This is a genomic window from Microbacterium nymphoidis (genome assembly GCF_021044885.1).
In the GTDB taxonomy this organism is placed as follows: domain Bacteria; phylum Actinomycetota; class Actinomycetes; order Actinomycetales; family Microbacteriaceae; genus Microbacterium; species Microbacterium nymphoidis.
In genome coordinates this window covers 1-112,511 of record NZ_JAJNOD010000002.1, presented here as the reverse complement: position 1 = coordinate 112,511, position 112,511 = coordinate 1, and the positions used below count along the sequence as shown (strand labels likewise).

107 protein-coding genes and 5 tRNA genes (1 of these 112 running past the window's edge) are annotated in these 112,511 nt (G+C 68.6%); 44 read left to right on the top strand and 68 right to left on the bottom strand.

Annotation, left to right across the window (positions count from 1 at the left end):
- Positions 1-491, bottom strand: the 5' portion of a protein-coding gene (locus LQ566_RS09835; RefSeq protein ID WP_231091509.1) for a LamB/YcsF family protein. 277 nt of this gene lie to the left of the window's left edge; only the first 491 of its 768 coding nucleotides appear in the window; the start codon lies at positions 489-491; the stop codon falls past the left edge of the window.
- Between the two features lie 623 nt (positions 492-1,114).
- Here LQ566_RS09835 and LQ566_RS09830 point away from each other — a divergent pair.
- Positions 1,115-2,446: an APC family permease gene (locus LQ566_RS09830; RefSeq protein WP_231091508.1), complete on the top strand. Its 1,332-nt coding sequence runs from the start codon at positions 1,115-1,117 to the stop codon at positions 2,444-2,446.
- 444 nt (positions 2,447-2,890) lie between these two features.
- Complete coding sequence (locus LQ566_RS09825) at positions 2,891-3,496, top strand: DUF1444 domain-containing protein (RefSeq protein ID WP_231091507.1); 606 nt, start codon at positions 2,891-2,893, stop codon at positions 3,494-3,496.
- Positions 3,497-3,505: 9 nt separating this feature from the next.
- Here LQ566_RS09825 and LQ566_RS09820 read toward each other — a convergent pair whose 3' ends face one another.
- On the bottom strand, positions 3,506-3,946 hold the full coding sequence (locus tag LQ566_RS09820; RefSeq protein WP_231091506.1) for an HIT family protein: 441 nt from the start codon (positions 3,944-3,946) through the stop codon (positions 3,506-3,508).
- Positions 3,947-4,039: 93 nt separating this feature from the next.
- Here LQ566_RS09820 and LQ566_RS09815 point away from each other — a divergent pair, with 93 nt between their 5' ends.
- Together LQ566_RS09815 and LQ566_RS09810 are read left to right on the top strand one after the other, a co-directional pair.
- Complete coding sequence (locus LQ566_RS09815) at positions 4,040-4,432, top strand: DUF3224 domain-containing protein (RefSeq protein WP_231091505.1); 393 nt, start codon at positions 4,040-4,042, stop codon at positions 4,430-4,432.
- A 61-nt stretch (positions 4,433-4,493) separates the two neighbouring features.
- Positions 4,494-4,865, top strand: coding sequence for a YbjQ family protein (locus LQ566_RS09810; protein WP_231091504.1), 372 nt, complete (start codon positions 4,494-4,496; stop codon positions 4,863-4,865).
- Positions 4,866-5,000: 135 nt separating this feature from the next.
- Here LQ566_RS09810 and LQ566_RS09805 read toward each other — a convergent pair whose 3' ends face one another.
- From LQ566_RS09805 to LQ566_RS09735, 15 genes are all read right to left on the bottom strand, one after another.
- Positions 5,001-5,978 carry an ADP-ribosylglycohydrolase family protein gene (locus LQ566_RS09805; protein WP_231091503.1) on the bottom strand — a complete coding sequence of 326 codons (978 nt, stop codon included), beginning with the start codon at positions 5,976-5,978 and terminating at the stop codon, positions 5,001-5,003.
- Positions 5,975-6,967, bottom strand: coding sequence for an ADP-ribosylglycohydrolase family protein (locus LQ566_RS09800; RefSeq protein ID WP_231091502.1), 993 nt, complete (start codon positions 6,965-6,967; stop codon positions 5,975-5,977). The genes LQ566_RS09805 and LQ566_RS09800 overlap by 4 nt, the downstream gene beginning before the upstream one ends.
- A 1-nt stretch (position 6,968) precedes the next feature.
- The gene (locus LQ566_RS09795) at positions 6,969-8,312 is read right to left on the bottom strand and encodes an ADP-ribosylglycohydrolase family protein (RefSeq protein ID WP_231091501.1); all 1,344 of its coding nucleotides are present in this window, start codon (positions 8,310-8,312) and stop codon (positions 6,969-6,971) included.
- A complete protein-coding gene (locus tag LQ566_RS09790) occupies positions 8,312-9,463 on the bottom strand; it encodes an ADP-ribosylglycohydrolase family protein (RefSeq protein ID WP_231091500.1) in 1,152 nt (383 codons plus the stop codon). The genes LQ566_RS09795 and LQ566_RS09790 overlap by 1 nt, the downstream gene beginning before the upstream one ends.
- 49 nt (positions 9,464-9,512) lie before the next feature.
- Positions 9,513-10,820, bottom strand: coding sequence for an ABC transporter substrate-binding protein (locus LQ566_RS09785; protein WP_231091499.1), 1,308 nt, complete (start codon positions 10,818-10,820; stop codon positions 9,513-9,515).
- A 45-nt stretch (positions 10,821-10,865) separates the two neighbouring features.
- A complete protein-coding gene (locus tag LQ566_RS09780; protein WP_231091498.1) occupies positions 10,866-11,711 on the bottom strand; it encodes a carbohydrate ABC transporter permease in 846 nt (281 codons plus the stop codon).
- Positions 11,708-12,625, bottom strand: a complete 918-nt coding sequence (locus LQ566_RS09775) for a carbohydrate ABC transporter permease (protein ID WP_231091497.1) — start codon at positions 12,623-12,625, stop codon at positions 11,708-11,710. The genes LQ566_RS09780 and LQ566_RS09775 overlap by 4 nt, the downstream gene beginning before the upstream one ends.
- Complete coding sequence (locus LQ566_RS09770; RefSeq protein WP_231091496.1) at positions 12,622-13,644, bottom strand: LacI family DNA-binding transcriptional regulator; 1,023 nt, start codon at positions 13,642-13,644, stop codon at positions 12,622-12,624. The genes LQ566_RS09775 and LQ566_RS09770 overlap by 4 nt, the downstream gene beginning before the upstream one ends.
- 114 nt (positions 13,645-13,758) lie before the next feature.
- Positions 13,759-14,559 carry an HpcH/HpaI aldolase/citrate lyase family protein gene (locus LQ566_RS09765; RefSeq protein ID WP_231091495.1) on the bottom strand — a complete coding sequence of 267 codons (801 nt, stop codon included), beginning with the start codon at positions 14,557-14,559 and terminating at the stop codon, positions 13,759-13,761.
- Complete coding sequence (locus tag LQ566_RS09760; protein WP_231091494.1) at positions 14,556-15,773, bottom strand: CaiB/BaiF CoA transferase family protein; 1,218 nt, start codon at positions 15,771-15,773, stop codon at positions 14,556-14,558. Before LQ566_RS09760 ends, LQ566_RS09765 begins: the two co-directional genes overlap by 4 nt.
- A 130-nt stretch (positions 15,774-15,903) precedes the next feature.
- Positions 15,904-17,706, bottom strand: coding sequence for an Ig-like domain-containing protein (locus tag LQ566_RS09755; protein WP_231091493.1), 1,803 nt, complete (start codon positions 17,704-17,706; stop codon positions 15,904-15,906).
- Between the two features lie 237 nt (positions 17,707-17,943).
- Complete coding sequence (locus tag LQ566_RS09750) at positions 17,944-19,437, bottom strand: glycoside hydrolase family 3 protein (RefSeq protein WP_231091492.1); 1,494 nt, start codon at positions 19,435-19,437, stop codon at positions 17,944-17,946.
- Entirely contained in the window at positions 19,434-20,264 is an 831-nt protein-coding gene (locus LQ566_RS09745) for a carbohydrate ABC transporter permease (RefSeq protein ID WP_231091491.1), read from the bottom strand. Before LQ566_RS09745 ends, LQ566_RS09750 begins: the two co-directional genes overlap by 4 nt.
- Positions 20,261-21,238, bottom strand: a complete 978-nt coding sequence (locus LQ566_RS09740) for a carbohydrate ABC transporter permease (protein ID WP_372459796.1) — start codon at positions 21,236-21,238, stop codon at positions 20,261-20,263. The genes LQ566_RS09745 and LQ566_RS09740 overlap by 4 nt, the downstream gene beginning before the upstream one ends.
- 13 nt (positions 21,239-21,251) lie before the next feature.
- On the bottom strand, positions 21,252-22,559 hold the full coding sequence (locus LQ566_RS09735) for a sugar ABC transporter substrate-binding protein (RefSeq protein WP_231091489.1): 1,308 nt from the start codon (positions 22,557-22,559) through the stop codon (positions 21,252-21,254).
- Positions 22,560-22,894: 335 nt separating this feature from the next.
- Here LQ566_RS09735 and LQ566_RS09730 point away from each other — a divergent pair, with 335 nt between their 5' ends.
- Positions 22,895-23,761 (top strand): spermidine synthase, encoded by an 867-nt coding sequence (locus LQ566_RS09730; protein ID WP_231091488.1) that lies wholly within the window; start codon positions 22,895-22,897, stop codon positions 23,759-23,761.
- Positions 23,762-23,906: 145 nt separating this feature from the next.
- Positions 23,907-24,608, top strand: a complete 702-nt coding sequence (locus tag LQ566_RS09725; protein ID WP_308070788.1) for a hypothetical protein — start codon at positions 23,907-23,909, stop codon at positions 24,606-24,608.
- Positions 24,609-24,730: 122 nt separating this feature from the next.
- Here LQ566_RS09725 and LQ566_RS09720 read toward each other — a convergent pair whose 3' ends face one another.
- Entirely contained in the window at positions 24,731-25,642 is a 912-nt protein-coding gene (locus LQ566_RS09720) for a sugar kinase (protein WP_231091487.1), read from the bottom strand.
- 125 nt (positions 25,643-25,767) lie between these two features.
- Between LQ566_RS09720 and LQ566_RS09715 the strand changes: the two genes are divergently transcribed.
- From LQ566_RS09715 to LQ566_RS09705, 3 genes are read left to right on the top strand one after another with little or no spacing between them, the layout of a single operon-like run.
- Positions 25,768-26,256 carry a SprT-like domain-containing protein gene (locus LQ566_RS09715; RefSeq protein WP_231091486.1) on the top strand — a complete coding sequence of 163 codons (489 nt, stop codon included), beginning with the start codon at positions 25,768-25,770 and terminating at the stop codon, positions 26,254-26,256.
- A 37-nt stretch (positions 26,257-26,293) separates the two neighbouring features.
- Complete coding sequence (locus tag LQ566_RS09710; RefSeq protein WP_231091485.1) at positions 26,294-27,379, top strand: hypothetical protein; 1,086 nt, start codon at positions 26,294-26,296, stop codon at positions 27,377-27,379.
- A gap of 30 nt (positions 27,380-27,409) precedes the next feature.
- Positions 27,410-28,441 carry a hypothetical protein gene (locus LQ566_RS09705; RefSeq protein WP_231091484.1) on the top strand — a complete coding sequence of 344 codons (1,032 nt, stop codon included), beginning with the start codon at positions 27,410-27,412 and terminating at the stop codon, positions 28,439-28,441.
- A 5-nt stretch (positions 28,442-28,446) separates the two neighbouring features.
- On the opposite strand, the gene LQ566_RS09700 is transcribed toward LQ566_RS09705, so the two are convergent.
- Positions 28,447-29,085, bottom strand: a complete 639-nt coding sequence (locus LQ566_RS09700; protein WP_231091483.1) for a 2-phosphosulfolactate phosphatase — start codon at positions 29,083-29,085, stop codon at positions 28,447-28,449.
- 52 nt (positions 29,086-29,137) lie between these two features.
- Between LQ566_RS09700 and LQ566_RS09695 the strand changes: the two genes are divergently transcribed.
- Positions 29,138-29,653 carry a hypothetical protein gene (locus tag LQ566_RS09695; protein WP_231091482.1) on the top strand — a complete coding sequence of 172 codons (516 nt, stop codon included), beginning with the start codon at positions 29,138-29,140 and terminating at the stop codon, positions 29,651-29,653.
- 84 nt (positions 29,654-29,737) lie between these two features.
- Here the strand turns inward: LQ566_RS09695 and LQ566_RS09690 are convergent, their stop codons facing one another.
- Positions 29,738-30,310 carry a GNAT family N-acetyltransferase gene (locus LQ566_RS09690; RefSeq protein ID WP_231091481.1) on the bottom strand — a complete coding sequence of 191 codons (573 nt, stop codon included), beginning with the start codon at positions 30,308-30,310 and terminating at the stop codon, positions 29,738-29,740.
- A gap of 55 nt (positions 30,311-30,365) precedes the next feature.
- Here LQ566_RS09690 and LQ566_RS09685 point away from each other — a divergent pair, with 55 nt between their 5' ends.
- Positions 30,366-30,893 (top strand): GNAT family N-acetyltransferase, encoded by a 528-nt coding sequence (locus tag LQ566_RS09685; protein ID WP_231091480.1) that lies wholly within the window; start codon positions 30,366-30,368, stop codon positions 30,891-30,893.
- 154 nt (positions 30,894-31,047) lie between these two features.
- Here the strand turns inward: LQ566_RS09685 and LQ566_RS09680 are convergent, their stop codons facing one another.
- From LQ566_RS09680 to LQ566_RS09665, 4 genes are all read right to left on the bottom strand, one after another.
- Positions 31,048-32,502 carry an ABC transporter permease gene (locus LQ566_RS09680; RefSeq protein WP_231091479.1) on the bottom strand — a complete coding sequence of 485 codons (1,455 nt, stop codon included), beginning with the start codon at positions 32,500-32,502 and terminating at the stop codon, positions 31,048-31,050.
- Positions 32,499-33,260, bottom strand: a complete 762-nt coding sequence (locus LQ566_RS09675; protein ID WP_231091478.1) for an ABC transporter ATP-binding protein — start codon at positions 33,258-33,260, stop codon at positions 32,499-32,501. The genes LQ566_RS09680 and LQ566_RS09675 overlap by 4 nt, the downstream gene beginning before the upstream one ends.
- Positions 33,261-33,450: 190 nt before the next feature.
- Positions 33,451-34,098, bottom strand: coding sequence for a response regulator (locus LQ566_RS09670; protein ID WP_231091477.1), 648 nt, complete (start codon positions 34,096-34,098; stop codon positions 33,451-33,453).
- Positions 34,099-34,109: 11 nt separating this feature from the next.
- Positions 34,110-35,354, bottom strand: coding sequence for a sensor histidine kinase (locus LQ566_RS09665; RefSeq protein ID WP_231091476.1), 1,245 nt, complete (start codon positions 35,352-35,354; stop codon positions 34,110-34,112).
- Positions 35,355-35,639: 285 nt separating this feature from the next.
- Here LQ566_RS09665 and LQ566_RS09660 point away from each other — a divergent pair, with 285 nt between their 5' ends.
- Complete coding sequence (locus LQ566_RS09660; protein ID WP_231091475.1) at positions 35,640-37,085, top strand: DUF6421 family protein; 1,446 nt, start codon at positions 35,640-35,642, stop codon at positions 37,083-37,085.
- A 425-nt stretch (positions 37,086-37,510) separates the two neighbouring features.
- On the opposite strand, the gene LQ566_RS09655 is transcribed toward LQ566_RS09660, so the two are convergent.
- A complete protein-coding gene (locus LQ566_RS09655; protein ID WP_231091474.1) occupies positions 37,511-38,164 on the bottom strand; it encodes a copper resistance CopC family protein in 654 nt (217 codons plus the stop codon).
- Positions 38,165-38,632: 468 nt separating this feature from the next.
- Here LQ566_RS09655 and LQ566_RS09650 point away from each other — a divergent pair, with 468 nt between their 5' ends.
- Positions 38,633-39,124: an FBP domain-containing protein gene (locus LQ566_RS09650; protein WP_231091473.1), complete on the top strand. Its 492-nt coding sequence runs from the start codon at positions 38,633-38,635 to the stop codon at positions 39,122-39,124.
- A 71-nt stretch (positions 39,125-39,195) separates the two neighbouring features.
- Here LQ566_RS09650 and LQ566_RS09645 read toward each other — a convergent pair whose 3' ends face one another.
- Positions 39,196-41,055: an alpha/beta hydrolase family protein gene (locus tag LQ566_RS09645; protein ID WP_231091472.1), complete on the bottom strand. Its 1,860-nt coding sequence runs from the start codon at positions 41,053-41,055 to the stop codon at positions 39,196-39,198.
- Between the two features lie 214 nt (positions 41,056-41,269).
- A complete protein-coding gene (locus LQ566_RS09640) occupies positions 41,270-43,150 on the bottom strand; it encodes an FAD-binding monooxygenase (RefSeq protein ID WP_231091874.1) in 1,881 nt (626 codons plus the stop codon).
- A 123-nt stretch (positions 43,151-43,273) separates the two neighbouring features.
- On the opposite strand from LQ566_RS09640, the gene LQ566_RS09635 reads away from it, so the two are divergent.
- Positions 43,274-43,990 (top strand): IclR family transcriptional regulator, encoded by a 717-nt coding sequence (locus tag LQ566_RS09635; RefSeq protein WP_231091471.1) that lies wholly within the window; start codon positions 43,274-43,276, stop codon positions 43,988-43,990.
- 2 nt (positions 43,991-43,992) lie between these two features.
- Positions 43,993-44,838 (top strand): NAD-dependent epimerase/dehydratase family protein, encoded by an 846-nt coding sequence (locus tag LQ566_RS09630; RefSeq protein ID WP_231091470.1) that lies wholly within the window; start codon positions 43,993-43,995, stop codon positions 44,836-44,838.
- A gap of 6 nt (positions 44,839-44,844) precedes the next feature.
- On the opposite strand, the gene LQ566_RS09625 is transcribed toward LQ566_RS09630, so the two are convergent.
- From LQ566_RS09625 to LQ566_RS09600, 6 genes are read right to left on the bottom strand one after another with little or no spacing between them, the layout of a single operon-like run.
- Positions 44,845-45,948 (bottom strand): zinc-binding dehydrogenase, encoded by a 1,104-nt coding sequence (locus LQ566_RS09625; RefSeq protein ID WP_231091469.1) that lies wholly within the window; start codon positions 45,946-45,948, stop codon positions 44,845-44,847.
- Positions 45,949-45,997: 49 nt separating this feature from the next.
- On the bottom strand, positions 45,998-46,684 hold the full coding sequence (locus tag LQ566_RS09620; protein WP_231091468.1) for an HAD family hydrolase: 687 nt from the start codon (positions 46,682-46,684) through the stop codon (positions 45,998-46,000).
- Between the two features lie 25 nt (positions 46,685-46,709).
- Positions 46,710-47,825, bottom strand: a complete 1,116-nt coding sequence (locus tag LQ566_RS09615; protein ID WP_231091467.1) for a TIGR03364 family FAD-dependent oxidoreductase — start codon at positions 47,823-47,825, stop codon at positions 46,710-46,712.
- Positions 47,822-49,558: a PhnE/PtxC family ABC transporter permease gene (locus LQ566_RS09610; protein WP_231091466.1), complete on the bottom strand. Its 1,737-nt coding sequence runs from the start codon at positions 49,556-49,558 to the stop codon at positions 47,822-47,824. The genes LQ566_RS09615 and LQ566_RS09610 overlap by 4 nt, the downstream gene beginning before the upstream one ends.
- On the bottom strand, positions 49,555-50,388 hold the full coding sequence (phnC, locus tag LQ566_RS09605) for a phosphonate ABC transporter ATP-binding protein (protein ID WP_231091465.1): 834 nt from the start codon (positions 50,386-50,388) through the stop codon (positions 49,555-49,557). Before phnC ends, LQ566_RS09610 begins: the two co-directional genes overlap by 4 nt.
- Before the next feature lie 41 nt (positions 50,389-50,429).
- The gene (locus LQ566_RS09600) at positions 50,430-51,368 is read right to left on the bottom strand and encodes a phosphate/phosphite/phosphonate ABC transporter substrate-binding protein (protein ID WP_231091464.1); all 939 of its coding nucleotides are present in this window, start codon (positions 51,366-51,368) and stop codon (positions 50,430-50,432) included.
- 176 nt (positions 51,369-51,544) lie between these two features.
- Here LQ566_RS09600 and LQ566_RS09595 point away from each other — a divergent pair, with 176 nt between their 5' ends.
- The gene (locus tag LQ566_RS09595) at positions 51,545-52,297 is read left to right on the top strand and encodes a GntR family transcriptional regulator (RefSeq protein ID WP_231091463.1); all 753 of its coding nucleotides are present in this window, start codon (positions 51,545-51,547) and stop codon (positions 52,295-52,297) included.
- 130 nt (positions 52,298-52,427) lie between these two features.
- On the top strand, positions 52,428-53,357 hold the full coding sequence (locus LQ566_RS09590; protein ID WP_231091462.1) for a Gfo/Idh/MocA family protein: 930 nt from the start codon (positions 52,428-52,430) through the stop codon (positions 53,355-53,357).
- A 42-nt stretch (positions 53,358-53,399) separates the two neighbouring features.
- On the opposite strand, the gene LQ566_RS09585 is transcribed toward LQ566_RS09590, so the two are convergent.
- Positions 53,400-54,923, bottom strand: a complete 1,524-nt coding sequence (locus LQ566_RS09585) for an ATP-dependent DNA ligase (protein ID WP_231091461.1) — start codon at positions 54,921-54,923, stop codon at positions 53,400-53,402.
- Between the two features lie 140 nt (positions 54,924-55,063).
- Between LQ566_RS09585 and LQ566_RS09580 the strand changes: the two genes are divergently transcribed.
- Positions 55,064-55,282, top strand: coding sequence for a hypothetical protein (locus LQ566_RS09580; protein WP_231091460.1), 219 nt, complete (start codon positions 55,064-55,066; stop codon positions 55,280-55,282).
- Between the two features lie 3 nt (positions 55,283-55,285).
- Here the strand turns inward: LQ566_RS09580 and LQ566_RS09575 are convergent, their stop codons facing one another.
- Positions 55,286-56,296: an ArsR/SmtB family transcription factor gene (locus tag LQ566_RS09575; RefSeq protein ID WP_231091459.1), complete on the bottom strand. Its 1,011-nt coding sequence runs from the start codon at positions 56,294-56,296 to the stop codon at positions 55,286-55,288.
- An 81-nt stretch (positions 56,297-56,377) separates the two neighbouring features.
- On the opposite strand from LQ566_RS09575, the gene LQ566_RS09570 reads away from it, so the two are divergent.
- The 4 genes from LQ566_RS09570 (at position 56,378) to LQ566_RS09555 (ending at position 58,138) form a co-directional block, all read left to right on the top strand.
- On the top strand, positions 56,378-56,734 hold the full coding sequence (locus LQ566_RS09570; protein WP_231091458.1) for a cupin domain-containing protein: 357 nt from the start codon (positions 56,378-56,380) through the stop codon (positions 56,732-56,734).
- 20 nt (positions 56,735-56,754) lie between these two features.
- Complete coding sequence (locus tag LQ566_RS09565; protein ID WP_231091457.1) at positions 56,755-57,051, top strand: DUF4287 domain-containing protein; 297 nt, start codon at positions 56,755-56,757, stop codon at positions 57,049-57,051.
- 9 nt (positions 57,052-57,060) lie between these two features.
- Complete coding sequence (locus LQ566_RS09560; protein ID WP_231091456.1) at positions 57,061-57,705, top strand: dihydrofolate reductase family protein; 645 nt, start codon at positions 57,061-57,063, stop codon at positions 57,703-57,705.
- Positions 57,706-57,772: 67 nt separating this feature from the next.
- Positions 57,773-58,138 carry a VOC family protein gene (locus LQ566_RS09555; protein ID WP_231091455.1) on the top strand — a complete coding sequence of 122 codons (366 nt, stop codon included), beginning with the start codon at positions 57,773-57,775 and terminating at the stop codon, positions 58,136-58,138.
- A gap of 41 nt (positions 58,139-58,179) precedes the next feature.
- Here the strand turns inward: LQ566_RS09555 and LQ566_RS09550 are convergent, their stop codons facing one another.
- Entirely contained in the window at positions 58,180-58,485 is a 306-nt protein-coding gene (locus LQ566_RS09550; protein WP_231091454.1) for an ArsR/SmtB family transcription factor, read from the bottom strand.
- Between the two features lie 82 nt (positions 58,486-58,567).
- Between LQ566_RS09550 and LQ566_RS09545 the strand changes: the two genes are divergently transcribed.
- Positions 58,568-59,797 (top strand): MFS transporter, encoded by a 1,230-nt coding sequence (locus LQ566_RS09545; RefSeq protein ID WP_231091453.1) that lies wholly within the window; start codon positions 58,568-58,570, stop codon positions 59,795-59,797.
- Between the two features lie 396 nt (positions 59,798-60,193).
- Here LQ566_RS09545 and LQ566_RS09540 read toward each other — a convergent pair.
- The 5 genes from LQ566_RS09540 to serS form a co-directional block, all read right to left on the bottom strand.
- Positions 60,194-60,287: transfer RNA gene (locus tag LQ566_RS09540), tRNA-Ser, on the bottom strand.
- Positions 60,288-60,374: 87 nt separating this feature from the next.
- The gene (locus LQ566_RS09535; RefSeq protein ID WP_231091452.1) at positions 60,375-61,685 is read right to left on the bottom strand and encodes an LCP family protein; all 1,311 of its coding nucleotides are present in this window, start codon (positions 61,683-61,685) and stop codon (positions 60,375-60,377) included.
- Positions 61,686-61,760: 75 nt separating this feature from the next.
- Positions 61,761-61,845: transfer RNA gene (locus LQ566_RS09530), tRNA-Ser, on the bottom strand.
- A 99-nt stretch (positions 61,846-61,944) separates the two neighbouring features.
- Positions 61,945-62,751, bottom strand: a complete 807-nt coding sequence (locus tag LQ566_RS09525) for an HAD family hydrolase (protein ID WP_231091451.1) — start codon at positions 62,749-62,751, stop codon at positions 61,945-61,947.
- A complete protein-coding gene (gene serS, locus LQ566_RS09520) occupies positions 62,748-64,013 on the bottom strand; it encodes a serine--tRNA ligase (RefSeq protein WP_231091450.1) in 1,266 nt (421 codons plus the stop codon). Before serS ends, LQ566_RS09525 begins: the two co-directional genes overlap by 4 nt.
- Before the next feature lie 61 nt (positions 64,014-64,074).
- On the opposite strand from serS, the gene LQ566_RS09515 reads away from it, so the two are divergent.
- Positions 64,075-65,067, top strand: a complete 993-nt coding sequence (locus tag LQ566_RS09515; RefSeq protein ID WP_231091449.1) for a diacylglycerol/lipid kinase family protein — start codon at positions 64,075-64,077, stop codon at positions 65,065-65,067.
- Positions 65,068-65,087: 20 nt separating this feature from the next.
- Here LQ566_RS09515 and LQ566_RS09510 read toward each other — a convergent pair whose 3' ends face one another.
- The 3 genes from LQ566_RS09510 to LQ566_RS09500 form a co-directional block, all read right to left on the bottom strand.
- Positions 65,088-65,816, bottom strand: coding sequence for a hypothetical protein (locus LQ566_RS09510; protein WP_231091448.1), 729 nt, complete (start codon positions 65,814-65,816; stop codon positions 65,088-65,090).
- 40 nt (positions 65,817-65,856) lie between these two features.
- Positions 65,857-67,305: a cardiolipin synthase gene (cls, locus tag LQ566_RS09505; protein ID WP_231091447.1), complete on the bottom strand. Its 1,449-nt coding sequence runs from the start codon at positions 67,303-67,305 to the stop codon at positions 65,857-65,859.
- 73 nt (positions 67,306-67,378) lie between these two features.
- Positions 67,379-67,564 carry a hypothetical protein gene (locus tag LQ566_RS09500; RefSeq protein WP_231091446.1) on the bottom strand — a complete coding sequence of 62 codons (186 nt, stop codon included), beginning with the start codon at positions 67,562-67,564 and terminating at the stop codon, positions 67,379-67,381.
- Between the two features lie 171 nt (positions 67,565-67,735).
- On the opposite strand from LQ566_RS09500, the gene LQ566_RS09495 reads away from it, so the two are divergent.
- The gene (locus LQ566_RS09495) at positions 67,736-68,848 is read left to right on the top strand and encodes a DUF4192 family protein (RefSeq protein ID WP_231091445.1); all 1,113 of its coding nucleotides are present in this window, start codon (positions 67,736-67,738) and stop codon (positions 68,846-68,848) included.
- A gap of 95 nt (positions 68,849-68,943) precedes the next feature.
- On the opposite strand, the gene lysS is transcribed toward LQ566_RS09495, so the two are convergent.
- From lysS to hpt, 12 genes are all read right to left on the bottom strand, one after another.
- Entirely contained in the window at positions 68,944-70,479 is a 1,536-nt protein-coding gene (gene lysS, locus LQ566_RS09490; protein ID WP_231091444.1) for a lysine--tRNA ligase, read from the bottom strand.
- A gap of 98 nt (positions 70,480-70,577) precedes the next feature.
- Positions 70,578-71,327, bottom strand: a complete 750-nt coding sequence (locus LQ566_RS09485) for a DUF2520 domain-containing protein (RefSeq protein WP_231091443.1) — start codon at positions 71,325-71,327, stop codon at positions 70,578-70,580.
- Positions 71,324-72,988 carry a PH domain-containing protein gene (locus LQ566_RS09480; RefSeq protein ID WP_231091442.1) on the bottom strand — a complete coding sequence of 555 codons (1,665 nt, stop codon included), beginning with the start codon at positions 72,986-72,988 and terminating at the stop codon, positions 71,324-71,326. The genes LQ566_RS09485 and LQ566_RS09480 overlap by 4 nt, the downstream gene beginning before the upstream one ends.
- Positions 72,985-73,524 carry a PH domain-containing protein gene (locus LQ566_RS09475; protein ID WP_231091873.1) on the bottom strand — a complete coding sequence of 180 codons (540 nt, stop codon included), beginning with the start codon at positions 73,522-73,524 and terminating at the stop codon, positions 72,985-72,987. Before LQ566_RS09475 ends, LQ566_RS09480 begins: the two co-directional genes overlap by 4 nt.
- A 598-nt stretch (positions 73,525-74,122) precedes the next feature.
- Complete coding sequence (locus LQ566_RS09470) at positions 74,123-74,605, bottom strand: DUF3180 domain-containing protein (protein WP_231091441.1); 483 nt, start codon at positions 74,603-74,605, stop codon at positions 74,123-74,125.
- A complete protein-coding gene (gene folK, locus LQ566_RS09465; protein WP_231091440.1) occupies positions 74,602-75,126 on the bottom strand; it encodes a 2-amino-4-hydroxy-6-hydroxymethyldihydropteridine diphosphokinase in 525 nt (174 codons plus the stop codon). Before folK ends, LQ566_RS09470 begins: the two co-directional genes overlap by 4 nt.
- Positions 75,123-75,482 carry a dihydroneopterin aldolase gene (gene folB, locus LQ566_RS09460; protein ID WP_231091439.1) on the bottom strand — a complete coding sequence of 120 codons (360 nt, stop codon included), beginning with the start codon at positions 75,480-75,482 and terminating at the stop codon, positions 75,123-75,125. Before folB ends, folK begins: the two co-directional genes overlap by 4 nt.
- A complete protein-coding gene (locus LQ566_RS09455) occupies positions 75,482-75,643 on the bottom strand; it encodes a hypothetical protein (RefSeq protein ID WP_231091438.1) in 162 nt (53 codons plus the stop codon). The genes folB and LQ566_RS09455 overlap by 1 nt, the downstream gene beginning before the upstream one ends.
- Entirely contained in the window at positions 75,643-76,440 is a 798-nt protein-coding gene (gene folP / locus LQ566_RS09450) for a dihydropteroate synthase (RefSeq protein ID WP_231091437.1), read from the bottom strand. Before folP ends, LQ566_RS09455 begins: the two co-directional genes overlap by 1 nt.
- A complete protein-coding gene (folE, locus tag LQ566_RS09445) occupies positions 76,437-77,045 on the bottom strand; it encodes a GTP cyclohydrolase I (protein WP_231091436.1) in 609 nt (202 codons plus the stop codon). The genes folP and folE overlap by 4 nt, the downstream gene beginning before the upstream one ends.
- Before the next feature lies 1 nt (position 77,046).
- Positions 77,047-79,044 carry an ATP-dependent zinc metalloprotease FtsH gene (gene ftsH / locus LQ566_RS09440; protein WP_231091435.1) on the bottom strand — a complete coding sequence of 666 codons (1,998 nt, stop codon included), beginning with the start codon at positions 79,042-79,044 and terminating at the stop codon, positions 77,047-77,049.
- Between the two features lie 339 nt (positions 79,045-79,383).
- The gene (gene hpt / locus LQ566_RS09435) at positions 79,384-79,935 is read right to left on the bottom strand and encodes a hypoxanthine phosphoribosyltransferase (RefSeq protein WP_231091434.1); all 552 of its coding nucleotides are present in this window, start codon (positions 79,933-79,935) and stop codon (positions 79,384-79,386) included.
- Positions 79,936-80,049: 114 nt separating this feature from the next.
- Here hpt and LQ566_RS09430 point away from each other — a divergent pair, with 114 nt between their 5' ends.
- The gene (locus LQ566_RS09430; RefSeq protein ID WP_231091433.1) at positions 80,050-80,601 is read left to right on the top strand and encodes a DUF937 domain-containing protein; all 552 of its coding nucleotides are present in this window, start codon (positions 80,050-80,052) and stop codon (positions 80,599-80,601) included.
- A 486-nt stretch (positions 80,602-81,087) separates the two neighbouring features.
- Here the strand turns inward: LQ566_RS09430 and tilS are convergent, their stop codons facing one another.
- Positions 81,088-82,062 (bottom strand): tRNA lysidine(34) synthetase TilS, encoded by a 975-nt coding sequence (gene tilS / locus LQ566_RS09425; protein WP_231091432.1) that lies wholly within the window; start codon positions 82,060-82,062, stop codon positions 81,088-81,090.
- Positions 82,063-82,295: 233 nt separating this feature from the next.
- On the opposite strand from tilS, the gene LQ566_RS09420 reads away from it, so the two are divergent.
- Together LQ566_RS09420 and LQ566_RS09415 are read left to right on the top strand one after the other, a co-directional pair.
- Positions 82,296-82,973, top strand: coding sequence for a TMEM175 family protein (locus LQ566_RS09420; RefSeq protein ID WP_231091431.1), 678 nt, complete (start codon positions 82,296-82,298; stop codon positions 82,971-82,973).
- A 42-nt stretch (positions 82,974-83,015) separates the two neighbouring features.
- Positions 83,016-83,507, top strand: coding sequence for an inorganic diphosphatase (locus tag LQ566_RS09415; protein WP_231091430.1), 492 nt, complete (start codon positions 83,016-83,018; stop codon positions 83,505-83,507).
- Between the two features lie 355 nt (positions 83,508-83,862).
- Here LQ566_RS09415 and LQ566_RS09410 read toward each other — a convergent pair whose 3' ends face one another.
- The gene (locus LQ566_RS09410; RefSeq protein WP_231091429.1) at positions 83,863-85,278 is read right to left on the bottom strand and encodes a M23 family metallopeptidase; all 1,416 of its coding nucleotides are present in this window, start codon (positions 85,276-85,278) and stop codon (positions 83,863-83,865) included.
- 246 nt (positions 85,279-85,524) lie between these two features.
- Here LQ566_RS09410 and LQ566_RS09405 point away from each other — a divergent pair.
- The 3 genes from LQ566_RS09405 (at position 85,525) to LQ566_RS09395 (ending at position 85,833) form a co-directional block, all read left to right on the top strand.
- Positions 85,525-85,597 (top strand) — tRNA-Glu (locus LQ566_RS09405).
- Between the two features lie 23 nt (positions 85,598-85,620).
- Positions 85,621-85,694 (top strand) — tRNA-Asp (locus LQ566_RS09400).
- 66 nt (positions 85,695-85,760) lie between these two features.
- Positions 85,761-85,833: transfer RNA gene (locus tag LQ566_RS09395), tRNA-Phe, on the top strand.
- Positions 85,834-85,980: 147 nt separating this feature from the next.
- On the opposite strand, the gene LQ566_RS09390 is transcribed toward LQ566_RS09395, so the two are convergent.
- Positions 85,981-86,874, bottom strand: coding sequence for an RNA polymerase sigma-70 factor (locus LQ566_RS09390; RefSeq protein WP_231091428.1), 894 nt, complete (start codon positions 86,872-86,874; stop codon positions 85,981-85,983).
- 187 nt (positions 86,875-87,061) lie between these two features.
- On the opposite strand from LQ566_RS09390, the gene LQ566_RS09385 reads away from it, so the two are divergent.
- Positions 87,062-87,817: an SDR family oxidoreductase gene (locus tag LQ566_RS09385; protein WP_231091427.1), complete on the top strand. Its 756-nt coding sequence runs from the start codon at positions 87,062-87,064 to the stop codon at positions 87,815-87,817.
- A gap of 140 nt (positions 87,818-87,957) precedes the next feature.
- Here the strand turns inward: LQ566_RS09385 and LQ566_RS09380 are convergent, their stop codons facing one another.
- Complete coding sequence (locus LQ566_RS09380; RefSeq protein WP_231091426.1) at positions 87,958-88,836, bottom strand: NAD-dependent epimerase/dehydratase family protein; 879 nt, start codon at positions 88,834-88,836, stop codon at positions 87,958-87,960.
- A 90-nt stretch (positions 88,837-88,926) separates the two neighbouring features.
- Here LQ566_RS09380 and LQ566_RS09375 point away from each other — a divergent pair, with 90 nt between their 5' ends.
- From LQ566_RS09375 to LQ566_RS09365, 3 genes are all read left to right on the top strand, one after another.
- Positions 88,927-89,499: a YdeI/OmpD-associated family protein gene (locus LQ566_RS09375; protein ID WP_231091425.1), complete on the top strand. Its 573-nt coding sequence runs from the start codon at positions 88,927-88,929 to the stop codon at positions 89,497-89,499.
- 168 nt (positions 89,500-89,667) lie between these two features.
- Positions 89,668-90,990, top strand: coding sequence for an SWIM zinc finger family protein (locus LQ566_RS09370; protein WP_231091424.1), 1,323 nt, complete (start codon positions 89,668-89,670; stop codon positions 90,988-90,990).
- Entirely contained in the window at positions 90,987-94,136 is a 3,150-nt protein-coding gene (locus LQ566_RS09365; RefSeq protein WP_231091423.1) for a hypothetical protein, read from the top strand. The genes LQ566_RS09370 and LQ566_RS09365 overlap by 4 nt, the downstream gene beginning before the upstream one ends.
- A 69-nt stretch (positions 94,137-94,205) precedes the next feature.
- Here LQ566_RS09365 and pyrE read toward each other — a convergent pair whose 3' ends face one another.
- The 3 genes from pyrE to LQ566_RS09350 form a co-directional block, all read right to left on the bottom strand.
- Complete coding sequence (gene pyrE / locus LQ566_RS09360; RefSeq protein ID WP_231091422.1) at positions 94,206-94,784, bottom strand: orotate phosphoribosyltransferase; 579 nt, start codon at positions 94,782-94,784, stop codon at positions 94,206-94,208.
- Positions 94,781-95,716, bottom strand: a complete 936-nt coding sequence (locus tag LQ566_RS09355) for an ROK family protein (RefSeq protein ID WP_231091421.1) — start codon at positions 95,714-95,716, stop codon at positions 94,781-94,783. Before LQ566_RS09355 ends, pyrE begins: the two co-directional genes overlap by 4 nt.
- A gap of 62 nt (positions 95,717-95,778) precedes the next feature.
- Positions 95,779-96,207, bottom strand: coding sequence for a MarR family winged helix-turn-helix transcriptional regulator (locus LQ566_RS09350; protein ID WP_231091420.1), 429 nt, complete (start codon positions 96,205-96,207; stop codon positions 95,779-95,781).
- 201 nt (positions 96,208-96,408) lie between these two features.
- Here LQ566_RS09350 and LQ566_RS09345 point away from each other — a divergent pair, with 201 nt between their 5' ends.
- Together LQ566_RS09345 and LQ566_RS09340 are read left to right on the top strand one after the other, a co-directional pair.
- Positions 96,409-96,987 (top strand): YbhB/YbcL family Raf kinase inhibitor-like protein, encoded by a 579-nt coding sequence (locus LQ566_RS09345; RefSeq protein ID WP_308070772.1) that lies wholly within the window; start codon positions 96,409-96,411, stop codon positions 96,985-96,987.
- A 33-nt stretch (positions 96,988-97,020) separates the two neighbouring features.
- Complete coding sequence (locus tag LQ566_RS09340; protein ID WP_231091419.1) at positions 97,021-97,863, top strand: exodeoxyribonuclease III; 843 nt, start codon at positions 97,021-97,023, stop codon at positions 97,861-97,863.
- 37 nt (positions 97,864-97,900) lie between these two features.
- Here the strand turns inward: LQ566_RS09340 and LQ566_RS09335 are convergent, their stop codons facing one another.
- Positions 97,901-98,320, bottom strand: a complete 420-nt coding sequence (locus tag LQ566_RS09335) for a VOC family protein (protein WP_231091418.1) — start codon at positions 98,318-98,320, stop codon at positions 97,901-97,903.
- A 135-nt stretch (positions 98,321-98,455) separates the two neighbouring features.
- On the opposite strand from LQ566_RS09335, the gene LQ566_RS09330 reads away from it, so the two are divergent.
- The 3 genes from LQ566_RS09330 to LQ566_RS09320 are packed head-to-tail and all read left to right on the top strand — an operon-like array spanning position 98,456 to position 101,002.
- The gene (locus LQ566_RS09330; RefSeq protein ID WP_231091417.1) at positions 98,456-99,721 is read left to right on the top strand and encodes a sensor histidine kinase; all 1,266 of its coding nucleotides are present in this window, start codon (positions 98,456-98,458) and stop codon (positions 99,719-99,721) included.
- A complete protein-coding gene (locus LQ566_RS09325) occupies positions 99,718-100,398 on the top strand; it encodes a response regulator (RefSeq protein ID WP_231091416.1) in 681 nt (226 codons plus the stop codon). The genes LQ566_RS09330 and LQ566_RS09325 overlap by 4 nt, the downstream gene beginning before the upstream one ends.
- A gap of 28 nt (positions 100,399-100,426) precedes the next feature.
- Positions 100,427-101,002 carry a DUF6630 family protein gene (locus LQ566_RS09320; RefSeq protein WP_231091415.1) on the top strand — a complete coding sequence of 192 codons (576 nt, stop codon included), beginning with the start codon at positions 100,427-100,429 and terminating at the stop codon, positions 101,000-101,002.
- A gap of 62 nt (positions 101,003-101,064) precedes the next feature.
- On the opposite strand, the gene LQ566_RS09315 is transcribed toward LQ566_RS09320, so the two are convergent.
- Positions 101,065-101,634 carry an NADPH-dependent FMN reductase gene (locus LQ566_RS09315; protein ID WP_231091414.1) on the bottom strand — a complete coding sequence of 190 codons (570 nt, stop codon included), beginning with the start codon at positions 101,632-101,634 and terminating at the stop codon, positions 101,065-101,067.
- A gap of 217 nt (positions 101,635-101,851) precedes the next feature.
- Here LQ566_RS09315 and LQ566_RS09310 point away from each other — a divergent pair, with 217 nt between their 5' ends.
- Together LQ566_RS09310 and LQ566_RS09305 are read left to right on the top strand one after the other, a co-directional pair.
- Positions 101,852-102,736 (top strand): ABC transporter ATP-binding protein, encoded by an 885-nt coding sequence (locus tag LQ566_RS09310; protein ID WP_231091413.1) that lies wholly within the window; start codon positions 101,852-101,854, stop codon positions 102,734-102,736.
- The gene (locus LQ566_RS09305; RefSeq protein ID WP_231091412.1) at positions 102,733-103,833 is read left to right on the top strand and encodes an ABC transporter permease; all 1,101 of its coding nucleotides are present in this window, start codon (positions 102,733-102,735) and stop codon (positions 103,831-103,833) included. Before LQ566_RS09310 ends, LQ566_RS09305 begins: the two co-directional genes overlap by 4 nt.
- A gap of 53 nt (positions 103,834-103,886) precedes the next feature.
- Here LQ566_RS09305 and LQ566_RS09300 read toward each other — a convergent pair whose 3' ends face one another.
- Positions 103,887-105,659, bottom strand: coding sequence for a glycoside hydrolase family 15 protein (locus LQ566_RS09300; RefSeq protein ID WP_231091411.1), 1,773 nt, complete (start codon positions 105,657-105,659; stop codon positions 103,887-103,889).
- Positions 105,660-105,716: 57 nt separating this feature from the next.
- Here LQ566_RS09300 and LQ566_RS09295 point away from each other — a divergent pair, with 57 nt between their 5' ends.
- Entirely contained in the window at positions 105,717-107,081 is a 1,365-nt protein-coding gene (locus LQ566_RS09295; RefSeq protein ID WP_231091410.1) for a glucose-6-phosphate dehydrogenase, read from the top strand.
- 1 nt (position 107,082) lies between these two features.
- Here the strand turns inward: LQ566_RS09295 and LQ566_RS09290 are convergent, their stop codons facing one another.
- Positions 107,083-108,258: a hypothetical protein gene (locus tag LQ566_RS09290; protein WP_231091409.1), complete on the bottom strand. Its 1,176-nt coding sequence runs from the start codon at positions 108,256-108,258 to the stop codon at positions 107,083-107,085.
- Between the two features lie 130 nt (positions 108,259-108,388).
- The gene (locus LQ566_RS09285) at positions 108,389-110,593 is read right to left on the bottom strand and encodes an ATP-dependent Clp protease ATP-binding subunit (protein WP_231091408.1); all 2,205 of its coding nucleotides are present in this window, start codon (positions 110,591-110,593) and stop codon (positions 108,389-108,391) included.
- A 228-nt stretch (positions 110,594-110,821) separates the two neighbouring features.
- Between LQ566_RS09285 and LQ566_RS09280 the strand changes: the two genes are divergently transcribed.
- The coding region (locus LQ566_RS09280; RefSeq protein ID WP_231091407.1) for a choice-of-anchor A family protein at positions 110,822-112,511 on the top strand (1,690 nt) is incomplete at its 3' end.

Sequence of the window (112,511 nt, the reverse complement as noted above, 5' to 3'; positions counted from 1 at the left end):
GAGAAGAACGGCAGGCCGACGGCAGCGGCGGCTCGCTGGATCTCGCCGTGCAGGCCCAGAACGGGCAGCGCGCGCCCGAGCCGCGCGGAGAGCTCCGTGACCGCGGCCACGACATCGGCCGCCTGCGTCGCATCGTGGACGATCTCGTTGTACAGCGCTCCGTGGGGTTTGACATAGCGGACGTCGGCACCCGCGGCGACCAGCCGGGTGAGCTGGCCCAGGATCGACGCGCGCAGGTCCGAGGACGACAGGTGGTGACGCGTGCGCCCGAACCCCGCACGGTCCGGGTACGCCGGGTGCGCACCGATCGCGACGCCGTGCTCGCGGGAGTGTGCGACCGACGCGCGCATCGACGCGTCGTCCCCGGCATGACCACCGCAGGCGATGTTCGCGCTGCTGATCAGAGGGAACATCGACGCGTCATCCGCCGTGGCGACGCCGTCGACCGTCTCGCCGAGATCGGCGTTCAGATCCACCGTGAACGCAGCCATTCCCTCACCCTACGGCGCTCGTCCCCATCGGGATCCCTGATGACGATGTCGCGAAACGAGGATCATGTCGCGAATCGAGGACCAAACCCGCTGTCTTCTCCTTATTAGGCGACATCCTCCTCATTTCACGACACGACTTCGGCCCGGCCACAAGACGCCGGACGACGCAGCTCGCTCGCTCGCTCCCACCCCATCGCTTCCGGCCGCGGCGGCCACGAATCACACGCACAACCGAAACGACGACGCAGCCCCTCCCGGACTCAACCACATCGGACCAGGATCACGCACCAACCCGACGACGACCGCCGCCGCATTCACCCCAGTTCGCGACAGCCGCCTCACCTCACGACACGACTTCGGCCGGTACGTGGCATCGGAACACGCAGGTGAGGTCACCCGACCGCACCGCTCGCGGGCCGCATCGAAACGAGGAGCATGTCGTGAATCGAGGACAAGACCCGCCGTGGAGTCCTCGTTTCGCCACATTCTCCTCATTTCACGACACGATCCCAACCCTGCACCGGCCGCCCGCACCCCGCACCCCGCACACAATGGCAGGATCCGGAGGGCGAGTGGCGGAATCCGGCACGGCGGATGTCGGGGGCCCGCGACACGATGGATGAGTGAGCGCACGCACCCGAGACGGCCGCATCGGCCTGGCCGAAGGCATCGCCCTGTACATCGCCTCCGTGCTCGGCACGGGTCTGCTCGCACTCCCCGCGCTCGCCGCAGAGGCTGCGGGTCCGGGTTCGATCCTCGCCGTGACCGCCGTCATCGTGCTGGCGGTTCCGCTGGCGGGAACCTTCGCGGCGCTCGCGGCGCGGTATCCCGACCCCGGCGGGGTGGCCAGCTACGTCCGCCGCGCACTCGGGCCGACGGCGGCGCGCATGACCGGGTACTGGTTCATGTTCGGCGTGGCCGCAGGCGGCCCGGTGGTCGCGGTCCTCGGTGCCCAGTACGTCGCACTGACTGTGGGCATCGATGCGGGCGCGGTGCCGTGGCTCGCGCTCGCCTTCCTGCTCGTCCCCCTCGGGATCAACGCGTTCGGGGTGCGGACGGCCGGCGGTGTGCAGCTGGTGCTCACCGCACTGCTCGTGGGCGTCGTCGTCACCGTGGTGTGGGCTGCGGCACCGGCCGTGGATCCGCAGAACTTCACACCCTTCCTGCCGCACGGTCTCGGCGGGGTCGGCACGGCCGTGGTGCTGTTCGTGTGGGCCTTCGCCGGATGGGAGGTGGGTACCCACATCTCGGGCGAGTTCCGCGACCCCCGCCGCGCCGTCCTCCTCGGCACCGCGGTCACCCTCGTGCTGTCGGGGGCGTGCTATCTCGTGCTGCAGGTCGTGACCGTCGGCGCCCTGGGTGCATCAGCAGGCACGAGCCGTGCGCCGCTGCTGGATCTGGCCTCTCTCGCCGATTCACCGGTCGCGCGCCTGGCCGTCGGCGTGGTGGGCGGCATCGTGGCGCTCGGAGTGTTGAACGCCTACCTCGCCGCCTTCGCCAAGCTGGGCGCCTCCCTGGCGGAGAACGGAGATCTCCCGCGCTGGTTCAGCGTCGGCGCGGGTGCCGGTGCCGTACCCCGACGGGCGCTCGCGCTCACCGCGGTCGTGATGACGGGCTATTTCGTCCTCGTGCTCATCGGCGGACTGGAGCTCGCGCCGTTCGTGCTCGTGCACACGTCCAGCATGACCGCGATCTACGTGCTCGGTATGATCGCCGCGGTCCGCATCCTGGAGCGCTGGAGCGGCGGATGGTGGATGGCGGTCCTTGCATCGGCGCTCAGCGCCGGCCTCCTCGCGCTGGCGGCGGGATCACTCCTGCCCGCCGTCGTGCTCGCTCTCCTGGCAGTGACCATCACGCTCGTGCGCCGGCGGCGCACCCGCACGTCGCGCACGGCGAGTTCCAGGCCCACCGCCGACAGTGTCCCAACTGAACCCGGCGCTCCGGCGTCCCTCTGACGCCACGCACACCTCCGACCCCACGCACACCTCCGACGCCACGCACACCTCGGACCCCACGCACACCTCGGACCCCATGCACACCTCCGACCCCACGCACACCGTCGGACCCACGCACACCTCGGACGCCACGCACACCTCCGACCCCACGCACACCGTCGGGCCGGGACCACACTTGCGTCACCAACGCACCTGATCCGACCGCTCGCCATCCCCCAGCACCCGACGCCGCACGCACCACCCCACACCGACACCACCACCGCCACCGCCACCGCCACCGCCACCGCCACCGCCACCGCCACCGCCACCGCCGAGTACACCGAAACCACCGCACCCACGCCGGCACGCACGCACACACAACCGCATGATCGGACTCCGTCACGGTGCTCTGCTATCGTCGGGCGCGTTGCCGTGACGTCACCGGCGACAGGTGAAGGGGATCCGATGAGCTGGCTGTTTCGCAAGAAGAACGTTGCCGCACCGGTGCCGACGACCGATCCGGCGGATGTGGTCGTGCCGATGCTGTCTGGGCAGCAGTGGCTGGATGCCAACGCGGAGATCTTCGCCCGGATCCCGGATTTCCCGGCCGGCCAGCATCCGTTCGCGCAGCCGCTCGCCGGTGAGGTCCACGTCACGTACGCGATCGATCCCGGCCCGTCCTGGGAGATCGTTTCCATCGACGACGTACCGACGTACGGGGATGCCGACGCGCTGCGCGAGCGCGCGCTGTTCAACCTCGCCCGCCGGGGCGACATCGCCGTCGAGCGCGGCGGCGGACGCTACCGGCTGACGGTGCCGGATGAGATGGACCTGAGCGCTTCCGTGCTGCTCACCCCCGCCCGCTGGCGTGCGGCCGTCGAGCTCTCCGGCGACCTCGCCGTCGCGGTCCCCACCCGGATCCACGTGCTGATCTGCAGCGCGGACGACGCCGACTCGGTCGCCGCGCTGCGGGGATACGCGACGGAGCTGTTCGACCAGGCCGCCGCCAAACCCGTCACCACGCAGCTGCTGCGCCTCGACGCCGCGGGTTCGCTGAGCGTCCTCGTCTGAGGGAGCCCGTCAGGCCAGCGCCCGCCGCAACGCGGCGAGTGCGTCATCTGAGATGACGTGCTGGCGCTCACTCACACCGTCTGTCATCCGCGGGATCACCGTGATGCGGAGGTGGCTCTCCTCGTCGACGGCGTCATTGCCCGCCTCGGCAACAACGCCCTCCAGCGCGATGTTGGCGTCCTCGAGCGCCACGGCGACGTCGCGCGCGAGCATCATCAGCTCCGTCGCCTGCGCGTCGGAGAGCTCGGAGATGCGGCTCACGTGCGGCCGTGGCACGACGAGCACGCGACCGGGCGCGGGCGCGTTCTCATCCACGACGGCACAGGCGTAGGTGCGGACGGCGAGCACGGAAGATGCACGGGCACCGTCGGTGATCTCGCACAACGGGCAGTCGATCATCTTGCCTCCTCGATGCACCCGCGCGGCGGCACGGACGAACAATGTGGCCACAGCGTACGCCCTTCGCCCGTGCGGCGATCCAGAATTCCGCAGGAGTTCAGCTGCGCACGCGGTGGTGTCCGAGGTCCGCGCTAGTGTCGCGGCATGAGCGAAGAGCGCGTCGTCGAAGCACGGTTCACCGTCACCCTCACCCCCGCCACCGGCCTCGTTGCCGAGACCGGTCGGTTCGACATGACGAAGGAGTGGTCCGGCTCCATTCGGGGCACGAGCAACGGCGTGATGCTCTCGGCCGGTGATCCTCGCCTCGGCGCGGCCGGCTACGTCGCCCTTGAGGTGGTCTCCGGCTCACTCGATGGTCGCGCCGGCTCCTTCGCCCTGGCGCAACTCGGCCGCATGACCTCCGCGGGACAGCATCTCGACTGGGAGATCGTCCCCGGCTCGGGTACGGGCGACCTCATCGGGCTGGCCGGCACCATCGAGCTGCTGAGCGCCGAGGAGGTCCATCACGTTCGCCTGCGCTACTCGCTGCCCGGCTGACCCTCCCTGACACGCCGCGTTCCTCCGTCTCGCCGCGTCGACGCAGCGGCATGATCAACGCATGATCGTGGTGACGACGAATGAGATCCCCGGCTATCGTGTGGAGGCCGTGCTCGGCGAGGTCATGGGCCTCACCGTGCGCTCCGCCAACTTCGGCCAGAACTTCGTGGCTGGGTTCCGGTCACTGGGCGGCGGTGAGATGACCGAGTACACGAAGATCATGTACGAGTCACGCAACGACGTGATGAACCGCATGATCGCCGATGCCCAGCAGCGCGGCGCCAACGCCATTGTGGCGATGCGCTTCGACACCGGAGACATCGCGCAGAACTTCTCCGAGGTGTGCGCTTACGGCACCGCCGTGGTCGTCAGCCCGATCCCCGGAGGGCAGCCGGGCGCCACCAGCCAGTCCGCGGGACAGGCCCAGCAGTAGCGAAACGGCACGTGGGCCGATCGGACATTTCCGACCGGCCCACGTCAGCTCTGGCGACGCGCCGTCGATCAGCGCGGCCTCACCATCGCGAATCGGCTGCCGACCCGCGATCGCTGGACGGGACGCCGGGTCATCTCAGCCGATGGCCTCCGCCACCGTGCGTCCGGCGAACGACGCCACCGACAATCCGGTGAGTCGGGCATCCTCCAGGCGCAGGTCCTCCGCGATCCAGTCCTCACCGAACCGCAGCGCGGCGATCGCACCGGCCACCGCTGGGAGCGAGGCGGCGTTGCGCGGCTGTGCCAGCACGCCCAGCATCAGCTCCTCTGCGGACTCCGCGGCGCTCACATGTGCGAGCAGGAAACCGAGCGTCTCCGGTGCGGCGATGGGATAGCTGTAGATCCAGTCCCCCACCTCCACGCTGAGCCGCCGTGCCCGATCCAGCGCGCCGCGCGCGCCGGCGGCCACGGCCAGGGAGGCTTCGGCCATACGACGCGACCAGGTCTGCGCCGGGAGCGCGTCCATCGCGGCGGTCACCGCGTCAGCGGCGTCGGCACCGGCGATGAGCGCGGTCGCGAGCTGGGCCGTGGCCTCTGCGCACCACACGCCGTCCAGCGCGTGCGTCACAGAGGCATCGGCGATGGCGGCCTCACGCGCGCCTTCGCCTCCCACGATGGCGACAGCGGCGAGGGCCCGCACCATGGCGATGTCATCGAAGTAGTGCGCATTGTCGTGGCCGGACTGCGGTGGCTGGGCTCCCGCGCGCAGATTCTGCAGCGCCAGCTTCGTGCCGATGCGGGATCGCACGGGCGGCTCGGTGTCCGCCAGCGCACGCCACTCCTGCAGCCCGAATCCCTGCGCGTGCTGGCGAGCGGAGAAGGTGAACCACTCCAGCGCCTCGCCCGGTCCCGGATGCAGCACGGCCGGCGGTGCCGCATGCGTGAACGGACGCGGCACGGTGGTGGTCCGCGTCTCATCGGCCAGGAGCGACAGGGTACGCACCCGCCCGACACGCTTGGGAGGCAGGGCGTACACACGATAGTCGGCGTTGAATGCAGAGGCTGCTTCTCCGGCGAGCACACCCCGGGCGATGGTGGCGAAGGCGTCGGTCATCGCGGGTCTCCTTCCACGAGCGCGGTCAGTCTGTCGGCCGCGTCCAGCGGGTGAATCCCCCGCGTGGAGCGGATGCAGGAGCCCACGACGGGGCGAAGGCCCGCGACCCACTCCTGCGGGAACGCCTCGATGCCGGAGATCGCACCGGCGATGGTGCCGGCGATCGCGGCGGTGGTGTCGGCGTCACGGCCCATGTTCACCGCGAACAGAATGGACTCCGCCGCACGCCCTTCGGCGCGCAGCACGGAAGCCATCGCCAGGCCCACGGCCTCCGGTGCGAGGTCTGCCCAGTAGTAGTCCGCCACGGCGAGACGGTCGTGCAGCGCGATGGCCAGCGCATCGTCGTCCAGACCGGCGCCCACAAGATCGCGCGCATCCCGGAGGTTGCGCGCCGTCCAGCTGTCCGCGGGAATCGCGGCGAGCCCGGCGTCATAACAGGCGGCGGCGTCCGCACCGGTGAGGGCTGTCGTGACCGCCACCGACACCACGACTCCGGCCCAGATGCCCTCCGTGGTGTGACTGACCGCGCCATCCGCCTCGGCCAGGCGACGGGCGAGCTCGACGTCACCGGCGGCGACGATGCCGAGCGGACTCACGCGCATGGCAAGCCCGTCGCTCCAGCCGTGCATGGTGTCGCCGCTCAGCGGCGGTCGCACGCCCCGACGGAGGTTGTCGATGGCGGCCATCTCGCTGAACCCGCCGCCCTTGAAGTCGTCGGCCTGCGGCAGCACGTCGGTGATCCAGGTCTCCGCGAAGTCCTCGGCCGTGGCCTTCACGCCGACGCGCTCGACGGTCTTTGCGGTGAGGAGCGCGTACTCCGTGTCGTCGCTGCCGGCCGGCTCCGGATCGAGGTATCCGGTGACGCGGCCGTGCTTGGCCTGGATCTCCTGTGCGGAGTAGCCCTCGACGGGCCGTCCGATGGCGTCGCCGATGGCGAGGCCCGCGAGCGAACCGCGAGCGCGCTCACGCAGGGTGAGGGAGGAAGTCATGTCAGGGCTCCTGTGTCGTGGGGATGAGGGCGAGGGTCCGGCGGGCGAGATCGTCGATCTGGACGCCGTGCATGCCGGGAAGACTGGTGGCGATGCGGTTCTGCAGAGGAGCAGTCCACTCCGGCGGAAGGGCGCGCTGTCCGAGCAGCCCGCCGAGCACCGACCCGACGGTGGCTCCGGCGGAGTCGGTGTCCCATCCGGCGATCACCGCGAGGGCGATACCGCGTCCGAAGTCCCCGTCGCTGCGCGCGAGCGCGAACGCGATCAGTGCGGCGTTGTTCACGGTGTGCACCCAGTGCAGATCGCCGTACCGGGCGTGCAGCTCATCCAGTGCGGCGGTGTCGTCCCGATCCCCCTCCCCGAGCTCTCGACCGTGGCGGAGCGCCGCGGAAAGATCACTCCCGTCCGGGACGACGCGTGCCGCGCTGTCCAGGACCTCGCCGACGTCGGCGCACACCAGGGACGCGGATGCCAGAGCTGCGGCCCACATGGCGCCCCACAGACCGTTGCCGGTGTGACTGAGGCGGCCATCCGTGTACGCCATGCGTGCCGCCTCGTGCAGATCGCCGGGGTTGACCCAGCCGAACACATCGGTGCGGATCAGCGCGCCGATCCACTCGCGGAACGGGTTGCGGACGCGCCCCGCTTCGTCCGGCGCGTAACCGTCGAGGAGGTTGCGGTACGCGATGCGCTCCGCAGTGAAGGTGCGCCCGGCGGGCAGGTCCGACAGCCAGGCCTGAGCGATGTCGTCGGTGGTGAAGGCCCGGCCCGACTGCTCCAGCACCCGGAGATTCAGCAGCGGATAGTTGAGGTCGTCGTCCTCCGGCATCCCGGTGATGTTCTCCTCGAGGGAGTTCACCGCAGAACGCCGGTTCCACGGCCAGCGCGCCGACACCTCTGCCGGAAGACCACGAGCGGTGAAGTAGGTCCGCAGCGGCCAGCGACCGGTAGCCCGAAGGATCTCCTCGATGCCCGCGCGCGGGATCTTCTCCACCGGCTTGCCGAGCAGGCACCCCGCCGCCCGGCCCGACCACGCACCGTGCACGCGGTCAGCGAGGTCATCGCCCACCGGTCGTGCCGGCAGCTCCGGCAGGAGGGCGGCCGTGTCCTCCCATCGCGGCGCGGCGGCTGCTGCCCGATCGTCGAGCTCGACCAGCAGATCGCGGGCCAGCGCGCGAAGCTGCTCCGGTGCGCGTTCGGGAGTCGCTCCGCCGCGCACGGGAATCAGCGATCCTCCGGCCCGCGCCCACCGATCGGCGATGTCATCGACATCATGCCCCTCGGCACGCGACTGAACCAGTTCGTGCGCGACCAGGTCCTCGGGCTGCGCCCAGGTGAGCCGCATCAGAGCGATCCGCCGGCGACGGCGGTGAGGCGCCGGAGGTCTGCCTCGGCACGCGCGGCATCCTTGCGCATGATCTCCTCGGCGACGGATGCAAGACGATCCGCATGCTCCGAGAAGTCCATCCGGCTGGCTTCGGCGATGGCGTCGAGCCAGTCATCGGCGATCACAGCCATGCCGCCGATCCCGCCCGCGATGCTTCCGGCCATCGAGGCGATGGAGTCCGAATCGCGGCCGTAGTTGACCGGTCCGAGGATCGTGTTGCGGAAGTCGCCCTCGTACGCCACGAGGAATCCGAGCGCCACCGGAAGTTCCTCGATCGACTTGGTGCGTGAGGGGATGCGCGCGTCCATCGCGGGCTGACGGTACGCGTCACCCACGGTGTCGAACGGGCGGATGGCGTCGCGCAGCGCCTGGCCGATGCTGTCATGGTCGCTGCCCCGCACGGCCCGGGCCGCCGCGACGACCGCCTCGATCGCGGCTCGTGTGCCGTCGTGCGCCAGGGCGATGCTCGCCTCCACCACCGCATCGACGCTCGACCCCGGCGACACCGCGGCGGCGACTGCGGCCGCGAACACACCCGCGGCCTCGCGCCCGTAGCTGGACTGGTGCGCGCCGGCTGCGTCGATGGCCTCGGCGTAGGCCGCACGCGGGTTGCCCGCATTGACGACGCCCACCGGAGCCATGTACATCGCGGCGCCGCAGTTGACGACGTTGCCCACGCCGGCCTCACGGGGGTCGACGTGGCCGTACTGCAGCCGCGTGACCAGCCACTTCTCGGCGAGGAAGATGCGGTGGAGGATGATCGACTCGCGCTCGAACTCCGGGATCCACCGCACCTCGGTCTGCAGGCGCGGCACGAGCAGATCCGCGATCGCGAACGCGTCGATGTGATCGCGGTGCTCCTCGTACACGCGGATGAGCGCCTGTGTCATGAGGGTGTCATCGGTGATGTGCCCGTCGCCCTTGTGGTACGGGCTCACCGGCCGCGCGGTCTGCCAGTCCAGGTGGTACGGCGGCACGATGCCCTCGATCCGCCCCTGATATCGCTCGCGGATCGCCTCCGGGCTGAAGCCCTCCGCGGCTCCGCCCAGGGCGTCGCCGATCGCGGAGCCCGCCAGCACCGCGGCGGTTCGATCGTGAATCCAGTTCATGCCATTCCTCTCAGCGGGGTGGTGGGCCACGCGGGCCCACCACCCGGTGTCAACCGTTGACCTGCGCCCAACCGGTGTCGAGCTCGGACTTCAGCTGTGCGTCGTCGATCTCCCCGCCCAGGAACTTCTGGAACCCGGGGGTGGCGACGGTGTCCTTCCAGCGCACGAAGCCGTTCGCCTGCAGGAAGACCGGACCGGCGAGACCTTCAGCCGAGGTCATGATGGCGGGCCAGCCGTTCTGCTCCTGGGTCTGCTCCTCCAGCGCCGCACGTGCGGACTTCGTGGTGGGGATGAGTCCGTCAGCGATGTTCATCTTCACCAGGTTGTCGGTGGACATGAAGTAGTCGATGAACTTCGCCGCCTCCTCCTGGTGCTCGGAGTCGATGTTGATCGAGAGCGTCTGCGGGTTCGCGGCCTGGACGGCGCCCTTGCTGCCTGCCAGCGGCGGCAGCACGACCCAGTCCATGTCGGCCGGGGCGTCGGCGGCGATGTTGGCGATCTGATACGAGCCCTGGACCGTCATCGCGGCCTTGCCCGCGTAGAACGTGGCGAGCACCTCGGAACCGGACTGGGTCACACCGATCGGGTCCACCGATCCGGCGTCGATCATGGCCTTCACGCGGTTGGGGACTTCGAGGTCGGCATCGCTGACCTCGACCTTCATGTCGTCGCCCTTGCCGGTGAAATAGGTGGAGCCGAAGCCCATGCCCAGGCTCATGAACGCCGCCGTGGGGCTCTTCATGCCCCACGTGATGCCGTGGACGTCCCCGGCCGTGGTGGCCTTCGCGATCTCGGCCAGCTCGTCCCAGGTCATGGAGTCACCGGTCGGCACGGTCACGCCCGCGGCTTCGAGCAGCTTCTTGTTGGCGAACACGACGTAGGTCTGCAGTTCGGTGGGAGCGCCGATCATCTGGTCGTCGACGGTGACCGAGTCCAGAACACCGGGGTCGATGTCGGAGATGGTGTCCTTGCTCAGGAGGCCGGACAGGTCAGCGAGATAGCCGTCCTTCGCGAACGGCACGATACCGAGGACCTCGTAGTGGATGATGTCGGGCGCCACGCCTCCCACGAACTGGGTGGTGAGCTTGTCGTCGAGGCTGTCGGTGGGAGCCTGCACGATCTTGACGGTGATACCGGGGTTGTCGGCGTTGAACGCATCGACGATCTCCTTGGTCGCCGCGATGGCGGCCGGCTGGTCGGAGAACGACTGGAACGTGATCTCGACCGGAGAGGCCGGATCCCCGGTGGCTGCCCCGCTGCTGCCCGGGTCGGACGAGCCGGGCGAGCAGGAGGTGAGTGCGAGTGCCGTGACGGAGGCCGCCGCGAGCAGCACTGCTGAACGGTGGAGCTTGTTCACTTCTTTCCTCTTCCTTGTGATTGTGGAACGTGTGGGTGGTGCAGGTCAGCCCTTCACGGCACCGGAGATGAGCCCCTTGGCGAGGCGCTTCTGCAGCAGCGAGAAGAAGATGATGCTGGGGATGCTGGCCAGGAGTGCGCCGGCGGCGAGCGGACCGACGGCGACCTTCCCTTCGCCGCCGACGAATGTCGCCAGCGCGATGGGGAGCGTGTAGTGCTCCGGAGACTGCAGGAGCACGAGGGCGAAGAAGAACTCGTTGTACGCCGACACGAAGCTGAACATCGCCGTCGCTACGATGCCCGGCATCAGCAGCGGGAAGACGATGGTCCGCATCGCCGTGAACTTCGACGCTCCGTCGATGGAGGCAGCTTCCTCGATGTCGAACGGGATCGCCGAGACGTATCCCTGGAGCATCCACAGCGAGAACGGCAGCGTGTAGACGGTGTAGACGACGATGAGGCCGATGAGCGAATCCACGAGTCCCGCGCTTCGCAGGATGAAGAACAGCGGGATGATCACGAGGATCACCGGGAAGATCTGACTCACCAGGATGTAGCCCACGCCCACCGCCCGCATGCGGCCCTTGTACCGGGCCATCACGTAGGCACCGGGGATGGAGATGGCGGTGGTGAGGATCGTCGTGGCAACCGCAACGACCAGGCTGTTCCACGCCGCCAGGGGCAGCCCCTGACGTTCGAACGCGGCGATGAAGTTGTCGATCGTCGGCTGCGCAGGGATCAGGTTGACCGAGAGCGAGTTGATCTCCGCCGACGACTTGAAAGCGGTCGAGAGCAACCACAGCAGCGGGAAGCCGAGGAAGATCAGGAATCCGGCGAGAGCGAGATACTGCAGGGTGCGTACCGTGCGGCGACGCGCGACGCGTGAACTCATGACTCGCTCCTGTCTGAACGCAGCTGGCGCCACAGCGCAACGGTCAGGATCGCGACGAGGAAGACGACGATGACGTCTCCCATTGCGGCGGCGCTACCGGTGTTGCGCGACTTGAACGCCTCGAGGTAGGTGAACAGCATCGGCAGCATGGTGCGGCCTCCCGGGCCGCCCTCGGTCATCACGTAGACGATGCCGAAGGAGTTGAAGTTCCAGATGAAGCTCAGGCTGGCGATGGAGAAGATCACCGGCCGCAATGCGGGAAGGGTGACGTGGAAGAAGCGCTGCCAGGCGCTCGCGCCGTCGACCGCCGCCGCCTCCTGCAGCTCTCCGGGGACGTTCTGCAGGCCGGCGAGCAGCACCACGGTGTTCTGCGGCATGCCGACCCACACGCCCACGAGGATCACGGCGGGCAGGGCCAGGGAAAAGTCACCGAGCCAGTTGATGTTGGCCGGACCCCCCAGCGTCTCGATCAGCCAGTTCAGGGGTCCGTTGGTGGGCGAGTAGATCATCTGCCACATCACGGCGACCACCACGGGTGGCATGGCCCAGGGAATGAGGGCGAGAACTCGCGTGATGCCGCGGAACTTCATGTCGGTGTTCAGCAGCAGCGCGAGGCACAGCCCGCCGATCAGCTGCAGCGCGGTGACCGTGACGGCCCAGATCATGCCGATTCCGAACGACTGCCAGAACTGCGTGTCCGAACCGAGGTCGATGAAGTTCTTCAGCCCCACGAACTGGGTGTCGTGGTTGCGAGCCAGCCGCGAATCCGTGAACGCCGTCGCCACGCCGATGAACAGCGGGACGACGCTCAGGATCAGGATGGGAAGGACCGTGGGGATCGCCAGCGCGATCGCCTCGTTGCGTCGGGTGCGGGCCAGCCCGCCCCGGCGGGCGGTCGCTGTCGGTGCGCTCATGACGCCTCCGGTGAGGTCGAGCCGCGGACGACGAGGGTAGCCTCGACGGTCGCGTGCTGTGCGGAACGGGTGGGATCGGAGAAGCGCGACAGCAGCATGCGCGCGGCCAGACGGCCACGATCGGCGGACTGCAGGGAGACGGTGGTGAGACCGGGCAGATAGATGGCCGCGAGCTCGGTGTCGTCGATGCCGGTGATGGCGAGGTCGGCGGGTACCCGAAGGCCCAGCCGGTGCGCTGCGTGGATGGCGCCGATGCCGATCAGGTCGTTGACCGCGACGATGGCGTCGAGCTGGACCCCGGCCTGCCGGCAGCGGGTCAGCAGCTCGGTTCCCGCGTCGACGCCGGCAGCGGAGGTGAAGTCGCGGGCGGTGATCTGCGCGTGCTCCGGCACCGCCAGACCGTGACGCTTCATGGCGGCGACGAAGCCGGCACGACGTGCGGCACCGGGGTTGGTGTTGCCGGGTCCGTGGATCGCGCCGATGCGCGTGCGACCCAGCGAGACCAGGTGGTCGATGATCATGCCGATGGCGGCGGACGAGTCCACGAAGACGGAGTCGATCCCGAGATCGGAGTGCAGGTTTCCGATCACCACCACCGGGACGACGGTCTCGGACAGCGCCTGGCGCAGCGCCGGCGATACTCGCAGCGGCGAGATGATCAGGCCGTCGCCCGCGCCCATGCTGAGACTGCGGACCAGCTCGACGGTCTGATCCGGACCGCGGCCCGTGGCAGACACGCTCAGCCGGATCGTGTCGCCGAGTTCGGCCTCGATCGCGCGGAGCATCTGCACGTAGTTCGGGTTTCCGATGTCGTCCACGGCGAAGACGACCTGGCGCCGTCCCCCCAGACGCAGCTGGCGCGCCGTGGCGTCGGGCAGGTAGCCGATGCTCTTGGCCGCCTGGCGAACCCGGCGCACCATGTCGGGACTCGCGGAGCGTCCCGTGAGGGCTCGTGATGCCGACGCGAGCGAAACGCCCGCGGTCGCGGCCACCTCGTGAAGTGTCGGTTTGTCGCCCATCGTGCTCCTCGTCGAGCTGTTGCCTGTAAACGTTTCCATAGGCCGCAGATGGAAACGTTTCCAAATCCGGCGTTCGTGTGGTCCAGAGACCTTAGGGGCGCCGAGGCCGGGTTGTCAACCGCTCTCGCCCGCGGCCCGCAGGATGGCGTTCGCGCGGCCCTGCATCGCCGGATCCACCATCTCCCCGCTGCGCAGCGTCGCCACCCCGCCGACGTGCAGGGCAGCCTGCACCTCGTGCGCCCAGGCCACTTCCTCCGGTGTGGGTGCGAACACCGCCCGGATGGGCGCGAGCTGGCGCGGATGTACCGCCATCCGGCCCACCAGGCCGAGATCCGCCCCGCGGCGGGTGTCGGCGATGAGCCCGGGTTCGTCGGCGATCCGGGGGAACACCGAGATCATGGGTGCGTCGAGGCCGGCCGCCCGCGCCGCGTACACCGCGGTGAGCCGGGCGTGGTCCAGGACGGGCTCCGCTCCCCCGAGCTGGCTGCGAAGATCGCTCTCGCCGAGTGCGATCGCCGTGACCGCAGGGTGCTCGGCGATGGCGCGGGCTTCGAGCACGGCGCGGGCGGATTCCAGCAACGCGGTGAGCGGCCGGCGGCCGATGAGCTCGCTCACCGCGTCCAGCAGGCCGACGTCCTCGGTCTTCGGCAGCCGGACGCCGACGGACGACGGGAGTTCAGCCAGGGCGCTGAGATCGTCGATGTCCCCGGCGTTGACCCGCACCTCCACATCCACCGTCAGAGTCGTGGCATGCTGCTCCAGCCAGGCCAGCACGTGGGATCGCGCCTGGAGCTTGGCCGTCGGCGGGACGGCGTCTTCCAGGTCGAACACCACGAGGTCCGCACCGCTGCTGACAGCTTTCTCGAACCGTTCCGGGCGATCGCCGGGCACGTAGAGCCCGGTGAGGCGGGTCATACGACACCCCGTTGCGTGAGGTCGCGGATCTCGGCGTCGCTGAGACCGAGATCCGACAGCACCTCGTGCGTATCCGCGCCGTGCGCCCGGCCGGTCCAGCGGATCGAGCCCGGGGTGCGGGAGAGCCGGAACAGCACGTTCTGCATCGCCACATCACCGAAATCCGGGTCGGCGACGCGAGTCACCGTCCCCAGTGCAGTGTACTGCGGATCGGCGACCACCCCGCGCACGTCGGACACCGCCGCGATCGCCGCGGACACCTCCTCGAAGCGGGAGATCACCTCATCCGCGTCGCGCGCACCGATCCACTGCTGCACCGCGTCGTCGAGTTCGTCGGCGTGCTGCGCGCGCTCGTGACCGGTGGAGAACCAGCTCTCCTCGGTGAGGTCAGCGCGACCCACCAGCCGCATCACCCGTTCGGCGATCGACTGGGAGCTGGTCGATACCGCCAGCCACACACCGTCCCGGCTGCGGTAGACGTTGCGCGGTGCATTGTTGACGGAACGGTTGCCGGTGCGCGGCTGCACGATCCCGAGCTGATCCCATGCCGTGATCTGACCACCGAGCAGCATGAGGATCGGCTCGATGATCGCCATGTCGACCACCTGGCCCACCCCGTCACGCTCGGTGGCGCGCAGCGTCGCCATGACCGCGAAGGCCGTGGCCAGCGCCGTGATCCCGTCTGCGAGTCCGAACGGAGGAAGGGTGGGCGGGCCATCGGGGGCACCGGTGAGCGCGGCGAACCCGCTCATGGCCTCGGCAAGCGACCCGAAACCGGGCCGCCCGGCGTACGGACCGATCTGACCGAACGCTGTCACGCGCGCCAGCACGAGGCGTGGGTTGGCGGCGAACAGCCGTTCCGGTGACAGCCCCCACCGCTCCAGGGTGCCCGGCCGGAAGTTCTCGATCATCACGTCGGCCTCGGCGACCAGACGCAGCAGGATCTCCGCCCCCTCGGCCATGCTGAGGTCGAGCGTGAGGTTGCGCTTGTTGCGTCCCAGCGTCTTCCACCACAGGTTGACGCCATCCTTCGCCGGGCCGTGCCCCCGTGCGGCGTCGGGTCGGCGCGGGTGCTCGATCTTCGTGACCTCCGCACCGAAGTCGCCGAGGAACGTGGCGGCGAGCGGACCGGCGAACAGCGTGGACACGTCGAGGACCCTGACACCGGCGAGGGGCGGCTGCGGAACAGTTTCCAGATCTGACGGCTCGAACATGCGACATGGTACTCCGAGGCCCCTCGTACAGAAGACGTGCCCCGGAGCCGCTCTCGCGGCTCCGGGGCACGTCTTTCGTGATTCAGTTCCGTCGGCTAGGGAGTGAGCCGGCTCAACGGAACAGCCGGACTCACCGGACCGTGGAGCGTCGGCGCGCGATCACCAGAGCGGCACCCAGCACCGTCAGGACGACGGCCGCGAGCGCGCCGCCGCCGAGGACGCTCCCGTCGGCACCGGTGGTCGGCAGCGCTGTGCCGTGGGGCGCGGACTTCGTGGTGGCCGGAGTGGCCGCAGGCGCGTCAGGCGTCGTGGCGGAGGGCTCCGGGGTGGTCGTGGGCTCGGTCGTGACGGTCGGCTCCGGTGTGACGGTCGGTTCCGGTGTCACCGTCGGCTCCGGCGTCACGGTGGGCTCCGGCGTCACGGTGGGCTCCGGCGTCACGGTGGGTTCCGGCGTCACGGTGGGTTCCGGCGTCACGGTGGGCTCCGGGGTCACGGTGGGCTCCGGGGTCGGCGTCACCGTGGGCTCCGGGGTCGGGGTCACGGTGGGCGTCGGGGTCGGCTCCGGCGTCACGGCCTCCGCAATGTTGGTCAGCACGATCTGGCCCCGCTGACCGCCCGGCCCCACCAGGGTGTAGCAGCCGTTGGCGTCGGGCCCGGTGATCCCCTCGCCCGTGATGGTGTAGGGCTTCCAGGTGACCTCGTCGACGGCAGGCACGTTCTCGCACAGCACGATGGGTTCACCCGCCGGGTAGTAGCCGGAGTTCACCAGCGTGCCATCTGCGGGAACCGCAATCGTCTCGGTGACGTCCCCGGAGGTCGCCGTGAGCTCGTAGCTGTCGGGGAGCACCGCACCGGAGTTGTTGGTGAGCTGCTTCGACACTGCGAAAGAGGTGTACTCACCGGCGTCGGCACCACCGCCGCCGAACGCCTTCGGCGTCACGGTGGCGCTCTTGGACTCGCCGTTGACGAGAGCGTCGTTGGCGAAGAGGTCGGTCTCGAAGGAGACGGCTCCGGTGGCCACCGACGTGTAACGCAGACGGTACTGGTAGCCGAACGCCATGTCGTCGATCGAGAAGGTGAAGCTGGTGGCGGAATCATCCACCACCGGTGCACTGAAGGTCTCACCGAGGTAGTTCGGGTAGCCCGCCGTGTAGCTGCCGTCCAGCGGGAGGATCATGCGGGTCTCGATGAGCCCCTTCGTGGGATCGGTAGGGTCCTGCTGGTAGCGCGTGAGCTCGAAGGACCCCGGAACCAGGGTGTGGGGCTGGTTCGGCGACGCGGAGGTGAGCGTGTCGCTCACATCGAATCGACGCACGGCCTGACCGTCATCGGGGCTGCTGCCCGGCCAGAGCAGGACGTTCCACGTGAGCACGGCCTTGCCGTCGATGATCTCGCCGGTGCCGGACTTGTCGGTTCCGAATCCGGGGTACCACGATCCGGGACCAGCGGGGCTGGGCACGGGGAGCGTGATCGGCTCGCCGCCGACCTCCCACACCGGCCCGGGCTCACCCTCGGCCGTCTGCTCCAGAGTGCCGACGAACCAGATGTCGCCCTGCGGGTCCCGATACGGGCCGTCGGGCAGGAAGGTGCAGAGGATGGCCGTGGCCTGGTACTCGCAGTGCGCGATCGGTGTGCCGTTCTCGCCCATCAGCGAGAACGGAGAGGACTGCACCAGCTCGAAGCTGGACGGCAGCGGAACCGTGAAGGTGTCGCCGGCGTTGACCTGACCGGCGACGTGCCAGTCCGCCTGGAAGCGCAGCTCGTCGTCGGTGTCCAGCGGGGTGCTCGGGTCGACGGGCACGCCCCCGAGCAGCACCTGCGGATTGGTGATGTCTACCGGTCGCTCGGCCGCGTTCGCCGCGGGAGACACCGCGAGAGCGGTTCCCGCGGCCACAACGGCAGCGATGAATGATGACGCCAGTATTCGGCGCATGGAAAAACCCCCAGATAGTAACGGACACTCACGACGCGAACGGAAAACGTCGCAAGCGAAGGCCGGTGTCCACCGACCTTCTGTTCGGGAAGGCGATCGGGTGCCCCCAGGCTCCGATCGTGTCTTCCGACGCTAACAGGCAGGCTGAGCCCGCCATCCGCATGTGGCCCATCTGTGGATAAGTTCGCGGAAGACAGCGGGCGCATCCCGAGGGGATGCGCCCGCTGTCTTCCGGGTTCAGTCGCGGACGAGGATCCGTCGCGCCGCCCGTGCGGCCAGACGGCTCGAGGCCCGCACCTGAACGAGAGGGATCGGCCAGTGCACGGCGTCGTCTCCCACGGGGATTCCCGTGTTGACGACCACGGCGTCGGCGCCGGTGGAGGCGACAGCCGAGACGACGTCACGCTGGGACGGGTCGACGGCCACGCGGTCGACGAGGACGATGATCCGGGCCGCTCCCGCGGCGAGGGCGGCAGCGACCGCGGCGGTGCGCTCGGCGTCCGTCGCGCGATCGGGATCCACCCGCAGCACCGTGCCGCCGGCGGCAAGGACGGAGGACACGTACGACGCGGCGCTGTCCACCGCGAACGATGCGCGCTTTCGCGCGTCCAGGACGACGGCAGACGGCGCGGGTGACAGATCCTCTCCCGCGCGCACCGTGACGGCGCGATCTGCGAGATCCTGCGCTTCGAACACCGTGGCGTCGCCGCCGGGCGCCGCGGACGCGAGTCGACGGCCGAGCCGCGCGACGCGATCCGCCGCAGCCTGCACCGTCTCACGCGACAGAGTACCGTCCCGCAGCGCCGCGATCACAGCGGACTGGACCGCGAAGAAGTCGCGCTCGTCCTGATCCGGTGCCATGGCGTCGCCCGGGTTGGTGGGGTTGCCGATGCAGAGCAGGTCGGCACCGGCCTGCAGGGCCATGACGGCACCGGCCCCGAGCCCGTAGGTCTCTCGAATCGCGGCCATGTCGAGCGCATCGGTGACGATGACGCCGTCGAACCCGTCGGTGCGCAGCCCGCCGAGGATCTCGGCGTTCAGTGTGGCTGGCAGCGGACCGAACTGCTCGATCACGATGTGCGCGGTCATGATCATGTCCACGCCCGCTGCGATGGCCGCGATGAACGGCGCCCGGTGCTCGGCGAGCTGGTCCTCCGTGAGGCGCAGCGTCGGCAGATCGTGATGCGAGTCCAGATGTGTGTCCCCGTGTCCCGGGAAGTGCTTCACACACGCCGCGACCGCGCCGGAGGCCTGGATGCCCTCGACCTGGGCGACGCCGTGACGGGAGACGAGTTCGACGTCGTCTCCGAACGCACGCACGCCGATGACGGGGTTCCGCGGGTCGGTGTTGACATCGACGTCCGGGCCGAGCTGTGCGTTGACGCCGACCGCGCGCAGGCGCCGCGCGATCTCGGCACCGGTGGCGCGGGTGGCATCGAGGTCGTCGAGGAACCCCAGCTGAGCGGCACCCAGCACAGTGGACCCGTTCGTCGTCTCGAGGCGGGTGACGGAGCCGCCCTCTTCGTCGATGCCGATCAGGATGGCGGGGTTCGCGGCGCGCAGGTCGGAGCTCAGCTGCTCCAGGTCGTCGCCGACGTTCTGCGCGAAGTAGACGACGCCGGCCAGGCCCGCGCGCAGTTCGTCCAGCAGCCAGGCGGGTGCGCTGCGGCCCAGGAAACCCGGCCACAGCACACCGTTCGCCAGGCGGCGGAGGTCTTCCTCAGAGGTCATCCCTTCACCGCTCCCGCCACGACGCCCGAGCTCAGGCGACGCTGCACGATCACGAAGAAGATCATCACCGGGAGGGTGATCAGCGTGGATGCCGCCATGATGGAGCCCCAGTCGTTGGAGTGCAGGCCGAAGAACGACTTCAGACCGATCGCCACGGTGTACTGGTTGCTCTCCGAGCCGAGGATCGTCATCGCGAAGATGAACTCGTTCCAGGCGGTGATGAAGGAGAACACGCTGGTGGCGACCAGACCCGGCATGGTGAGTGGGAGCATCACCGAACGGAACATGCGCCACCACGAGGCACCGTCGACATACGCGGCCTCCTCGAGCTCGACGGGAACTGCGGCGACGAAGCCGCGCAGCATCCAGATGCCGAAGGGCAGGGAGAGGGCGACGTAGACCACCATCAGGCCCAGCAGGGAGTTCAGAAGGCCGAGGCTCTTCACCTGCAGGAACAGCGGGATGACGAGGGCCTCGAGCGGCACCATCTGGATGACGAGGATCATCATCAGCATGGTGGTGCGGAACTTGAAGCGGAATCGCGCCACCGCCACCGAGGCGAGCAGGGCGACGAACCCGCTGATGAGGACCACGACGGCCGCCACGACCAGCGAGTTGCGCAGGTACAGACCGAAGCCGGCATCGCCGAGCACGTAGACGAAGTTGTCCCAGCTGAACTCCTTCGGCAGGAAGGAGGAGCCGCCGTCGCCCGCGCGCTTGTCGAAGGCCGACTTCATCATCCAGTAGACAGGGAACAGCGTGAAGACCAGGAGCGCGGCGACTGCGATGCCGATCCCGACCTTGCCGGTGAGGCTCTTCTGCTTCACAGCTGGTCCTCCTTGAAGAGCGTGCGGATGTAGACCGCGGTGATGGCCATCAGCACGAGCGTGAGCAGCACCGCGAGAGCGGAGCCGAAGCCGTAGCGGTTCTGACCGAAGGATTCGATGTAGCTCCACACTCCGAGGTTCAGCACCTCACGGTTGGAGCCGGCACCGCCGGGCATGAGGTACACCTGCGCGAAGACTTTGAAGTCCCAGATGGTCGAAAGGATCACGACCACGGAGAAGACCGGCTTGAGGGTGGGAAAGGTGATGCGCCAGAACCGCGTCCAGGCGTTCGCGCCGTCCAGTTCTGCGGCTTCGAGCATCTCCTTGGAGACGCCGAGGAGCCCGGCGAGGATGGTGATCGCGATGAAGGGGAAGCCGTGGTGGATGACGTTCAGCAGCACGATGCCGTAGAACGACCAGCGGTTGGTGAACCAGTTGACGGGACCGTCGATGATCCCGGCACCCTGGAGGAGCGAGTTCACGAGGCCCTTGTCGGCGTCGAAGACCCAGGTCCACACGTAGGTGCCGGTGACCGCGGGCATCGCCCAGGCCACCATGATGGCGCTGGACACGATGGTGCGCCAGGTGGTGCCGAGGCGGGCGAGGAGAAGGGCGACGAGCGTTCCGAACGCCACGGTGCCGAGCACCGAGACGATCGCGAAGCCGACGGTGTTGGGAAGCACAACGGTCCACAGCGTGGGCGAGCTGAACGCCTCGACGTAGTTGTCGATGCCGTTGAAGTTGGACTTGCCCGTGTTGATCTCGCGCAGACCGTAGTTCTGCAGCGAGATGATCACGACCCGGATCAGCGGCCAGATCATCAGGCCGCCGAGGATCACCAGGGCGGGTGCGAGAAGCAGCCACGGCCGTGCTTTGGCCATGGTGATGAAGCGTCGGCCACGCCCGGCGCCCGAGGGCGCGGCGACCGAAGTCGCCGCGCCCGGGGCGGGAGCGGGCGCCTGAATGGAACTCAAGGCGCGCCCTCGATTACTTCTGGTTGAGGATGTCGGTCATCTCCGCAGCGGCGTCCTTCGTCGCCGTGGCGACGTCCTTCTGTCCGCTGAGGATCGACTGGATCATCGTGTTGGTGGTCTGCTTGGCCTGGACCGCACCGAACTTCGGGGTGACGGGCACCGAGGCGCCGCCGTCGACCATCTGCTCGGCGAACGGGGCCACCAGCGGGTCGGTCGACTTCAGAGCCTCGTCCATGCCGCTCTTGACGCCGGGGAAGTAGCCGGTCTGGCTGGCCCACTCGGTGGCGAGTTCACCGGTCGTCATGATCTTGATGAGCTCCCAGGCAAGCTCCGGGTGCTTGGTGGTGTTGAACGCCGACAGGTGCGAGCCGCCGAGCACGGAACCGGCGATGCCGCCGTCCTTGGCCGGGATGACCGCGGCGCCGATCTTGCCCTCGAGCTCCGGGTTCTTCTCCAGCAGCGACTTCGGGGTCCAGGAGCCCGAGATCATCGTGGCGACCGTGCCGCTCGTGAACGCGTCACGCACGTCGGTCTCCTTCCACGTGGTCGCACCCGCGGTCGAGAAGCCGTACTTGGTGGCGAGGTCGGTGTAGAACTGCAGTCCCTCCACGGACTTCGCCGAGTCGAGCTCGCTCTTCCACTTGTCGCCGTCCTTGACGGCGACCTCGCCGCCGGCGCCCCAGACCCAGGGGTAGACCTGGAACTCGGCGTTGCCGGGAACCGCGAACGCGGCCATCTCCGGGTGCGCAGCCTTGATGGCCTCGCCGTTCTTGATGATGTCGTCCCAGTTCTTGGGAGCCGACAGGCCGAGCTCTTCGTAGATGTCGGCGCGGTAGATGATGGAGCGCACACCGGCGTACCACGGCATGCCGTAGAGCTTGCCGTCGTAGGTGCCGGCCTCCTCAAGACCCGGAACCAGGTCCTCCTTCAGACCGTCGACCGAGTCGACGTAGTCGTCCAGCTCCAGCAGCGCGCCGGCGTCGGCGAACTCCGGGGTCCAGGTGGTGCCCGTCTCGGCGACGTCGGGGGTGGTGCCACCGGCGATGCTGGTGACGAAGCGGTCGTGTCCGTCGGCCCACTGGACCTCTTCGAACTTGACCGAGGCGCCGGTCTTCTCCTTGAATGCGGCCGCGACCTTCTCCTGGTACGCGCTGGAGTCGGGGTTGGTGCCCTGCATGATCCAGGCCGTGAGGGTCACGTCCTTGTTGTCCTCAGGGTTCACGGTGGCCTCGCCGGCACCGGTGGAACCGGAAGAGCAGGCGGTCAGGCCGAGGGCCGCGACTGCGCCGAAAGCGGCGACGGTCAGCATGCGCTTGTTCACGTTTGTCTCCTCGTTGAAACCCGGGCGGTCCGGGAGGCTGTGGTCGTGCTTTGTTAGGAGCACTTACATTTCTCGTGAGTCTACGGATCGCAGGCCGAAATGACAAAAAGTTTTCAGGATCGTTATCAAGCGTGGAAATTCGTGACACTCCGGCAGAATGCCGCCGGTGACCAGTCTACGCGCGCGATTCCGGGGGTTTTGATGTCGGCTGGAGTGCATCGGCGAGCGGGAACCGGGCCGGCTCGAGGGTCATCCCGCGCACAGAAACGCGCTCCCGGGCGACGGATCCGGATGCTCACCGGCGCCTGTCCCGAGGGCACGAGTACCCTCGAAGAGTGGCACGACGCAGCAGAGAAGAACCCGACTCCCCGCGGGTGCGGCTGAGCGATGGCACCCTCGCGCGCGTGGCTCGCAGCGAGTTCACCAGCGGCTGGGAGCTGCTGGTGGACGAGACGCCCCAGTCGCACGTGGACCTCGACGACCCCACGCACCTGCACTTCGAGTACATCGCCCGGATCGGGGCGGTGATCGACGTGCTGAAGCCGGCGGGTGAGCCGCTGACCGCCGTGCATCTCGGCGGAGGCGCGCTCACGGTGCCGCGTTACATCGCCGTGACCCGGCCCGACTCCCGCCAGCAGGTGATCGAGCTGGAGCCCGGCCTCTGGGATCTGGTGCGGGAGAACCTTCCGCTGCCCCGCGGTGCGGCGATCCGGGTCCGCATCGGCGATGCCCGAGCCGGTGTGGAGAAGCTCCCCGGAGGAATCCTCGGTCAGGTCGACCTGGTCGTGAGCGATGTGTTCGCGGGAGCGCAGACTCCCGCACACGTCACTTCTGTGGAGTTCTACACCTCCGTCGCGAAGCTCCTGGCCTCCGACGGCGTCGTGCTCGTCAACGTCGCCGACGGACCGGGACTCGCCTACGCGCGCCGTCAGATCGCCACGCTCCGACAGGTCCTCCCCCATGTCGCCGTGCTCGCCGAGGCACAGGTGCTGAAGGGCCGTCGTTTCGGCAACCTCGTGCTCGCGGCGTCGCGTCGGCCGCTGCCCACGGACTGGCTTCCCCGGCTGCTGGCCGCGGGCCCGCATCCGGCGAAGATCGCCACGGATCGCGAGGTCGATCAGCTCGCGTCGGGTGCGCTGCCGGTCACCGATGCCGATGCTGTGGCCTCCCCGCGGCCCAACGCCTCGATCTTCGACCGCTGATCGCCTTCATCGTGCGCAGATCGCTCCCACTCGCCCCAGTTTGGAGCCATTTGCGCACGACGAAACATGTCATCGGTGTGCCACAGGGGTCACACGGCGCAGCGCTGACACACTAGGAGCGGCGCCATCGGGAAGGGAGCGACGAGTGAGCATGATCCGCGGGTACGACCCCGAGACCCTGCGCGAGCTGATCGACCCGAAGGAGTGCGAGGCTCGGCTGGAGGAGATCAACGCCCAGCGCAGCCTCCCCGCTCTCCTGGAGCGCGTCTGGCTGCTGAAGGTGCTCGGTCGTTTCGACGACGCACTGAAGGTGTCCGAGCAGTCGGTCCGTCAGGCACGGATGGGCGGCACGCGAAAGGACCTCCTGCGTGCCCGCATCCTGCACGCCACGGTGGTGCACTCCCGCGGCGGCAGCATCGCGGCGGAGCAGGAGCTGACCATGTGCGCCGAGGAGGCGGAGGGTCAGGGCTGGCCCGGGATCGCCGCCTTCGCGGTACAGCATCGGGGCCGGCTCCACTTCGACAACGCCGACTACTCCCTCGCGCGTCACGACTTCAAGAAGTCGCTCTTCCTGCGTCAGCAGGCCGGGGCGGACGAGAGCGAGCTGGAGTCGATCCTGATGTACGTGGACGCGGCCGATCGTCGCTGGGCGCAGGACGGCGCGCACCAGGCCACTCCGGTCGCCGACGCGCTGGAAGCCCGGCTGTCGGCCGGAGATGCACCCGCGCAGAAGCCGCGGGTCGATGCGGCTCGCCGCGAATCACTGATCCGGCGCCCCGTCGAGAGCCGATCGCTGGACGCCGTCGAGAGCCGATCGCTGGACGCCGAGGACGCCGCCGTTCGCTGAGCGGCCGAACCCGCCCTCACCTGGGAGGGAGAGGGACACACGCACCTGTCTGCGTCGCCGAAGCGGGTCTTGCCCTGCGCTCAGCCGCGCGAGCGGTGTTCAGCCGCGCGGGATGTCGTCGTTCAGCCGCGCGGGATGTCGTCGGGAAGGTCTCCGGCCGACCGCAGCGTGCGCGCAGCGCGCACGTGACCGGTGAGCAGGCGCTCCTCGGCCGTCTGTCCGCGAAGGAATCCGTGCAGCCAGCCGGATGCATAGGCGTCGCCCGCGCCGACGGGCTCCACGACCTCGACGGGTGGGGTGGCGACGAAGGTCTCCGACTCGCCGTCGAACTCGGTCGCCCCGATCGGGCCGTCCTTCACGACGAGAATACGGACCTCATCGAGCAGGGCCCGGACATCGTCGGGCGTCTCGACATCCCACAGCCCCTGAGCCTCATCGAGTCCGACGAAGCAGATATCGGCACGCTCAGCGAAGTCCCGGAGAACGTCGGAAGCGGTCTTCAGGTCGGGCCAGAGGGCGGCACGGTGATTGACGTCGAAGCTCACGAGGACGCCGGCCTCGTGAGCGCGTTCGATGAGCACCGAGGCGAACTCACGGCACGACCCAGACAGGGCGGGCGTGATTCCGGAGAGATGGAGCACACGGAACCGCTCGATCGGAACCGCGCGCGCATCATCGGCGCCGAGCCGGCTCGCGGCGGATCCGGCGCGGTAATAGACGACACCGTTGCCAGGGTCCTTGAGATACAGCCCGGTCCGCTCTCCGTCGCGGACCCGGACGAGCGAGACATCGACGCCCGCCGCACGCAGGCGCCGCAGGATGCGCTCACCGACGGCGTCGGCACCGAGCGCACTGAACCAGGCGGCCTCGTCCCCGAGGGTCGCCAGATGCGCTGCGACGTTGGATTCAGCCCCACCGGTCTCCAGCAGGAAGCTGGTTCCGGTGACCACCGGCGAGGCGTCACTCGTGGTGACCACACCCATGGTCTCCCCCACACACAGGACGCCGGCGGGGGACGGTGCGAAATCGCTCATGCTCTGCTCTCATCAGGCGGGTGGGGTTGCAGTCAGTCTAGCCAGCGGGCACTGGGCGCCCCCGCGGGGAACACCGTCGGGCGGGGCCGATCCGGATGTCGGACGCCGGACGTAGGCTGAAGAGCATGTCGGAGCTGGGACGCGTGGAGATCTGGGCGAACGCGCTCATCCGCATCCATCTGGATCCGTCCTGGTCCTTCGCTTTCGACAACGCGAAGCGTCGTGCGGGACTCTGCGACTACAACCGCAAGCGCATCTCGGTTTCCCGCTACCTCGCCGCCCGGTACGACGACGACACCAACCATCAGACGCTGCTGCACGAGGTGGCGCATGCGCTGGCTGGGCCGGACGCCGGTCACGGGCCGCGCTGGAAGCGCGTCGCGCGCGAACTCGGATACGTCGGGGGCACCACCCACCACGGTGAGACTGCGAACGAGCTGGCCCCGTGGGTCGGCGTTTGCCCCGCCGGGCACTTCGCCTACCGTCATCGCAAGCCCACGCGGCTCGCCTCGTGCGTCAAGTGCGCGCCGCAGTACGACCCGCGTTTCCACTTCACCTGGACCCGGCGTGAGATCTCCGCGGCGACGCGACGGGCGGCCGTGGCACCACGGTGAGTCGCCATCCCGGCTCGGCGTAAGCGAGGATGGGGCCATGCTCAGCGACGACGATGCCCGGGAACTGCGCGAGCTGCAACGGCGGGTGTTCCGTCATGGAGATGCCCTGGGCGCCGAGGAACTGCGACGACTCGATGTGCTGACCCGGCGGGCGGAGGATGCCAGTTCAGCAACTCCGTCGCCGGACACGATGGCACGGGCGCATGACCTGCATGAGCTCCTCGACAGCCTCGACGAATCCTCCGAGACGACGCTTGCCCGGCCGGTGATGCAGAGCGATCCGCCGCCGCGCCGGGGGCGAATCATCGTCACCTCCCTCGGGGCCTTCGCTCTGGTGGCGGCGCTTGCGGGGGCGTTCGTCGCGGGCCGCTCGACCGCTCCTGCCCCTCCCGGCACGATGGCGCAGACGCTGCGAATCGGCGAAGACATCGCGCGAGAGCAGGGGTGGGAGACGTGGAACTACGTGGGAGCCCTGAACGGGATGGACTACTTCGCCGGCTCTCCCAGCTCCGGTCACCACTGTGTTCTCCCCGTCGTCTCGACGCCCGCGCCGCGGGCCGAGGCGCAGTGCGTGGGCGCGGACACCACGGAGATCGGCTTGCAGACGGATGTGCACAGCGCCGAAGGTGGCGGACAGGTCACCGTGACCACGAGCGTGGTCTGGGCGGGTGAGCGCGCGAGACTGCAGACATCGGTCGATGCCAGCGACCTGGACACTCTCATCGTCGGCCCTGGTGCCGGGACGATGCAGCAGCTCGCGGATGATCGCCAGAGAGTGGTGGCAGCTATCGAGTGCGAGGAACCACCGACGCTCCTCGACTTCTCCATCGCGCCCGGCGCAGATGTCTTCAACACCGAGAGCAATTCCGTCACCGCGAGCTACTGGGCATGCACCGCGGGCGGCGCACGAGCGGCCGTGGCTGCGAAGAGGGATCACACGGTGACCTATTGGCTCGACGATCAGGGCGACCCCTCGTCCGGCATCCGCGAGACCTCGGTGGATTTCGATCCGGAGGGGGTCCAGATCAAAGCCGAGACCGGTGAGGTCCTGCCCGGGTGGCACTGGCGTGTGGAATGGCCGATCGACGGCGACCCCACGATGACTCCCGTGATGGAGCCGTAGCGGGTGTTCGTGGGGGGGAAGGGATGCTCGATGACCGAAGAAGCTGCCGACGACGAACGGCGACGACTGCTGGCGGCCGCATACGGCCGCTCGGGGGCGGGCCTGGAGCCGGACGAGGCACGGCGACTCGCCGAGCTGATGCCCGCGGTCGCAGACGTGCCGGCCGGCCGGCTCGACGCGCAGGAACCCGGCCCCTCCCCTCGCGCGTCGCGCCCGGGGCGGCAGGCGGACGCCCCCTCAGCCCGGCGCCGCCCCCGCACGCTGATGGCCGTCGGCGCGCTGGTTGTGCTCCTGGCAACCTTCGCCGCAGGATGGGCCGCGAACAACGGGCTGCAGACACGCGAAGACGCCGTGGCGCAGATCACGGTGGACGAGTCCATCGCCGCCACGCTGAACGCCGCGCGAGTGGAAGTCGCCCGGGTGGCCGACCCCGACACGCTCCTCTACATCGGCACGCTGTTCGGAGGCGTCGTCTGGGAGGCGCGATCCGCGGACGGTGAGACGCGCTGTTTCGTCATCGCGGCGATCCCCGATGAGAGCCAGCCGAGCGGCGCAGACGTCCTCGGCTGCGTGGCGGAGACGGCGGGCGCCGCTGAGCTCGGGACGACATCGAAGTCGGGAGAGTCATATACGGCACGCGGAACGATCCAGGCGGTCTGGCAAGAAGGGCGACCGGCTCAGCTCGAGCCCGATTGGCAGGATGTGACGATGACGGCGCTGGAGACGAACGCGATCGTCGAGCGAACGCGAGCGGCCGCACGCGGCGATGGGAGCGGGAGCGCCATCCCGGTCGCCATCTCGGGCCTCACCGCGCTGTGGGCTGTGGAGCGGGATGGATTGCACTGCGTCTCCGCGATCACGCTCTCCGGGTCGGACGTGAACACAGCAGGGTATGAGAACGCGAATTCCTGCCGCGATGACTTCGTCTACGGCGAGACGCAGACCTGGATCTTCCCCGGTCCCGAGTTCTCGTTCCCCGCGGAGTCCTCGGGCAGGTACATCCGTACCGTCATCACCTGGCCCCCGGGTGAGGACCCCGTGGCCACGCTGCGCGAGGAATAGAGGCGTCAGCCCCGGATGATGCCGTCCAGCAGCCGCGGGGCCACCCGGTCGGCGTCGACGCTGGCCGCTGCCGCGGTGACCGCGCGCTCGTCCCGGTCGATCAGCTCCCGTCCGGATCCGGATGCACCCAGCAGGTGACGAACGGCACCGCCAAGCGCGCGGTATGCCTCACCGGCGACTGCCGCCTCCGGTGAGGTGTGATCGAGCCCGCGGGTGCTCAGAGCGTCGATGATCGCGCCCGCGCCGAGCTGATCCTCCACCGCGAATCGCACCTGCGCGTCCGCGTCACGCGAGGTGAGCTCGCCCGCCGCGATCACCGCCACCGAAGTTCGGGCACCTCGCTGATTCTGCAGCTCGACGATCGCATCGGCGACGGCGGAGGCGTTGCGGAGACTTCCGATCAGGACGACGGGCTCGTGCTGCTGTGACGCGCCGAGTGCGGCGACAGCGGCCCCGTTCAGCGACCGGGGGGCGAGATCCGCGAGCACGAGTTCCTCGCCGGCGGCGGTGCGCTCGGACACGACCGAGGAGAAGCGGAGGACGTCCACCACGACGATCACGTCGGCGGGCGCCAGCCGGGCGAGCCCCGCAGTCCCCCAGTCCATGCGCACTTGATACGTGTCCTGCGTGAAGGGGGAGGTCATCCTTCCATGCTATTCACCGCGGACGCCCCGGCTACCGCGGCAGGATGGGAGCATGCGCGTGATGCTCAAGTTCCAGATCGACTGCGACGCCGACGCCGCCTGGCGCGCGCTGCACTCTCCCGCGGTGCTCGCCGAGCTCTACAGCCCGCTCATCGCGTTGCGTCCGATGACGCCGATCCCCACACAGCTCGAGCACGGCGGCGACACCGCCGTGGAGATGCGCATGTGGGGCGCGGTGGGCATCGGCAAGCAGCTGATCCACACGACGGACCGCGAAGTCAACGAGAACGGGGTGCGCGTGCGCATCCTGCGCGACTCCGGCATCCCGCTCACGGGCCCGCTCGCGTCGCTGGACGTCTGGGATCACCAGATGGCGGTGAGCCCCGTTCCCGGACGACCGGATCGCACGCTGTGGCGCGACCGTCTCACCGTGCGCGGTGTGACCGCACCCGTGCTGTGGCCGACGCTGTGGGCATCCTGGCAGCTGCGCCAGGCCCGCATCACGCGGCTGGCGCGCACGTGGGCGTTCGATCCCGAGGTCGCACCCGAGGAATCGCCGGCTGCCTGACGTGATCGGCCCCGGTATCGACAGGACAGACCAGGGATGAGCGGATCGGGCCCGAAGACCCACCATCCGCCCCAGGATGCGGGCTCAGACCAGCGAGCGCCGCATCAGCACCCGGGGGAAGCCGTCGAGAACGGAGCCGGTGTCGGCGGCCTTGGTGAACCCCGCACGCTCGAACAGGCTGCGTGTGCCGACATAGGCCATCGTGAGGTTCACCGGCTTCCCGCCGTTGTCGACGGGATAGCCCTCGATGGCGACCGCACCGCTGGCACGCGCGTGCTCCACGGCTCCGGCCACCAGCGCGTGCAGCACGCCCTGCTTGCGGTATCCGGGCTTCACACGGAAACACCACAGCGACCAGACGTCGAGATCATCCACGTGCGGGATCAGCCGGTTGCGGGCGAAGCTGGTGCCCGCTCGTGGATGCACTGCGGCCCACCCCACGGGGGTGTCGTCGAGATAGGCCAGCACGCCGGGCGGCGGGTCCTGGGCGCAGAGTTCCTTCACCCGGTCTGCCCGCGCCTCGCCGCGCAGCGAGACGTTCTCCTTGTTACCGATGCGATAGCTCAGGCAGAAGCACACGTTGGACGTCGGTTTCTTCGGCCCGACCACGGCCGCAACGTCTTCGAACACGACCGCTGGTCGCACCTCGATGCTCATGGGCCCCAGTGTGGCATGGGCCTCCGACATCGCCGCGGAGCTACGCTGGCGCATCGTGACCCCTTCGAGTTTCCGCATCCGCCAGGCCGTCCTCACCGATGCGGCGGCTCTCGCCGGCGTGCATGTGCGCGCCTGGCGCGAGGCGTACACGGGGCGCATGCCGCAGGAGCTGCTGGACGGCCTCTCCGTCCCGGACCGCACCGCCTCGTGGCAGCGCATCCTGCAGTCCGAGGCCGAATCGGACGCGCCATGGCGATCCTGGCTGGCCGAGGATGACGACCGCCGTGTGGTGGGATTCGTCTCGATCGGCCCCTCCCGCGATGATGACGCAGACATCACGGAGCACACCGAGCTGTACGCCCTCTACGTGCTCTCGGACGCCTACGGGACGGGCGTCGGGCAGGCACTGCTGGACGTGACATCTGCGCTCTCTCGCCCCACCTCACTCTGGGTGCTGGACGACAATCCGCGCGCTCAGGCGTTCTATCGACGCAACGGGTTCGCCTTCGACGGGGCCGAGAAGGTCGAGGAACGAGCCGGCGCATCGCTGCGGGAGCTTCGCATGATCCGCGACGTCCGCTGACGTACGCCGGACCGTCCCCGAGGCCCGAGCCGGGCTCCGGGAGATGCGCCGGAACAGGTCATGCGGCGATCGAGGAGGACACAGCACCTCGGTCGCCGCATGAGCCCGGTTCTCAGGCCGCGATCACGTCACCGGATTGGCGGGACGCACCTCCTCAGTCCGTGGCGAGGGCCTCAACGGGAACCACGCGCGTGGCGAGCCGTGTCGGAGCGAGTGAGGCGACGACCGTCAGGAGTGCAGTGGCCGCCACCACCCCCAGCATGAGCGTCCACGGGATGGTCGGCAGGATGAAGTTCGGCGTGGTCATCTCGGGCGGGACCGGGAGCGAGCCGAGCGTCGACTGCGCGCCGATCCAGCCGTAGGCCACCCCCAGCACGAGGCCGGTGGCGAGAGAGGCGATCGAGATGTGCGCCGCCTCCAGCAGCACCATGCGGCGCACCTGCTTCGCCGTGAAGCCGAGAGCGCGCAACAGCCCCAGCTCCCGACGGCGCTGCACCACGCCGATCGTCAGCAGGTTCACGAGACCAACGGCCGCGATGATCGCGGAGACGCCGACCAGGCCCATCATCACAGCGGCGAAGCTGTCCATCACCTGGCTGATCTGAGCGCCGATCTCCGAATCGGCGCCGCGCATCATCATCGCCTTGGCCGATTCGCTCGCCACCGAGAACATGGTGACCAGGGTCACGCCCATCACCACGCCGATCGTCATGCGCGCCGACCGCTCGGGATGGCGCATGGCGTTCTCGGCCGCCAGCCTCGCGGTGGGCGAGGAGCCGAACATGCGCCCGACCAGCGCGAGCACCGGCGGCATGATGAAGGTCGACCCCAGCGCCAGGCCCGTGAAGGAGAGAACGCCGCCGAGGAAGGCGATGGCGACGCCCATCGGGTTGATGAAGGTTCCGAACAGCAGGCCCCCGACCAGCAGGCCGATGCCCAGCACCAGGAGGGAGACGGCGGAAGCGGTGCGCGCGGGTCGGCGCACATCGTCCGCGGTGCGCTCCTGGGAGCCGGCGAGCGCCTGCAGCGGCGTCACCGTCAGCACGCGGCGCGAGCCCACCCAGGCGGCGGCCCAGGTCGTGAGAGCCACGGCAGCGGCGGGGATGACGATCCACGGCTGCAGCACGCTGAACGGCAGTTCGCCGACGCCGAGGGCACGGTTCACGAGGGGAAGCGCAATGGCGGCCGCGGAGGTGGCGAGCACCAGGCCGATCGCGGCACCGATGACACCGACACCCAGACCCTGGCGCGCGATGGCCGCGCGCTCGGATCGCGCCGATGCTCCGATCAGGCGCATCAGGGCGATCTGCCGCGTACGACCGGCCACGATGGTGGCGAACGTGTTGGCCGTCACGATGGAGGCCACGTACACGGCCACGCCGACCAGCAACACGCTCAGCATCACCACCACGAACATCGCGGTGGCGGACTCCCCGAGCACCGGGTTGTCCATCATCACCGCACCGATGTAGCCGGTGACGGTGACGAGGATCACGCCGAATGCCGAGCTGAGCGCGGCGATGAGGAGGCTTGATCCCATCCCCCGCTCCCGCAGCCAGCCGAGCGAGGGCGCGGCGCTCTTCGCCGGTGCGAGGACGGCGGCGGTCATGCGTTCACCTCGGCCGCGAGCATGTAGGAGGTGATCTGCTCCGGCGTCTGGCGCGGCTTGTCGGCGACGATGCGTCCGTCACCGAGGAAGATGACGCGGTCCGCGTACGAGGCGGCGATGGGGTCGTGCGTGACCATGGCGATGGACTGGCCGTGCTCGCGACTCGCGGCGGCGAGGAGCGACAGCACCTCGCGCCCCGTGCGGGAGTCCAGGTTTCCGGTCGGTTCGTCCGCAAACACCAGATCGGGCGCGGTGGCCAGCGCACGTGCGATGGCGACGCGCTGCTGCTGACCGCCCGACAGCTGATGCGGACGGTGCGTGAGGCGACTGCGCAGCCCGAGGGTGTCGACCAGCATCGCGATGCGCGCGGTCTCCTCCGCCGTGGGCTTGCGGCCATCGAGGTCGAGGGGCAGCTGGATGTTGCCCGCGACGTCCAGGGTGGGCACCAGGTTGAACGACTGGAAGATGAAACCGATGCGGCGACGGCGAAGCAGCGTGAGGTCGGTGTCCCCCATGCCGGTGATGTCGGTGTCGCCGATCCACACGGTGCCCGTGGACGGTGAGTCGAGACCGGCCATGATGTGCATCAGGGTGGACTTGCCGGACCCGGACGGGCCCATGATGGCGGTGAACTGTCCGCGACGCACGCCGACACTCACGTCGTCGAGCGCACGGACCTCGCCCTCACCCGAACCGTAGGTCTTGGTAAGGTGCTGGACGCGGGCGGCGAGCCCGAGGTCGGAGGTCGTGATCTGCATGCTTCCAGCCTCGTTCGCCGTGCGGTTCAGCCGCATCGCTCCCGCGCCCGATCCCGCTACATCCCGAGGATGATCCGCGATCCCCGCCCGTGAGACTTCCGCTGTGGGCGAGAAACGGCGCAACGCGGGGATGGTCGCCCACCGAGGGGAGTTTTGCCGTGTGGTGAGCGGACGGAATGCGTGCGGCGAATCAGGCGAGGCCGTGTTCGAAGGCGAAGACCACGAGCTGCACGCGGTCGCGCAGGCCGAGCTTGGTGAGGATGCGACTGATGTGCGTCTTCACGGTGGCTTCGGAGAGGAACTCCCGCGCCGCGATCTCGGCGTTGCTGAGGCCGCGGGCCGCGAGCGCGAAGATCTCCCGCTCGCGTTCGGTGAGCGTCTCGTACTCGGCGGGGAGCGGCATCGTCTGCGGGCTGGTGAAGTGGGCGAACAGATCCTGGGTCGCGGCGGCGGCGATGACGGCCGAGCCGGAGTGGACGGTGCGGATGGCAGCCAGCAGTGCCTCGGGTTCGGTGTCCTTGAGCAGGAACCCGCTCGCGCCCTGCTGGATGGCCCGGGCGGCGGCCTCGTCCAGATCGAACGTGGTGAGCATCACCACACGCGGTGCATCCGGCGTGCGCAGGATCTCCGCGGTGGCGGTGAGCCCATCCATCACGGGCATGCGGATATCCATCAGGACCACATCCGGACGGGTGCGCGCCACGACGTCGAGCGCCTCGCGCCCGTCCCCGGCCTCGCCCACCACGTCGATGTCCGGCTGCGAATCGGCCAGCATGCGGATGCCGGCACGGAACAGCGCCTGATCGTCCACGAGCACGACCCGGATCGAATCGGTCATGCGTACGCTCCTCAGCTGGTGGTGGCGGCGGACGAATCCGGCGCCTCTGCGATCTCGGTGATCGGGATGCTGGCGCGGATGACGAAGCGGTTACGTCCGTCGGCGACGTCAGCCCCCGCATCGAGTGTGCCACCCACAAGCTGAGCGCGCTCGCGCATACCGATCAGTCCGTGCCCGCCGGGGCGGGACGATTCCTGCGGATCGATCACGTTGATGACCCCCAGATCGACGCGATCCGGGTGCCACGACAGGTAGACGTCCACTCCGGAGTCGTCCCCGTGACGCATCGCGTTGGTGAGGGCCTCCTGCAGGATCCGGTACACCGCCAGCTGGATCGCGCCGGGCGGGTCCGCACGCGGACTGGGGTCCACGTCCACGCGCAGATCGACGCCGGCCTGGCGCACCTGTGTGTAGAGCATCTCCAGGTCGGCGAGGGTCGGCTGGGGTCCCTCAGCCTGGGAGTGGCGCAGCTGGGTCAGCAGCAGCCGGACATCGGAGAGGGCGCCGCGGGCCGTACTGGCGATGGTGCGCAGGGCTTCGGTCGCCGCCTCCGGGCGCGCCACCGACGCGTACCGGGCGCCATCCGCCTGAGCGATCACCACCGCCAGGGAGTGGGCGACCACGTCGTGCATGTCGCGCGCGATCTGCGTGCGCTGCTGTTCCGCGACGGCCAGGGCCTCGGCGATCTCGCGCTCGCGCTCCACTCGTCGGGTGCGGATGCGGTTGCGCATCAGCAGGCCGAAGGCCCAGCTCAGCCCCATGGATGCGATGCACGCGACGAACATCGCGGCCGTGATCACGGCGACGAGGGTGGGACTGGGTTTGTCTGCGGGGCCGGACGGGTTGTAGAACGCACCGGCGAGAGTCGCGAGTGTGACGTAGGCGGAAGCGAGAAGAGACCCCACGATCACCGATCCGAGTCCCCAGTACATCGTGCGTTTGGAGCCGTACGCCGATGTGGCGAACAGCACGATGAAGACCACGGGGATGATCACGCCGGGAATGAGGACGAACGCCATCGTTATCAACGCCGCCACCCAGGCCACCATGAGGGCCAGCGGCGGCGAGAGACGACGGATCGCGGCCGCGGCAGCGGCGAACACTGCGCTCAGCACCGCCCCGAACGCCGTCCAGCCATTGGTGGGTTCGATTCCCGTCGCCGAGGCGACGCCGATCACCGGCCACCCGATGAGCAGCAGCAGGGAGGCGCCGACGATGTCCCAGATCAGCTGGGAACGGCGTAGCGTGCGGAACACCCCTCCACGCTACGGGAGCCGCGCTCACGCCACATCCGTCTGCGGATGTACGGGCCGCGTCCGGGGCCGGCACTCGCGGATACCCCACACACCGCGAACGTGCGTCGGAGGTGCGAAATCCGCCCCGCATCGAGGGGAACGAACCGAGCCCGGACGCCCCCGAACTCAGCCGTCGTCAGGGGGAACCGGCTAGGATCGTCGCAACCCATTCACCCGCCGCCGCATTCATAAGACGTGGCAGCACGTCGCAGTGCAGCGGCCCGAGCCTCGAGATCGGAGGTTCCCATGTCCATCAGCCAGACCCACGAAACGCGTGAGCACAAGGCCGTCGTCGGAGAGCCCGAGGTCGTCGAGGACGGCCGCGCAGTCGGCGTGGAGGACTCGCCGCAGTGGCTCGCCCTGAAGGGTGCCGCCACCGAGCTGCAGACGCTGCAGGTGAAGGACGGCTCGGTTCCCGAGCCCGCCGATCACGCGCGCGCCACCGAGCTGGTGCAGACGATCATCTCGTCCGTCGACGCTCTCGCGCCGCTGTTCCCGCACGATGCGGAGTACCTGACCGCCCTGGTCGCCGACTTCCGGCGCTGGGCGCACGAGGGCTTCGGCGTTCCGGACTTCCTCGACTCGCTGGTGGCGTTCCAGCCGCAGCTGCACCGCATCGACGGCATCCGTCACCTCGTAGTGTTCCCGATGTACACGCAGAACGGCTCCCCCGACCGCCACGTGGAGGCGCTGATCGTCGAGGTCATCTGGCCCGAGTTCATCGCCGAGCTGGAGGCCGGCGACTACGGCAACAAGCTGTTCGTCTCGCTCCGTCTGATCGACTTCACCTCCGGCTACGACACCAACTCGGCGGTGCTGTTCCCCGAGACCGTGTCGATGCGCGAGATCCCCACCTTCACGTGGGGAGCGATCTTCCAGGATCGCGAGGCCGCGCGTTACCGCCGTGTGGTGGATGCGGCCGCGGAGATCACGAAGCTCGATCTCCCGGAGGACGCAGCGCGGATGCTCACCGACCAGAAGCTGGCCGAGGAGACGTTCGTGATGTGGGACATCATCCACGACCGGACGCATATGCGCGGCGACCTGCCGTTCGATCCGTTCATGATCAAGCAGCGCATGCCGTTCTTCCTCTATTCGCTGGAGGAGATGCGCTGCGACCTCACCGCGTTCCGCGAGAGCGTGAAGATCCAGCGGGCGCTGCAGGCGCGCAAGGACGCAGGCGAGGCGATCACCGAGGCCGAGGAACAGATGCTCGAGAAGGCGGCACTGGTGCAGTACGCCGTGCTGTTCGATCGCATCTTCCGCTTCGCGCTGACCGGCACGCGCGTGCGCAACTACGACGGGCTCGGCGGCCAGCTGCTGTTCGCGTGGCTGCACCAGCGCGGCGTGCTGCACTGGACCGACGTGTCGCTGGCGGTCGAGTGGGACCGCCTGCCCGACGCCGTGGTGGCGCTCGGTGACGCGATCGACGACCTGTACTGGCGCTCGATCGACCGCCCGAAGACCGTCCACTGGCTGGCCGCGTACGATCTGGTGCGCTCGGTCGTCACCCCGCACCCGGCGTCGCAGTGGAACCGCGGTCTGCCCGATGAGATCCTCCTCGGCGCACCCAAGGGCTACACCGACGCGGTGCTGGACGACGAGTTCCCGCTGTCGATGTTCTTCGAGGCCCTCGACAAGAAGATGGCAGACGTCATCACGTCGACCAAGGGCATTCGCGGCACCGACTGATCGCAGGCAGAAGCCCCTCGCACCGCTGAGTGCGAGGGGCTTCTGCCTGCCCGGCGGCGAGCAGGTCGCCGGAGCGGAGGTAGGTGCTCGACGAGGGCGGCGGGCCAGTGGATGCGAGGGGATGCATGCACCTCCACAGCCGCCCTCGTCGAGCGTCTCCGCGGATGGATCCGTCCTCCTGCGCACGGTTCGCCACGACCGGAGTCTCAGCGAGCCGTCCCGATTGCCCAGGACTTCCGATTCACCCCCCGAACGTACAGGTCGTCGTTCAGGTGGAGATCATGTCGACCGGACGTGCATGACGATTCGTCCTGCAGGTCCGCCCGATAGGTAAAAGCTACGTAGCCGCCCACCCACGTGTCAATTGCGGTTGCGGCGCGCCCTGGAATCGGTGCGGAATCGTCATCCGCGACCCGTTCCGGGACTCAGCCACGGGTGGCGCGGCGCCGCACCAGAACGACGCCCAGCACCGCCACCACGGCGGCGATCACGATGATTCCGACGATGATCCCGAGCACGGGGGATCCGCTGTCCGCAGGGGTCTCGGCGGATGGCGAAACGGAGTTCCCGGGCGAGGCCGGCGTCGCCGCGCCGGTCGACGACGGCGCCGATGTTCCGGTCGCCGCAGTCGCGTCGGCGCTCGGATCCGTGGCCGGTTCCGTCGCCGGCGCCTGCTCGGCCGCCAGCGTGAACGTCCAGTCGCCCTGCGTGGGGTGACCGTCGCTGGAGGTGATCTGCCAGTTGACGGTGTACACGCCGTTCGGCAGACCGGTCTTCAGCGGAATGGTGACGATGGTGCCTTCCACGGTCGGGGTGCCGTCGGCGTAGTCCACGCCATCCTCACCGCGCACCTCCGCGAACGTCCCCTCCGGATACATCTCCTGCGAGAACTCCAGGCCGATCGAAGTGGGCGCGGTGGTCACCGTCTCCCCCGCCGACGGCGTCGTGGCCACGAGCTCATCGTGTGCGAGGGCTGGAGCCGCCGCGAACAGGCTGCCGAGCATCGTGGTGAGCAGAGCCAGCACCACCAGCAGCGCGGTGCGCGGGCGTGCGAGGGCAGGGCGGGAGAGGGTGGACATGCAGAACTCCTGTCGGCGAACGTGGATCGTCCGTGTCGAGAAGCGACGGACGATCCTCCATTCTCGTCCTTTCCCGCTGAGGGCCGGCGCAGAGTGCACAGCCCCTGCCCGGCACCGAGGGAGTAGCATCGAAGAATGTCGTCGATGAATCCCGTGTTCGGGAGCAGGGAGGTCCGTGGCGTTCTCCGCGCCGCGGACAGAGGCGCGCGCCTCGCGCGCTGATCGACCCTCCGGTACCGGTTCTCCGAATCGCCGCCTCACTCCTGTGATGGCCGGCGTCGTGCCCGCACCGGCTCGGCTGAATGCAGCGCAGCCTCACGGTTCGCCCCTCTTCGATGGCGAACGTCCCCGCGGCGAACAGCGGTTTCCGCTGTTCGCCGAGCGTATTCACCGACACCGCGTCTCCCCGCGGTCCCGCGACGCTACCCGCGTACCGGGCCGCCGGCGAGGCGCTGACGAAAGACGACCATGCAGAACCTCACCGAGGCGCAGATCCGCGCCTCCTTCATCAACACCACCCGTTCCGAGCGCACGCGCGCGAGCATGCCCGAGTTCGACGACCTCTCCTGGGACAAGCTCGACTACCTCGGCTGGCGCGATCGCAAGCAGCCGCAGATCGGCTACGTCGTCGGCGTCGTCGACGGCGAGCCGGTCGGCGTGATGCTGCGACAGAGCGACACCAGACCGCGCAGCCGGGCACAGTGCACGTGGTGCACCGATGTCACACTGCCCAACGACGTCGTGCTCTTCGCCGCTCGGCGCGCGGGTGATGCCGGACGCCGCGGTGACACCGTGGGCACGCTGGTCTGCAGCGGGTTCGAATGCTCGCGCAACGTCCGCAAGCTCCCGCCGCTGCCGTATCCGGGCTTCGATCGCGAGGCCGCGCGCCTGCAGCGCATCGAGACGCTCGGCACGACGGTCGAAGCATTCCTGAGGGATGTGCGAGACCACACCGCCTAAGCCGCTTCATCGCGCGCAATTCGCTCCGATCCCACGGGTTCTGGAGCGAATTGCGCGCGATGAACGGCGGATCAGCCGGCGATCGTGATCGTCGTGCTGACGCTGCTGATCGTCGCGATCGCCGCCATGATCACCCCGCCGATGTAGGGGTTGTTCGTCGAGCGGTAGATCTTGCGCGAGATGATCACCGCCACGAACAGGAACGGGATCACGAACTGCAGCCAGATCCCGGCGATGCGGGACTCTCCGTCATGCCACGCGAGCTCGCCGGTGACCCCGAAGGTGATGTACTGAATCGCCACGAGGATGATCGCCGGCAGCGCGTTCACCGTGGCGAGGATGAGGGTGTTCAGCCACTCCCGGCCGTTCACCGCGAACCGGTTGAAGCTGTTCATCGCTACCGAGTTGAAGACGTAGAACGCAAGGAACAGCGGCAGGTAGAGCAGGATCAGCCCGATCTTGTCCGCATTGAACGTGGCGATGCCGAGCACGTACAGGCGCCAGTCGGACTGGAAGAAGTACTCGGTCGCGAACAGAATGAGCACGAAGGCGACCACGACGATCAGTGCGAGAAGGACCCCGAGCCAGAACCTGCGCCACCCCGGGAGCACGCCGATCGCACGGAGGTCCTGGCCGTTTCGGACACCGAACAGGCGGTAGGACGCGAACATGAGTCCGACGGCGACCAGGCCGTTGAATGCGGCCCACAGCCCGATGAACGACGTCGGTCCCTGCGGATTGATGCCGGGCGTTCCGGTGAAGGTGAAGGTCTCGGACCATGGGCTCTGCGCGAGGAGCTGGAAGCTCACCGCCGAGATGACGACGGAGAGCGCGAGCGATCCCCAGAGCCAGGCAAGGTCCCGCCCCCGCGGCGCAGCGGGCGCCGGAGAGGATTCAGCGCGCAGACCCGCGAACAGCCGGGTTCCGAGCAGAGCCTTCGAGAAGGCGACGACGAAGATGCCGAGCGCGACGAGTCCGAGTCCGTTGAACGCCGCCTTGATCTGCCATGTCTGGGACGAGGCGTCGATCGGGTGGGGCGCGCCAAACGCCTCATCGAAGAAGGACACGATGTCGTGCGCTGCCGTGGCCGAGAACGTCGCCCACGGGTGGATCTCCGCCGCGTTGTCGATGCGGCGGATCGCCTCCCGGCCATCGACCTGCTGGGTGTAGGACGTGTACGACTCGCGCGCGTCCTCCCCGGCCGGGTCAGCGCCGAAGTGCAGGAAGGACTGCGCCTCCACGGTCGACAGGTACTCGCGCGGCGTCGTGACGAGCGCACCGTCCGCGTCGTACGAGCGGAAGAAGAACTCGTCGTACTGGTCGGCGTAGACCGCGACATCGCGCCCGCCGTAGACGTCGGCGAACGCACCATCAGCGTCTGTCGTCACGGGGCTGCAGTCGACGAGGTAGGCGGCGGCGATGAGCTGTTCGGGCGCTTCGTTGTCGAGGGCGATCGCCGCGTTGGAGGACATGCAGCCCATCGAGTGTCCGCTCACGGCGATCTGCGAGGCGTCCACGTACGGCAGCCCGCTGAGCAGCAGCACCGCGTCGTACACTCCTGCCGCGTTGTCGGCGAGGGTCATCGCCGCGGCCGCGGTCTGGGTCGACGAGTCGCCGTGCGAATAGCGGTCGATGGACATCACGACGTACCCGCGCTTGGCGAGCTCGACGTAGTTGTTGTCCTGCATCTGCTTCTGGTTGTTGTACCCGTGGGCTAGCACGATGGCCGGTCGCGGGTCCTCGGCCGAAGCATCCTGGGGCACGAACAGGTAGGCGCTCTGGGTGAGACCGCTCGGGGTCTCCCACGTGAGCGTCTTCATGGCCACGGAACCGCCGGCGGTCTGAACGAGGGCTGATCCGAGACCGGAGAGGAGGAAGAGCACGAGCGACAGGACCAGCCAGAAGCTGTTGCGCGCGACGATGCGTTTCATCGGATTCCTAACGTCGTTGTTGGGGGGACCCTGGGCGTTCAGCGACTTCCCAGGTGCGGCTCAACGTACTCGGCGCAGGAGATCCCGGGTGAAGTCCCGCCGGATTCTGCACATATGTGCACGACCCATATCGACGTCACGGCATCTGTTTCATCGCGCGCACATGGCGCCAGAACCCGCAGGATCGGAGCGAAGTGCGCGCGATGAACGGGGCTCAGCGCTGCGGCAACATGTTGCCGGCGAAGAAACCGGTCAGTTCCTCGCGGGCGGTGAGCGGCAGGACGTGGGCGACGTACTGATCGGGTCGCACCACCACGATCGCACCCGAGCGTGAGATGCCCCGCTCGTCGAAAATGTCACCGCGCTCCGGATCCACGGCGTAGACCTTCTCGTAGTCCGTGAGCTGGAACGGACCGGTCTGCGGCAGGAAGATCGCCGGCACCCGGGCGAGGTCCACGCCCGTGTAGGGCTGCTGGTAGATCACCTTGACGTCAAACACGGCGTCCACGTCCGCCTCCCGGGGCGTGAACCGCAACACCGGGGAGTCATCGCTCTCCGCCAGCCAGGACGCGAGTTCGGACGTGGCCGGTGCACCATCGGCGTCGGCGAAGACGTAGATGCGCCAGCGGCCGTCGGCGCGGGCGTGGTGGCCCAGGTGCACGGGATTCGCGTCGGCGACACGAACCGCGCGTGCCGACTTGAATCGCTTGCCCACCGGGAACCCCGTCGCCAGATCCTGGTGCGACATGTCGCCCGTGATGGGGGACGCGACGTACTGGGTGCGAAAGCCCGCGGGGAACTCCGCCGTGGTGGTGTAGAAGTCCGCGAGCTCCTGCGGGCTGGAGAACTCCTCCGGCTTGCGCGCCATCATGGCCGACCACTCGCGATCGAAGTCGATGAGGTTCTGCGCGATCACCTGCCGCTCGCCCGAGTAGGTGTCCAGCAGCGAAGCGTCGCTGCGCCCCTCCAGCACCTGGCCCAGCTTCCATCCCAGGTTGAAGCCGTCCTGCATGGACACGTTCATGCCCTGCCCCGCCTTCGCCGAATGCGTGTGGCACGCATCGCCCAGGATGAACACCCGCGGTGTGCGCGAGCCGGTGAGCTCCTCCGGCACGTCATCGAACTTGGGCGTGACCCGGTGGCCCACCTCGTACACGCTGTGCCACGCGACGTTCTTCACGTCCAGCGAGTAGGGGTGCAGGATCTCGTTCGCCTTCGCGATGATCTGCTCGATGCTGGTCTCCCGCACCGCGCGATTGTCGGTGTGCGAGACCTCACCCAGATCCACATAGCTGCGGAACAGGTACCCGCCCTCGCGCGGGATGTGCAGGATGCTGCCGTGCGTGGAGTTGATGGCGCACTTCGTCCGGATGTCGGGGAAGTCGGTGTTGGCCAGCACGTCCATCACACCCCAGGCGTGGAAGGCCTGATCTCCGACGGGCTTCTGGCCGATGGCGTCGCGCACCCGCGACCGGGCGCCGTCCGCGCCCACGACGTACTTCGCGCGCACGGTGCGCGTGATGCCCTCCTGCTCGCCGGCGGTGCCGCGCACGTGCACTGTGACGGGGTACTCCCCCTCCCCGACCTGGAGGTCCAGGAACTCCCAGCCGTAATCCGGTTCGATGCGGGCGGGGCCGTTCTTCGCGTAGGCGGCGAAGTAGTCGAGCACGCGCGCCTGGTTCACGATCATGTGCGGGAACTCGCTGATGCCGTGCGGGTCGTCCGCCTCCCGGGCGGTGCGGATGATGTTCTCGGGGTGCTCGGGATCGGGCGCCCAGAAGTTCATCGCGGTGAGCTGGAACGCCTCCGCGATGATCGCCTCGGCGAAGCCGAACGCCTGGAAGGTCTCGTTGCTGCGCGCCTGGATGCCGTCGGCCTGACCGATCACGAGACGACCCGGCCGGCGCTCGATGAGTCGCGTGGTCGCCGTGGGGTACTCGGTCAGCTGCGCGGCCAGGAGCATGCCCGCCGGGCCCGAGCCGACGATGAGGACATCCATCTCGTCCGGCAGCTCATCGGGGCGGTCCACTCCGGTGCCTGCTGCGGGACGAACCCGCGGATCCCCGGAGACGTACCCGTGGTGGTGGAACTGCATCGTCACGATCCCTTCGACAACAGTGTCGATCTTCGGCTTGTGTTCGATATGCGAATCTGGAATTCTCATATTGAACGCGGCAAGAATAGGGCCGCGTGATCCCGGCCGCAAGAGGCGAGAGACATGACCGCATCCGCTCCCCCGTCGCAGACACTCAGCCGTGGCGTCCGCATCCTGGAGGTGCTGGCCGACGCCTCATCCGCGATGACCATCGACGACCTCGCGACGGAGCTGCAGCTGCACCGCTCGATCGTGTACCGATTGCTTCGCACATTGGAGGAGCACGCCCTGGTCTCCCGTGATCCGGCGGGTCTCGTCTCGCTGGCGCCGCGGCTCGCCTCCCTGGCGGCGGCCGTGTCGCGGGACCTGCAGGCCGCCGCCCTTCCCGAGCTCACGGCGACGGCGAACGATCTCGGCATGACCTGCTTCCTCGCCGTGCTCGACCGTGACCAGTGCGTCACTCTCGCGAGCGTCGAACCCCATCACACCGTGGCCACGATGGTGCAGCATCCCGGCGCGAGCCACCCGGTGTGGCGCGGCGCTCCCGGCAAGGCGATCCTCACGGAGCTTCCGGTACAGCAGTGGCCCTTCCCGCCGACAGCGGATCTCGTCGCCGAGGTGGACCTCTTCCGCGAGCGCGGGTGGGCCACCAGTCATGACGAGGTGATCCCGACGGTTCGCGCCATCGCCGTGCCGCTGCGCGTGCGCGGACAACGACCCGCGGCGATCGCCGTGGTCCACATCGGAGACCGCGAGGACGCGCCGGCCATCGCCGCGCGGCTGCAGCAGGGTGTGGCCGCCGTCCGTGACGCCCTGGGCGATCGAGGGCCTACGGTGTAGCTATGCGCATTGCACTCACCGGAGCCTCCGGCAAGCTGGGAACCGTCGTCGGCCGCGAACTCCGGGCGAGCGGACACACCGTGATCGGGCTGGACGCGGTGGGAACGCGAGCCCCGGACTTCGTCCAGGTCGACCTCACCGACTACGGCCAGGTGATCGACGCGCTCACCGCGGTCGGGGACACCCACGACGGCTTCGATGCCGTCGTGCATCTGGGCGCGATCCCGGCGCCCGGCATCCGCGCCGACGTCGCGACGTTCCACAACAACATCACGGCGACGTTCAACGTGCTGTGGGCCGCCGTGCGCCTCGGTATCACCCGCATCGTCACGGCATCGAGTGAGACCGTGCTGGGCCTCCCGTTCGATGTTCCGCCGCCTTACGTCCCGGTGGACGAGGAGTACCCCGCACGCCCCGAATCCACCTACTCGCTCTCCAAGCACCTGGAAGAGCAGCTCTCGGTCCAGCTCACCCGGTGGCACCCCGACGTGTCGATCTCGGCGCTGCGCTTCTCCAACGTGATGGTGCCCGAGGACTATGCACGCTTCCCCTCGTTCGACGCCGATCCGCTGCTGAGAAAGTGGAACCTCTGGGGATACATCGACGCCCGTGACGGTGCGCAGGCCGTGGAACGCGCCCTGGAGGCCGCGATCCCCGGGTTGAACGCCTACATCATCGCAGCGGCGGACACCGTGATGACGACGCCGAACAGTGCGCTGCTCGCCGCCGTCTTCCCTGATGTCCCGGTTCGCGGCGACATCGAAGAACACACCACGCTGCTGTCCATCGACAAGGCGCGCCGGATGCTGGGGTACGAGCCGCAGCACTCCTGGCGCGACGAGGTCTGAGCCGCCTCAGCGGCGCGGATCGATGCCGACGCGGACGTGCTCGCCACTGCGGGCGAGTGTGATCGCGTCGTCGAGCTGGGACAACGGCAGTACCGCGCCGACCAGCGACTCGAAGGGATAGCGTCCGGCCGAGCCGCGAAGGAAGGCGATCGCGTCGACGAGATCCCGCGGTGCGTAGTTGTGGATGCCGCGCACTGTCAGACAGGTGCGCACGATGCGCTCCGGATCCAGCGGCACCGACTCGGTCGGAAAGACACTGCCGACGAGCGCGATCGCACCGCCCACCGCCACGGCGTCGAACGCGGCGAGCACGGCGGAGCGTGCGCCGGAGGCCTCCAGCACCGCGTGGATCTCGCTCTCGCAGAGCCCGGCGACGATCTCCGCCAGATCCTCCCCCGGCGTGTGCACGCCCGCGGCGCCGAAGCGAAGCGCCTGCTCGCGGCGACGCGGGTCCGGGTCGCTGACGATCACGCGCGCCCCGCGCTCGGTGGCGATCGCGGTGGCCGTCAACCCGATGAGTCCCGCTCCGCTGATCAGCAGCACGGCGCCGTCCAGGTCGATCACCTCGTCCAGCGCGGTGACCGCGGCCCACGCGGTCGCGGTGCCGCACGCGGCCGGGGCGAGCACCGATCCGGGGAGCTCTTCGGCCACGCGGACGATCGCCGTTCCCGCGCGCAGATGCACGTGCGTGGCGAAGCCGCCGGTCAGCTCCCAGTGCGCTTCGACGCGTTCATGCCCGTACTTGCGCAGCGCACGACACTTCTGCGGAACGCCACGGCGGCACCGGTCGCACGAGCGGCAGGCCGTGAAAATCGACCACGTGACGCGGTCACCGATGTTGAGGCGGCTGCCATCGGCAGCGCGGGCCCCGTCAGCCCCGAGCGCGGTGATGCGCCCCACGTACTCGTGACCGAGCACGAGCGGCACGGGAGCCGCCCGATGACCGGAGACGGTGTGGACGTCGGAGCCGCAGACGGTCGCCAGCTCCACCTGCACGAGGGCATCCCCCGCTGCCAGCACCACGCCCGGCACGGCGATGGTCTCGTGTGGTCGTCCTTCGCCGATCCACACCTGTGCCAGCGCCGCGGGCGACAGACGTACGTCGGTCATCGGTGACGCCGGGGGGAGAACGGCCGTCGGCGGCACAGTCGCCACCGGCTCAGACCGCCAGTGCGGGGACGTCACGAATCTCGGCGACGGAGCCGAGCACGACGTCGGCACCGGCGGCGGCCAGCACCTCTTCATCGTGAGCACCGCTGGTGACACCGATCACGAGTCCCGCCCGCGCCGAAGTGCCTGAGCCGACGTCGCTGGCGGTGTCGCCGATCACGGCGACGGCGGACATCGACGACACCCGCGCGCGCAAGGCGGCGGCCAGCACCAGATCGGGGTACGGGCGCCCGCGACCCGCGTCGACAGGCGACAGCGCGCCGTCGATCAGCTCCCGCCACCCGAGCGCATCGATGATGGCGTCCCGCGTGACGGGTGCGAACCCCGTGGTCAAGATCACCATGCGCCCCGCGGCACGCTGTGCACGAAACAGGTCTTCGGCACCCGGAATCGCCTCCGCACCGTCGGTCGCGATGAGCTCGGCGTACGCGGCCTCGAACGCCGCCGTCGCCTCCTCCGCGCGGGTGCGATCGCCGCCGGCGAGGTGCGTGAAGACGTCGATCTTCGACTGGCCCATGGTGTCGCGGACGTACTGCAGCGCGGCGTCCCAGCCATGCGCGGCAGCGACGCCGGTGGCCTCGGCAGCGCGCTGGAATGCGCGCTCGACCACGCCGTCGTCGCGCACCGTGGTGCCCGCCATGTCGAGGACGATCAGTTCGATGGGGGTGCTGGTCATGTTTCCTTCTTCGGAGGGGGTGCCGTCAGGCCGTGGCCAGGGCGGGAAGCAGAGGGGCGAGCGTGGTCTCGGCCAGACCGAGACCGGTCGTCATGCCGATCCCGGTGGTCGCGGTGAGCACCGCGATGCCGGGAGTGGTGATGTCGACGAGGAAGTCCTCCGGCGCGCTGGCGTACACGCCCTGCCAGCGCTCGATCACCTGCATCGGCGATCCGAACAGCGTCTCGGCTTCCGTGAGCAGGAGGTCGCCGGCACCCTCCGGCTGGAACGGCTCGATACTGCCTCCGCGGACGTGGGTGTCACCGACGATCAGCGTGCCGTCGGGCAGCTGCGTGTACATCTGATTGAGATCGAGGGCGGCGAGGTCGGGACGTTCGGCGTGGAGCCGCTCCCGCACGGCCACCACTTCGGGCAGTTCGGCAAAGCGTCCATAGCGGGTGAGCGACCAGCCGGTCAGCAGCGGCGCATCGAGGGGGGATCGCAGATCGGTTCGCACGCGCAGCATGTCCAGCCCGCAGCGCTGCACGCCGGCCGCCTCGGCGAGATCGGGAAGCAGCTGGTCGATGTCGTGGTTCACCGCGACGACGACGAGCCCGGCTGTGATCGTCCCCCGGGAGGTGACGACTTCGCCTTCCGACACCGATCCGACCGACGTACGAAGCAGGAACTCCACCCCCCGCTCCGCCAGGTAACGACGGATCGCCGCGGCGGCCGTGCGCGGGTCGGTCTGCAGATCGGTGCGGATGTGCGCGCCACCGATGGCCACTCCGGGGGCGAGCGGGATCCGCTCCTCTGTCTCTGCGGCTGACAGCACGTCGATCCCGCCCGACTCGGCAGCGGCCGACAGCAGCGCGAGCTCGTCCTCGTGGCGGGCGACCACGAGGGTCCCCGACTCGCGGAGCCAGAACCCTGCCTCGCGAGCGAGCGTCAGCCAGATTCCGCGGGCCTTGTCACCGTAGCGCCGGGCCTGACCGGTCTGCGCCCCGATGCAGAGGTGTCCGAAGTTGCGGATGGTGGCGCCGTTGGGCTCGGCCGACCGATCGATCACGATCACCCGCTGACCCCGACGGACCGCGGCGTACGCGGCGCCCAGGCCCACGATTCCCGCACCGACGATGGCGACGTCATAAGAGCTGTTCATCGGAAGACCTTCCGCATCCACATCGACAGTCCTTCGATCACCAGCACGGTGACGAGGATCATCAGGACGATCGCGGTGACCATCCCGTAGTTGGCGCCCTGGCTGGCGTTGAGCAGGTAGTAGCCCACTCCCCCGCCGCCCACCACACCCAGAATGGTGGCGGCGCGGACGTTGGTGTCGAGCATGTAGAACACGTGCCCGATGATGGCGCGCGTGCCCTGCGGCACGGTCGCACCGGCGTACACCTGCAGGCGTGTGGCACCGGTGGCCACGAGTGCCAGCTCGGGACCTCGTCGCACCTCCTCGAACGAGTCCGCGAGCAGCTTGCCGAGCAGTCCGATGCCGCCCACCGCGAGCGCGATCGTGCCGGCCTGCATGCCGAGTCCGGTGATGACGATGAGCACAATGGCGAGGATCAGCTCCGGGATGCCGCGGATGCCGACCAGCAGGAAGCGCGCCACTCCTCGGGTGCCGGGGTTCGGGGCCACGTTGCGGGCAGCGAGGGAGCCGAGGATCACCGACGGGATGAGGGTGAGCAGCGTCGCCGCGAGCGCGATCGCGACGGTCTGGCGCATCGCCTCGAGCATCTTGTCCACGCCGTACGCGCCGAAGTTCGGCGGCCAGAACTGCGCAGCCACCTCCGGGATCCGCGCCCACACGGAGCGGAAGTCGCCCCAGTTGATCTGGCACACCCAGACACCCGCGATGACGAGCACGACGGCGATCCAGCCCGCGGCCACGTTGCGCACGCGCGCGGCGGTCCAGGGGCGTCGCAGCGCCGTGACGGGGCTGGCGGCCCAGGCGGGCGTGCGGGCGACGGGAGCCGATGCGGATGGGCTGCGACGCACGCGTGCGACGAGGCGGTCCGCCCAGGTGCGCTGGGCCGCATCGCGCCCGAGCATGGCAGCACGCACCGACGAGGAGACGATCTCCATCACCACGCACAGGATGAAGATGACCAGCGCGATCCCCAGGCCCAGCCCGTAGTTCAGCGCCTTGAAGGCGTACGACATCTCGAGGCCGAGGCCCGCGACCCCCACGTAACCGAGGACCACGGACCCGCGCAGATTGATGTCGTTGCGGTGCAGCACGGTGGCGATCCAGCTGGGCAGCACCTGCGGCAGGATACCCGCGGAGAACTGCTGCAGCTTCGATCCGCCGGCGGCGCGGATCGCCGTGCGCGGCCCTTCGTCGATCTGCTCGATGGCGTCCGCGAACATCTTGGAGATCATGCCCACGGAGTGGATGCCGATGGCGAGGATGCCGGGCAGGGCCCCGAGGGAGAACATCAGCACGAACACCATCGCCAGCACCACATCGGGCAGCGCCCGCGTGAACACGCCGATGAAGCGGGCGGCGGCGCGCCAGGCGCCGGAGGGCGTGGTGTTGGATGCAGCGAGGTAGGCGACCGGGACCGAGATAACCGCTGCCAGGAGCGTGCCCGAGAGCACCAGTCCGAGGGTGAGTGCGATCTGTCCGAGCAGGTCGCCGAACTCGGGGAAGGAGAGCGAGCCGACGCGGCTGAAGAAGTGCTCCGCGTTGGACCAGCTCGCCAGCATTCCGGGGAGGGAGATGTTCACCTCGGCCAGCGAGGCGACGGCGAGACCGGCGATCACCACGAGGGTGACGGCAGCCGAGATGCGCTCGGGACTGATCGGCCGCTTCGGGGCGCGTTCGGCAACACCGGCCGTGGCGGCCGGGCGCAGCGACGCCGGGGCGGTGGCCGTGCTCACGCGACGGACTCCGAGGTGAGCTCGCCGCCGAGCAGCTCCGTCTGCACCGCGGCCAGCTCGGCGGTGGTGGTGGCGACGCGGCCGTAGATCTCCATGACCTGCGCCTTGGTGAGTCCATCGTTCGGGAGGTCCAGCACCAACTGGCCGTGCCGAAGACCCACGATGCGATCGGCCCAGGAGATGGCGAGGTCGACCTGGTGGAGGGTGCAGAGCACGGTGAGACCGTCGTCGGCGGCGATCTGGCGGATGAGGCCCATCACCTGCTCGCTGGATTCCGGGTCGAGGGAAGCGACCGGCTCGTCGGCCAGCAGCACCTCGGGGTTCTGCATGAGCGCGCGAGCGATGGCGACGCGCTGCTGCTGACCTCCGGAGAGGGTGTCGGCCCGCTGATAGGCCCGATCGAGCAGGCCGACGCGATCGAGGTGGCCGAGTGCCGCCAGCTTGGCGGCACGGGAATAGGAGAACAGGCCGAGGCGTGGCCCACGCACCGTGCTGAGCGAGCCGGTGAGCACGTTCTCCAGCACGCTGAGGGAGGGCACCAGCTCGAACTGCTGGAAGATGAAGCCGACCCGCGAGCGCAGGGATCGGAGCTTGCGTCCGGAGAGGGAGGGCACCTCCTCCCCCAGCACCTGGACGGACCCGGACGTGGGGGTCTCGAGGCCGTTCAGGTGCCGGAGGAGGGTGGACTTGCCAGATCCCGAGAGACCGAGCAGCACGACGATCTCGCCGCGATCGATCGTGAGGCTCACGTCGTCCAGCGCCGTGGTGGCACCGTAGACGCGAGTCAGGTTCGTGGCCTCGATGATGGGGGAGGTCGCCGCGTCGCTCATGCTCTATCTCTCGTGATTCGTGCGGATCCGATGGTCTCGGATCAGGCCTGGCACTGGGTCGCGTTGGTCTTCTTGCAGATGTCGCGGATCAGGTCGTAGTACGCGTCGTCGACCGGCTTGGTCTCGTAGAACACGCTGCGGAAGCCCTCGGTGTCGGCGCTGGTGATGCCGGCGTCGATGATCTGGTCGATCGTCACGTCGGAGAGGATCTCGACGAGCTTGTCGGAGGTCTCCTTCGGCAGCGTCGTCGAGTAGACCAGCGGGGCGCCGGGGACCATCGTCTTGTCGATCGATTCGACCTTGTCGCTCTTGGCGACTTCGCTGTCCTCGGCGAAGCCCGCCTCGCACTCCTTGCCCTCGCCGACCTTCGCGACAGAGACGTCGTGCTTGCCCGCGAACACCGGCGTGATGTCCTTCTCCGGGTCCACGCCCGCGTTCAGCAGGTTGTAGGAGGGGAAGAGGTAGCCGGAGGTGGAGGACGGGTCCACGAAGCAGACCTTGTGGCCCTTCATGTCCGCGATCGTCTTGATGTCCGAGCCCTTCGGGACGATGGCCTCGGAGTAGTAGCCCGGCTCCTGGCCCTCCTTGGTGACGATGGAGGAGATCGGGGTGAGCTTGGCGCCGTTGTTGGTTGCCGTGACGTACGTGAAGCCGGAGAAGGAAGCCACGTCGACCTTGCCGGCGATCGCGGCCTCGATGAGGGCGGCGTAGTCGGTGGACTCGTGGTACTCCACCTTCTTGCCCGTCTCCTGGGCGATGTAGTCCATGAGGGGCTGATAGTTGGTCTGGGTGGCGGCGGAGTCGGGGACGACGCCGAAGACCAGCGTGTTCTCGTCGATCGCGTAGCCGCCCTCTGCGGAGGAGGCGGCGCCGTCGGTGGCCGGGGAGGCCGAGGCGTCGCCGGAGCAGGCGGCGAGGCCGAGGGCGAGCAGCGTGGCGCCCGCGAGGAGGAGGGGCGCCTTGGTTGCACGGAGGTTCATGATTGCCTTTCGGTGACGGATGGAACCTCGGACAGACTGACACGCCGCTCCGCGAGATGTATACCTATCTCGGAACAGTTCGCGACTTGTTCACCTAACTGTCGATCCGGTGAACGACACCCACGCGCTCCCCCCGCGCGCCCGCAAGGCATCGGGGCGGCTCATAGGATGGCGGCATGGCCGAAGTGGTGTACAAGCAGATCGCGGACGAGCTGCGCGAGCGCATCCTCTCCGGCCTGCTCGCGCCCGGCGCCGACGTTCCCACCGAGGCGGAACTCGCCCAGCAGTGGAACACCTCGCGCGGCCCGATCCGCAACGCCCTGCTGACCCTTCGTCAGGAGGGACTCATCGAGACGGGCCGGGGACGCCCCGCCCGGGTCACCTCCCGCAAGCCCAATCAGGCGGTCGACGTGTCCATCCCCTTCACGCGCTGGGCAGAGGGCATCGGCGCCGTCCCCGGAGCGGATACCCAGGAGGTGTCGCTCCGACGCGCCGGACCGGAGAAGGCGGCACTGCTGGGCGTCGAAGCCGGCGCTCCGATCGTCGAGGTCCTGCGCCTGCGCCACCTGGACGGGCGCCCGGCCATGCTCGAACGTCTCACCTTCCTCGAAGACGTGGGGCGGGTCCTCTTCGAAACCGATCTGGACGCCGTCTCCATCACCGAGTACCTCGAGCAGCGCGGGCATCCCTCTTTCTCCATCGACCATGAGATCGACGCCGTCGCTGCCGACGAGGTGGACGCCGAACTGCTGCAGGTGCCGCTCGGCTCCCCCATCCTGCGCCTGCGCCGCATCAGCCACGACGCCGACGGGCGCATCTTCGAGGCCAGCGATGACCGCTACCTGCCGGACGTGATCCGCTTCACGGTCTCGGCTTCGGGCCGCTCTCGCACCGGCGACGCCTACGTCCGCCCCCTGCGCGCTCTCTGAGAGATCAGAGCGGGCAACGGGTGGATATCGCCCGTTCCGCCGGCGGAACCGAGGCCGGATTGTTGGGCGCAGCCCGGATCATCCTGGATCATGTGTTCGACGAACACCGAAGAGACGCGGAGGTCACGGGATGAGGTCGGACATCGAGGTCGGCATCGTCGGCACCGGCAGTATGGCGGTGCGGCACCTCGAATCGTGGCGAGCACTCGGCGTGGAGCCCGTGGTCTGGTCACCGCGGTCTGCTGGGGATTTCGCGGCGACATACGGTGCCCGCACGGCTTCGTCATTCGCGGACCTGCTGGCCGGGGCGCAGCTGCTCGATGTCACATCACCCACCCTCACCCACCCGGAGTACGTGCTCGCGGCGGTTGAAGCGGGCACGGACGTGGTGTGCGAAAAACCTCTGGCGCGCACCGGCGCCGCGGCCGACGCACTGGTCGAGGCCGCGCGGAACGCGAAGGTCATGCTCTACCCCGCCCACGTCGTCCGCGCCATGTCCCCGTGGGCACACGCGCGCGATGACATCCACGCCGGACGCATCGGCACAGTGCTCTCGGCGTCGTTCACTCGCATCGGCGAGGGCCCGGATGCGCCGTGGTTCCACGATCACGCCGCATCGGGCGGAGCCGTGATGGACCTGCTGATCCACGACCTCGACGTCGCGGAGTGGATGCTCGGGCGCATCGTGCGCATCTCGGGAACCGAGGAGTCCGATCCCGTGCGGCGGCGGCATCTCGCCCGGCTGGTGCTGGAACACGAGAGCGGGCTGGTCAGCACGATCGATGGCGGCTGGACCGGTCAGCCTCGTCCGTTTCACGCCGGCTTCGCGATCGACGGTTCGGCCGGATCGCTGAACTGGCCGCTCGTGGAGGCCGGCTCCTCGGATCCCACGTCCGCGATCCCGGGGGAGAATCCGTACACGCGTCAGCTCCGCGATGCGCTGGCCGTGCGGGAGGGGGCCGTCCCAGCGGTCGCGGCCGAGGACGGGGCTCGTGCCGTGCATCTGGCCGAGGCGGCGCTCCGCGCGGTCCGCACCGGCGCGGTGTGCCCGACCTCCTGACCGTCCGCGCTCACGGGTGAACGCGCCGAACGCCCCCACTCGTCAGTCGCGCAGCAGCGCCCGCACGCTCTGGATGGTGTCGGCATCGGCGACGGTCTTGTCCGGCCGGTACCCCTTCACACGCGCGAAGCGTAGGGCGACGCCGCCCGGATATCGCGTCGAGCGCTGGACGCCATCGATCGCGATCTCGACCACGAACTCGGGCCGGAGGAAGACCGCATACGGCGTGCTGTGGATCTCGTGCGCCGGAAACGTCTCCGTCTGCCAGCGCAGCAGCTCATCGGTCAGCCCCTTGAAGGTCTTGCCGACCATGACGAGTCCGCCCGGATCGCCGAACTCCCCCGCCGGGTCCAGTGCTCCGAGATGGAGATTCGAGAGCATACCCCGACGCCGGCCCGACCCCCACTCGGCGGCCAGGACGACCAGGTCGTAGGTGAGGACGGGCTTGACCTTCACCCACGACTTTCCGCGACGGCCCGCTGTGTATGCCGAGTCCACCGCCTTGACGACGACGCCCTCGTGGCCGGCCGCGAGCGCCTCACGGGAGAGCTCTTCAGCGGCATGCGCATCGGCGGTGACGATGCCCGGCATCCGCCATGCCCCCGCCACGCGCTCGAGTTCGTCCAGGCGTGTGGCAAGGGGTTCGTCGATCAGGTCGCGCCCGTCGACATGCAGCAGGTCGAAGAACCAGGGTCGCAGGGCGAGGTCACGTGCGACATCGGCCCCGAAGCGCGACATCGTGTCCTGGAACGGACGAGGCCGGCCGTCCTCATCGAGGGCGAGGGTCTCACCGTCGAGGATGAGATCCCGGGCGGGCAGCGAGCGGACGACGTCGACGATCTCAGGCACACGATGGGTGATGTCTGCGAGGCTGCGGGTGTAGACGGCCACCTCATCGCCCGTGCGGTGCACCTGGATGCGCGCACCATCGAGCTTGTACTCGACGCGAGCTTCGCCGGTGGTCTCCAGCGCAGCGCTCGGAGTAGGCGCGCTGGCCGCGAGCATCGGCAGCACCGGCCGACCCACGCGCAGGCCCACGGCCTCCAGGTCCTCCGCAGTTCCCGTGAGTGCGATCAGCGCGGTCTCGCCGAGATCACCGGAGAGCATCGCCGCGCGCCGCACGGTCGCCGCCGGCCGGCCGGAGGCGCGGGCCACCGCATCGAGTAGAACGCCGCCGAGCGCGCCGGTGCGGAGGTCGCCGAGCATCACGCGACTGAGGAAGTCCCACTCATCGGCCGTGGCACGGGATGCGAGCGAGACGAGCAACTCGGTGCGCCGGGTCGCGGAGCCGGCGCCGGACGCGTGGGCGATGGCGTCGAGGCTTTCATCGACCGCGGCGATGGTGAGCTCCGGATCCGCCGCATGGACCACCTCGAGCCCCGTGAGACTGCGCCATCCGACGCCGAGTCTGCCCTGACGCGGTGATGCGAGAAGGAACCCCGTCACGGGGCGGATGTCATCGCCATCAGCGTGCTCCAGCAACCGCGCGAGGATGTCGACCTTCGCCAGTCGCGAGGAGGTGGCGGCGACCTCCTGTGCTGTATCCGCCAGCTCGGAGAGCTTCATGCGGTCATTCTGGCATCGGGGTCCGACATCGGCAGGGGGTTGCGACGCCGAGGCATCCGGTGCCAACGTGGCCGGATCGGCCCGCCAGGGTCCCGTCTACTGCACGGGGCGTACGATCGAGGGGTCGATCGGGAGGGGCAATGGCAGGGCAGTCGGACACACGGCCGAGCACCGCGGTGCTGGCCATCCCGACCGGGCTCGCCGTGTTCACGGCGGCGACGGTGCTGCTCACCATCCACGTTCTCGGGGTCGCCGTCATCGCCGCCGCGATCGTGTTCTTCGGAGCTTTCGCGCTGACGTTTCTCCTCGACCGGTTCGTGTTGCGAGAGCCGCGTGATGACCCTCGCCCGAACCCCTGATCGTCAGAGTCCCGCGCCCACCAGCGCCTCACCCAGCGGGGTACGCAGATGCATCATCCGGTTCCCCTCGCGGGTGCTGATGATCAGCCCGGACCCACGCAGCACCGCCAGATGATGCGAGGCGGTCGAGATGGCGATACCGGCATCGGCGGCCACGTGAGAGGTCGTGCGGGCGACGTGCGCCCGGAGCAGGATCCCCGCCCGGACGGGGCCCAGAAGAGCGCCCAGCGCCACCGCGATGTCCCCGCTCTCACGCGCCCACCCCTCGGTCACGCCGCGGGCGGGATAGAACAGGGTCGGCTGCGCCGGGGACTCCGTGATGACCATGCAGCCCCAGGAGGACATCACCGAGGGCACCAGGACGAGACCGCTGCCACGGCAGTCCACGTCCTCGCTGTGCCGACGGAGGCGAACGCTCACCGAGCCGTCGTTCCAGCGCACGTTGCGGTGCAGCCCCGAGGCCATGGCGGCGAGTCCGTCCACCGCGACCACGCGGGAGCGCACCGCGATGTCGGCGCGCAGGAGCCGCTCCAGCGGACCCCAGAACGGCGCGATCGCCCCCTCCCACATCTCCTCCCACGCATCGGCGATGACCGCTCGTGCTCGCGTCGGATCCGACCGCATCTGCCGGAGCATCTGCTGCCGCTCGCCGGCCGAGCGCGCGATCATTTTGTCGAGATCGACGATCATCCCCGCCAGGGGCGCCGATCGCAGAGCTTCCAATTCCGTCTGTGGCGTCATGTCCCATCGCGGGTCCGCCGTCAGGAAGTCGGGCATGTACCCGTCGGCACCGATCACCTGCGCCAGCAGCGCGAACGCCTCGCGCGGAAGCTGGTCGCGCACGCGCTTCAGCCAGCCCCACTGCAAGGGGAACTGGGCGGGGCGCAGCAGTGCGCGCACCGCATGGGCCAGCTCATGCCCGGGTGAGACGCCGAACCGGACCGCCTCGATATCCCCCGCGCTGAGACGGAAGTTGACGCGATGGTCCGGATGCTCGACGCCTTCCTGGGGCATGTTTCGATCCACGTCGAAACACTACGGGTCCGACCAGGCTGAACGAAAGAGTGGAGCCGACGACGAACACGGAGGGCGATCATGATCGAGACGTTGGCCACAGCCTCCCGGGTGGCCCCCGCGGAGATCCGCATCGGCGCGGGGAACAGCCGGCGCTTCCAGGGCAGCGACCACGGAGCCGCAGTGTCCTACTTCTATGTCGACAATCGTCCCGGCCAGGGCTCGGGGCGCCACTGGCACCCCTACCCTGAGACCTGGGTGGTGATCGAGGGGCGGGCCACCTTTATCGTCGGCGACCAGCGGATCGAAGCATCAGCCGGCGACACGGTCACCGGACCGGCGTTCGTTCCTCACCAGTTCCTCAACACGGGATCCGACACGATGCGGCTGATCTGCATTCACGCGTCGCCGGTGATCCTGCAGACCAACCTCGACTGAAACGAAAGACAGGACAACACATGTCGTTCCAGGCATATCTCGACAACATCGAGGCGAAGACCGGCCTCACCCCACGTCAGTTCATCGAGCTGGCCACCGAGCGGGGCTTCGGTGCGGACACGAAGGCGACACCCATTCTGGAGTGGCTGAAGGAGGACTACGATCTCTCGCGCGGGTATGGCATGGCACTCGTCCACGTGATCACGAAAGGTCCGAAGATCAGCGACAAGCACGTCGGCTCGGGAAGCGTTCACGCCGACGCGTCGGATGAGCTGTGGCTCGACGGCAGCGCCACCAACCCTGCGAACCTCGGATAGGAGCACCACATGGCAGTGCGCATCGACCTCAACGTCTCTCTCGACGGCTACGCAACCACCACCGATCAGACTCCCGAGAAGCCGTTCGGTGAGGACTGGGGGCGCCTCGTCTCGGCGTACACAGCCACCCGCACCTTCCGTGCGCGCGTGCTCGGCGACACCTCGGGAGCCGGCACCACGGGCATCGACGAGAAGTACGCCCAGCAGTACTTCGAGGATCTCGGCGCCGAGATCATGGGCGCCGGGATGTTCGGCCTGCACGACCACGGCGAGGATCCCGACTGGCGCGGCTGGTGGGGTGAGGAGCCGCCGTTCCATGTTCCGGTCTTCGTGCTGACGCACACACCACGCCCCTCCATCTCGTTCGGCAACGGGACGGTGTTCCATTTCCTGGACACCACGGCGGAGGACGCACTGGCACACGCCGTCGAGGCGGCCCAGGGCGGCGACGTCCGCGTGGGCGGCGGTGTGCACACGGCGCGCCAGTTCCTTCAGGCGCGCCTCGTGGACCGCCTCCATCTCGCGGTCGCCCCGATCGCCCTCGGCCGGGGCGAGTCGATCTGGGAGGGACTGCGCGGGCTGGAGGACGGCTACGACGTCACGAGCGAGGTGGCGGAGTCCGGCACCACCCACGTGGTGTTCACACGGCGCTGAGTCCGCTCTTGCCGGTGTCGGAGGGGAGGTTCAGACTGGGCTCGTCCAGACGACGAAAGGAAGCATCATGGCTCACGGAGACATCACCCACATCGACATCCCGGTCAGTGATCTGAAGCGGGGAGCCGAGTTCTACTCCCGGCTCTTCGGCTGGCAGATCGCAGAGATCCCCGGCTTCGAGGGCTACCCCATGTGGCAGGCGCCGAACGGCATCTCCGGCGGCGGGCTGGCACCACGCGGCGAGGGGTTCGTCGAGCCACGCTCCTACGTGGAGGTCGACTCGATCGATGACACCATCGCACTCGCCGAGGAGGCGGGCGCCACGGTCGCGCAACCCAAGCAGCCGATCACCGAGACCAGCGCGTGGGCCGTGATCGTCGATCCCGACGGCAACCACATCGGGCTGTTCGAAGGCGTGGTCGGCGCTGGCTGACCCTGCAGGGCTCTGACGTACCAGCGGGACCTTTCGCCGGTCTACGCGGTGAGGACGGCGTCGAGAAGTCCGGGGAAGCGTGCATCGAGATCCTCTCGACGCAGAGTGAGGATCCGGCGGCGTCCGTTGGGCTCGTTGCGGATGACGCCCGCTTCGCGCAGCACCTTCATGAAGTGCGACTTGGTGGATTTGGGGAGGTTTGGGTCGGTGGCATGACAGGCCGCCATGTCGAGCGGGCCGTCGACGAGCTGGCGCGTGATCGCGAGACGCTCCGGATCGCTGAGCGCGAAGAGCACGTCGACGAGCTGGATCTCGGAACGCTCGGGGTGCGGAAGGTCGCCAGGCATAGTTCGATAATAGTTGAACAATCGCCCGCGAGCGAGTAGCCTCCGATAGTTCGATTTTGTTCGAACTGTTGAGGAGTGCACCATGACCACGACCGAACCCGTCATCTCGCCGTCGACGGCGATTGCCCCTGCAACGAGAACGCCACGACGCACCCGGTTCGGATTCGCGCTGGCGATCATCGCGCAGATCATCATGATGTTCGCCGCGAGTGCGCCGTCGCCGTTCTACCCTGTCCTGGCGCAGCGCATCGGCTTCGATGCGAGCGTGATCAGTGCGGTGTTCGCCGTCTACGCCGTGGCACTCCTGCTCACGCTGCTCACCGCGGGGTCGCTGTCGGATCACGTCGGCCGGCGACCGGTCGCCATCACCGGCTTCCTCCTCCTGGCCACCAGCATGGCGCTGTTCTGGCACGCCGAGACCGTGATGCTGCTGGTTCTGGCCCGCGCCCTGCAGGGCATCGCGAGCGGCCTGCTGATCTCCGCGCTTTCGGCTGCCGCCCTGGATCTGGCCCCTGCCGGGCGACCGGGTGTCGCGGCTCTCTGGAACGCGCTGAGCCCGGGGATCGGACTCGCTTCGGGGGCGCTGGTGTCCGGCATCGTGCTCGACGTGGCCGGGCAGCCCCTCTTCGACGTGTTCGCTCCGCTGACCGCCATCTACATCGTGCTGGCTGCGCTGTTCCTGCTGGCGCCCGAAACGGCACCCCTGCGTCCGGGCGCATGGCACTCGCTCAGCCTCCGTCTCTCCATTCCGGCCCCGATTCGCGCGGACTTCTGGCGTGCGGCGCCCGCTGTGATCGCCGGATGGGCGACCGGTGGCCTGTTCCTCTCCCTGGGAGCGAACATCGTCCGCAACGAACTCGGCGGCGAGGCGCATCTCTGGCAGGGACTCGCGGTCGCTCTCCTCGCCGGGGTCGGGGCGCTCACCGCACTCGCGTTGCGTACGGCCTCGGCACGTTCCACCGTGCTGTTCGGCACCGCGGCCCTGGCGATCGGGACCCTGCTGTCGCTGTTCGCCCTGCGCTCCGGATCGCTCGCGTTCTACCTCGTCGCCGCTGGGGTGACGGGAATGGGATTCGGCACGGCCTTCGCCGGTGTGGTGGCGTCGCTGGCGCCGCGGATCCCCTCCGACGCACGCGCGGACGCCTTCGCGGTGATCTACCTGCTGGCCTACCTCGCCTTCGGGATCCCCGCCGTGATCGCCGGCTTGCTGGTAGGCATGATCGGGCTGGATGCGGTGTGCACGGGCTACGGCATCGTGGTCGTCGCCCTCGCGGCCACCGCCTTCGCCATGCGGCTGCGCCGGCGCGACTGAGGCGGGTGCGTCCAGGACGCGATCCGTTCCCAGCCGTTCGAACCTCGACCTCCGGGCTCGCCTCTCAGAGGACACAGAAACTCACCACGTGGCGGAAAACCGCGGCGACCGCTTCCCGCGCACGGCCGCCAGGGAAAGGGAGCGTCCCCACACAGAGTTCCGCGAGCCCAGCGGTGATGACACGGATAGCCCAGTGCCGGCGGCCCACACCTTCGATGTCTCGATCGTAGGGATGCTCCGTCTCATCGGCAGCCAGCCCACAGCCCATCCCCGATGGCAGCGTTGCGCTGTGGCGGCTGTCGGCTTCCGGTCCGCGCTAATTCCTCACCCCCGAAGCAACCACGACGAAAGGACCCCGCCTCAGCTGTTGCCGGCGCGGGGTCCTCGTGAAGAATCTGGCGGAGACGGTGGGATTTGAACCCACGGACCCCCGTAAGGGGGTCTCCACCTTAGCAGGGTGGTGCACTAGGCCGAACTATGCGACGTCTCCGTGGTTTCCACTCTGGCGAGTGAAGCACACCTGGCAATACTAACCGGTCTCGCCGCGATGCGCGAATGCACGCACCCCGGGCGGGGCTCAGTTCACCTGGCCGTTCGAGCAGGTGCTCTGCGCGGCCGTCGTTCCGGTGATCTGCGACGGGAGCAGCACCGATCCGTCCGGCGCCGTGCTCGGCGTCGGCTCGAGGGTCGCTCCGTCCGCGGGAGCCTCGACCGAGCCGCTGTCCGTGCCGTCCACGGCACCATCCGTCGAACCATCGGTCGCACCGTCCGTCGGGGTGGCGCCTTCGGCGACCACACCGACTCCGGCATCGCCCGTGATCTGGAGCGCGCTGTTGTTGGCCAGCGCCGTCAGCAGGATGCTCGCGGCCGCCTCGTCCGGAACGACGCGGTTGGGGTCGGACGGATCGTCGTAGACGGGGTACTGCACGAAGACGATGTCCTCGAACGGCACATCCTTCACGGCCATCGCCAGCTGGACGAGGGTCACCGGGTTGGTGAGCGAGGTCGACGGGTCGATGGCCGACAGCGTCGTCTTGGCGAGCTTCAGCAGGGTTGCCGGATTGGTGAGCACTTCCGAGCTCATCATCTTCTTCGCGAGACGCGACATGTACTGCTGCTGATTGCTGATGCGCCCGAGGTCGCCACCGTTTCCCACGCCGTGTCGTGTACGGAGGAACTGCAGCGCCTCAAGCCCCTGGATGGTGCGCTCCCCTGCCGGCCAGTCGATGCCCGTGTAGGGGTCGCGGATCGGACTCGCCAGGCACACGGTGACACCGCCGACGGCATCGGTGATCGCCATCACGCCGCCCCAGTTCACCGACGCGGCGTACTGGATGTCCATGCCCGTCAGCTGCTCGATCGTTGCGACCGTGCAGGCCAGACCGCCGGTGTCGAACGCGGAGTTGAGCATCTGCTTGCTCATCGCCGAGGTGACGTTGCCGTCCGCGTCCGTGCACTCCGGGATCGGGACCATGAGGTCGCGGGGGAAGCTGATCACCGTGATCTTGCGCGGCTCGTCCGAGATGTGGACCACGAGGTTCACATCGCTGCGCGCCCCTTCCTCGGCCAGCCCTTCAGCACACCGGTCGCCGAAGTACTGCGCGTACTGCGGCTCACACACGTCCGTGCCGGCGACGAGGATGTTCGCGCCACCCTGGATCTCCGCGATCGACGGCGGGACCTCTCCCCCGATATCGGTCGCATCGGCGGCATAGGAGGACGCGAGGTCGTACGTCACATAACCGGTGAGTCCGATGCCTGCGACCATCACCGTGGCGACGGCGACGCCTACCAGGGTGAGCAGTTGCGCGATCGGCCGCGGGGTGCGGAGCCGACCGTGTCGTGCGATCGTGCGACGACGGGAGCGTTCGGGGGACGCTGCGCTCACACGCTTCCTTTCAGCCTCGGGACCTGCAGCCCCGTGGCGTGCAGGCGGATGCTCCCGGGGTGAACCGGATCAGAGCGGAGGGTGTGGGATTCGAACCCACGGGACATTGCTGCCCACTGGTTTTCAAGACCAGGTCCATCGGCCGCTCGGACAACCCTCCCAAGCGGCGCACCGCTCGTGAGGACGAGTCTATCCGACCTCATGGTCTCCGATTGCGCTGGGCGCGCGCTGGATGGGGACCCAGCGCCGGCTGTGCGCGTCAGGACTCGTCGAGGAGGAGCCGGTGCAAGATGTGTGCGACTCCGCCATCTGCCACCGAGTGGGTGACGAGCGATGCAGCCGCGCGCACCTCGTCCGGAGCCTGCCCCATCGCCACGGCCGTGCCCTCGTGCGATCGGGACCACTCGAACATCCCGAGGTCGTTGCGTCCGTCTCCGATCACGACGGAGTGCGCGGGATCGAAGCCCGCCCACTCGCTGATCAGCTTCAGCGCCGTGCCCTTGTCCACGCCCTGCGGCGCGATGTCGAGCCACGCGGTCCAGCCGATCGCGTACGAGACCTGGTTGAGGCCGATGTCCTCGATCAGACGGGAGAAGTCGTCCTCATCGTGCTCGGCGGAGACCACGACGACACGCGACACATGCTGTGCGGAGAGCTGGGCGAAGGGGACCTGATGCCCCGACTTCACGTTCCAGTGCTCCATCTCCTCGGTGAACAGGCGCGTGCCGTCCTCCAGCTCGACCATGTAGTGGGCATCCGGGAGCTGCTCCCGCAGCAGTTCCAGGGCGGTCGTGGGATCGAAGGTCTCCGTGTGGAAGCGCTCGTAGTCCTCACCGACACGGCGGTAGACCACGGCGCCGTTGGAGGAGACGACGTAGTCGGGGGTGATGTCGAGCATCTCCAGGATCGGCTGGGTCGCGTTCCAGCTGCGTCCCGTCGCGAGCGTCACCTCGTGGCCGGCGGCAACAGCGGCGTGTACGGCGTCGATGACTCCGGGGCTCGGAGTGCCATCCTCCAGGATGACCGTTCCATCGACGTCGAGCGCGATCAGGGCACGGGTGCTCACGCGGCGGGCTCCATCACCTCGAGTCCGCCGAGATAGGGACGAAGCACCTCCGGCACGGTGACGGAGCCGTCGGCACGCTGGTGCGTCTCCAGCAGCGCCACGATCCACCGGGTGGTGGCGAGAGTGCCGTTCAGCGTCGCGACCGGGGTGGTCTTGCCGCCGTCGGGACGGTAGCGGATGTCGAGGCGGCGCGCCTGGTACGTCGTGCAGTTGGACGTGGAGGTGAGCTCGCGATACTTGCCCTGCGTGGGCACCCAGGCCTCGATGTCGTACTTGCGCGCAGCGGAGGAGCCGAGATCGCCCGCCGCGGTGTCGATGACACGGTAGGCCAGCCCGAGATCCGTCATCATCTGCTCCTGCAGAGCCAGCAGACGCTGGTGCTCGGTCTCGGCGTCCTCCGGCGTGGTGTAGACGAACATCTCGAGCTTGTTGAACTGATGGACGCGGATGATGCCCCGGGTGTCCTTGCCGTATGAGCCGGCCTCGCTCCGGTAACAGGTGGACCAGCCCGCGTAACGCTTCGCGCCGCGGCCGAGGTCGAGGATCTCATCCATGTGGTAGCCGGCGAGCGGAACCTCGCTGGTGCCCACCAGGTACAGGTCCTCCTTGTCGAGGTGGTAGACCTCATCGGCGTGCTCGCCGAGGAAGCCGGTGCCCTGCATCACCTCGGGACGCACCAGCGTGGGGACGATCATCGGGGTGAACCCCGCCTCGACGGCGCGGTTGAGCGCGAGGTTCATGAGCGCGATCTCGAGCCGCGCGCCGATCCCCGTGAGGAAGTAGAACCGGGAGCCGGACACCTTCGTGCCACGCTCCATGTCGATGGCGCCGAGCATCTCGCCGAGTTCCAGATGGTCGCGTGCCTCGAAGTCGAACTCCGGCACGACGCCCTCTTCGCGCAGCACGACGTAGTCGTCCTCCCCACCCGCGGGAACGCCGTCGATGACGATGTTCTCGATACGCGCGAATGCCTGCTGCGCGGCTTCCTCCGCCGCGGTCACCTCGCCCTGAGCAGCCTTGACCTGATCGGAGAGCTCCTTGGCCTGCGCGACGAGGGCGGGCTTGTCCTCCTTGGGGGCCTGCGCGACGGTCTTGCCGAACGCGTTCTGCTCCGCACGCAGCGCCTCGAAGGCGTTGATCGCGGCACGACGCGCGGCGTCCGCGGCGATGGCCTCATCGACCGACTCCGGCGAGTTGCCACGGGCCTGCTGAGAGCGGCGGACGAGGTCAGGATTCTCACGGAGGAGTGCGGGATCGATCACCCTCATCAGTGTAGTCGGGGCCACGGACGCGCCGCGCGAGCGCGGAGGCTAGGCTGACCCCATGCCCGCCCCTTCCTCGCCCGCTGCCCCGCGGGACGACCGGTTCGCGGCGCTGGTCTACAACCCGGTAAAGGTGGACGGCGCCGATCTGCGCTCCGCCGTGATCGCCGCATCGCACCGCGCCGGCTGGAGCTCGCCGATGCTGCTGGAGACCACCATCGAGGATCCGGGACAGGGGGCCACCCGCGCGGCCCTGGACGCGGGTGCCGCCGTCGTGCTCGTGGCCGGCGGAGACGGCACGGTCCGCGCGGTCTCGGAGGCCATCGCGCGCACCGGCACACCGCTGACGATCATCCCGAGCGGCACCGGCAACCTCCTCGCCCGCAACCTGCAGCTGCCGCTCTCCGAGCCGGAGCGGATGGTCCGCGCGGCCTTCACCGGCCAGCGGCGCGCGGTCGACATCGGCTTCGCGAACGTCAAGCGCGCCGACGGGTCGGTGCAGGAGCACGCGTTCGTGGTGATGGCCGGCATCGGACTGGACGCTGCGATGATCCGCAACACCCGCGACGAGCTGAAGAAGTCGTTCGGCTGGGTGGCCTATATCGACGGGGCAGCGCGCTCGCTCACCACGGTGTCCCCGTTCCGCGTGATGTTCCAGGTGGACGACGAGCGCATCCTCACCACTCGTGCGCACAGCGTGCTGTGGGCGAACTGCGGCCAGCTGCCCGCGGGGATCCAGCTCCTGCCGGAGGCTTCGATCGACGATGGCCTGCTCGACGTCGCGATCTTCCGCCCTCGGTCGTGGTGGGGTTGGCTGGCCGTCTGGCGCACGGTCTGGTGGCAGAACAGCGTGCTGGGGCGCACGCGAACCGGCCGCCGGGTCATTGCGATGAGCCGCGGCAGCAAAGCCGTCAAGTTCCTGCAGGGCGCGCGGATGGATGCCGCAGTCTCCTCGCCGCAGCCGATCGAGTTCGACGGCGATGAGCTGGGCGAAGCCGTGGGGCTCGACGGCCGTATCGAACGAGGCGGCCTGGTGGTGATGGTCCCCGCCTGAGCGGAGACCATCACCGGGAGTCAGTTCTGCACGGTCACGGCGACCGGATCGGCGGCGCCGTCCAGGCTCACGAGGTTCAGCTGGGTGCCCACGGCGACATCCGGGATGTCGAGCAGGGTCGCTCGCGGCGAGTAGTCCATCGTGCATGCCTGCTCGATGGTGGTGAATGTCACGGTGGTGCCATCGATCGTGTCGACGACGGGCGGGCAGCTGGAGGATCCGTAGGAGATCAGCACCACCCCGAGCGGGGTGAGAGTGGCGGACAGCTCACCCGCGGGCGTCGTGGCAGCATCCGCCGGGCGGGCGGCGAGCGCGATCTCCTGCGACTCCTGCGCGGTGCTCAGCGTCACGGTGGCTGCCGCCTTCGAGTCGACGCCTTCGGGCAGCCCCACCAGAAGCAGCTGCTCGCGCAGATCCTGCGTGCACACTCCGTCCACGGTGGGCGCGGCCAGGACGACGTCGATGTCCTGGTTGGCGACGGTCACATCCTGCACCACGGGGTAACACGACCGGCTGCCGCTTCCCCATGTGACGACGCCCAGTGCCTTCCCGCCGTCCAGCCAGACGACCGAGGCATTCTCGAGGCTCGGCGGCGATGCCGTCCAGTCACCGCTCATCGACGGCTCGGTCGGGGTGGGCGTCGGAGACTGCGGAGCTTCCCCCGGGGCTGCGGTGTTGGTGGCACACCCGGTGAGGAGCGCGGCCACGGCCAGCACGGATCCGATGAGAAGGGGTCGCATGGTGCTCATACCCTTCAGTGTCCCCGATGGCGAGATCGTCTCACAGCGTTCACTGCAATGCGGACGTGAGGCGGGCGAGGTTGTCCAGGACCGTGGAGCGCAGCGGCTGCTTCGACCACTCCTCGCTCGTCAGCTCGCGACTCAGTTCGCGGTACTGGTCCTCCACAGCGCGCATCTCCTGGACGAACCCGGCGTCGCGCACCAGAAGCGAGACCTCCAGATTCAGACCGAACGATCGCATGTCCATGTTGCTGGAGCCCACGACTGCGATGTCGTCGTCGATCGTCAGCCCCTTCGTGTGCAGGATGTACGGCTGCCGGTACATCCAGATGCGGATGCCGGCGCGCAGCAGCGCCTCGTAGTAGCTGCGCTGGGCGTGCCAGACGATGGCCTGGTCGCCGATCTCCGAGACGAACAGCTCCACCTTCACCCCGCGCTGGACGGCGGAGGTGATCGCGAGCAGGAGCGCCTCATCGGGGACGAAGTACGGGCTGATGATGTTGATGCGCTCCTGCGCCGCGTAGAGCAGTGCCACGAACATCCGGAGGTTGTTCTCCACCTCGAACCCGGGCCCGGAGGGGACGATCTGGCACTGCAGGTTGCCGTCGGAGCTCGGCGGCGCGATGGCCACGTCACCGTCCGAGATCAGCTCATCGGTCTCGGTGAACCAGTCGGTGAGAAAGACGGCGGCCACCGACGAGACGACGGGGCCTTCGAGCCGAACCATCAGGTCCACCCAGTGCAGACCTCGCTTGATGTTCTTCTTCAGGTTGTAGCTGGAGTCGGTGATGTTCTGCGAGCCCATCCACGCCACGGTGCCGTCGACGACGAGAAGCTTGCGGTGGTTGCGCAGGTCGGGTCGCTGCGTCTTGCCGCGCAATGGCTGCACCGGCAGCATCAGATGCCACTTCGCACCCATCGCGTCGAGCCGGCGAAGGGTGGCACGGTAATGGGGCTTCCAGCGATTGGCCCAGTGATCCAGCAGCACCCGCACGGTCACGCCGCGTGCGGTGGCGTCTTCCATGGCCTGGAACAGCGTTTCCGTGGTGGCGTCGGCCTGGAAGATGTAGAACTCGATGTAAACGAACTTCTCGGCGCGGCGGATCTCATCCGCCATCCGGTTGATGCTGGCCTCGTAATCCGGCTCGAGGTGGGCGTCGTTGTGATCCAGCATGGGCATCGCGCCCAGGCGTCGGTTCATGCGCACGAGTGACGTGAACCAGGCGGGCTGGCCCTCCTCCGACGAGCGCGCATCGAGGTTGGCGCTCGCCTCACGGATGTAGTCGTTGACCAGCGACTGCTTGCGACGACGTGCACGCGGCAGACGCGGGTTGCCGATGAGGAGGAAGAGCAGCACCCCGAAGTAGGGGATGAAGTAGATCGCCAGCAGCCAGGCCGTGGCCGAAGTGGGGCGCCGGTTCCGCGGCACGATGATGATCGCGGCGATGCGGATGGCGAGGTCGACGGCGATGCCGACCACGACCCACCATGTGATCACGTGTCCTCCCGGCCTTCAGCCTAGCGTCCGGGTACGACACTCCCCGCTCTCACGGGCCGTCGCGCGTGCGGGTTCAGTCGGCGCTCGTGGCGTCCGCCGCGGGCATTCCGCGCTTGGCCCGCTCCTCCGCCTCGATCTGTGCGTACACCTTGCGCTCGGACCGGTCGAAGCGAATGATGCCGCGCAGCACGAAGAAGAACACGACGAGGACCACGGCCGTGGGAAGGAGCGACCAGAGAGCTGCGAGCCAGAAGTCCATGACTCCATGCTACGCCGCGGCTCCTGGGCGCGTGATCGGAGCCATTGCGTCCTCCCCAGGCAGGAACTTCCCCCGTCGTCCCCCACGCATCCGCGTGAACCCGCCGGTCACGCTCGTGAGGGCTGTCGACAGACTCCACTCCGTGCCCTCTCCCGTTGCGACCATCGGGCCATGAGAACGATCATCACCGCAGACTCCTCCGCCGAGCTCCTCGCGCTCATCCCCCATCTCGCGGGCTACGTGCCGCGCGAGAGCGTGGTCGCCATCCCCTTCCGCGCCGGCCGCTCCCTCGCCATGCTGCGCGTGGACCGCGTCGCCCACGATGTCGATGCGTTCGCCGCGACCACCATCGGCACGGTGTGCCGCGTCCCCGACGTCGATGCCGTGGTGCTCGCGGTGTACGCGGACGGCGAGCTCGAACAATCCGGCGCGCGCGAGGTGCTCGACGCGCTCCGGATCCGTGCGGATGCGTGCGGACTGTTCGTCATCGATGCACTCGCCATCGCCGAGAACGGCTGGGCGAGCTATCGTGACGAGCGGACGCCCTCGCCGCGCTCGCTGGAGGAGATCTCACGTCTCGCGCCGGCGGGTCTGGTGACACCGGCCGGCGATCAGGCGGGCGGCAGCACCCTCGTGCGCGCGCCGAAGGAACGTCGACGCCGGGTGTCCGAGGCGCTCGCCGAGACCGAGCGAGCTGCGGACGTCCTGCGGTCACAGACCTGCCCTGGCGCCGATCGCGCGGGCGACCTCAACGCGCAGGGGGCGCGGATCCTCATGGAGCTGACTGATGTCGCGACCGCCTGGGAGACCGCGCTGGAGTTCGAGTCCCTCGACGACGACATCCTCACCGACGAACGAGCCGCGCTGCTGCTGTGGTGCCTCGCTCGCCCGTCGGTGCGCGACGTCGCCCTCGCCCACTGGTGCCACGGAGCCGGTGCCGCCCATCAGGTCCTGGAGGCGCAGCTGGAATGGGAGGAGTCCGGTGACTATCCGGCGGGTCCGCTGTTTCTCGCCGGCGAGGGGCCCCGGCCGGACCAGGCGCGGCTGCATCAGGCGCTCCACCTGCTGCGAGGCCTCGCTGCCCTGGCCTCCGGACGATTCCGGGGCGCCGCACTGGCGTCGGCCGCCTGGACCGCATGGGCGCTCGGGTGGGGAACACATGCCGGCGTGTACGCCCGCGCCGCGCTCTCCGTCGATCCCGGCCAGCGCCTCGCCGAGATCATCGATGAGCTTTCCTCCCGCGGTCATCTGCCGGGCTGGGCGTTCACCCCGGTGGAACCGTGACCGCTGGGCGGGCGCCGGCGCAGTACACGACGCGGCCCGCCGGCCGGATGGTCGACGGGCCGCGGCCGCTCCGGGTGCCGCGGCACCCGGAGAGGTCACTTCACCAGCGGGAAGAGGATCGTCTCGCGAATGCCGAGGCCCGTGATGGCCATGAGCAGGCGATCGATGCCCATGCCCATGCCGCCCGTGGGGGGCATGGCGTGCTCCAGGGCGCGGAGGAACTCCTCGTCCACGCTCATCGCCTCGTCGTCGCCCTGTGCGGCGAGCTTGGCCTGCTCCACGAACCGCTCGCGCTGGATCACGGGGTCCACCAGCTCGGAGTATCCGGTGGCCAGCTCGAATCCGCGGATGTACAGGTCCCACTTCTCGACGACGCCCGGGATGCTCCGGTGCTCGCGTACCAGGGGCGACGTGTCCACCGGGAAGTCCATCACGAAGGTCGGGCGCTCCAGCGAGCCCTTCACGAAGTGCTCCCACAGCTCTTCGACGTACTTGCCGTGCGTCGCGACCTTCTCAGGAACTTCCACGCCCACCGAGTCGGCGAGCGCCTTGAGCTCGGCCAGCGGGGTCTGCGGAGTGATGACGACGCCAGCGGCATCGGAGAGCGAGTCGTACATCGAGATGCGCGCCCATTCACCGCCGAGGTCGTACTCGGTGCCGTCGGCCCAGGTCACCACGGTGGAGCCCGACACCGCGACAGCGGCGTTCTGCACCATCTCCTGGGTGAGATCGGCGATGCCGTTGTAGTCGCTGTACGCCATGTAGGCCTCGAGCATCGCGAACTCGGGGCTGTGCGTGGAATCCGCACCCTCGTTGCGGAAGTTCCGGTTGATCTCGAAGACCCGCTCCAGGCCGCCCACTACAGCGCGCTTCAAGTAGAGCTCGGGCGCGATGCGCAGATAGAGCTCGGTGTCGAACGCGTTCGAGTGGGTCACGAACGGACGAGCCGAGGCCCCACCGTGCTGCACCTGCAGCATCGGGGTCTCCACCTCGATGAATCCGTGGTTCGCGAACGTCTGGCGCAGGCTCGCGTTGGTCTTGGCGCGCGCGATGACGTTCTCACGTGCCTTGTCACGGACGATGAGATCGAGGAAGCGGCTGCGCACACGCGTCTCCTCGTTCAGGTCGGCGTGGAAGTTCGGCAGCGGCAGGATCGCCTTCGCAGCGATGGTCCAGTCGGACACCATGATCGACAGTTCGCCACGCCGCGAGGAGATGACCTCACCGCTCACGAACACGTGATCACCGAGGTCGACCAGCTCCTTCCACGCCGCGAGCGATTCCTCACCCACGTTGGCGAGCGAGATCATCGCCTGGATGCGCGAGCCGTCTCCCGACTGCAGGGTGGCGAAGCAGAGCTTGCCGGTGTTGCGGCTGAACACGACACGACCCGCGACTCCGGCCGTCACGCCGGTCGCGGTGTCGGCTTCCAGCTCGCCGTACTGGGCTCGCAGCTCGGCGATCGTGGTCGTGACGGGCACGGACACCGGGTAGGCGCCGCCCGCGGCATCGGAGCGCTGCTCGATGAGCTTCGCACGCTTCGCCAGACGCACCGCCTTCTGCTCGAAGATGTCCTCTGCGGTGGGCTCGTCAGCGGCTCCGCCGGGCGCGGCGGACGGCGTTTCAGTCATGCGGGGCTCCTTGTGAAAGTCGGTCCATTCTATCGAGGCCCGTCTGCGAGCCCCGTTCACCCGGATCACCGCACGACGGGGCGATCTCCATGGAGGACTCAGCGCTCTTCGTCGTCCTCGTCCTCGTCGTCCTCGTCCTCGTCGAGGAACTCGGTCGCGAGCATCTCATCGCCACGGCCGGCCGCGGTCAGCGCGCTGTCGATGCTGGAATGTGCGAGCGCCTCGAGGTAGCCGCCCGGATTGCCCACACCAATCCCCCGAAGCAGGTCTGCGGACTGGCGGACCACCTCAGCGGCCAGCGTGGTGACGGTTCCGATCGCCTCGGCATACGCGGCACGATCCTCCTCCGCCACGACCACCGGCTCACATCCCATCTCCACCGCGAGCGCCTGCGCGATGGGAAGCACGGGGCCCGGCGCCGTCACCGCCGCGTAGGCGCCGGACAGGCGCCGCAGGTCCATGCTGGTTCCGGTGAAGACGATGGCGGGGTGAATTGCGAGCGGGATCACCCCGGCAGACCGGGCCGGAGCAAACACGTCTACCCCGTAGGCGGGATCGGTGTGCAGCACCAGCTGGCCCATCTGCCACGCCCCGACCGCCGCCAGGCCGGAGATCAGCCCGGGCAGTTCCTCGTGCGGGACCGCGATGATCACGAGCTCGCTGCGACGAGCCACCTCGACCGCGTCGACCTGGGGTACGTCGGGAAGCATCGCAGACACCCGATCAGGGTCGGACCCCGCCGTCACAGCGATCACTGCATGGCCGGCACCGGCGAGAGCGGAGGCCACGACGGGGCCCACCCGCCCGGCGCCGATCAGGCCGATACCGAGCCGTCCGTCGCCGTTCACCGATTACTCTCCGCCCAGCGATGCGTGCGGTCGGAGCGGGCCGCGTGGATGGCACGCGACTGCGCGTTCTGGAACAGCGTCATCAGCTGCTGACGATCCACCCCCGAGAGAACGCCGCTCACCTGTCCGGGCACGACGTGCACATGGAGCGTGCCGATACGGGCTGCTCGCGCCAGCGGGCCCTGTCGCACGTCGATGCTCTGCGAACGAGCCAGCGGGAACATCGCGAGCGTGCGGATAAGCGCGCCACGGCGCAGCAGCAGGAATTCCCCCGTCAGCACGAAGCCTGTGCGCTTCCAGCTCAGTGGGTGCACCCACCAGGCACGCGTGGGCGTGTTGACGAAGGGGTCGTTCGAGGGGCGCTTGCCCAGACCGTCCACCAGCATGCGGTCAACGTCTGCGGTGGCGAGCTGGTCGAACAGCAGCATCAGCACGCGCTCCACGTCGGCGCGGGTTCCCACCGGGAGAATCGTGGTGAACGGGTCGCTCTGCTGGCTCTCCGCACTCTTGCCACTCAACCGGTTGATCTTGATGGTGTACCAGCCGAACGGCCGCCAGAGCAGCGACTGGTGGACCTCCACGGCGTGCACGCGGCCCGGCGGGATGGTCTCCGTGATGGTGGTGGTCAGGCCGAAGGTGATCCGTAAGCCGTCCGGCGTGGGGGCGATGGAGTAGCGCAGCACCTTCATCAGACTGCGGAACCAGTACAGACCCACACCGAACACCGCGGGAAGGAGGGCGAAGAGCACGTACTCGCTCCCGAAGATCGAGCCCACCACGACGACCGCGATGTAGACCACGAGCATCAGGGTCGTGGGACTCCACAAGTGCGAGCCGATGAGCCGGCCGATCGGAATGTGCACCACGCTGGCCGGTTCGGCGACCGGAGCCTCGGCCCCGTCGATGATGCCCGTGATCCCGCCGCCCACCGTCTGGATGAACTCCTGCGCGCGAGTCTGCGGCACAGGCTGGCCGCTCTGGCGCAGCTCGCGCTGGCGGCGAAGTCCCGACGCGCGGCCCAGGATGTCGGCGCGCACTGCCTCGGCGTCCGCCGTGCGCAGGTACTCCAGCTTGACGTTGGCGTCGGCACCGGCGCCCACGACCTCGAGCTTGGCGAGACCGATCAGGCGCGCGACGAACGGCCGCGTGAGGTTGACGCCCTGGACCCGGTCCAGCGGAGCGCGACGCTGCTTGCGCATGATCACGCCCTGCTTGACCTCCACATCCGAGTCGGAGATGCGGAACTGGTGGAAACGCCACGACATGTAGAAGGCGACCATGAGCAGCGCCAGCACGACCAGCACGCCACCCAGCGCCACGAGCACCAGGTTGTTCGTGAGGATCCAGTCGACCGGGTCCCCCGCGTAGCGATCCTCATAGTCACGGAACTGGGGCACGAACAGCGCGATCAGGCGGTCTCGCATGTTCGCGACCACGATGCCGATCACGACGATGAGGAACAGCCCGCCCTGCATCAGCGGAGTGAGCGGGTGCATGCGGTGCCACTCGCCGTCGGCGAGATCGCTCTCGACGCGCTGCGGCTGCGGCGTGCCGGCGGCGGGGACGCCCGGGGCGGGGAAGCCGGTCCCGGGGAGGCCGTCCGGCACCACAGGCTGCTGCGGCGGGATACCCGGGAACGGATGCTGCTGGTTGCCGCTCACAGGCCGGTCCGTCGAGACTCGGCGACTTCGATCAGGGTGTCACGCAGCTGTTCTGCGCCGGCCTGCGTGAGGCCGGGGATCGTCGCGCCAGTCGTGGCTGCCGCGGTCACGAGCTTCAGCTGTGCGATACCGAACGCGCGGTCGAGTGGGCCGTGCGTCACGTCGACGAGCTGCATCCTCCCGTAGGGGACGGCGACCATCCGCTGCCACAGGATTCCGCGGCGGAACACGATGTCATCGGCGCGGAGCATGTACCCGTACGCGCGCGCCTGGCGCGGCAGGATCGCCATGGCCCACACCGTAGCGACCACGACGGCAGCGGCGGGAATGAATGCCCACAGCTGCTGGAACGCGACGCCCACGACGATCGCGGCGGCAATCGCGAGCAGCAGGACGAAGCCGTTGGTGATCAGCTGGACCGCGACGTACTTGCGGGAGATCTGATGCCACGAGCCGTCCAGCTCGAGCCGAGCGGACCCGCGCGGCTGCTTGAGTTCGGTGAACGTGCCCTCGTCCAGTGCCGGCGGCGTCGGCACCGGCGCCTGCGGTCCGGGAACATCGGCTCCCGGGACCTGTGGGACGGGCGCCTGCCGGGCAGCAATCGGGGACCCGGGAGCGTGGGTCACTGGAACGTCGCCTGCCGGGCTCTGCACAGCCGGCGTCTGCGGGTCAGGAATCCGGGACCCGGGAGTGTGCGGTCCGGGAACATCGGCTCCCGGGCTCTGCGGGGCGGGTGCCGGGGAGTCAGAGTCCTGCGCCACAGGAACCGGGAACCCGGGAATCGGCGTCGCGGGATGCTGCGTACCGGAACCCTGCGTCGCGGGATGCTGCGAACCTGAAGCGTGCGTCGTGGGAACCTGCGTCGCGGGAACCTGCGAACCGGAACCCTGCGAACCGGAACCCTGCGCCACAGGAACCTGCGAACCGGAAGCGTGCGTCGCGGGAACCTGCGTCGCCGGAGGCTGCGGGCCTGGAACCTGAGCCGCGGAGGCCTGAGGCTCGGGAACCGGAGCCGCGGGCGCCGGGGGAACAGTCTGCGCAACGGCTGGCAGGGATGCCGCCGATGCCGGGGATGCCGTCGGCGCCGGGACGCCCGCCGGGCCAGCCGGTGCGGACTCCGAGGCCGGGAGGATCTCAGGGGTGGGCGGGAGCTGCGGGTTCGTCGGATCCTGGGGCGTTGTCATCGTCGTCCTTCGGGAGCGTGCAGAAACTCTCGGCCACCAGCGCCGCGATGACGAGCAGTACGCCCGTCCCCACGGTCACGGCGATGACCGTTATCGAGCCTACCCGGGGAGGGACCGGACGCAGGAGCAGGAAAACCGCCAGTCCGAGCGCGAATCCGCCGATCGCGGAGCCCAGCACGCTGGATGCTTTGGCCAGCACCGCCACCCGGAGCGCGCGGAACGGGTCGACGCGCGCGCCGCCATGGGTTGCGCGGCGGATCGGCCAGGCCAGGATCAGCACGGCGATCGCGATGATCACCTGCGCCACGGGGAGCACCCAGTCCGGGGTGAAGGTCGGTCGGCCGAAGCTGGTCAGCAGCAGGTCGGTGCCGTAGCCCAGCACCGCAGCGAGAGCTGCGATCAGGGCGAGCACAGCCCCCCGGGTACGCTTCATGGGCGCAGCCCCGCCAGAAGATCGACGACCCGCCCGTGCCCGGGAAGGATCGCGTCCGGATCGAGCTCCACCCACGGGCGCAGCACGAACTCGCGCTCGTGCGCGCGGGGGTGGGGCAGCGTGAGGTGCGGATCGGTGCTGTGGAGGTCGCCGTAAGAGATGATGTCGAGGTCCAGCGTCCGATCGCCCCACCGCTCGAGCCGGACGCGGCCGTGCTCGGCCTCGATGCGCTGCAGATAGCCCAGCAGGACGGTGGGCGCGAGCCTGGTGCGCACGATCGCCACCGCGTTGAGGTACTCGGGCTTGCTCGGATCGGGCCCCGACGGGGTGAGCGCCACGGTTCTGATCACCGGGGACAGCCGGATGTCGTCCACCAGCGGCAGGCGGCCGATCTCCGCCGCTGCCGCTTCCAGCGTGCCCTCGCGGTCTCCGAGGTTGGAGCCCAGCGCGATGACGACGTCCACGGCTTCACGCCCCGTACGTTCGGGCACCGGCAGGGTGCGGGTGAGGTCGCGACTCATGAGCGCTCCCGGTGAACGGTCACCGAGACGTCGGCGAAGGAGCGCTCGATCGGCGCATGCGGCTTGTGCACGGTGATCGACACGGAGCGCACGCGTGCATCAGCCAGCGCCGCCGTCGCGAGGCGGTCGGCAAGGGTCTCGATGAGGTCCACCGGCTCGCCCGCGATGATGTCCGCGAAGGCCTCGGCGAGTTCTCCATAGTGCACGGTGTCGCGCACATCGTCGCTCGCTGCGGCAGGCGCCAGATCGAGGCGCAGGGTGGCGTCGACGGTGAAGTCCTGCCCCTGCTCCCGCTCGAAGTCGAAGACCCCGTGCCGTCCGAAGACGGTGAGGCCGGTCAGCGTGATCTCGTCCATCACTGCCACCCTCCCATGCCGGGCATGCATCGCACCCGTCGCGGGTCGCGTGCCGCGTCGACGGGCTCGCGGAACGCGGCGCGGCCGACGGCAACCGGAGCACGGAGTTCACGGCGGCTGAGGTCGGATCGGAATGGCTCCTTGCGGAAGTGCTCGGTCATCACGGTTCTCCTTCCCAGGCTGATCGCACGGCCAGAGCATCCCGGGTGGCAGCGGCATTGTGCACGCGGACCGCCCACGCGCCAGCGTCGGCCGCGAGCACGCTGGTGACGGCGGTGGCCAGATCGCGGCGCTGCTCGTCCGCCTCGCCACCGAGGACCGGCAGGAAGAACCGCTTGCGGCTCGTGCCGATGAGCACACGCAGTCCGAGAGCGGTGACGGCGTCCAGTTCACGCAGCAGGGCCCAGTTCTGCTCGCCCGTCTTCGCGAAGCCGATGCCCGGATCCAGGACGATGCGCGACGGGTCGATCCCGGCCGCGGCTGCCTGCTCCACCCGGTCGAGAAGCTCAGCCGCCACCTCGTGTCCGATGCGCGCGTACTCGGCGCGCGCGTACATGTCGGCCGAGGGCCCGCGCCAGTGTCCCAGCACGTAGTCGGCATCCGTTTCGGCCACAGCGGCGAGCATGTCGGGATCGGCCAGTCCACCCGCCACATCGTTCACGTAACGGGCACCCGCAGCCACCGCGGCCACCGCCGTATCGGCGTTCATCGTGTCCACCGACACCACGGCGCCCACAGCGGACAGCGCCTCGATCACGGGGACAACGCGATCAATCTCGACGGCGACCGGGACGCGCTCCGCTCCGGGCCGCGTGGACTCACCGCCGATGTCGAGCACACTGGCGCCGTCCACGAGGAGCCGGCGGCCGTGGTCGAGCGCTGCGGACGTATCGAGGTAGCGTCCGCCGTCACTGAACGAGTCGGGCGTGACGTTGACGATTCCCCAGATGCCGATCATCGATCGACCGCTCCCGATTCGAGTCCGCGCGAGATCAGCGCGATGATCTCACTGCGGGCGGCGGGCTCCGACAGCTCTCCGCGCGCGGCGACGGTGATCGTGGATGCCACCGGCTGACGTCCGCCGCGGGCCGTCACACACTGATGGCTGGCGTCGAGGACCACGAGCACGCCTCGCGCCTCCAGAGCCGTCGAGATGGTGTCCGCGATCTGCTCGCCGAGGCGCTCCTGCACCTGCGGTCGTGCCGCAAGGATGTCAACCACCTTCGGCAGCGCCCCCAGCCCCACCACGGAGGTACCCGGCAGGTAGGCGATGTGGGCCACGCCGAGGAACGGCAGCAGATGGTGCTCACACATGGAGCGGAACCGGATGTCGCGGAGGACCACCGCGCCGCTCGGTTCGGTCTCCGGCGCCGGGCCATGGGCAACACTGATCGTGTGAGCCAGCGGCGACGAGGGATCCTCACCGATGCCGGCGAAGAACTCCGCGAAGGATGCCGCGACCCGGTCGGGTGTTCCCACCAGACCGGGACGCGCGGGATCCTCGCCGATCGCCTCGATCAGCTCCCGGACCAGGGCGGCGACGCGAGGCTGGTCGACACTCACGTCAGGCGGTTGCGGGTCGGGGATGTCCGCCACCCGTCTCGGGCTGCGTCGTGCTGGCGGCGGCGGTGTGCGCGTCAGCCTGCTCGGCGGCCTGGCTGGCCGCGCGCGGGATCTGGATCGGCGGGAGCGCCGACACCGGACGCTGGTCGCTGGAGAGCCACTGCGCACGCGGCGGCAGCTTCTTCACATCCTTGAAGATGTCCTCCAGCTGGACGTGATCCAGCGTCTCCTTCTCCATCAGCTCGAGAGCCAGGCGGTCCAGGATGTCGCGGTTCGCGTTGATGACCTCGTAGGCCTCGTTGTGGGCCTGCTCGATGAGCTCACGGACCTGCTGGTCGACGCGCTCGGCGACCGACTCCGAGTAGTCGCGGTCGTGACCCATGTCGCGACCGTAGAACATCTCACCACTGCCGCCGCCGAGCTTGACCGGTCCGACCGCCGCCGTCATGCCGTATTCAGTGACCATCTTGCGAGCCGTCGACGTGGCCTTCTCGATGTCGTTCGCCGCGCCCGAGGTGGGGTCATGGAACACGATCTCCTCTGCCACGCGACCGCCCATGGCGTAGGCCATCTGATCCTGCAGCTCGTTGCGGGTGACGGAGTACTTGTCATCCAGCGGCATCACCATCGTGTATCCGAGCGCCTTGCCGCGGGGGAGGATCGTGATCTTGGTGACCGGGTCGGTGTGGTTCATCGCCGCCGCGGCGAGCGCGTGACCGCCCTCGTGGTAGGCCGTGATGAGCTTCTCCTTGTCGTTCATCACGCGCGTGCGACGCTGCGGTCCGGCGATGACGCGGTCGATGGCCTCGTCCAGCGCGCGGTTGTCGATGAGTTGTGCGTTGGAGCGCGCGGTGAGCAGCGCGGCCTCGTTGAGGACGTTCGCGAGATCAGCACCGGTGAAGCCGGGGGTCTTACGCGCGACGACCTCGAGGTCGACCGAGTCGGCCAGCGGCTTTCCGCGTCCGTGCACCTCCAGGATGCGCAGGCGACCCTTGAGGTCGGGGGCGTCCACGCCGATCTGACGGTCGAAGCGGCCCGGGCGGAGCAGGGCGGGGTCGAGGATATCGGGACGGTTGGTGGCCGCGATGACGATCACGTTGGCCTTGGGGTCGAAGCCGTCCATCTCGACGAGCATCTGGTTCAGGGTCTGCTCGCGCTCGTCGTGCCCGCCGCCCATGCCGGCGCCGCGGTGGCGTCCGACGGCGTCGATCTCGTCGATGAAGATGATGGCCGGGGCGGATTCCTTGGCCTGCGTGAACAGGTCACGCACACGGCTGGCGCCGACACCGACGAACATCTCCACGAAGTCCGAACCGGAGATCGAGTAGAAGGGAACCCCGGCCTCACCGGCAACGGCACGCGCGAGCAGGGTCTTACCGGTTCCGGGAGGGCCGTACAGCAGCACGCCCTTCGGGATGCGGGCGCCGAGCGCCTGGAACTTGCTCGGCTCCTTGAGGAAGTCCTTGATCTCCTCGAGTTCCTCGATGGCCTCGTCGGCACCGGCGACATCGGCGAACGTGACCGTGGGCATGTCCTTCGTGGCGAGCTTGGCACGGGACTTGCCGAACTGCATCACCTTGCCGCCGCCCTGGGCGTTGGAGAGCATCAGCCAGAACAGCAGACCCAGCAGCAGCATCGGGATCAGCAGCGAGAGCATGCTGCCCCACCAGTTCGGCTGCGGCACCGCGTCGTTGAAGCCCTCCTTGGGGGCGGCCTCGTTGACGGCTTCGACGACATCGGCCGCACGCGCGCCGATGTAGTAGAACTGCACCGACGTGGAGCCCTCGTACGCCTTGTCGAGCTTGAGGTCGACACGCTGGTCGCCGTCCGTGATGACCGCTTCGGTCACCGTGCCGCTCTTCAGAAGGTCGAAGCCTTCCTCGGTCTTGATCTCCTTCGCGCCGGTCAGGCCCGAGATGAGGAAGAACCCGACCAGAAGCAGCACTCCGATGAGCGCCACATAGATGAGCGGATTGCGCGTGAGCTTCTTGAAGTCCATGGTGCGGGGATTCCCCGATGCCCTTCTGTCGACAGACGCCTCGCGGCGTATCCCTCAGGCTATCCTGACGTTCCTTTGGCCTTGCTGGTATTCGCCCACGGCGTACGTGGGAAAACGGCTCACCCCGCGGCGGTGCGCGCTGCACGGAGACACCGGGCGAGCGCGACGCACGGCCATGCCAGCGCCCACACCACGCCGACGGCGGTGATCGGATCCCCGCGCACGATGACCTTGTTCCCCGGTCGTTCGCGGCGGGCTTCAGTCCGTGCGCCGTGTTCGGTCCGAGATGATGTCGGGTCCGCCACGGATGGAACGAGTCCGCTTAGCGCCCGCCGCGCCTCAGCTGTAGACGTGAGGGGCGAGCACCGCGACGTCGCGCAGGTTGCGGTAGCGCTCGTCGTAGTCCAGCCCATATCCCACGACGAAGTCGTTCGGGATGTCGAAACCGACGTAGCGGCAGTCGATCTCCACCTTCGCGGCCTCCGGCTTGCGCAGCAGCGCAAGCACCTCGACGGAGGCGGCGCCGCGCGAGGCGAAGTTGTCCAGCAGCCACGAGAGGGTGAGGCCGGAATCGATGATGTCCTCGACGATCAGCACGTGCTTGTCGTGGATGTCGGTGTCCAGATCCTTGCGGATCTGCACCACACCGGAGGACTTCGTGCTGGCGCCGTAGGAGGAGACCGCCATGAAGTCGAGGGGAACCAGGATGGGCAGCGCGCGGATGAAGTCGCTCATCACCATGATCGCGCCCTTGAGCACACCGATCAGCACGAGATCCTTGCCCTCGTAGTCCACAGCGACCTGCTGCGCGAGCTCGCGCAGCTTCTCGTGGATCTGCTCCTCGGTGACGAGGACGTCGGTCAGGTCATCGGCGATGTCGGCTGCACGCATGGAGCAATTCTACGTGCCGCGCCTGTTGTGCATTTCCCCGGTGGTACGGCACAGTGGGCTTGCGCGGGCTGCCCGATGGCCGATCACGCGCGCCTCTCTACGAAAGGATCTCCCATGGCTGGGATTGAGGACATCCTCGCGAATCTTCCGATCGGCGACATCGCCGCAAAGCTGGGTGTGGACCCGGCGACGGCGACGCAGGCGATCAAGGAGGGTGGCGCGACCATCCTCGGCGGCCTTCACCGCAACGCCGAGAGCGAAGATGGTGCCGCTGCGATCCAGCAGGCGCTGAAGAAGCACGACACCGACATCGACGTGAGCAACGTGGACGAGGCCGACGGACAGAAGATCCTCGGCCACATCTTCGGCTCCGACAAGCAGGTCGTCGAGCAGAAGCTCACCGAAGACAAGGCGACGGCCGGCATCGACTTCGGCAAGCTGCTGCCGATTCTGGCGCCGATCATCATGAACCTCCTCGCCAAGCAGTCCTCCAGCTCCGCTCCCGCCACCGCAGGTGCCGAGAGTTCGGGTGGTGGCATCGGCGACATCATCGGTGGTCTGCTGGGTGGTCTCACCGGTGGCGGCAACTCGTCGTCCTCCGCGGGCGGCATCGACCTCGGCGGCCTGCTGAACGGCCTCGGCGGCCTCTTCGGCGGCAAGAAGTAACGCTTCTCTCAGACGGCGGTGCACCCCCGGGGTGCGCCGCCGTCGACTGTTTCCGGGGGCGTCGTCGGATCCGTGGTACGGCCTGGTGCGCGCCCCGTCCGGTGGGCGTCACCGGCGCTGGGCGCCGTCACGGCTCGCGCGCAGTTCTCGTTGCAGCCCCACGCAACGAGGACGATGCGTCCACATGAGGACTCCTCCCCACGAAACGGTCCTCATTTCAGCGAATGCTCCTCGATTGAGGACCGCCAGCCGGACCCCCCTCACTCATCAGGGCCAGACCCGGCAGCGCACAGACGCTCCATCGACGTCACGAAACGCTCCCGCCACGTCACGAAACGAGGAGATTTCGTCGAAACGAGGACTCCGTCCCGCTCAGGCTCCTCGTTTCGACGAAATCTCCTCAATTCGAGACGACGCCGTGGGAGCACGCCCGCGGGGCCCGGAGGTCGGGCAGAAGCCGGATGGGCGGGGCGAAGAGCGGAAGGGTCAGCGGGCCGTGAACGTCAGCAAATTGCCGTGACGGGAAGCGGTGCAGGAGGGCAGATCGAGCGGCCCCTGACCACGCCAGTCGGTGACCAGTCGCGCGATCTCCAGAGTCTGGGTGCGGGTGAGGCTCACGCCGAACTCGCTCGCAACGACGTGCCGGATGATGCGATGGCGGAGCGCGGCGGGGTTCGCGGCGAGCGCCGGAACCGACACAGCGATCCCAGCCTCGGCGTGCTCGACGATGTCCTCGATGGTCTCCTCGATCATCTCGGCGAACGCCTCGTTGTCTTCGCGGAGCTGCTCGGCGGTGCGGGCCAGCGCCTGCGCGACACCGGGACCGAGCTCCGCTTCCAGCAGGGGAAGCACCGTCGTGCGCACGCGCACGCGGGTGTATCGCGGGTCGAGATTGTGCGGGTCGTCCCACGGCTCCAGTTCCTGCGCGACACAGGCTTCACGAACCGTCTCGCGGCGCACGTCGAGCAGCGGACGCACCCGGCGACCGGCCACCGGCGCCATGCCCTGCAGGCTGGCGGCACCGGACCCGCGGGCGAGTCCGAGGAGCACCGTCTCGGCCTGGTCGTCGAGGGTGTGCGCCAGCAGGATCGGTCCGGCGCCCGCGTCGTCGGCCGCACGTTCCAGCGCGTCGTACCGCGCGGCGCGCGCCGCCGCTTCGGGTCCGTCGGGATGTGTCCGGTCGACGTTCACGGTGACGACCTCCGCCGCCACCCCGAGTGCGCGCGCCTGCGCCGCCGCTCGCGCGGCGATCTCCGCCGAACCATCCTGGAGCCCATGATCGATCGTGATCGCCTGAGCGCGGACATCGAGCTTGGGCGCCTCGAACGCAACCGCAGCGGTGAGGGCGAGGGAATCTGCGCCGCCGGACAGCGCGACGACGACCACCGTCCCACGATACGGTTCCAGCGCGGTGCGCACGGCACGACGGATCTCAGCCACGGCGGGATTCAGGGACGGCACTCCCCCACGCTACCCGCTGGGCTCCCGCCTCCGGAGGCGAGCCGGCGGACCGCACCGGCGGTTTCGAGCTCCGCCACCCTGCGGTCGCGCCGTGAGCCCCCACCCCGTGCACCATGACCGCGCTTCGAGACAAACCCCACGAAGGTAACCACGACCGCCGGCGTGCGTCCGGAGATTCGCTGCGACGGCGCGTGGGCCACGCGCTGCGCGGCAGTTCCGCGTAGATTCGCGCCGTGACCTTACGGGAATTCGTGGCCTGGGGCGCGGAGCGATTCAAGGCCTTCGCCGATGCCGTCGTCGCCATTGCGATGACCCTCCTGATCCTGCCCCTCATGGAGGCCGTGACGGATGCCGCGCGGATGCAGGAGGCGGATGCGTCCTACGGAACCGGGGACTTCCTGACCGAGCACCAGGGTCAGATCGTGAGCTTCGCGCTCAGCTTCGTGCTGATCGCCGTCTCCTGGCTCAGCCATCACCGCCTCTATGACCAGGTGGAGCGCATCACCGCTCCCCTGCTGTGGATCAACATCGCGTGGATGTTCACGATCGTCTGTCTTCCGGTGACCACGGCGCTTCTCGGCGCGATGGAGGCCGACCCGCTGCAGGCGGCGCTGTACATCGGCAACCTCACGCTCACGCAGATCACCTCCCTCGTGGCGCGCGTGTATCTCCTGCGCCATGACGGCCTGAGTGCGGCGCCACGAGACAGCATTCGCCGCGGAGCGATCGCCGATGCCGCCACCGCCGCGCTTTTCCTGGTTGCGATGGTGATCGCGATGATCATCCCCGGGCAGGGTTACTTCGCTCTGTTCCTGCTCCTGCTTACTCCGCTCGTCACGTCGTTGATGTCGCGCACGCTGCCCGGGAACCTGCCGAAAACACGGATGAAGGGCGCAGACTCGGGCGAGTAGGCTGGTTGCGCATTCCGTCCTGACTTCTCAAGGAGCACACGCATGGGCGCTTACACCGCCACCATCGAGATCCCCCGCGGCAGCCGCGTCAAGTACGAGGTCGACCACGAGACCGGCCGCGTCATGCTGGACCGCGTCCTGTACACGGTCTTCGGCTACCCGGCTGACTACGGCTTCTTCGACAACACGCTGGGTGAGGACGGCGACCCGCTCGATGTGCTCCTGCTCCTCGACCAGCAGCTCTACCCGGGCGTCGGCGTCGACGTCCGTCCGGTCGCTGTCCTGAAGATGAGCGACGAGGCCGGCGGCGACGACAAGGTCGTCGCGGTCCTCGCGAAGGACCCGCGCTGGGCCCACATCCAGGACGTCGATGACATCCCGGAGTACACCAAGAAGGAGATCGCGCACTTCTTCGAGCACTACAAGGACCTCGAGCCCAACAAGTGGGTCAAGGTCGACGAGTGGGCCAACGCCGCTGAGGCCGAGCGTCTCGTCACCGAGGCGTTCGACCGCGCGAAGACCGAGGGTCACTGACCTCACGCGTCGAAACGGCCGCCCGCTCGGGCGGCCGTTTTGCGTTGGCATGGGGCGTCCGTCTCGGCAGCGGTCATGGGTCGACGTGCGATGAGTCGCGCTCCGCGATGCCTCAGCTGCGGTGAAAGATGGAAAACGCCCCGCGACGCGGCCGCGGGGCGTTTTCCATCCCCATCACTGACCGAACATCCAACCGGCGACATCCGTCGCGCAGCACCAGCGGCGCGACGGTCACCGCCGATGGGAGATAACTAACGCACCCCCGACGCGCCTCCGCGGTGCGTTTTCCATCTCCCACCACCGACCGGAAACGACGAAGGCCCCCGCGATGCGGGGGCCTTCGTGATGGTGCGGATCAGACGTCGATACCGAACTGCGCCATGAAGGGCGTCGGGTTGGTGGTCGAGCCGTTGATGTACACCTCGTAGTGCACGTGGCAGCCGAAGGAGTTGCCGGTGTTGCCTTCGAGGGCGATCACATCGCCGGCATTGACCCACTGGCCGTAGCTCACGAGCAGGCCGCCGTACTGGATGTGGCCGTACCCGGTGGCGATGCCGGTTCCGTCGTCGTTCGAGATGCGGATGTAGTTGCCGTAGCCGCCGTTGTAGCCGGAGTACGCGACGGTGCCGGAGTGTGCGGCGTAGATGTAGCTGCCGCAGCCGGATGCGAGGTCGACGCCCTCGTGGAAGCTCGACGCGCAGTAGCCGTTTCCGCACTGGGAGTAGCGAGGGCCGTAGTCGGAGGTCTCGACACCGTTGCTGGGACGGACCCAGCCGCCGCTGCCGCTGCCACCGTTGCCACCCGAGCTCGGCGGGGTGTAGTCGCCACCGCCGGAGTCGCCGCCACCGGAGTTGTTGTTGTTCTGCTGCTCCTGCTCGCGGCGCTTGCGCTCCTCCTCGGCGGCGCGCTGGCGCTCCTCTTCGGCGGCCTTCTCGCGAGCGATGCGCTCCTCCTCGGCAACGCGCACGCCCTCTTCATAGGCGGCGACGACCTTGGTCGTGTTGTCCTTGAGCGCGGCCAGCTGTGCCTGGAGGGTGGCGAGGTTGGACTGCTGCTCTTCGAGCGCAGCCTGTGCGGCCTGGGCTGCTGCCTGGGCAGCGGCGAACTTCTCCTGCGCTTCGACCTGCAGGCGGTCGCGTTCGGCGCGCTGCACCTCGGCCTGGTTCGTGAGCGACTGCGCGTTGTTACGGGCGAGGACGGCGGCGTCGTAGATCGCCTTGTTCTGCTCGAGCAGCATGTCGGCCTGACCCAGCTCGCTGAGGATGTCGTCGGCCGACTTCGCGGAGTCGGAGAAGAACAGCTGAAGCGTGGTGTCGTCGCCGCCGTTGCGGTAGAGCTGCGCGGCGACTTCGCCGGCCTTCTTCGCCGCGTCGGTGGCAGCCTGCGCCTGCTGGTCTGCCTGCGCCTGGAGAGTCTCCGCCTTCGACGATGCGAGCGCGAACGCCTGCTGCGCATCGAAGTACGCGTTACCGGCGTCCTGAGCAGCCTGCTGCGTCGTGGCGACGTTGTTGTTGAGGGTGGTGATGAGCCCCTCGATCTCGGTGATCTGTCCGGCCTTGGCGGACTCGTCGTTCTTCGCGGCCTGCACGTCGTCCCACGACGGGTAGGTCACAGCGAAAGCAGCCGGTGCGCCGGGGGCCATGATGGTGCCCGCCACCGCGAAGGTGAGCGCGGCCAGGCCCAGCACGAACCGGCGCGGCCGGGGGGATGTGTGGCGCGAGCGTGCGCTCGACGCGCCACGTGTGCGACGCGCGTCAGTACCCGTAAGCAAGATGAGTCCTCCAGACTGCAGGGTCAGTCACATCAACCACAGTAACAACACGAGTCACATTTGTAACGGGCTGATCGGGAACTTCCTCATGCATCTTGCACAGCCCGCAGGCGCCTTCAGCGCTTGATCAGGGATTTTCCGCTCGCGTGTCGGGTTCGCCACACCCGGGCGTGGGCCAGTTTGTTTTTCGCCTCAGTTTCCGCTTATGCTGGATCGTCGGCAAGTGCGGGACGCAAGCCCCGCTCCGGCCCCATCGTTTAGTGGCCTAGGACGCCGCCCTTTCACGGCGGTAGCACGGGTTCGAATCCCGTTGGGGTCACACTACAATTGAATACACATCATGGCCCTGTAGCGCAGTTGGTTAGCGTGCCGCCCTGTCACGGCGGAGGTCGCGGGTTCAAGTCCCGTCAGGGTCGCTCCAAGCGACGGGCCCTTTCTCTGAGAGGGCCTTTCGTGTCGGATGCGGCATCATCAAGCCGTACGGCTCTGTAGCTCAGTTGGTAGAGCGCACGACTGAAAATCGTGAGGTCACGGGATCGACGCCCGTCGGAGCCACAAGGACCGTCGTTACAACGGTCCCAGAAACCCTCGCGTAGCTTCTACATCGCGGGGGTTTTGCTTTTGCCCGCGGTGAGGGCCGCAAGCGCTGACCGAGTATCGCTTCAGTCCACGCCAAGCGCCGTATCCGCCGGAACGTCTCACTCACGCCACGTGCCCCAGCTTCGCCGGGCTCATCACCCACAGCAACTGCTCGATCTCGTCCCCGGCCGCGGTCACCATCACGACAGTCGTCGCTTTCCCGTCTTCAACGAGCACGGCGGCGGGCTGACCGTTCACCTCCGCCCAGGTGATCTCCTTCCCCGCCCAGAAGTGCCCGGAGAACGCTGCGACGAATCCCGCGACGCGAACACGTCCAGCGACCGGGATGCGCGCCGCGAGCTTCACCCCGTTGCCGTCGGTGTAACTGACGACATCCTCGGCGAACAGCTCTTCCAACTCACGCGCATCGCCTCGTCGTGCGGCCGTGAGGAATGCCTCCAGGAGCCGACGTTGCCGTGGGAGCGGGATCTGCGCCTGTTTCGCGGAGGCGAGATGTGTACGCGCGCGACTCACCAGCTGTCGGGCGCTCACCACACTCGATGAGATGACCTCCGCGATGCGCGGGTACGGATAGTCGAACGCTTCCCGCAGAATGTAGGCCGCACGCTCCGTCGGGGTGAGCTTCTCCAGCAGCAGGAGGATCGCGAACTGCAGCGCTTCGGCACGCTCCGCGCCGAGGGTCGGATCGGCCTGCGTGCTCACCGGCTCCGGCAGCCACGGACCGATGTAGGTCTCACGCTTCACGCGAGCCGATTGCAGCACGTTGATCGACAGCCTCGTGATGACGGTCGCGAGAAACGCCGCCGGTTCCTCCACCTGCCCGCGATCCGTGTTCTGCCAGCGAATCCATGTCTCCTGGACGAGGTCTTCGGCGTCCGAGACGGTCCCGAGCATCCGGTAGGCGATTCCGAACAGGCGACCTCGCTGCTCCGCGAAGAGTCGCACCGCTTCGTCGAGATCGGCATCGGCCCGTCGCTCCTCGTCCGCCGCAGTCACGCTCAACACTTTCCACCCGTTCCGTCGCGTCGACAAGTTCGATGAATCCACCCGCCTCGCGCGCGGATCCTCAGAAGCTCCGACCGACCACCACCTCGCGGTGTGACGGATCGTCACAGATCGGTGTGCCCGCCGGTCATGACTTCGAGGCGCTCATATCGGCGCTCACCGAACGAAAGGCTGAACCATGGCAAAGATCGTCGTCATCGGCGGAACGGGTCTCATCGGCACGAAGGTCGTCGCGAAACTGACCGAGCACGGGCACGAGGCGATCGCCGCGTCGCCCAACACCGGCGTGAACTCGCTCACGGGAGAGGGACTCGCGGAGGTGCTGGCCGGTGCCGACACGGTGGTGGACGTCTCGAATTCGCCCTCGTTCGCGCCCGCCGACGTCCTCGACTTCTTCACGACATCCACCCGGAATCTCCTCGAGGCCGAGGCCGCCGCGGGCGTCACGCACCACGTCGCCCTCACGATCGTGGGAATCAACCGACCACAGAACATCCCCTACTTCGCGGCGAAGACCGCTCAGGAGAAGATGATCCGCGAATCGGCGATCGACTTCTCCCTCGTGCACGCGACGCAGTTCTTCGAGTTCGTGGGCAGCATCGCGGACATCTCCACGGCCGGTGACGTCGTCACACTCCCGGGTGCCCTCATCCAGCCCATTGCTGCGGAGGACGTGGCGACGGCGGTCGCGCGCACGGCGGCGGGAGATCCCGTGGGTGACATCGAGATCGCCGGCCCTGAGACGTTCGGCATGGACGAGTTCGCTCGCCGGGCTCTCGCCTTCCGAGGCGACCCGCGCACCGTCGTCCGCGATGACACCGCGCCCTACTACGGAGCCCGAATCGAGGAGCGCACCCTGATTCCGGTGGAGGGCGCTCAGATCTTCCCGACGACCCTCGAAGAGTGGCTGCCGCTCAACCCTCCGCGGGGCTGACGGGGTGGGGTGCGACAGACATGTCGCACCCCACCCCGTCACCCCGTGCGTTCCCGGATCACGGGAGGGCGGGCATGCCATCCGACGCCCAGCCCCAAGCAGATCTCACCCCTGCCCTGAACCGCGACCCCCGGGCCGGCTCATGCCGCCGTGCCGGCACCCTCCCCCAGATACGTGCCGTCGGCCAACTGCTCCACGAGCGGGCGCGCGACGGACTGCCAGCCCAGCTCGGCCCGCGCCTTCGCCCCCGAGGCCTGCTCGTCCAGCAGCAGAGCATCCGCGAATGCCTCCCCGAGACGCGCACGGGTTTCGGCCACGCTCTCCGGACGCACCCCGGCAGTGATCCCGAAGCCGGTGGCGATTGCCTCGCCCAGCTCGCGGACCGTCGGGTTCTGGCCCGATGCGCCGATGTAGGTCTCGCCCGTGCCGCCGTTCTCCAGCGCGCGGACGTAGAGCGCGGCGAGGTCGTCGACGTCGACCGTGCTCCAGTGCTGGGTGCCGTCGCCGATCAGCCGAACACCCTCATCGGTCTCGTCGGTGAGGAGCCGGATCAGGCCGGCGCCGCGGCCGTAGACCAGCGCGGGTGTCACCACCATGCCGCGGACACCAGAGGCGCCGAGCACCGCGGACTCTCCCGCACCGCGCCACGTGGTGAGAGCCGGTCGGTCGAACGGGGTCTCCTCCGTGATCGCGTTCCCATTGCCATAGCTCCAGATGCCGCCGGTGTGGACGAACGGCTTGCCGCTGCCGTCGAGGGCCCGCAGCACCGCGCCGATGAACGCACCGTCGCCCTCCGGAGTCGAGGCCGTGTGCACGACGCCGTCCGCCGCGGCCGCCGCCTGGCCGATGAGAGCCTCGTCGGTGACGTCGCCGACGAGGGCGGTCGCACCGGCTTTCTCGACAACGCGCGCCTTGGCGTCGTCCCGCACGAGCGCGGTCACGTCGTGCCCTTCCGCGCGCAGGCGCTCGAGAACGGATGAGCCGATGTAGCCGGTCGCGCCGGTGAGAAGAACCTTCATGCTTTCGCGAACGTCCTGCGCGCCCGGCGGTATTCCCGGGCGGCCGCGTCCGCCACGCTCAACGTCGGAGGTTGCTGCCATGATCGGGGCATGGGAAAGCTCGAAGACGCCGAAGAGGTCGTGGTCACGTCCGCGGCCGAGTGGCGCTCGTGGTTGGAGGTCAACGCCAGCACGTCCACCGGAGTGTGGGTCCTCATGCCGAAGGACGCGTCGACCACGCGCGGCGATCTGTACGCCCCGCTGGTGGAGGAGGCGCTCTGCTTCGGCTGGATCGATGCGGTCGCACGTCCGGGTGACACGCACGCCAAACTCTGGTTCGCGCCGCGCTCGCCGAAGAGCGCGTGGGCTGCGTCCAACAAGGAGCGCGTGAGTCGTCTCCTCGCAGAAGGACGCATGACCCCGGCGGGTCAGGCGCTGATCGATGCCGCGCAGGCCAACGGAATGTGGACCGTACTGGAGGGGCCGGAAGCCGGGATCGAGCCGGCCGAGCTCACCGCCGCACTCGATGCTCTCCCGGAGGCGCGCGCGACCTGGGACGCCTTCTCCCCCAGCGCTCGCAAGATGGCGCTCACCCACATCGCCATGGCGCGCACAGCAGGCACCGTCACGCGCCGCATCGAGAGCATCGTCGCGGCAGCGGCCCGAGGGGAGAGAGCACTGTGACCGAGCGGGATCTGATGTTCATCGTCGCGATCACCGTCGTGGGCGGCACCCTCGTGGCATTCCTCGTGAACTGGTGGCGGGGCCGGGGTGGCGGAGACGGCGGGCAGGAGTGAACCGTGTGCGTCCGGCCCCCGGGGCGAATCAGGCCTGCTCGTTAGGCTGGACCGCATGAGCGCCCGCGGATACGCCACCGAGTCCGAAGCGACCGCTTCCTCCCTCACCCTGGCACTCGCCCCCGCGCTGACGCGGGAGGGCTTCACCGCTTCGCCGAGCTTCTTCCATGGCTTCGCCACCGAGCCGCGGGCTGTGGCACAGGGGCTGGTCGCTCTCGCCGACATCACGGCGACGCGATACTTCCAGCCGGTCCCCACGACGATGCGGGACCCCGTGCTGACCGCGCACGGCGATCGCCTTCGCGCTGAGGTGTTCTCCGCCGACAACAGCGTCTATGCGCGACTGGACCTGCTCTCATCGGGACTCGACGGCGGCGAGATCTCGTACGGCACCACCAACGTGGACATCGGCCCCGCCATGCGTCGCACCCTGGCGGCCATCACGCGCAACGATCTCCTGCACCTCGACGTCGGGAACGATGGCCTCACCGCCGCCACGCCAACCACGTCCGCCGTCGAGCGGCCGGTCACCATGCCCGACCGCTGGGTGCGTGCGCTCGGCAACGCCGCCGAGGTGCACGCGTCGCTCGTGGCGCGCTTCACCGTCGCCGCTGCGCCGGCCCGCGCGTTCGTGGCGTCGTTGCCGCCGTCTACAGGCAGTGGCCGTGACGGCTGGCTCACTCCGACGCCCACCGGCATCCGCGTCGCTCCGCGAGCGAGCACGGACGCCGTCCATGTCAGCGGGCTGCACCGGCTCAGCGGCCTGAAGCGTCTGCTCACTCAGCTGCAGTCGCTCACCGTGTACGGCCCCCGCGATCGCACCGCTGGCGCGGCAGCGGTGGAGATCGAGATCCCGGGAGCCCGGCTGCTGGTCGCCCTCACGGAGAACGCCACCCGCGGATACTCGGGCGAAGGTGCCTTGCTGGCCTCCCTCGCTGCCACGGACGTGCTGGACAACGCCGCCGTGCTGTCGGCGCTCCTGTCGTTCGATCCCCGCATCGACATCGATCGCCTCGCTGCGGACGCCGCGCTCTCCGCCGGTGAGACACGCGAGTCGCTGGCTGTTCTCGCGGCTTCCGGCCGTGTGGGCTGGGACGTGCGAGAAGAGGCGTACTTCCATCGCGAGCTTCCGGATGATCCGGATCGCATCGACGGCGACAACCCCCGGCTGGTGCGCGCCCGCCGCATCATCGCCGCCGGCGGAGTCCGGCGCACCGCGGATACCTGGACCGTGGACGCGGCCACGAGCACGCACATCGTCCGCACGACGACACCGGATTACTCCTGCACCTGCGTCTGGTACGCCCGGCACGGCAGCAGCCGCGGACCATGCGCACACGTTCTCGCCGTGATGATCTCAGAAGGGACGGCCTCATGACCGCCGCCATCACCACCGACCCCGCGCTCGCAGAGTCGCTGCGGATCTTCCGCGAGCTCGGATGGGAGAAAGCGAGCAGCGATGATGTCCTGACCCTCCCGCTCGGCACCGTGCAGCAGCAGAAGACCGCGAAGAACGGTCTGTTGACGGGCGAATGGTCATCGCTCGGGCAGACCGGCGACAACAGCTGGGGATGGATCAACCACGTCGGGGTCGACACCGACCTGCTCGGCGCCTTCGCCATCCGGCTCGGCGTTCCCGCCAAGCGAGCCGTAGAAGTTTTCCCCACGGGTCTGCCCGTGGCGGCACAGGGTGAGCTGCTGGCCTCTCGGGGCGAGAAGTTCCTCTCCCAGTTCCTCGCTCAGCGTCGCGCCCGCGTGCGATTCGCCGGTGCGATCGCGTACGCCGTCTCCAGCGCGCCGGACATCCCGATCCCGAACGACCCCGGCTATCTGGAGAGCTGGGCGACGCGCGCGGACTCGGCCATCCGCGTTGCCGACGGCGAGACCACCGGGTTTCCCGAAAACCTGCTCCCCTACGAGACCGTGGCCAGCCGATTCGCCGAACACCTTCGCGCGGTACTGACCTCCGGCGTCACGACCACCGGGAACTGGATCGGGGTGATCGGACGAGGTGTGGCCCGCGGCCTCGTCAGCCGCGACGAGGCGCGCGACCTCGTGCTGCACGCTATGGAATCCGCCCAGCGTCCGATCGATCGCAAAGAGTTCGCGACGGTGCTGATGGACGACCTCGGCGCCCCCGACGCCTACGTCCTCGAACACGTCGGCGTCGTCGTGTCAGCGCTGTCGTTCGGCGACGATGCCCTGATCAACATGTTCGCACCGATTCTGCTCGCCGCGGCAGACGATGACCTCACCCTCCAGGTGATGCTCATCGGGCTGTCCGCCAAGAGCGCCAAAGCGAAGGCCGGCGTGCTGGAAGCGGCATTGGCGCACCCCGCCCCGGCTGCCGAGACGGCCGCCATCATCGGTGAATCCGCCGCCGATCTGCGGACGGCGAAGGACAAGAAGGTGAGCAAGCTCGCCGCGCGCTTGATCGACGAATGGGGGCTCGACGCGGAGGAACCAGCGGCCGCAGCCCCGTCAGCTCCCCGGGGCCTCTGGCAGCCGACGCCTCCACTGGCGCCCGTGCCACGTTTCGATGCCGGGCCAGCGACCATTGAGAACCTCACGGCGCTCACGTCCACGTTGCTGGCGGGGGCGGGCGAGTCGCTTGATCTGCCTGTCGAGCGGTTCCTCGCGACGGCGAACGCGGTCGCGCGCGATGACATCGAGGGCGTCCGCGGCGCCCTCCGCACCGTGCCCCAACGGTGGACTCCCGGCCTGCACCCGGTACACGGCTGGCGTACCGGCGGGAACATCATCGGCTCCGACGAGCACGATGAGAACTCCCACCGTCGCCAGTACGACAGCGCGCCCCGCGCCTGCGCGGCCGCGGTCTTCCAGCGCCTCGGAGAGATCCCCGTGCTTCTGTCGACGCCCAGCTGGGACGACTATCGCATCGACCCGGGCGATCTCGCCGACCGGCTGGATCGCTATGCCGCAGATGACACCGCCGTGCTCGAAGCGGATCTGCAGCTTGCACTTCCGCGCATCGACCGAACCCTCCTCAGCGATACCGTCCGTGCCCGTCTCCACTCTTCTCCCGTGCCGATCGTGCTGCAGGACGGCAACACGATGCCGGTCACAGCGGGAGAGGTGCTCGCCGCGTGGTTCGCCACGCCGTTCGAGCACCCCGGCGAGGACGACGACGGCTTCGTCAACCCGATTCCCGCCCATCCGGCGCTCACCGGATTCCCGGATCGTCGCGGCACAGCCCGGGCGGTGCCGTTGACCGAGTACCCGAACTGGGCTGACAGCGAGCCGGGCTGGCGCCAGCCCGGACCCGCCCTGCTGCGAAGCATCCCCAACGGAGAGATTCCGGCCTCTGCTCTGCTCGCGTTCGGCGACGAGGGCGGCCTCGGGCTCGACGCCGCCATCACCGCCTGGCAGAACGGCGTCCTTCTGCCGGGCGTCGCACGCGCCCGTCAGCTCAGCTGGCAGGGCGGCATCTCCGCGATCGCGTCGCGCGTGCGGTCCTGGGAGGAGCTCGCCGAGGCCGGCATGCTGTCCGTCGTCTGGCCGCTGACGGCCGACGTCGTCGACGCCTGCGCCTCGAGCACCCGCATCCCGCCCGGTGTCGCCGAGGCGATCGAGTTCCTGGAGCGGATGCTGCCGGAGGTGGAGGCAGCCATCGCGGTGGGGCTGGCCGCACCCGACGTGCTCGCGCTGCCCGGCGTTCGCACCATCGCCGCGCGAACCGGCTCGTCCAATGCCGTCGTGGCCGCTCGCCGGCTGGTGCCGCTGCTCCCCGACGTCGCTGCGGTACCCGAACCCGAGCCCGAACAACTGACCGATGAGCAGTTCGCTGCCGCCTGGCCCGCCGTCCCCGACCCTGCCGTCATCGCGGACGGCGCCTCGCTCCAGTTCTCGACGATCCCCGCCAAGCGGGGGTCGGTGTTCCTCGTCACGCTCACGCTCGCCGACGGCAGCGTGCACGAGTTCAGCAGCGGATGGGCGTACGGGCTCGCCAACGAAGGAATCGCGTCGCTCGGCACGTCGTGGCTGGGCTACGACCCGGCACAGGGTGCGCTGGTGCATCTCACCGAACGGTCCCGCTCCCGGGACGCCGTGCTCTCCCGGTCACTCGTCGTGCTCTTCTTCGCCACTCAGCTGCAGCCGACCCCCGAAACCTACTACTTCGCCGAGGCCACGGAGAACATCCTCGGCCCCACCCGCGTGGCTGACGCCGTCGAGGTCATGCTGGCCTCGGAGCACTTCGACCCGTCGATGCTGGTGCGGCGTCTCTCGCAGTACCCCGCCATGCTTCCCTCCCTGTACCCGGTGCTGACCCACGCCATTCGCCATGCCAGTGCGCTTGAGGGAACGCCACCGCGCTGGCTGGTGCGGATCATCGACGTGGCCACGGAGTTCGCACCCGCGTTGAGGGCGGCGGCTGCGCGAGACGCCATGTTCCCCGAGGACGCGCGATGGCCCGGCCTCGCGCACATCGCGGCGACGACGAAGTCCGCCGCCGTCAAGCGCAAGTCCGCCGCGCTGCTCGATCTGCTCGATCTCCCGCGCTGACAATGCGTGAGGGGCGCCCTGTCATCCGGACGCCCCTCACGCGGAACTCTCTCGTGCGCGACGCTCAGGTCACTGCGGCGCGAGGCCGAGGTCATCGAGATCGATGGCCGAACGCCACTCCAGGCCCTCTGCCTCGATCGCGGCCTGTGCTCCGGTCTTACGATCAACCACGACCGCCACGGCTACGACGTTCGCGCCGGCGGCGCGAAGCACCTCGACAGCCTTCAGCGCGGACTGGCCGGTGGTGGACGTGTCCTCCACGACGACGACGTCCTTGCCCTCGACCTCGGCACCTTCGATCTGACGGCCGCGCCCGTGGTCCTTCGGCTCCTTGCGGACGACGAACGCATCCAGCGGCGCATCGGACTCGGAGGAGGCGTGCATGACGGCGTTCGCGATGGGATCAGCACCCAGCGTCAGTCCGCCGACCGCCGTGACGGTGGGAAAGTCGCGCAGCAGTTCGCGCACGATGCGGCCGATGGCGGGAGCTGCCCGGTGATCCATCGTGAGCCGGCGCATGTCGACGTAGTACGACGCCTTCTTACCGCTGGACAGCGTGAAGTCGCCGTGGAATACGGCCTCAGCCTTCACCAGGTCGATCAGCTTCTGACGGTCGGCTTCGAGCTCAGCGGTCGGCATCGTGGTCATGCTCCGATTCTACGGTTTCCGTCCTCATCTGCCGCGCGGAGGGCAACCGCTGCGGCACCGATCAACGGGCCCTCGCCGTGCAGCGCACTGCGCACGACACGGGCACCGCGGGCGTAGTCCAGCACGGCGTGCTCGGTGAGTGCGGCCTGCACCAGCTCGATGTAGTCCGGGGCCGACTGCGAGAAGCCGCCGCCGATGGCGATCACCTCCAGATCCAGCAGCGTGGCCGCGTCGGCGAGCCCGCGTGCGACGGCGTCTGCAGAGCGGACGATCGCCGCACGGGCCACTTCGTCACCCTCCGCCGCATCGCGGGAGAGGTCTTCACCGCTCTCCCCGGCCCACCCCTGCGACCGCGCCCAGATGACGCTGGCCGGCCCGGAGGCGATCTCCTCCAGTGTGGCCCCGTACTCGGCGACATGCGTCTGACCCAGATGTCCGGCATTGCCCGAGCCGCCAGCGATCAGACGCCCGTCCATGACGATCCCGCCACCGACGCCCGTCGATACCACGATCGACATCGATGCGCGCGAGCCGACGGTCGCGCCCAGCCATGCCTCGGCGAGTGCCAGGCAGCTGCCGTCATGCCCGATGCGCACCGGCACCACCCGGCCGAGGGCCGCCGCCGCGACACCGGCAGCGTCGGCCGCGAGCTGGTAGCCGTGCAGACCCGGCATGTTCACCGGCGCGATCGCATCTCCGCCGTCACGAAACGGTCCTGCTGAGCCGATACCGACGGCGACCACATCAGAGGAGTCCGCAGCGCCACAGACACCGGCGATCACCTCCGCGAGCGCCAGATGCATGGATTCGGGAGTGGAGTCGCGACCGGTGGGGCGGCGCACCCGCGTCCCCGGGCGCACGGTGCCATCGGCCTCGATGAGTGCGCCTTCAAGCTTGGTGCCGCCAAGGTCAAGTGCCAGAACGGAAGTCATGCGTCCACTGAATCATCCATCGGAGGGCACTTTCGGCCTTGTGACGACAATTCAGCGGCGTGTCAGGATGCGGGGCGCTCCCAGCGGCGGTTCTCGAGACCTTCGAAGGACTCATTGAACCGACGCGCCAGCACGGCGAACGTCCGGCTTTCGTCGTCACCCCACCCGGCTGTCACCCGTTCGAGCGCCTCCTCATACCGGGCGCGCTCCGCGATCAGACGCGTGCGACCGGACGCGGTGACCCGGAACTTCCGGGCCACGCCGCCCTCCGGATCCTCGATGCGCTCGGCGTGCCCGTCACGGACGATGGCCGCCGTCTGGCGGTTCAGGGTGGAATCATCCAGCCCCAGCGCCTCGCGCAGCTCGCGGATCGTCATCGGTCCCGAGAGCTCAAGCCGATTGAGCAGAAGGTACGCGCTGCGATCAAGGGGAGGCTGCTCCCACTGCACCTGACGATGCAGATGATTGAGATGCCGCAGCATCATCATCATCTCGAATTGAAATGCGCTCGATGAATCGCCCATTGTGCCCCCGCACGTCCAGCTGGTCTCCGTCCCCCTGGAGACCTCGATCAGTTCCCCACCGATCGATACCCAACTTCTCCTCGCGTTCACGAGTAACACAAGTCTGACACACCCTCGCTGCGGGAGCGCTGCGCTTTCCACTGTTCCGATTCGGGTGGGCGTCCTAGGGTGGCACTGACGACCGCACATCAGGAGGGAGCCGACGTGTTCGATTTCGACCCGTACCAGCAGCTCGCCACGCTGCGCTCATTCGAACGGCTGGAGCTCACGAGCTCCGACTTCGACGACGGCGCACCGCTTCCGCCGACGGCGTGGGGCGCCGGCACCATCCCGGAAGGAGCGGACCTGTCACCGCAGCTGTCGTGGAGCGAGGTTCCGCAGGGAACACGATCGCTGGCCCTCAGCGTGTTCGACCCCGATGCGCCCACCGGTTCCGGATTCTGGCACTGGGCGGTGTTCGACCTGCCTGCGGACCTGCGCTCGCTGCCTGCCGGTGCCGGATCGGGCGATGCGACGGCCCTTCCCGGCGGCTCGGTCACCCTGCCGAACGAGATGCGGCTGTCGCGCTACATCGGTGCCGCTCCCCCCGCGGGCACGGGCACCCACCGCTACTTCTTCGTGCTCGATGCGCTCGATGTCACCCACCTCGAGATCGCCGAATCGGCGACTCCGGCGATCCTCGGATTCAACCGGCACTTCCACTCGCTCGCCCGCGGCGTGCTGATGGGGACCGCGACCCCCGCGTGAATCGATGTCCGACGCACGACCTAGGCTGGTCGTATGCGTCTGGCCACCTGGAATGTCAACTCCGTCCGTGCGCGGGTGAACCGCATCGTCGACTTCGCCGTGCGCGAGAACGTCGACGTCCTCGCCATGCAGGAGATCAAGTGCAAGCCGGAGCAATTCCCCTACGCGCCGTTCGAGGAAGCCGGCTACCAGGTCGAAGTTCACGGCCTGAATCAATGGAACGGCGTGGCCATCGCCAGCCGCCTGCCGCTCGAAGACGTGCAGATCGCGTTCCCCGGGATGCCCGGCTTCGCGAAGGGACATGAGGGCCCCGACGCCCCGCAGGAGGCGCGGGCCATCGGCGCCACCATTGACGGAGTGCGCGTGTGGAGCCTGTATGTGCCCAACGGCCGTTCGCTCGATGACCCCCACATGGCATACAAGCTGCACTGGCTCGGCGCTCTCGCGCAGCACACGCAGGACACCCTCGCCACAGATCCGCACGCCCGCTTCGCCCTGGTCGGCGACTACAACGTGATCCCGTACGACGAGGACAACGGGGACCCCGACATCGTGGTGGGTCGCTCCACCCACGTGTCCCCCGAGGAGCGGGCGGCCTTCTTCGCCCTGCAGGAGGCCGGCGTCACCGACGTGGTCCGCCCCCTCGTGCCCGAGGGATACACCTATTGGGACTATCAGCGCCTCAAGTTCCCCCGCAACGAGGGCATCCGCATCGACTTCGTGCTCGGGTCTCCGGATTTCGCGGATGCGGTCACCGGCGCCTTCATCGCGCGCGATGAGCGCAAGGGCGAGCAGCCCAGCGACCATGTGCCGGTGGTCGTCGACCTGGATCTGGAGCCGGCTGATGACGACGACGTGCCGATGATCTTCGGCTGAATGAATGAGGGCCGCCCGGCCGGGCGGCCCTCATTCGTCATGCCATGTCGGGAGGGCCCGATTCTGCCGTCGCCGGATCCATCCACAGGAACTCCAGGATGTTGCCGTCCGGGTCCGCAATGGCACGCGAGTACATGAACCCGAGGTCCTGCGGGTCACGCGGCTCGGATCCGCCCGCGGCGAGACCCGCGGCCGCGACCGCGTCCACGTCACCACGGGATTCCCGGCTCAGGGCGATCAGCACCTGCGTGCTCTGTGTGGCATCCGCGACGGGCAGCGTGGTGAAGGTCGAGAAATACTCACGGGTGAGGACCATGAAGAAGATGTTCTCGTCCCAGACGACGCTCGCCGCGTTCTCGTCGGTGAACAGCGGATTGATCTCGCATCCGAGCGCCGTGTAGAACGCCTTGCTGCGCTCCAGGTCATTCGATGCGAGGTTGACGAAGATCTGCGTCATGCTGATCCTTCCTTGTCGGTTCGCGGGGAGCGAGGGCTTCGAGGGTCATCGTGCCACGGGGCGCCGACATCGGAAAGGTGCATCTCCCCCGCGCGACGGATTCGCGGCGCTGCTCGTCCCCGCTACGGTGGACGGATGAACACCCCGCAGCGCCCGGCGGCGACCCCGCAGGAGTTGCGGATGGACATCTGGCTGGCGGGTGTGATCTTCGTCAGCGCGGTGATCAGCGCAGCCCTCACGTCCGTCTCCGGGGTGTTCGGCGCCGAGGCGGACCGCTTGCCGTGGGCCCTTGTCATCGCGGTGGCCATCTCGCTCCCGCTGGCCTTCCGCCGGCGGTTCCCGGTGAGCGTGATGGTGGTCGTGTGCACGGCGTACTTCCTTGCGGTCACGTTCAAGATCCCTGAGATCTACGCCGGAAACGTGTCGATGTTCATCAGCATCTACACCGTCGGCGCCTGGGTGAACGATCGCCGTCGCGCATTCATCGCGCGAGTTCTCATGATCGTCGCGATGTTCGTGTGGCTGCTCATCACCATGTTCATCGCCGCCACGGATCCCGACCCGCAGATCGATGAGTCGCTCTCCCGCGCCGGTGTCTTCAGCCCGTTTGTGGCGTACATGCTGATTCAGCTGCTCATCAACGCCGGCTTCTACGGCGGAGCGTATTACCTCGGCGACCGCGCTTTTCGCAGCGCTCTCGAGCGCGAGGCGCTGGGTCAGCGTCAGCGTGAGCTGGAGCACGAGCGCGAGGTCACCGCGGCCCAGGCGGTCGCACTCGACCGCGTGAACATCGCACGCGAGCTGCACGATGTCGTGGCGCATCACGTGTCGGCGATGGGCGTGCAGGCCGGTGCGGCCCGCGCCGTCATGTCGGTGAACCCCGAAGCAGCCGGCGAGGCCCTCCGCGGGATCGAGGCCTCGGCCCGCAGTGCGATCGACGAACTGCACGGTCTCCTGGAGACGCTGCGTACTCCCGGCGATGCCGGTGCACCCGCGGACGTCGCACCCTCGACGCTGCGCGTCGAGCGGATCCCGGATCTGGTGGCCCGTGCCGTCGAGGTCGGCATGCCCACCCGCTTCACGGAGGTGGGATCCCCGCGGGATCTGCCGGACACCACCCACGCGAACCTGTTTCGCATCGCCCAGGAGGCCCTCACCAACGCCCGCCGCCACGGCGGACCGCATGCCGAGGCGGACGTGCGGCTGCGGTGGGACGCTGAGGCGGTCGAGCTGGAAGTGGCCAACTCCGGACGGGACGCGCGCGCTTCCCGGGCCGGCCTCGGCCAGCTCGGCATGCGCGAGCGCGCGAGCGCCTCGGGCGGAACCATCGAAATCGGGCCACGGCCACGCGGCGGATTCCTCGTGCGCGTCCGTGTTCCCCTGACCCCGGGAGCCGCATGATCCGCGTCCTGCTCGTCGACGACCACGCCGTGATGCGATCGGGATTCCGCATGATCCTGGAGGCCGGAGGCGATGTGTCCGTCGTCGGCGAGGCCGCGACCGGCCTGGAGGCCGTGCAGCAGGCGTCCGCGCTGCACCCGGACGTGATCTGCATGGACGTGCAGATGCCCGACATGGACGGCCTGGAGGCGACCAGACGTATCGTGGCGGATCCGGCGGTGGCATCGGCGGTGCTCATCGTGACGACCTTCGACCGTGATGACTATCTGTTCGCCGCCCTCGAAGCCGGAGCCAGCGGGTTCCTCCTGAAGAACGCCGGCGCAGACGAGCTGGTCTCTGCGGTTCGCGTCGTCGCCGCCGGCGATGCGCTGCTCGCGCCCGAGGTCACCCGGCGTGTGATCGCCCGCTTCGCCGCGTCGAGTCCGGCCCCGTCACCGGCACCCGCGCTGGAGGGCACGCCGCTCGTGACGGCTGCCGGCGTCGCGATCGAACTGACCGAACGCGAGCGTGAGGTGCTGCGGCTGCTTGCCCAGGCCAGCAGCAACGCGGAGATCGCCGCGGAGCTCTTCATCGGCGAAGCGACGGTGAAGACGCACGTCTCGAACCTGCTCGCCAAGCTCGGGGTCCGCGACCGCGTCGCTGCAGTCGTGTTCGCGCATCGCAACGGCCTGGCCTGAACGCATCGACATCGACCTGAGGAGAAGGATGACATCCCCATCGCCTGAACTCGCAGCCCTGCTCGCGGATGCCGAGCGCATCCCATCCTTCGTGCTCGACTGGACCGGGGAGGATGAGCCGGGCGACATCGCGCGCTTCGCGCAGCAGCGCGCCACAGTCCTGGGCCTGGCGGAGTTCGTCTGGACACCGGCCCAGCAAGAGGCCGCCACGGCCACGGCGGCTCGGGGCGATGCCGTCCCCCGACTGCTGGTGGCGGTGAACGAGGCGCTCGGCAGGGTCGGGGGCGCACTGAGTCAGGTCGAGACCGGAGCAGATCACTACGAGCTGCTCGTCACTCGTCTGACCGACGCCGAAGCACTCCGCGCGCTCACCGTCGACGGCCAGCGCATCGTGCCGGTAACCCCGGCTGGCGATGCGCCGGTTCGAGAACGTCTCGTGACGGTTGTGTGCCCGACATGCGGCGCGATGAATGTGTGGCAGCTTCCCGTGCCCGGCCCCGACATGGACGACGGCGACACGTGCAGCTCCTGCGACCGGGCCTTCTTCACGCCCGACGGTGATGCCCTCGACGGCGTCACCGTGGAGGTGGACGAGCTCACCTGAGCCGACATGGACGAAGGCCCCGGGCGGCGCTGTGCGCTGCCCGGGGCGTTCGTCGCGACGGATCAGGCGTTCGCGAGTTCCGCGGCCGGAACATAGCGGGCGATGAGGCGCTCGAAGGCTTCGAGGTAGGACACCAGGAATGCGGCGGTGTTCTCGTCGGCGATCTCGCCGTTGTCGCCGAACAGGCCGGGGGTCGACTGCACGTACCCCTCGGGCTGACCGAGCGTGGGCGCATCGAAGTGGTTGAGGATCGCCTTCAGGTGCTGCTGCGCGGCAGCAGTGGAGATGTTGCCGCCCGAGGTGCCGATGATGGCGGTGGGCTTGCCGGCGAAGGACCCCTGGCCCCACGGGCGAGCGGCCCAGTCCAGGGCGTTCTTCAGCACACCCGGGATCGAGCGCGAGTACTCCGGCGTGATGATGATGACGCCGTCGACATCGGCGATGGCCTGCTTGAAGGCGAGCGCCTCGGCGGGGTAGTTCGCGTCGTGGTCGGGCGAGTAGAAGCCCAGCTCGGCGATCGGGATCTCCACCAGTTCGGTGCCCTCGGGCGCGATGGCGGCCAGCGCCTTGCCCAGCTTGCGGTTGATGGACGTGCTCGAGATGGACCCGACGATGTAGCCGATGGTGCTCATGTTCTTCTTTCGTGTGTGGGGAGCTTCCTGCTGCCACCGAGCACAACATCACCGCGTTTCGCGTCTATTCCCCATACATGCGAATGAATATTCTTCGGGCGTGTCGTGGTCGCCCACCCTGAGGCGGAGCTCCCCCGGCGGCAATATCCCCCCGTGGGGGGAGGTCGCCCGCGCAGCACGTTCGTAGCGTGGAAGCACCGAAGAGAAAGGGCACGAGATGCTGCATCTGGAAGGACTGGTCAAGACCTATGGCGACCGGCGCGTGCTGGACGACGTGGGATTCGACGTGGCACAAGGGCGGCTCACCGGTTTCGTCGGCGGCAACGGTGCGGGCAAGACCACGACCATGCGCATCGCGCTGGGCGTGCTGAGCGCCGACGCCGGCACCGTGACCCTGAACGACGCACCCATCACCGGCGACGACCGTCGCCGCTTCGGGTACATGCCGGAAGAGCGCGGCCTATACCCGAAGATGAAGGTGCTGGAACAGATCGTCTACCTCGCCCGTCTTCACGGCTTCAGCCGTACCGAGGCAGCCCAGCGCGCGGAAGCGCTGCTCACCGAGCTCGGTCTGGGCGAGCGCCTGAACGACAAGATCGAGACGCTCTCGCTCGGCAACCAGCAGCGTGCGCAGATCGCGGCGGCGCTGGTCCACGAGCCCGAGGTGCTGATCCTCGACGAGCCGTTCTCGGGCCTGGACCCGATGGCGGTCGAGGTGGTCGCCCGCGTGCTGCAGAGCCGGGCGGCCGCAGGCTCCGCCGTGCTCTTCTCCTCGCACCAGCTCGACGTCGTCGAGCGCCTGTGCGATGACCTCGTCATCATCGCCGCCGGTCGTGTCCGCGCCCGCGGGACCCGTGATCAGCTGCGCGACGAGTTCTCCGAGCCGCGATACGAACTCGTCACCTCCGGCGACATCGGCTGGCTCCGCGATGAGCCCGGCGTCACGGTCGTCGAGTTCGACGGCGGGTACGCCCGCTTCGACGTCGATGACGACGCGGCAGCGCACCGTGTGCTGCGCCACGCCGTCGAGCGCGGCGACGTCACCGCATTCACCCCCCAGCGGCCCACGCTGGCCGAGATCTTCACGGAGGTCGTCAAGTGAGCACCCCAACCCCCGCCCGCGCTGTCAGCCCGCTGCAGGGCATCGGTCTCGTCGCCGAGCGGGAGATCATGTCCAAGCTGCAGAGCCGGGCCTTCGTCATCTCCACCCTCGTGCTGTTCGCCCTGGCTCTCGTCGCCGTCGTTGCGGGCGGTCTCACGGCCAAGCAGAGCTCCGACACCCCGGTTGCCGTCACCAGCGACGCCGCATCGTTCGTCGCCAACGTCCCCGGGCTCGACATCACCGAGGTCACCGATCGAGCCGCCGCCGAGCGCGCGGTCACGGATGAGAGCGTCGATGCGGCGGTCGTCGCCGATGCAGCCAGCCCCACCGGCTTCACCGTCATCGCGAAGACATCCGCGCCCGACAGCCTCGTCATGCAGCTCGCCGCCGTTCCCACGGTGACGCTGCTGGAGCCGGACACCACCAACCCGGCGCTGCGCTACATCGTCTCGTTCGGATTCGGTCTGCTCTTCCTGCTCGCCGCCTCAACGTTCGGCGGCACGATCGCCTCGTCGGTGGTCGAGGAGAAGCAGACGCGCATCGTGGAGATCCTCATCTCGACGGTCTCGACTCGTACGCTGCTGGCGGGCAAGGTCCTCGGCAACACGGTGCTCGCGATCGTCCAGATCGTCGGAATGGTGGCCATCGCCGTCGTCGGCCTCATCGTCACCGGGCAGACCGATGTGCTGACGCTACTGGGATCGGCGATGGTGTGGTTCGCGATCTTCTTCCTGTTCGGCTTCATCCTGCTGGCCGCCCTGTTCGCCGCGGCGGCATCGCTCGTGTCGCGCCAGGAGGACCTCGGATCCACGATCACGCCGGTGACGATGCTCGTGATGGCGCCGTACTTCCTCGTCATCATGTTCAACGACAACCCACTGGTGATGACGATCATGAGCTACGTGCCGTTCTCCGCTCCGGTGGGCATGCCGATGCGGCTCTTCCTCGGCGAAGCGCAGTGGTGGGAGCCGCTGCTGTCGCTGCTCATCCTCGTCGTCTCCTGCGTCCTGGCCATCCTCGTCGGGGCACGGATCTACGATCACTCGATCCTGCGCATGGGCGGGCGCGTGAAGCTCGCGGAGGCTCTCAAGGGCTGACCTCCTGACCTGACATGACTGTGGCTCCGTCTCTCGGCGGAGCCACAGTCATGTCAGGCGATGCCGTCTCCTGCGAGCGCGTCGGCGGCACGCACGAGCGCGAGGTGGGAGAACGCCTGCGGAACGTTGCCCGCCTGCCGGCCGGCACCGACGTCGTACTCCTCGCTGAGCAGTCCCAGGTCGTTCGTGAGGGCGCACAAGCGGTCCATCAGCTCGACCGCGTCGTCGCGACGGCCGGTGCGCGCGTACTGTTCCACAAGCCAGAACGAACACGCCAGGAACGGGTTCTCCGGCTCGTCGATGCCGTCCACCCCGGTTGCGGCACGGTACCGCATCAGAAGGCCGTCGCGCATGAGGTCTCGCTCGATGCGCGTGACGGTGGCGAGCATGCGCGGATCGTCCGGCGCGCAGAACCCGATCTGCGGCAGTACGAGCAGCGAGGCATCGACCTCGTCGGTCCCGAAGTACTGCGTGAAATGTCCGTCGGCAGACACGCCCCGGGTGTCGATGTCGATGCGAACCTCGTCGCGCAGTCGCTCCCAGATCTCGAGATCGCCATCGAGTCCGAACTCCCGCACCGCGCGCACACCGCGATCCAGCGCGGCCCAGATCATGGCGCGGGAGTGGGTGAAACGGTGCGGTTCGCCGCGGATCTCCCACAGTCCCTGGTCGGGCCGGTCGACGGTCTCCACCACACGACCGATCAACGCCCGCTGCAGCGACCAGGAGGAACCCTCCTCGGCGAGACCGGCGCGGCGCGCGTCATCCAACGCGACGATCACCTCTCCGATCACATCGGCCTGGAACTGGTCCACCGCGCCGTTGCCCACGCGCACCGGACCCGAGCCCTGGTAGCCGGGAAGCGTGGTCAGCTCGCGCTCGGGAAGATACCGCTCGCCCGCGATGCCGTACATGATCTGAACGTCGGCCGGATCGCCCGCGATGGCGCGGAGCAACCAGGACCGCCAGTGCCGCGCTGCGGTCAGGTGGTGGTGCCGGATCAGCGACATCAGGGTGAGAGACGCGTCCCGCAGCCAGACGTACCGGTAGTCCCAGTTGCGGGTGCCGCCGAACTGCTCGGGAAGGGAGGTGGTGGCCGCGGCGACGATACCGCCCGTGTCGCGGTGCGTGAGAGCCCGCAGCACCAGCAGCGAACGCTTCACCTCGTCTCGATACGGACCTTCGCGGTGCAGGTCGGTGGACCAGCGCTGCCACCAGGTTCGAGTGCGACGCAGCAGCGCATCCACCTCGGGCATCTCCGGGTGCGGTTCGAACGACGGGTACCAGGTGAGCACGAGATCACGGACCTCGCCCTCCGCGATGGTGAAGCCGCCCACGTGACTGTTGTCCTCGGCCGCGAGCGCCACGCCTCGCAGCAGCATGGCATCAGGACCGGCGATTGCGGCGATCGCCGCGGGGCCGGCGTCTCGGTGCTGGCGCACCCAGGGAAGCGCGGCGGCGTAGTCGAAGCGGAAGCGAACCGTGGTCGCCATCTGCACCGATCCGCGGATCCCGCGCACGCGGCGGATGATGTGGGTGTGCGGTCCATCGATCGGCATGAGGTCCGTGACCTCCACGACGCCGGTGCCGGTGGTCCACCGCGTGATCAGCGTGAAGTCTTCCGACTCGTACTGGCGCTGAGCTTCGCCACCGTCGGCCGGGCTCAGTCGCCAGTGTCCGTGCTCCTCGTCACCCAGCAACGCCCCGAACACGCTCGGCGCGTCGAAGCGGGGCGGACAGAACCAGTCGATGCTGCCGTCTCGTGACACCAGGGCACCGGTGCGTGCATCGCTGATGAGGGCGTAGTCCTCGATTGCTGCCGACATGCCCCTGATTGTGCTCCCCCCTGCCTGGAAGCCCCATCCGAGTCATAGGGTGTGGGTGTGACCAACGAAAGCACGCTCGTGATCCTGGGGGCGACGGGTGATCTCACATCGCGTCTGCTTCTGCCCGCTCTCGCACAGCTGCTGGAGCGCCAGCAGGATCTGCGCATCCGGCTCGTGGGAGTGGGGCGCGAGGACTGGGACGAGTCGACATGGGTGACGCTGGTGCGCCGCACGTTCGAGGAGAACGCGGGCGCCGGGTGCCTGCGTTCGCTCACCTCGATCGAGTACCGGCAGGCCGACATCACCGCCTCTTCGGACATGTCGAGTCTGCTCGGCGAGCTGACCGGATCGATCGCGCTGTACTTCGCGGTGCCGCCGGCAGTCGCCGCGGCCTCGTGCGAGGCCCTGCGCTCCGTCGATCTGCCTCCGGGCATCATGCTCGCGTTGGAGAAGCCGTTCGGCACGAACGCCGCGAGCGCGGAGTCGCTGAACGAGCTGGTCGCGACGCTCGTCCCGGAGAACCAGATCTTCCGGGTGGATCACTTCCTCGGCCGATCCACCCTCCTCAACCTCCTCGGGGTGCGCTTCACCAACCGCGTGTTCGAGCCACTCTGGAACGCTGAGCACATCTCCCACGTCACGATCTCGTACGATGAGCAGCTGGGACTGGAGAGCCGGGCCGGCTACTACGACCACGCGGGTGCGCTCGTCGACATGATTCAGAGCCACCTGCTGCAGGTGCTGGCATTCGTTGCGATGGAACCGCCCGCAACGCTCAATGAGCGCGATCTGCGCGATGCGACAGGCGCCACGCTCCGCGCCACGCGGGTCTGGCGCGACGATCCCTCATCGTTCACGCACCGCGCCCGCTACACCGCGGGGTCGGTGGACGGTCGCGAACTTCCGAGCTACGTGGACGAGGACGGAGTGGATCCCGCCAACCAGACGGAGACGCTGGCGCAGGCCACGTTCGGCGTGGACAACGCACGGTGGGAGGGTGTCCCCTTCACACTGCGCTCCGGCAAGGCGATGTCGCATCCGCGCCGGGAGGTGGTGGTGCACTTCAAGCCCGTGCGCCATGTCCCGGATGGTTTCACAGGAAAGGCCGAGGGCGCGGTCCTGCGGTTCAACCTGAACCCGGATCAGATGTCGCTGGAGATCAACGTCAACGGTGGCGAGGATCCGTTCGCGCTGCACCGAGCCGCGCTCGACGCTGATCTGGCGGGCGGAAACGCCAAGGCCTACGCTGAGGTGCTCTCGGAGCTGTTGCAGGGCGATCCCGCACTGTCGGTCCGGGGCGATGCCGCGGTGCAGTGCTGGCGGATCATCGAGCCGATTCAGAAGGCATGGAAAGACGGCGTGGTGCCCCTGCAGGAGTACCCGGCGGGCGTCACCGACACGGTGACCTGGCCGGCACACTGACCTACTCCAGGATGAGATTGGCCACCACGTCTGCGGTGGTGCCGCCGAACATCAGCGCGAACTGACGCCCGGAGTCCGGTTCCGCACGCACCATGACGCCGATCCCATCCGATGCTGCGGTCAGGAACTCGTAACTGCGCCCGTCCGTACCGGAGACCCAGACGCTCTGCACACCGTCGGTCGACCCGGCGGAGAGCACCCGGATCAGCGCCTCCGTGGCCGCTCGTGCGTCTTCGTCGGAGATCTCGCCGTAGATGCCGGTGAGGGAAGTGGCCCAGAGCTCGCCGTTTTCATCCCCGAGGAAGGTCGAGCCGAGATCCATCCAGGTGCTTCCGGGGGCGACGGTGAAGTCGGCGCCCTCCGGGAGTGCGGACGCCACGTCGAGGGGAACGCGATCACCCGTCGGCTCGTGGGCCGGCGCCGTGGCGTCGGGTGTCGGCGCCGGGGGCTCGGGTGTCGGAGTGGAGGAAGGCGGGGCGGCGGACGGTGACGCGGCCGGCGTTCCCCTCTCCGGCGCGGGCGTACCCGAGGATGTAGTGCCGGGATGCGCGGCACTGTTCCAGAGGATCTGCGCCTGGTTTCCGAGCCAGATCGAGAACATCACGATCAGCGTGATGACCACGGCGACCACGACCACGCCGATACCCAGCCAGAGCGCGGTGCGACGGCGCGGCGCGGCGCGTGCTGGAACAGGCGCATGCGGGTAGCTCGGTGGCGACGTCTGCCCCGGGGCGTGCGAGGGCGGAGTGTCCGGCAGCGATCCCGGAAGCGGAGGTGCTCCGACCTGCGGCGAAGGCGCCTGCGGGTATCCCGGCTGTGGTGCCCCGACATTCAGCGGTGGTGCCCCGTACACCGCCGCGACACCAGGCGGTCCGGCCGGTGCCGTCGGATACGACGAGGTCTCTGCTGGAAGCGGCACCGTCGGTGCGGTCTCCGACGCGGCGCCGCCTTGCCACAGCGGATTCGGACGGGTGCCCCAGCTGTGCGGAAGGCCTGTCTGCCAGGCCTCGTTGGGACGCGCGTTCCAGGTTTCCGGTGCACCGGTCTGCCACGCGTGGTTGGGACGTTGCTCCCACTCGCGCGCGGGCTCAGCCTGCCACCCCGCAGCCTGGTGGGGCTGCTCGGCAGGCGCCCCGGTGGAGTCCGGCCCGGGCTCTCGCGTCGCCTCGTCGCCCATGCTCGCTCCTCGTCGCGCGGATTCTCGTCCTCACATGATGCCTGCCCGGACGTCTCCGCGGAATCCACCGGACGCGGCGAAGGCCCGCCCGGATGCGCCCGGGCGGGCCTTCGCTCTGCTCAGCAGTGTGTCACTCAATGATCTCCGCGTCGACCACATCGTCATCTTCGCTCGTCGGCGCAACGGGGGATGCGGCCGCGCTGGTGAGGGCGAGCCCCTGTCCGTCGGCGGCGACATCGACCGTGACCATCGACCCGTCGCGCACGTTTCCGGAGAGGATCCCCTTGGCGAGGCGGTCCTGAATCTCCTTCTGCATCAGGCGACGCAGCGGACGCGCACCGAACAGCGGGTCGTATCCGCGTTCGGCCAGCCAGGCGCGCGCATCCGGCGTCACCGCGAGGGTGAGCCGACGATCCGCCAGTCGCTTCTGCAGCGCGTCCACCGCCAGCTCCACGATCTGTGCGAGATCGTCCTCGGTGAGGGCGTGGAACATCACCACGTCGTCGAGACGGTTCAGGAACTCGGGACGGAACGCGTGCCGCAGCGCGTCCATCACTCCCGCACGCTTGACCTCGTCGGACAGCGTCGGATCGATGAGGAGCTGCGAGCCGAGGTTGGAGGTCAGGATGAGGATGACGTTGCGGAAGTCGACCGTACGGCCCTGGCCATCCGTGAGCCGGCCGTCGTCCATCACCTGGAGCAGCACGTCGAACACCTCGGGGTGCGCCTTCTCGACCTCGTCGAGCAGCACCACCGAGTACGGACGACGCCGCACCGCCTCCGTCAGCTGACCGCCCTGCTCGTAGCCGACGTAGCCGGGAGGCGCACCGACCAGACGCGAGACGGAGTGCTTCTCGCCGTACTCGGACATGTCGATGCGCACCATCGCCTGCTCGTCGTCGAAGAGGAACTCGGCGAGTGCCTTCGCGAGCTCCGTCTTGCCGACGCCCGTGGGCCCGAGGAACAGGAACGAACCGGTGGGCCGGTTCGGGTCGCTGATTCCGGCACGCGACCGACGCACGGCGTCAGCCACGGCGGCCACGGCCTCCTTCTGGCCGATGATCCGCTTGCCGAGCTCGGCCTCGAGACGGACGAGCTTCTCCCCCTCGCCCTGCATCAGGCGTCCGACGGGGATGCCGGTCCAGGCCGAGATGACATCGGCGATGTTCTCGTCGGTCACCTGGTCCCCGACCATGCGCTCCTCGCTGTTCTCCGCCTTCTCCGCCTCGCCGAGCTCGCGCTCGAGCGCCGGGATGTCGGCGTAGAGCAGCCGCGATGCCCGCTCCAGGTTGCCCTCACGCTGGGCACGCTCAGCTTCCGAGCGCGCTGCATCGAGCCTCGTCTTGAGGTCACCCACGCGGTTCAGGGTCGCACGTTCCTGGTCCCAGCGCTGCTGCAGGTCACGCAGGCGCGACTCCTGCTGCTCGAGGTCCTCACGGAGCTTCTTGAGCCGGGCCCGCGATGCCTCATCCTTCTCCTTCTTGAGGGCGAGCTCCTCGAGCTTCAGCCGGTCCACGTGACGACGCAGCTCATCGATCTCCAGCGGAGCGGAGTCGATCTCCATGCGCAGGCGTGACGCGGCTTCATCGATCAGGTCGATCGCCTTGTCGGGCAACTGACGCGAAGGGATGTAGCGGTGCGACAGCGACGCGGCAGCGATCAGCGCGCTGTCGGCGATGGCGACCTTGTGGTGCGCCTCGTAGCGCTCCTTCAACCCGCGGAGGATGGCGATCGTGTCCTCGACCGTCGGTTCGCCCACGTAGACCTGCTGGAATCGACGCTCGAGCGCCGCGTCCTTCTCGATGAACTCGCGGTACTCATTGAGCGTTGTCGCACCGATGAGCCGCAGCTCGCCACGGGCGAGCATCGGCTTGAGCATGTTGCTCGCTGCGACGGAGCCTTCCCCGCCACCGGCACCCATCAGCACATGCAGTTCGTCGATGAAGGTGATGATCTCACCGTCGGATTCCGTGATCTCTTTCAGGACGTTCTTCAGGCGCTCCTCGAACTGGCCGCGGTACATCGCACCCGCCACCAGTGCCGACATGTCCAGCGAGATCAGCCTCTTGCCCTTGAGGCTCTCCGCCACGTCGCGGGCGATGATGCGCTGGGCGAGCCCTTCCACCACCGCCGTCTTTCCGACGCCCGGTTCTCCGATGAGCACCGGGTTGTTCTTGGTACGGCGGGTGAGCACCTGGCTGACCCGCCGGATCTCCGAGTCCCGTCCGATGACCGGATCGAGTTTGCCCTGGCGAGCTCGTTCGGTCAGATCAATGCCGAACTGCTCAAGGGCGCTCTGCTGGTCCTCCTGACCGGGGTTCTGTGTTGCGTTCATCTGTCTCCTTGAAGTCTCTGCGCAACCCATCTCTTACAAAGTTGAGTCGCTATGGCTCAACTTTACCACCGCCGCCTCCATCCCGCTAGAGCTTCCTCGACGGAGGCATGTCGTTGATGAACCTCCCAGCAGGGTCCGTTAATGTATTTGTTTGGATCGGTTACAAACCCCGACTTTTGTGACGGATCCTCCCCCGATATCCCCGTCCCCCACAGAAAGCAGGCTTCTGTGCGTTTCCGCAATGCAATTGCGGGCGTATCGGCGCTGCTCGTGGTTGCGGCCGGCACCATCGTGCCCGCAGCCATGGCATCTGCCACGCCCCGTATCTCCCCCGCCGCCGCGTCCACCGGCGAATGTGTCCCCTCCGCAGGCCTCGGCGCCCCCGGTGGCGGCGTCGAAGCGAAGCCCGTCGACAGGAACGTCAGCGTCTTCGTGGGCGGCGATTTCCATATGAAGGCCGGCGTCGAGATGGAAGGCCAGCTGGTTGTGGCCGGCGATGCCACCTTCGACAAGAACTACCTCCTCGGTGCGGTGGGGGTCGGTTCGGGCCTCTCCCCCGTTGCCGGAACGAGCGGGCTGCGCGTCGGCGGCGATCTGCAGCTCGCCGCGAATGTGACGATGGCCACCTGGGCAGCGAACGGCAGCGCCAGCGCTCCCCTCGACGCGACCGTCGGCGGCTCGATCACCGGTGCGGGCAAGCTCGACGCGAGCGGCGGCTCGGTGACGACCGGCCTCGGCAAGGACGCCGCCCTCGGCGCCCCCTACGCCGCTTGGTCTGCCACCAACCCCGCGGCGCTCCAGACGTATGCGGATCGCATCACCACTGCAGCCGACACGGAGTACGTCACCGGTCTGAAGAACGACTGGTACCTCACCCTTCGCGGGGACGGCACGCACAAGCGCCATGTCTTCGAGGTGGACGCCGCCGAGATCAACAAGAACAACTTCTCGGTGAAGTACGAGAACATCCCGGTGGATGACATCGTCATCATCCGCGTGACCGGCAGCGGCCCGATCAAGCTCGGCGTCGACAACCAGTTCGGCGGAGCAGACGGCAACACGATGCTCGACATCTCCGGTGCCGAGTACGGCGCACGCGCGTCGCACACGATGTGGATCTTCCCCGACTCCACCGACATCACCATCGCCGGCGGCCAGCCGGCTGGTTCCATGCTCGTGCTGAACCCGGCCTCCACCCTCACCAACAAGGCGAACGGCATCAACGGCCGGCTCTGGGCGGCAGGCAACGTGGTGCAGGACCTGGGCACGGGCAGCGAGTTCCACGCGTTCCCGTTCCTCGGCGACGACGAGTTCACCTGCGAGCCCCCGACCGACCCGACCACGCCGGAAGTTCCGACGACGATCGACTCCCTCGCGGACATCGCGATCGAGGCCGCGAAGTGCACGACCGACGGCACCGTCGTCGACCCCACGGTCACGCTCCCGGCAAACACCGCCGACGTGACCTACACCCTCACGGGTAACATCACGGCCGGAAGCACCGTCACGGTCACCGCGACCACGACCGGTGACACGATCTTCGCCGACACCATCACCGGCTGGATCATCTCCGACGATCGCAAGACCGCCACCCAGACGATCAAGCTTGCCGCGATCGACTGCACGAAGCCGGTTGAGCCGACCACGCCCGTCGAGCCGACGACTCCGGTTGAGCCGACCACGCCCGTCGAACCGACCACCCCGGTCGAACCGACCACGCCCGTCGAGCCGACGACTCCGGTCGAACCGACCACCCCGGTCGAACCGACGACTCCGGTCGAACCGACCACCCCGGTCGAACCGACCACCCCGGTCGAACCGACCACCCCGGTCGAACCGACCACCCCGGTCGAACCGACCACCCCGGTCGAACCGACCACCCCGGTCGAACCGACCACCCCGGTCGAACCGACCACCC

Bases quoted from the DNA above. Each gene is read 5' to 3' on its own strand.
- LQ566_RS09825 (WP_231091507.1), top strand. From the start codon at position 2,891: ATGAGCTGGCTGTTTCGCAAGAAGAACGTTGCCGCACCGGTGCCGACG.
- LQ566_RS09815 (WP_231091505.1), top strand. From the start codon at position 4,040: ATGAGCGAAGAGCGCGTCGTCGAAGCACGGTTCACCGTCACCCTCACC.
- LQ566_RS09810 (WP_231091504.1), top strand. From the start codon at position 4,494: ATGATCGTGGTGACGACGAATGAGATCCCCGGCTATCGTGTGGAGGCC.
- LQ566_RS09805 (WP_231091503.1), bottom strand. From the start codon at position 5,978: ATGACCGACGCCTTCGCCACCATCGCCCGGGGTGTGCTCGCCGGAGAA.
- LQ566_RS09800 (WP_231091502.1), bottom strand. From the start codon at position 6,967: ATGACTTCCTCCCTCACCCTGCGTGAGCGCGCTCGCGGTTCGCTCGCG.
- LQ566_RS09795 (WP_231091501.1), bottom strand. From the start codon at position 8,312: ATGCGGCTCACCTGGGCGCAGCCCGAGGACCTGGTCGCGCACGAACTG.
- LQ566_RS09790 (WP_231091500.1), bottom strand. From the start codon at position 9,463: ATGAACTGGATTCACGATCGAACCGCCGCGGTGCTGGCGGGCTCCGCG.
- LQ566_RS09780 (WP_231091498.1), bottom strand. From the start codon at position 11,711: ATGAGTTCACGCGTCGCGCGTCGCCGCACGGTACGCACCCTGCAGTAT.
- LQ566_RS09775 (WP_231091497.1), bottom strand. From the start codon at position 12,625: ATGAGCGCACCGACAGCGACCGCCCGCCGGGGCGGGCTGGCCCGCACC.
- LQ566_RS09770 (WP_231091496.1), bottom strand. From the start codon at position 13,644: ATGGGCGACAAACCGACACTTCACGAGGTGGCCGCGACCGCGGGCGTT.
- LQ566_RS09765 (WP_231091495.1), bottom strand. From the start codon at position 14,559: ATGACCCGCCTCACCGGGCTCTACGTGCCCGGCGATCGCCCGGAACGG.
- LQ566_RS09760 (WP_231091494.1), bottom strand. From the start codon at position 15,773: ATGTTCGAGCCGTCAGATCTGGAAACTGTTCCGCAGCCGCCCCTCGCC.
- LQ566_RS09755 (WP_231091493.1), bottom strand. From the start codon at position 17,706: ATGCGCCGAATACTGGCGTCATCATTCATCGCTGCCGTTGTGGCCGCG.
- LQ566_RS09750 (WP_231091492.1), bottom strand. From the start codon at position 19,437: ATGACCTCTGAGGAAGACCTCCGCCGCCTGGCGAACGGTGTGCTGTGG.
- LQ566_RS09720 (WP_231091487.1), bottom strand. From the start codon at position 25,642: ATGAGCGATTTCGCACCGTCCCCCGCCGGCGTCCTGTGTGTGGGGGAG.
- LQ566_RS09715 (WP_231091486.1), top strand. From the start codon at position 25,768: ATGTCGGAGCTGGGACGCGTGGAGATCTGGGCGAACGCGCTCATCCGC.
- LQ566_RS09710 (WP_231091485.1), top strand. From the start codon at position 26,294: ATGCTCAGCGACGACGATGCCCGGGAACTGCGCGAGCTGCAACGGCGG.
- LQ566_RS09705 (WP_231091484.1), top strand. From the start codon at position 27,410: ATGACCGAAGAAGCTGCCGACGACGAACGGCGACGACTGCTGGCGGCC.
- LQ566_RS09700 (WP_231091483.1), bottom strand. From the start codon at position 29,085: ATGACCTCCCCCTTCACGCAGGACACGTATCAAGTGCGCATGGACTGG.
- LQ566_RS09695 (WP_231091482.1), top strand. From the start codon at position 29,138: ATGCGCGTGATGCTCAAGTTCCAGATCGACTGCGACGCCGACGCCGCC.
- LQ566_RS09690 (WP_231091481.1), bottom strand. From the start codon at position 30,310: ATGAGCATCGAGGTGCGACCAGCGGTCGTGTTCGAAGACGTTGCGGCC.
- LQ566_RS09680 (WP_231091479.1), bottom strand. From the start codon at position 32,502: ATGACCGCCGCCGTCCTCGCACCGGCGAAGAGCGCCGCGCCCTCGCTC.
- LQ566_RS09675 (WP_231091478.1), bottom strand. From the start codon at position 33,260: ATGCAGATCACGACCTCCGACCTCGGGCTCGCCGCCCGCGTCCAGCAC.
- LQ566_RS09670 (WP_231091477.1), bottom strand. From the start codon at position 34,098: ATGACCGATTCGATCCGGGTCGTGCTCGTGGACGATCAGGCGCTGTTC.
- LQ566_RS09660 (WP_231091475.1), top strand. From the start codon at position 35,640: ATGTCCATCAGCCAGACCCACGAAACGCGTGAGCACAAGGCCGTCGTC.
- LQ566_RS09655 (WP_231091474.1), bottom strand. From the start codon at position 38,164: ATGTCCACCCTCTCCCGCCCTGCCCTCGCACGCCCGCGCACCGCGCTG.
- LQ566_RS09650 (WP_231091473.1), top strand. From the start codon at position 38,633: ATGCAGAACCTCACCGAGGCGCAGATCCGCGCCTCCTTCATCAACACC.
- LQ566_RS09645 (WP_231091472.1), bottom strand. From the start codon at position 41,055: ATGAAACGCATCGTCGCGCGCAACAGCTTCTGGCTGGTCCTGTCGCTC.
- LQ566_RS09640 (WP_231091874.1), bottom strand. From the start codon at position 43,150: ATGCAGTTCCACCACCACGGGTACGTCTCCGGGGATCCGCGGGTTCGT.
- LQ566_RS09635 (WP_231091471.1), top strand. From the start codon at position 43,274: ATGACCGCATCCGCTCCCCCGTCGCAGACACTCAGCCGTGGCGTCCGC.
- LQ566_RS09630 (WP_231091470.1), top strand. From the start codon at position 43,993: ATGCGCATTGCACTCACCGGAGCCTCCGGCAAGCTGGGAACCGTCGTC.
- LQ566_RS09625 (WP_231091469.1), bottom strand. From the start codon at position 45,948: ATGACCGACGTACGTCTGTCGCCCGCGGCGCTGGCACAGGTGTGGATC.
- LQ566_RS09620 (WP_231091468.1), bottom strand. From the start codon at position 46,684: ATGACCAGCACCCCCATCGAACTGATCGTCCTCGACATGGCGGGCACC.
- LQ566_RS09615 (WP_231091467.1), bottom strand. From the start codon at position 47,825: ATGAACAGCTCTTATGACGTCGCCATCGTCGGTGCGGGAATCGTGGGC.
- phnC (WP_231091465.1), bottom strand. From the start codon at position 50,388: ATGAGCGACGCGGCGACCTCCCCCATCATCGAGGCCACGAACCTGACT.
- LQ566_RS09600 (WP_231091464.1), bottom strand. From the start codon at position 51,368: ATGAACCTCCGTGCAACCAAGGCGCCCCTCCTCCTCGCGGGCGCCACG.
- LQ566_RS09595 (WP_231091463.1), top strand. From the start codon at position 51,545: ATGGCCGAAGTGGTGTACAAGCAGATCGCGGACGAGCTGCGCGAGCGC.
- LQ566_RS09590 (WP_231091462.1), top strand. From the start codon at position 52,428: ATGAGGTCGGACATCGAGGTCGGCATCGTCGGCACCGGCAGTATGGCG.
- LQ566_RS09585 (WP_231091461.1), bottom strand. From the start codon at position 54,923: ATGAAGCTCTCCGAGCTGGCGGATACAGCACAGGAGGTCGCCGCCACC.
- LQ566_RS09580 (WP_231091460.1), top strand. From the start codon at position 55,064: ATGGCAGGGCAGTCGGACACACGGCCGAGCACCGCGGTGCTGGCCATC.
- LQ566_RS09575 (WP_231091459.1), bottom strand. From the start codon at position 56,296: ATGCCCCAGGAAGGCGTCGAGCATCCGGACCATCGCGTCAACTTCCGT.
- LQ566_RS09570 (WP_231091458.1), top strand. From the start codon at position 56,378: ATGATCGAGACGTTGGCCACAGCCTCCCGGGTGGCCCCCGCGGAGATC.
- LQ566_RS09565 (WP_231091457.1), top strand. From the start codon at position 56,755: ATGTCGTTCCAGGCATATCTCGACAACATCGAGGCGAAGACCGGCCTC.
- LQ566_RS09560 (WP_231091456.1), top strand. From the start codon at position 57,061: ATGGCAGTGCGCATCGACCTCAACGTCTCTCTCGACGGCTACGCAACC.
- LQ566_RS09555 (WP_231091455.1), top strand. From the start codon at position 57,773: ATGGCTCACGGAGACATCACCCACATCGACATCCCGGTCAGTGATCTG.
- LQ566_RS09550 (WP_231091454.1), bottom strand. From the start codon at position 58,485: ATGCCTGGCGACCTTCCGCACCCCGAGCGTTCCGAGATCCAGCTCGTC.
- LQ566_RS09545 (WP_231091453.1), top strand. From the start codon at position 58,568: ATGACCACGACCGAACCCGTCATCTCGCCGTCGACGGCGATTGCCCCT.
- LQ566_RS09515 (WP_231091449.1), top strand. From the start codon at position 64,075: ATGCCCGCCCCTTCCTCGCCCGCTGCCCCGCGGGACGACCGGTTCGCG.
- LQ566_RS09510 (WP_231091448.1), bottom strand. From the start codon at position 65,816: ATGAGCACCATGCGACCCCTTCTCATCGGATCCGTGCTGGCCGTGGCC.
- LQ566_RS09500 (WP_231091446.1), bottom strand. From the start codon at position 67,564: ATGGACTTCTGGCTCGCAGCTCTCTGGTCGCTCCTTCCCACGGCCGTG.
- LQ566_RS09495 (WP_231091445.1), top strand. From the start codon at position 67,736: ATGAGAACGATCATCACCGCAGACTCCTCCGCCGAGCTCCTCGCGCTC.
- lysS (WP_231091444.1), bottom strand. From the start codon at position 70,479: ATGACTGAAACGCCGTCCGCCGCGCCCGGCGGAGCCGCTGACGAGCCC.
- LQ566_RS09470 (WP_231091441.1), bottom strand. From the start codon at position 74,605: ATGAAGCGTACCCGGGGGGCTGTGCTCGCCCTGATCGCAGCTCTCGCT.
- folK (WP_231091440.1), bottom strand. From the start codon at position 75,126: ATGAGTCGCGACCTCACCCGCACCCTGCCGGTGCCCGAACGTACGGGG.
- folB (WP_231091439.1), bottom strand. From the start codon at position 75,482: ATGGACGAGATCACGCTGACCGGCCTCACCGTCTTCGGACGGCACGGG.
- LQ566_RS09455 (WP_231091438.1), bottom strand. From the start codon at position 75,643: ATGACCGAGCACTTCCGCAAGGAGCCATTCCGATCCGACCTCAGCCGC.
- folP (WP_231091437.1), bottom strand. From the start codon at position 76,440: ATGATCGGCATCTGGGGAATCGTCAACGTCACGCCCGACTCGTTCAGT.
- ftsH (WP_231091435.1), bottom strand. From the start codon at position 79,044: ATGGACTTCAAGAAGCTCACGCGCAATCCGCTCATCTATGTGGCGCTC.
- hpt (WP_231091434.1), bottom strand. From the start codon at position 79,935: ATGCGTGCAGCCGACATCGCCGATGACCTGACCGACGTCCTCGTCACC.
- LQ566_RS09430 (WP_231091433.1), top strand. From the start codon at position 80,050: ATGGCTGGGATTGAGGACATCCTCGCGAATCTTCCGATCGGCGACATC.
- LQ566_RS09415 (WP_231091430.1), top strand. From the start codon at position 83,016: ATGGGCGCTTACACCGCCACCATCGAGATCCCCCGCGGCAGCCGCGTC.
- LQ566_RS09385 (WP_231091427.1), top strand. From the start codon at position 87,062: ATGGCAAAGATCGTCGTCATCGGCGGAACGGGTCTCATCGGCACGAAG.
- LQ566_RS09380 (WP_231091426.1), bottom strand. From the start codon at position 88,836: ATGAAGGTTCTTCTCACCGGCGCGACCGGCTACATCGGCTCATCCGTT.
- LQ566_RS09375 (WP_231091425.1), top strand. From the start codon at position 88,927: ATGGGAAAGCTCGAAGACGCCGAAGAGGTCGTGGTCACGTCCGCGGCC.
- LQ566_RS09370 (WP_231091424.1), top strand. From the start codon at position 89,668: ATGAGCGCCCGCGGATACGCCACCGAGTCCGAAGCGACCGCTTCCTCC.
- LQ566_RS09365 (WP_231091423.1), top strand. From the start codon at position 90,987: ATGACCGCCGCCATCACCACCGACCCCGCGCTCGCAGAGTCGCTGCGG.
- pyrE (WP_231091422.1), bottom strand. From the start codon at position 94,784: ATGACCACGATGCCGACCGCTGAGCTCGAAGCCGACCGTCAGAAGCTG.
- LQ566_RS09355 (WP_231091421.1), bottom strand. From the start codon at position 95,716: ATGACTTCCGTTCTGGCACTTGACCTTGGCGGCACCAAGCTTGAAGGC.
- LQ566_RS09350 (WP_231091420.1), bottom strand. From the start codon at position 96,207: ATGATGATGATGCTGCGGCATCTCAATCATCTGCATCGTCAGGTGCAG.
- LQ566_RS09340 (WP_231091419.1), top strand. From the start codon at position 97,021: ATGCGTCTGGCCACCTGGAATGTCAACTCCGTCCGTGCGCGGGTGAAC.
- LQ566_RS09335 (WP_231091418.1), bottom strand. From the start codon at position 98,320: ATGACGCAGATCTTCGTCAACCTCGCATCGAATGACCTGGAGCGCAGC.
- LQ566_RS09330 (WP_231091417.1), top strand. From the start codon at position 98,456: ATGAACACCCCGCAGCGCCCGGCGGCGACCCCGCAGGAGTTGCGGATG.
- LQ566_RS09325 (WP_231091416.1), top strand. From the start codon at position 99,718: ATGATCCGCGTCCTGCTCGTCGACGACCACGCCGTGATGCGATCGGGA.
- LQ566_RS09320 (WP_231091415.1), top strand. From the start codon at position 100,427: ATGACATCCCCATCGCCTGAACTCGCAGCCCTGCTCGCGGATGCCGAG.
- LQ566_RS09315 (WP_231091414.1), bottom strand. From the start codon at position 101,634: ATGAGCACCATCGGCTACATCGTCGGGTCCATCTCGAGCACGTCCATC.
- LQ566_RS09310 (WP_231091413.1), top strand. From the start codon at position 101,852: ATGCTGCATCTGGAAGGACTGGTCAAGACCTATGGCGACCGGCGCGTG.
- LQ566_RS09300 (WP_231091411.1), bottom strand. From the start codon at position 105,659: ATGTCGGCAGCAATCGAGGACTACGCCCTCATCAGCGATGCACGCACC.
- LQ566_RS09290 (WP_231091409.1), bottom strand. From the start codon at position 108,258: ATGGGCGACGAGGCGACGCGAGAGCCCGGGCCGGACTCCACCGGGGCG.
- LQ566_RS09285 (WP_231091408.1), bottom strand. From the start codon at position 110,593: ATGAACGCAACACAGAACCCCGGTCAGGAGGACCAGCAGAGCGCCCTT.